This is a genomic window from Ruegeria sp. CDSC085, from assembly GCF_059610465.1.
On the sequence record NZ_JBXWNR010000003.1, the window covers coordinates 225746 to 315396 of the forward strand.

The 89651-nt window shown below is 57.2% G+C and carries 82 protein-coding genes, 1 pseudogene and 1 riboswitch (1 of these 84 cut by a window edge); of the genes and pseudogenes, 40 read left to right on the plus strand and 43 right to left on the minus strand.

The annotated features are described in order from the left end of the window. Positions 1-1308: the 3' portion of a translocation/assembly module TamB domain-containing protein gene (locus tag AC2FJB_RS07500; protein WP_496717767.1), read on the plus strand. The gene continues 2781 nt to the left of window position 1, outside the view; the window shows 1308 of its 4089 coding nt (coding positions 2782-4089); its start codon lies off the left edge, out of view; it ends in the stop codon at positions 1306-1308. 576 nt (positions 1309-1884) lie between these two features. Here AC2FJB_RS07500 and fdhF read toward each other — a convergent pair. The 5 genes from fdhF to ychF form a co-directional block, all read right to left on the minus strand. Next, positions 1885-4668 (minus strand): formate dehydrogenase subunit alpha, encoded by a 2784-nt coding sequence (gene fdhF / locus AC2FJB_RS07505; protein WP_496717768.1) that lies wholly within the window; start codon positions 4666-4668, stop codon positions 1885-1887. 13 nt (positions 4669-4681) lie between these two features. Next, positions 4682-6385, minus strand: coding sequence for an NAD(P)H-dependent oxidoreductase subunit E (locus AC2FJB_RS07510; RefSeq protein ID WP_496717769.1), 1704 nt, complete (start codon positions 6383-6385; stop codon positions 4682-4684). 85 nt (positions 6386-6470) lie between these two features. Further along, entirely contained in the window at positions 6471-7352 is an 882-nt protein-coding gene (locus tag AC2FJB_RS07515) for a LysR family transcriptional regulator (RefSeq protein WP_496676548.1), read from the minus strand. 251 nt (positions 7353-7603) lie between these two features. Continuing rightward, positions 7604-9508: an autotransporter family protein gene (locus AC2FJB_RS07520; protein ID WP_496818070.1), complete on the minus strand. Its 1905-nt coding sequence runs from the start codon at positions 9506-9508 to the stop codon at positions 7604-7606. A gap of 643 nt (positions 9509-10151) precedes the next feature. Then, a complete protein-coding gene (ychF, locus tag AC2FJB_RS07525) occupies positions 10152-11249 on the minus strand; it encodes a redox-regulated ATPase YchF (RefSeq protein WP_117872830.1) in 1098 nt (365 codons plus the stop codon). Between the two features lie 202 nt (positions 11250-11451). On the opposite strand from ychF, the gene AC2FJB_RS07530 reads away from it, so the two are divergent. The 7 genes from AC2FJB_RS07530 to AC2FJB_RS07560 all read left to right on the plus strand — a co-directional run bounded on the left by AC2FJB_RS07530 (position 11452) and on the right by AC2FJB_RS07560 (position 17479). Beyond that, complete coding sequence (locus tag AC2FJB_RS07530; RefSeq protein WP_117869772.1) at positions 11452-11940, plus strand: acyloxyacyl hydrolase; 489 nt, start codon at positions 11452-11454, stop codon at positions 11938-11940. A 78-nt stretch (positions 11941-12018) separates the two neighbouring features. Then, on the plus strand, positions 12019-12810 hold the full coding sequence (gene trpA / locus AC2FJB_RS07535; protein WP_496717771.1) for a tryptophan synthase subunit alpha: 792 nt from the start codon (positions 12019-12021) through the stop codon (positions 12808-12810). A 147-nt stretch (positions 12811-12957) separates the two neighbouring features. Continuing rightward, positions 12958-14124, plus strand: a complete 1167-nt coding sequence (locus AC2FJB_RS07540; protein WP_496717772.1) for an alpha-hydroxy acid oxidase — start codon at positions 12958-12960, stop codon at positions 14122-14124. 249 nt (positions 14125-14373) lie between these two features. Further along, the gene (locus AC2FJB_RS07545) at positions 14374-15027 is read left to right on the plus strand and encodes a 50S ribosomal protein L25/general stress protein Ctc (RefSeq protein WP_117869775.1); all 654 of its coding nucleotides are present in this window, start codon (positions 14374-14376) and stop codon (positions 15025-15027) included. 140 nt (positions 15028-15167) lie between these two features. Beyond that, on the plus strand, positions 15168-15848 hold the full coding sequence (gene pth, locus AC2FJB_RS07550; RefSeq protein ID WP_117872831.1) for an aminoacyl-tRNA hydrolase: 681 nt from the start codon (positions 15168-15170) through the stop codon (positions 15846-15848). An 83-nt stretch (positions 15849-15931) separates the two neighbouring features. Next, positions 15932-17095 (plus strand): serine hydrolase domain-containing protein, encoded by a 1164-nt coding sequence (locus AC2FJB_RS07555; RefSeq protein ID WP_496717773.1) that lies wholly within the window; start codon positions 15932-15934, stop codon positions 17093-17095. A gap of 9 nt (positions 17096-17104) precedes the next feature. Then, a complete protein-coding gene (locus tag AC2FJB_RS07560) occupies positions 17105-17479 on the plus strand; it encodes a DUF2237 family protein (RefSeq protein WP_117869777.1) in 375 nt (124 codons plus the stop codon). Between the two features lie 52 nt (positions 17480-17531). Here the strand turns inward: AC2FJB_RS07560 and AC2FJB_RS07565 are convergent, their stop codons facing one another. The 9 genes from AC2FJB_RS07565 to AC2FJB_RS07605 all read right to left on the minus strand — a co-directional run bounded on the left by AC2FJB_RS07565 (position 17532) and on the right by AC2FJB_RS07605 (position 27685). Beyond that, entirely contained in the window at positions 17532-19127 is a 1596-nt protein-coding gene (locus tag AC2FJB_RS07565) for an Ig-like domain-containing protein (protein WP_496717774.1), read from the minus strand. A 725-nt stretch (positions 19128-19852) separates the two neighbouring features. Beyond that, positions 19853-21100, minus strand: coding sequence for a tryptophan synthase subunit beta (gene trpB / locus AC2FJB_RS07570; RefSeq protein ID WP_496676528.1), 1248 nt, complete (start codon positions 21098-21100; stop codon positions 19853-19855). Between the two features lie 234 nt (positions 21101-21334). After that, positions 21335-21976, minus strand: a complete 642-nt coding sequence (locus AC2FJB_RS07575) for a phosphoribosylanthranilate isomerase (protein ID WP_496676525.1) — start codon at positions 21974-21976, stop codon at positions 21335-21337. 11 nt (positions 21977-21987) lie between these two features. Beyond that, a complete protein-coding gene (locus AC2FJB_RS07580) occupies positions 21988-22338 on the minus strand; it encodes a lipopolysaccharide assembly protein LapA domain-containing protein (protein WP_162896806.1) in 351 nt (116 codons plus the stop codon). Positions 22339-22345: 7 nt separating this feature from the next. After that, on the minus strand, positions 22346-22630 hold the full coding sequence (gene ihfB, locus AC2FJB_RS07585; RefSeq protein WP_050603110.1) for an integration host factor subunit beta: 285 nt from the start codon (positions 22628-22630) through the stop codon (positions 22346-22348). Positions 22631-22900: 270 nt separating this feature from the next. Further along, positions 22901-24577 (minus strand): 30S ribosomal protein S1, encoded by a 1677-nt coding sequence (gene rpsA / locus AC2FJB_RS07590; RefSeq protein WP_117869783.1) that lies wholly within the window; start codon positions 24575-24577, stop codon positions 22901-22903. 248 nt (positions 24578-24825) lie between these two features. After that, the gene (locus AC2FJB_RS07595) at positions 24826-25128 is read right to left on the minus strand and encodes a DUF6525 family protein (protein WP_371415271.1); all 303 of its coding nucleotides are present in this window, start codon (positions 25126-25128) and stop codon (positions 24826-24828) included. Positions 25129-25253: 125 nt separating this feature from the next. Next, positions 25254-26939, minus strand: a complete 1686-nt coding sequence (locus tag AC2FJB_RS07600) for a tryptophan halogenase family protein (protein WP_299640755.1) — start codon at positions 26937-26939, stop codon at positions 25254-25256. Between the two features lie 209 nt (positions 26940-27148). Then, positions 27149-27685, minus strand: coding sequence for a hypothetical protein (locus AC2FJB_RS07605; protein WP_496717776.1), 537 nt, complete (start codon positions 27683-27685; stop codon positions 27149-27151). Positions 27686-27902: 217 nt separating this feature from the next. On the opposite strand from AC2FJB_RS07605, the gene AC2FJB_RS07610 reads away from it, so the two are divergent. Further along, on the plus strand, positions 27903-28379 hold the full coding sequence (locus tag AC2FJB_RS07610; protein ID WP_496717778.1) for a YHS domain-containing (seleno)protein: 477 nt from the start codon (positions 27903-27905) through the stop codon (positions 28377-28379). A gap of 24 nt (positions 28380-28403) precedes the next feature. On the opposite strand, the gene cmk is transcribed toward AC2FJB_RS07610, so the two are convergent. The 10 genes from cmk to miaB form a co-directional block, all read right to left on the minus strand. Further along, entirely contained in the window at positions 28404-29021 is a 618-nt protein-coding gene (gene cmk, locus AC2FJB_RS07615; RefSeq protein WP_496717779.1) for a (d)CMP kinase, read from the minus strand. Further along, positions 29018-30364 carry a 3-phosphoshikimate 1-carboxyvinyltransferase gene (gene aroA, locus AC2FJB_RS07620; RefSeq protein ID WP_496717781.1) on the minus strand — a complete coding sequence of 449 codons (1347 nt, stop codon included), beginning with the start codon at positions 30362-30364 and terminating at the stop codon, positions 29018-29020. The genes cmk and aroA overlap by 4 nt, the downstream gene beginning before the upstream one ends. Positions 30365-30432: 68 nt before the next feature. Further along, complete coding sequence (trmB, locus tag AC2FJB_RS07625; protein WP_496717782.1) at positions 30433-31143, minus strand: tRNA (guanosine(46)-N7)-methyltransferase TrmB; 711 nt, start codon at positions 31141-31143, stop codon at positions 30433-30435. A 96-nt stretch (positions 31144-31239) separates the two neighbouring features. Continuing rightward, positions 31240-32421, minus strand: coding sequence for a methionine adenosyltransferase (gene metK / locus AC2FJB_RS07630; protein ID WP_117869792.1), 1182 nt, complete (start codon positions 32419-32421; stop codon positions 31240-31242). Between the two features lie 5 nt (positions 32422-32426). Next, positions 32427-32476: riboswitch (SAM-SAH riboswitch) on the minus strand. 41 nt (positions 32477-32517) lie between these two features. Then, positions 32518-34023, minus strand: coding sequence for an apolipoprotein N-acyltransferase (lnt, locus tag AC2FJB_RS07635; RefSeq protein WP_496717783.1), 1506 nt, complete (start codon positions 34021-34023; stop codon positions 32518-32520). After that, a complete protein-coding gene (locus AC2FJB_RS07640) occupies positions 34020-34907 on the minus strand; it encodes a hemolysin family protein (RefSeq protein WP_496676688.1) in 888 nt (295 codons plus the stop codon). Before AC2FJB_RS07640 ends, lnt begins: the two co-directional genes overlap by 4 nt. A gap of 36 nt (positions 34908-34943) precedes the next feature. After that, positions 34944-35438: an rRNA maturation RNase YbeY gene (gene ybeY / locus AC2FJB_RS07645; RefSeq protein WP_496717784.1), complete on the minus strand. Its 495-nt coding sequence runs from the start codon at positions 35436-35438 to the stop codon at positions 34944-34946. Between the two features lie 36 nt (positions 35439-35474). Beyond that, positions 35475-36497: a PhoH family protein gene (locus tag AC2FJB_RS07650; RefSeq protein ID WP_496717785.1), complete on the minus strand. Its 1023-nt coding sequence runs from the start codon at positions 36495-36497 to the stop codon at positions 35475-35477. Positions 36498-36633: 136 nt separating this feature from the next. Further along, entirely contained in the window at positions 36634-37398 is a 765-nt protein-coding gene (locus AC2FJB_RS07655; RefSeq protein WP_496818079.1) for an outer membrane protein, read from the minus strand. 173 nt (positions 37399-37571) lie between these two features. After that, positions 37572-38891 (minus strand): tRNA (N6-isopentenyl adenosine(37)-C2)-methylthiotransferase MiaB, encoded by a 1320-nt coding sequence (gene miaB, locus AC2FJB_RS07660; protein ID WP_496717786.1) that lies wholly within the window; start codon positions 38889-38891, stop codon positions 37572-37574. Between the two features lie 123 nt (positions 38892-39014). On the opposite strand from miaB, the gene AC2FJB_RS07665 reads away from it, so the two are divergent. Further along, entirely contained in the window at positions 39015-39878 is an 864-nt protein-coding gene (locus tag AC2FJB_RS07665; RefSeq protein WP_496717787.1) for a glycosyltransferase family protein, read from the plus strand. Positions 39879-39884: 6 nt separating this feature from the next. Here the strand turns inward: AC2FJB_RS07665 and AC2FJB_RS07670 are convergent, their stop codons facing one another. After that, positions 39885-40682 (minus strand): phytanoyl-CoA dioxygenase family protein, encoded by a 798-nt coding sequence (locus AC2FJB_RS07670; RefSeq protein WP_117869799.1) that lies wholly within the window; start codon positions 40680-40682, stop codon positions 39885-39887. Positions 40683-40766: 84 nt separating this feature from the next. On the opposite strand from AC2FJB_RS07670, the gene AC2FJB_RS07675 reads away from it, so the two are divergent. Continuing rightward, positions 40767-41663, plus strand: coding sequence for a LysR family transcriptional regulator (locus AC2FJB_RS07675; protein WP_496717788.1), 897 nt, complete (start codon positions 40767-40769; stop codon positions 41661-41663). 4 nt (positions 41664-41667) lie between these two features. Here AC2FJB_RS07675 and irrA read toward each other — a convergent pair whose 3' ends face one another. Further along, positions 41668-42084, minus strand: a complete 417-nt coding sequence (gene irrA / locus AC2FJB_RS07680) for an iron response transcriptional regulator IrrA (protein WP_117872833.1) — start codon at positions 42082-42084, stop codon at positions 41668-41670. 186 nt (positions 42085-42270) lie between these two features. On the opposite strand from irrA, the gene fabA reads away from it, so the two are divergent. From fabA to AC2FJB_RS07700, 4 genes are read left to right on the plus strand one after another with little or no spacing between them, the layout of a single operon-like run. Then, a complete protein-coding gene (gene fabA, locus AC2FJB_RS07685; RefSeq protein ID WP_496717789.1) occupies positions 42271-42780 on the plus strand; it encodes a bifunctional 3-hydroxydecanoyl-ACP dehydratase/trans-2-decenoyl-ACP isomerase in 510 nt (169 codons plus the stop codon). Between the two features lie 31 nt (positions 42781-42811). After that, positions 42812-44041: a beta-ketoacyl-ACP synthase I gene (fabB, locus tag AC2FJB_RS07690; RefSeq protein ID WP_496717790.1), complete on the plus strand. Its 1230-nt coding sequence runs from the start codon at positions 42812-42814 to the stop codon at positions 44039-44041. Positions 44042-44046: 5 nt separating this feature from the next. Next, positions 44047-44838: an enoyl-ACP reductase FabI gene (locus AC2FJB_RS07695; RefSeq protein WP_117869803.1), complete on the plus strand. Its 792-nt coding sequence runs from the start codon at positions 44047-44049 to the stop codon at positions 44836-44838. Between the two features lie 58 nt (positions 44839-44896). Further along, positions 44897-45076 carry a hypothetical protein gene (locus tag AC2FJB_RS07700; protein ID WP_496717792.1) on the plus strand — a complete coding sequence of 60 codons (180 nt, stop codon included), beginning with the start codon at positions 44897-44899 and terminating at the stop codon, positions 45074-45076. A 33-nt stretch (positions 45077-45109) separates the two neighbouring features. On the opposite strand, the gene AC2FJB_RS07705 is transcribed toward AC2FJB_RS07700, so the two are convergent. Further along, entirely contained in the window at positions 45110-45538 is a 429-nt protein-coding gene (locus tag AC2FJB_RS07705) for an FKBP-type peptidyl-prolyl cis-trans isomerase (RefSeq protein WP_299639547.1), read from the minus strand. A 126-nt stretch (positions 45539-45664) separates the two neighbouring features. Between AC2FJB_RS07705 and AC2FJB_RS07710 the strand changes: the two genes are divergently transcribed. The 9 genes from AC2FJB_RS07710 (at position 45665) to AC2FJB_RS07750 (ending at position 53855) form a co-directional block, all read left to right on the plus strand. Further along, positions 45665-46351, plus strand: coding sequence for a haloacid dehalogenase type II (locus AC2FJB_RS07710; protein ID WP_496676711.1), 687 nt, complete (start codon positions 45665-45667; stop codon positions 46349-46351). Next, entirely contained in the window at positions 46351-47181 is an 831-nt protein-coding gene (locus AC2FJB_RS07715; protein WP_496717794.1) for an alpha/beta fold hydrolase, read from the plus strand. The genes AC2FJB_RS07710 and AC2FJB_RS07715 overlap by 1 nt, the downstream gene beginning before the upstream one ends. Next, complete coding sequence (locus tag AC2FJB_RS07720) at positions 47178-48152, plus strand: threonine ammonia-lyase (RefSeq protein ID WP_496717795.1); 975 nt, start codon at positions 47178-47180, stop codon at positions 48150-48152. Before AC2FJB_RS07715 ends, AC2FJB_RS07720 begins: the two co-directional genes overlap by 4 nt. Before the next feature lie 60 nt (positions 48153-48212). Next, on the plus strand, positions 48213-49001 hold the full coding sequence (gene pcaD, locus AC2FJB_RS07725; protein WP_496717797.1) for a 3-oxoadipate enol-lactonase: 789 nt from the start codon (positions 48213-48215) through the stop codon (positions 48999-49001). A gap of 11 nt (positions 49002-49012) precedes the next feature. After that, complete coding sequence (locus AC2FJB_RS07730) at positions 49013-49726, plus strand: alpha/beta fold hydrolase (protein ID WP_496717799.1); 714 nt, start codon at positions 49013-49015, stop codon at positions 49724-49726. A gap of 100 nt (positions 49727-49826) precedes the next feature. Then, positions 49827-51026 carry a TCR/Tet family MFS transporter gene (locus tag AC2FJB_RS07735; protein WP_299898438.1) on the plus strand — a complete coding sequence of 400 codons (1200 nt, stop codon included), beginning with the start codon at positions 49827-49829 and terminating at the stop codon, positions 51024-51026. An 82-nt stretch (positions 51027-51108) separates the two neighbouring features. After that, positions 51109-52203 (plus strand): Zn-dependent alcohol dehydrogenase, encoded by a 1095-nt coding sequence (locus AC2FJB_RS07740; protein WP_496717801.1) that lies wholly within the window; start codon positions 51109-51111, stop codon positions 52201-52203. A gap of 19 nt (positions 52204-52222) precedes the next feature. Then, complete coding sequence (locus AC2FJB_RS07745; RefSeq protein WP_496717802.1) at positions 52223-53455, plus strand: mandelate racemase/muconate lactonizing enzyme family protein; 1233 nt, start codon at positions 52223-52225, stop codon at positions 53453-53455. A gap of 112 nt (positions 53456-53567) precedes the next feature. Next, complete coding sequence (locus AC2FJB_RS07750; protein ID WP_496717803.1) at positions 53568-53855, plus strand: ArsR/SmtB family transcription factor; 288 nt, start codon at positions 53568-53570, stop codon at positions 53853-53855. 3 nt (positions 53856-53858) lie between these two features. Here AC2FJB_RS07750 and AC2FJB_RS07755 read toward each other — a convergent pair whose 3' ends face one another. After that, positions 53859-56855, minus strand: a complete 2997-nt coding sequence (locus AC2FJB_RS07755) for a cyclic nucleotide-binding domain-containing protein (RefSeq protein WP_496717832.1) — start codon at positions 56853-56855, stop codon at positions 53859-53861. A gap of 244 nt (positions 56856-57099) precedes the next feature. On the opposite strand from AC2FJB_RS07755, the gene AC2FJB_RS07760 reads away from it, so the two are divergent. Further along, on the plus strand, positions 57100-57462 hold the full coding sequence (locus tag AC2FJB_RS07760) for a DUF3307 domain-containing protein (RefSeq protein WP_117872835.1): 363 nt from the start codon (positions 57100-57102) through the stop codon (positions 57460-57462). A 6-nt stretch (positions 57463-57468) separates the two neighbouring features. On the opposite strand, the gene AC2FJB_RS07765 is transcribed toward AC2FJB_RS07760, so the two are convergent. The 7 genes from AC2FJB_RS07765 to AC2FJB_RS07795 all read right to left on the minus strand — a co-directional run bounded on the left by AC2FJB_RS07765 (position 57469) and on the right by AC2FJB_RS07795 (position 65438). Beyond that, positions 57469-58200, minus strand: coding sequence for a hypothetical protein (locus AC2FJB_RS07765; protein ID WP_299898431.1), 732 nt, complete (start codon positions 58198-58200; stop codon positions 57469-57471). A gap of 56 nt (positions 58201-58256) precedes the next feature. Next, positions 58257-59561, minus strand: coding sequence for an NAD(P)/FAD-dependent oxidoreductase (locus AC2FJB_RS07770; RefSeq protein WP_496717805.1), 1305 nt, complete (start codon positions 59559-59561; stop codon positions 58257-58259). Further along, positions 59558-60232: a TetR/AcrR family transcriptional regulator gene (locus AC2FJB_RS07775; protein ID WP_117869816.1), complete on the minus strand. Its 675-nt coding sequence runs from the start codon at positions 60230-60232 to the stop codon at positions 59558-59560. The genes AC2FJB_RS07770 and AC2FJB_RS07775 overlap by 4 nt, the downstream gene beginning before the upstream one ends. Then, the gene (locus AC2FJB_RS07780; RefSeq protein WP_496717806.1) at positions 60233-61777 is read right to left on the minus strand and encodes a trimethylamine methyltransferase family protein; all 1545 of its coding nucleotides are present in this window, start codon (positions 61775-61777) and stop codon (positions 60233-60235) included. Positions 61778-61779: 2 nt separating this feature from the next. Then, positions 61780-64182: a GcvT family protein gene (locus tag AC2FJB_RS07785; protein WP_496717807.1), complete on the minus strand. Its 2403-nt coding sequence runs from the start codon at positions 64180-64182 to the stop codon at positions 61780-61782. A 110-nt stretch (positions 64183-64292) separates the two neighbouring features. Further along, positions 64293-64922: a glutathione S-transferase gene (locus tag AC2FJB_RS07790; RefSeq protein WP_496717808.1), complete on the minus strand. Its 630-nt coding sequence runs from the start codon at positions 64920-64922 to the stop codon at positions 64293-64295. Positions 64923-64940: 18 nt separating this feature from the next. Next, a complete protein-coding gene (locus AC2FJB_RS07795; RefSeq protein ID WP_496717809.1) occupies positions 64941-65438 on the minus strand; it encodes a class I SAM-dependent methyltransferase in 498 nt (165 codons plus the stop codon). A gap of 233 nt (positions 65439-65671) precedes the next feature. On the opposite strand from AC2FJB_RS07795, the gene AC2FJB_RS07800 reads away from it, so the two are divergent. Genes AC2FJB_RS07800 through AC2FJB_RS07820 form a run of 5 tightly spaced genes read left to right on the plus strand, consistent with a single transcriptional unit; the run spans position 65672 to position 72896 of the window. Then, complete coding sequence (locus AC2FJB_RS07800) at positions 65672-67444, plus strand: ABC transporter ATP-binding protein (protein ID WP_496717811.1); 1773 nt, start codon at positions 65672-65674, stop codon at positions 67442-67444. Next, positions 67437-69350, plus strand: coding sequence for an ABC transporter substrate-binding protein (locus tag AC2FJB_RS07805; RefSeq protein WP_496717813.1), 1914 nt, complete (start codon positions 67437-67439; stop codon positions 69348-69350). The genes AC2FJB_RS07800 and AC2FJB_RS07805 overlap by 8 nt, the downstream gene beginning before the upstream one ends. A gap of 14 nt (positions 69351-69364) precedes the next feature. Continuing rightward, positions 69365-70393: an ABC transporter permease gene (locus tag AC2FJB_RS07810; RefSeq protein WP_117869822.1), complete on the plus strand. Its 1029-nt coding sequence runs from the start codon at positions 69365-69367 to the stop codon at positions 70391-70393. Further along, positions 70390-71544 carry an ABC transporter permease gene (locus AC2FJB_RS07815; RefSeq protein WP_117869823.1) on the plus strand — a complete coding sequence of 385 codons (1155 nt, stop codon included), beginning with the start codon at positions 70390-70392 and terminating at the stop codon, positions 71542-71544. Before AC2FJB_RS07810 ends, AC2FJB_RS07815 begins: the two co-directional genes overlap by 4 nt. Further along, entirely contained in the window at positions 71541-72896 is a 1356-nt protein-coding gene (locus AC2FJB_RS07820; RefSeq protein ID WP_299898417.1) for a CoA transferase, read from the plus strand. The genes AC2FJB_RS07815 and AC2FJB_RS07820 overlap by 4 nt, the downstream gene beginning before the upstream one ends. An 86-nt stretch (positions 72897-72982) precedes the next feature. Here AC2FJB_RS07820 and AC2FJB_RS07825 read toward each other — a convergent pair whose 3' ends face one another. Then, positions 72983-75364: a mechanosensitive ion channel domain-containing protein gene (locus AC2FJB_RS07825; protein ID WP_496717814.1), complete on the minus strand. Its 2382-nt coding sequence runs from the start codon at positions 75362-75364 to the stop codon at positions 72983-72985. A gap of 390 nt (positions 75365-75754) precedes the next feature. Here AC2FJB_RS07825 and AC2FJB_RS07830 point away from each other — a divergent pair, with 390 nt between their 5' ends. From AC2FJB_RS07830 to AC2FJB_RS07860, 7 genes are read left to right on the plus strand one after another with little or no spacing between them, the layout of a single operon-like run. Then, entirely contained in the window at positions 75755-76969 is a 1215-nt protein-coding gene (locus AC2FJB_RS07830) for a glycosyltransferase family protein (protein ID WP_299898412.1), read from the plus strand. Next, positions 76966-78213, plus strand: coding sequence for a glycosyltransferase family 4 protein (locus AC2FJB_RS07835; protein WP_496717815.1), 1248 nt, complete (start codon positions 76966-76968; stop codon positions 78211-78213). Before AC2FJB_RS07830 ends, AC2FJB_RS07835 begins: the two co-directional genes overlap by 4 nt. Continuing rightward, entirely contained in the window at positions 78213-79289 is a 1077-nt protein-coding gene (locus tag AC2FJB_RS07840) for a glycosyltransferase family 4 protein (protein WP_496717816.1), read from the plus strand. The genes AC2FJB_RS07835 and AC2FJB_RS07840 overlap by 1 nt, the downstream gene beginning before the upstream one ends. After that, on the plus strand, positions 79286-79870 hold the full coding sequence (locus AC2FJB_RS07845; protein WP_496685110.1) for a histidine phosphatase family protein: 585 nt from the start codon (positions 79286-79288) through the stop codon (positions 79868-79870). Before AC2FJB_RS07840 ends, AC2FJB_RS07845 begins: the two co-directional genes overlap by 4 nt. After that, a complete protein-coding gene (locus AC2FJB_RS07850) occupies positions 79867-81009 on the plus strand; it encodes a glycosyltransferase family protein (RefSeq protein WP_496717817.1) in 1143 nt (380 codons plus the stop codon). The genes AC2FJB_RS07845 and AC2FJB_RS07850 overlap by 4 nt, the downstream gene beginning before the upstream one ends. Continuing rightward, positions 81006-81761, plus strand: coding sequence for a polysaccharide deacetylase family protein (locus tag AC2FJB_RS07855; protein WP_496717818.1), 756 nt, complete (start codon positions 81006-81008; stop codon positions 81759-81761). The genes AC2FJB_RS07850 and AC2FJB_RS07855 overlap by 4 nt, the downstream gene beginning before the upstream one ends. Before the next feature lie 10 nt (positions 81762-81771). Then, positions 81772-82248, plus strand: coding sequence for a class I SAM-dependent methyltransferase (locus tag AC2FJB_RS07860; protein WP_117869830.1), 477 nt, complete (start codon positions 81772-81774; stop codon positions 82246-82248). On the opposite strand, the gene AC2FJB_RS07865 is transcribed toward AC2FJB_RS07860, so the two are convergent. Further along, the gene (locus AC2FJB_RS07865) at positions 82249-83391 is read right to left on the minus strand and encodes an alpha-D-ribose 1-methylphosphonate 5-triphosphate diphosphatase (RefSeq protein ID WP_496717833.1); all 1143 of its coding nucleotides are present in this window, start codon (positions 83389-83391) and stop codon (positions 82249-82251) included. 52 nt (positions 83392-83443) lie between these two features. On the opposite strand from AC2FJB_RS07865, the gene AC2FJB_RS07870 reads away from it, so the two are divergent. Beyond that, positions 83444-84127, plus strand: a complete 684-nt coding sequence (locus AC2FJB_RS07870; protein WP_496717819.1) for a DUF1045 domain-containing protein — start codon at positions 83444-83446, stop codon at positions 84125-84127. Here AC2FJB_RS07870 and AC2FJB_RS07875 read toward each other — a convergent pair. From AC2FJB_RS07875 to phnG, 6 genes and pseudogenes are all read right to left on the minus strand, one after another. Next, the gene (locus AC2FJB_RS07875; RefSeq protein ID WP_496717820.1) at positions 84109-84657 is read right to left on the minus strand and encodes a ribose 1,5-bisphosphate phosphokinase PhnN; all 549 of its coding nucleotides are present in this window, start codon (positions 84655-84657) and stop codon (positions 84109-84111) included. The two genes, AC2FJB_RS07870 and AC2FJB_RS07875, sit on opposite strands and share 19 nt — an antisense overlap. After that, positions 84654-85442, minus strand: a complete 789-nt coding sequence (locus tag AC2FJB_RS07880; protein WP_496717821.1) for an alpha-D-ribose 1-methylphosphonate 5-phosphate C-P-lyase PhnJ — start codon at positions 85440-85442, stop codon at positions 84654-84656. The genes AC2FJB_RS07875 and AC2FJB_RS07880 overlap by 4 nt, the downstream gene beginning before the upstream one ends. Next, a complete protein-coding gene (locus tag AC2FJB_RS07885) occupies positions 85439-86035 on the minus strand; it encodes an HAD family hydrolase (RefSeq protein ID WP_496717822.1) in 597 nt (198 codons plus the stop codon). Before AC2FJB_RS07885 ends, AC2FJB_RS07880 begins: the two co-directional genes overlap by 4 nt. A gap of 106 nt (positions 86036-86141) precedes the next feature. Beyond that, positions 86142-86414, minus strand: a pseudogene (locus tag AC2FJB_RS07890) (carbon-phosphorus lyase complex subunit PhnI); the annotation flags it as partial. A 3-nt stretch (positions 86415-86417) separates the two neighbouring features. After that, complete coding sequence (phnH, locus tag AC2FJB_RS07895; protein WP_496717823.1) at positions 86418-86954, minus strand: phosphonate C-P lyase system protein PhnH; 537 nt, start codon at positions 86952-86954, stop codon at positions 86418-86420. Beyond that, complete coding sequence (gene phnG, locus AC2FJB_RS07900) at positions 86954-87412, minus strand: phosphonate C-P lyase system protein PhnG (protein WP_496717826.1); 459 nt, start codon at positions 87410-87412, stop codon at positions 86954-86956. Before phnG ends, phnH begins: the two co-directional genes overlap by 1 nt. Positions 87413-87565: 153 nt before the next feature. On the opposite strand from phnG, the gene AC2FJB_RS07905 reads away from it, so the two are divergent. Both AC2FJB_RS07905 and rpe read left to right on the plus strand, forming a co-directional pair. Continuing rightward, positions 87566-87772: a hypothetical protein gene (locus AC2FJB_RS07905; RefSeq protein ID WP_162896807.1), complete on the plus strand. Its 207-nt coding sequence runs from the start codon at positions 87566-87568 to the stop codon at positions 87770-87772. 159 nt (positions 87773-87931) lie between these two features. Further along, positions 87932-88621 (plus strand): ribulose-phosphate 3-epimerase, encoded by a 690-nt coding sequence (gene rpe / locus AC2FJB_RS07910; protein WP_299898385.1) that lies wholly within the window; start codon positions 87932-87934, stop codon positions 88619-88621. Positions 88622-89651: the final 1030 nt, after the last annotated feature.

Genomic DNA, 89651 nt, shown 5'->3' on the forward strand with positions numbered 1-89651 from the left:
TTTGACGAAACCAGCGGTCAGGCGGATCTGACAGCTCAGGGCGGCATCAACCTTGGAATCGCGAATGTATTTATCACACCCAACAAGATCGACGGATCGGCGCGCTTCAATCTTGCCCTCAAGGGCGCGCCTACGCTGGCGTCACTGAGCGGATCGGTCACCACTTCGGGCACATCGCTTGCCATTCCGGGTGCGGGTCAGACCATTACCGGGATCAGTGGTCAGGTGGATCTGGCCCAAAGCCGCGCAACCATCACACTGAATGGCGGAGTTCGGGCGGGCGGCAGCTTTAGCGTCAACGGACCTGTTGACCTGACCCCTCCGTTCAACGCCCAGATCACCACCACCCTGAACAACCTCGTGCTGACGGATCAGTTGCTGTATGAAACCACCCTGAACGGCCAGATTGCTATGACCGGGGCTTTGGCCGGAAACAGTTCTTTGGCCGGGCAGATCACGTTTGACGAGACCAACATCAACCTTGCAGCCGCGTCCGGCGCGGTAGGCGCGGCACCTATCCCGGATATCCAGCACATCAACGAAAGTCATCCCGGTTTCGTCACGCGAGAGCGTGCCGGATTGGTTGTGATCGAAGGATCAGAGAAAAGCGCGTCCCGGATTGCGCTGGATATTAGCCTGCTTGCACCCAAGGCGGTTTTTGTCACAGGGCGAGGCGTGAATGCAGAACTGGGCGGTCGGATTCTCATCGGGGGCACCACAGCCTCTGTTGTTCCGTCCGGTCAGATCGAACTGATCCGGGGGAATTTCGACATTCTGGGCCGCAGGTTGGCACTGACAAAGGGGATCGTCACACTACAGGGTGACCTGACACCGTATATCGAGTTCGAGTCTTCGGCCAGCACGTCCGACGGCACAGCGACAATCGAAATTGCAGGCCCGCTGGATTCACCTGAGGTCAATGTGTTTTCCGACCCCGAACGTCCGGCTGAAGAAGCGCTGGCGATGCTGCTTTTCGGGAACCGGTTTTCAGAAATCTCGCCGTTCCTGATCGCGCAGATGGCGGCATCACTGGCGCAGCTTAGCGGTGCGGGAGGTGATGCAACGAAAGGCCTGCGCGATTCCACCGGAGTGGATACGGTTGACATCGGTGCTTCGGAAGGCGGCGCGGGCCGTTTGGGCGCTGGCGCATATCTGGGTGAAAACCTTTATACAGACTTCACTGTGAACACCGAAGGCGACACCGAAGTGAACCTGAATCTCGATGTTACCGACAGTTTCACAGTACGTGGTACCGTCGATGGTCGTGGCGAGACAGGCGTGGGTTTATTCTTCGAACGCGATTACTAACCAACTGTCAAAAAGAAGTTAAATTGAGCCGCCCTTTCGTGTCGCGCGAGCAGGTGTTGGGTGTTCAAAACGCCTTTTAGACGGCTCATTCCGATTTCATTGGTGGTCGGGAAACCTTGTTTCAGAAAGATTCAAGTGCCGAAACCAGCGTGGTATCCCAGACGACAATAAGACTCACCGGTGTCCAGTGAGTAATTCACCAGTACATCCGGGTTTTTCCGCAAATTTAGAAACAGGGAAATTGTACAGACACCGCGACATCTCAATCCATGACCTGACAGTTTGTCTTCTCACCTTTCCCTGGTTTGTCAGCAGTTTTCGGCGCCCGTGGGAACGCGAATAGCTTCTGATTATCTTGTGCCTTCAGCCATTCTATCGCTGCGGCATGGCGGTTCCATGCCACTGTAACACAGCTGCTGACGAGTCACCTGCTCCGAGGTCACGGCCTAAGACCTCAGAAAAATGTAGCGAACGAGTCGTAAGGGCCAGTCAAATGAAGCAGTCGGTAAGACTATGGCGTGGCGAAGAAAAAAGCGGCCCCTTCCGAGGCCGCTTTTATTCAGTCTGGCAGCGATCTCATTCCGCTGCGATCGCATCCTCGATCTTTTCGACACGAATGGCCGAGAACTTGAACTCGGGGATCTTGCCGTAAGGGTCGATGGCCGAGTTCGTCAGGATATTCGCTGCCGCTTCGACATATGCAAACGGAATGAACACCATGTCTTCGGCAATTGCCCGGTCGGCGCGCACCATGATTTCAATCGAACCACGACGCGTGGTCAGGCGGATAATTTCACCCGGTTCGATTCCCATCAGCTTCAGTGTGCGCGGGTTCATCGAGCAGTTGGCCTCGGGCTCAACCGCGTCAAGAACCTTGGCGCGGCGGGTCATCGATCCGGTGTGCCAATGTTCCAGCTGACGGCCAGTGGTGGCAATCATCGGGTATTCGTCATCGGGCGCCTCATCGGGCGGGATGACGCTGGCCGGTGTGAACCTTGCCTTGCCGCCCGCACGAGGGAAACCATCACCGAACACGATAGACTGGCCGGGATCGGTTTCGCAGAGCGACGGATAGGTGATCGTCTCGGTTTCCAGCCGTTCCCACGTGATATTGTCCAGCGACTCCATGGTCAGTTTCATCTCGGCAAAGACCTCAGACACATCGGTGTAATCCCAGTTCAGACCGATCCGCTGTGCCAGTTCGACTGTGATCTTCCAATCCTCGCGTGCCTCACCCGGAGGTGCCACGGCCGGACGGACACGCTGAACCTGACGGTTGGTGTTCGACACCGTGCCGTTCTTTTCATACAGCGCCGAGGCCGGCAGGATGATGTCCGCATAGTTCGCGGTTTCGGTCAGGAAGATGTCCTGCACGATCATCAGGTCCAGCTTGGCCAGCGCTTCACGTGCGTGGCCAACATCCGGATCGGACATGGCCGGGTTTTCACCTTGAATGTACATGCCCTTGATGTTGCCCGCATAGGCTTGGTCGATGATCTCTGTGACGGTCAGGCCCTTCTCGTTCGAGAAATCATCCGATTTCCAGACATTGGTGAATTGCGCACGAATGCCATCGTCCGTAACCGTTTTGTAATCCGGCAGGAACATCGGGATCAGACCCGCGTCTGACGCGCCCTGCACGTTGTTCTGGCCCCGCAGAGGGTGCAGACCCGCGCCGGGTTTACCGACGTTCCCGGTCATCAGAGCCAGCGAGATCAGGCAGCGTGAGTTATCTGTGCCGTGGATGTGCTGGCTGACGCCCATGCCCCAGAAGATCAGACCAGCCTTGGCTTGTGCAAAGGTGCGCGCAACGCGGCGCAGCTGATCCGGTTCGATGCCACAGATCGGCGCCATCGCCTCGGGCGTGAACTGGCGCAGGTGCTCTTTCTCGGCTTCCCAGTTCTCGGTCCAGCGGTGGATGTACTGGCTGTCATACAGCTCTTCCTCGACGATCACGTTCATGATCGCGTTCAGCATCGAGACATCCGCGCCCGGGCGGAATTGCAGCATTTCGTCGGCAAACTTGCGCATACCAACGCCGCGCGGGTCCATCACGATCAACTTGCCGCCGCGTTTGGCGAACTGCTTGAAATAGGTCGCGGCAACGGGGTGGTTCTCGATCGGGTTCGACCCGATGATGATCGCCACATCCGCGTTTTCGATCTCGTTGAAGGTCGCGGTCACGGCGCCCGAGCCGACGTTCTCGATCAGAGCGGCCACAGACGATGCGTGACACAAACGGGTGCAGTGGTCGACGTTGTTGTGCTTGAACCCCTGACGGATGAACTTCTGAAACAGATAAGCTTCTTCGTTGGTGCATTTGGCCGAACCAAAGCCAGCAATCGAAAGCGGGTTTTCGTCGCGCAGGGCCATCAGCCTGGTTGCGGCCAGATCCATCGCCTCTTCCCATGTCGCTTCGCGGAAATGGGTGCCGATGTTGCCGGGATCGACGTTCAACCCCTTCTCGGGCGCGTCCTCGCGCCGGATCAACGGCTTGGTCAGGCGGTGCGGGTGGTGGATGTAGTCGAACCCAAAGCGGCCTTTGACGCACAAACGGCCTTCGTTTGCCGGGCCGTTGATGCCCTCGACATACTTGACCTTGCCGTCCTTGACCTTCAGCGAAACCTTGCAGCCTACGCCACAGAACGGGCAGACGCTTTCGGTCTCAGAGTCGTAATCTCTGCTGTCCCCCTGCTGTTGGTCGTCCAGCACGGTTGCAGGCATCAGGGCGCCGGTCGGGCACGCCTGAACACATTCACCACAAGCGACACAGGTTGAATCGCCCATCGGGTCGTTCTGGTCGAACACCACCTGAGAGGTGTGGCCGCGGCCAGCCATGCCGATCACGTCATTCACCTGCACATCGCGGCAGGCACGGACGCAGAGGTTGCAGTTGATGCAGGCATCCAGATTGACGCGCATCGCAACGTGGCTGCCATCCAACAGCGGGATCTTCTCGGCCTCTTTTGCCGGGAAGCGGCTGTCGTTGACATCGTTCAGCCTGGCCATGTCCCAGAAATGGCTGGATGCGTCATGGGGTTGCTCGGGCTGGTCAGCCACCAGCAGTTCCATGACCATCGCACGGGATTTCTCGGCGCGGTCGGTGTCAGTCTTGACGACCATCCCGTCAGCAGCCGGACGGATGCACGAGGCGACCAGAGTACGCTCGCCTTCCACCTCGACCATACAGGCGCGGCAGTTGCCATCGGGTTTGTAACCCGGTGCCGGTTTGTGACACAGATGCGGAATAACCAGTCCACGGCCATTGGCCGCGTCCCAGATGGTGGTGCCTTCGGGCACGGTGACGTCATCGCCATTCAGGTTGAAGGTGACGGTCTTGGTTGGGCTTGCATCAAGCATGGCTCTGTCTCCCTCAGATTTCGTCAGCGAAATGTTTCATGACCAGACGGATCGGGTTCGGGGCCGCCTGCCCCAGACCACAGATCGAGGCGTCGCCCATGACCTGACACAGATCTTCCAGCAGGTTCTGATCCCACTTGTCGGCCTGCATCAGCTTGACCGCTTTTTCGCAACCCGCCCGACAGGGGGTGCACTGGCCGCAGCTTTCGTCCTCGAAGAATCGCAGCATGTTCAGCGCCGCATCGCGGGCCGTGTCCTGACCGGATAGAACCACAACCGCAGCAGACCCGATGAACGTGCCCAGCGGCTGTAGGGTGTCAAAGTCGAGCGGGATGTCGTCGATGCTGGAGGGGAGAAGACCTGACGACGGCCCGCCCGGTTGATACGCCTTGAACTCATGACCTTCGGCCATGCCCCCGGCGGCATCAATCACGTCAAGAATGGTCGACCCTGCCGGCAGCAGGTAGACGCCGGGTTTCGCCACCCGGCCCGAGACCGAATAACTGCGCAGCCCCTTGCGGCCATTCTTTTCAACCGAATTGAGGATTTCCGGACCTTCCCGGCAGATCTTGGACACCCAGTAGAGCGTTTCCACGTTGTGCACCAGCGTCGGGCGTCCAAACACGCCGACCTGCGCCACGAAGGGCGGTCGGTGACGCGGCAGGCCTTTTTTGCCTTCGATCGACTCGATCATCGCGGATTCTTCACCGCAGATATAGGCGCCAGCGCCACGGCGCAGGTCGATATAGCCAGGCTCAACAATTCCGGCATCTTCCAGCGCGGCGATCTCGCGGCGCAGAATTTCCAGAACCGCAGGGTATTCGTCGCGCATATAGATAAAGCAGGTCTCGACCTCGACCGCCCAGGCGGCGATCAACATGCCTTCCAGGAAGACATGCGGTGTGCGTTCCAGGTAATAGCGGTCTTTGAAGGTGCCGGGCTCACCCTCGTCGCCATTGACGGCCAGATAGCGCGGACCTTCGTTCATGCGAACAAAGCCCCATTTTTTGCCCGACGGGAAGCCCGCACCGCCCAGACCCCGCAGGCCCGAGGACAGGACATCTTCCTGTACATTCTCCCAATTGCCGCCGTCACGCAGTTCTTTCAGCGTGGCGTAACCGCCATTTGCCTCATACGCTGCGAAAGCTTCGTAGTCGGGCAGATGGGCATGGGTGTCATCCGCAGCAATCGCGGCCTGCACCTTATCGGGGTTGGCACGGTCGATATGGTTGTGACCGACCTCCAGCACCGGCGCTGTGTCACAGCGGCCCATGCAGGGCGCGCGGACCACACGGACTTCGGTCGGGTCCAGACCGTCTTTCAGTGCCTTTTGTAGTTGTTGGGCGCCCGCCATTTCGCAGGACAGGGAATCACAGACGCGAATGGTCAGCGCAGGCGGAGGAGTCTCGCCTTCTTTCACCACGTCGAAATGAGCGTAGAACGTCGCGGTCTCGTAGATTTCCGCCTGACCGATCCGCATCTCGACCGCCAGCGCGGCAATATGGTCGGCACTGATATGGCCGTGTTCATCCTGAATCAAATGCAGGAATTCGATCAGCAGATCGCGGCGGCGCGGGCGGTCGCCCAGCAGGCGGTGAATTTCAGCCTGCGCCTCATCCGTGAACTGACGGCCTTTGGGCGTGTGTCGCCCCTTGCCTTTACCTGACTTCCAGACGCCCTTGGGTGCGCCTGATGGCTTGGTGTCTAATGGTGCCATGATGCCCTCCGATTCAGGCCCCGTGTCTCATCAGGCTAACATATCGTCAAATCGCTTTTGGCAATTACACGATAACGACACCTTATCACCGTAAAGACGTCACCACGGCGCGCAGCGCCCGTACAGTTGGCAGTTCTGGATCGCGGCTTCGTGTCGCCAGACAAATCGGTTTGCTGACAATGGGCTCGACCAGCGGCAGCACCTTTGTCCCTTTCAACTCGCCCAATGCCCGAATAAGGACACGGGGCACAACCGTGGCGGCCAGCCCCTCGCGTGCCATCACCATCGAAGCGGTAAACCCACTGGTTTCGGCAACCACGTCCGGGTACAAACCCTGATCTTCAAATACATGATCCAGAATACGCCGGTTCTGCATCTGCGGCTCGAGCAGACTTAGCGGGAATTCGGCCACGCGCGCCCAAGGTATCGGACCGGTTTCGTCCGTCATGTGCGACGGGACCAGCAGAACATAGGTTTCCTCGTACAAAGGTTGCACCTGTCGCAGGTCGGTCCCGATGCTGTCGCCATACGTTACCCCAGCGTCCAGGCTGCCTTCGTCCAGCCGGTGTTGAATGGCGGTGGCTGACATGGTTTCGATGCGCGTAATGATACGTGGATGCGCCTGTCTCAACCGTTTAGTGAGCCGCCCGGTAAAGGCGATGGCCGTCGGGATCACACCCAAAATCAGCGTGCCGGTGATCTCGCCTTTGGCGGCCAGTACCTGTTGCTCGAGTGCCTTGGTGTCATCCAGAATGCGACGCGCCCGCTGGACGATCATCTCCCCCTCTTCCGTCAGACCCTGAAACCGGTTGGCGCGGCGGACAATGGAGACGCCCAGCCGATCCTCAAGATTTCGAATGCGCATCGAGAACGCAGGTTGCGAAATCCCGCACTCTTCGGCCGCCTTGGCAAAATGGCGGTGCCGCGCAAGGGCGCTGAGCAGTTGCAGGTCGCGGATTTCGATCATTTGGACGTTTCTCGAATGACGGGTCGAAACCCACATTAAGGGGAATTAGGCTGGAGAGGAAAGAATGGCTAACTGACACGTCGAAAAACAGCTGCAACCTCAGATACAGAATACCAATCCGGGCAGTTCCGGGACCATTCCGGTAGTCGGTATGCGGGACAAAGCTGACGTCCACAGGGCTCATCGATGATTGCCCCAACAACTGTGGTCAACGTGTATGATGTCAAAAAAGAAACAACTTTGTCACGAAATCAGAATCGAACACTAAGATTTGCCCCCAAACCATGTTCTTGACCATTTGAACGTACCGAATAGCCGTATCCTGCTGTTAGTCTGGCTTGCTCAGATATTTGATACCCTAGCCCCAACCCGAGAACGAAGCCGTTGGCTCCTCGGTTTTGCCCGACCTGTGTAAATGTCCCAAATATCGGGCTTGTAACCGTGACTTCATGCTCACCATCCTTGTTGGCAAAAAAGTCGTACTCATAGCGAGCAAAGGCAATTGGGGTTAACACACCATTTTCACTCAAGAAGTCCCGTTGATAGTCGACGCCAATCGAAGCGACCAAAGACTCTGCATCCGCTTTTTCAATTGAATAGTTGAAATCGCCGCCTCCGGTTTCTGTTCCAGAGCCTTGTTGGATGCGCCCGTAGTTTAGTCCGAAAACCGTGGAAACTCTTGCGCCACTGTCCAGGTTAAACAGCTTCCGTGCCTGGATACCGGCGTGAATGCCTTCTTGGTCCAAATCCGACTTTGCCTCGCCTCCCGTAAACCCATCTACAGATGGGTTATTCCGCTTGGCGTCAGTTTCACCGAACATGTAACCGATTAGCCCGGAGAACTCCCACGTTCCGGTCGTTGTACGCCCGTAGACGCCCGCGTGATAGCTGTCGGTCGAAAAGTCCTGATCAACTTGATCGTGCTCATCCATGGAGGACGTCCCGAATCCTGCGTACACGCCAACGACCCCTCTTTCCGAACTGAAGACATCCGCACCGACCAAAATAGTGCCGAGCGAATAGTCGAATGTCCCGAGGCCGTTACTTCCATCAACGTCCCCGCTCACATAGGCCGTGTCGATCCACCAGCGCCGATCAGAGCAGTCGATTGCGCCGCTGGGGCTCTGGGCCGAGCCGATTTCGCCTGCTGCAACGGGTTGATCCTCACTACTGAAGCCGACCGCTTGATACTTGCGGCAGTCAGCGTGACTCAGCACTGTGTTGGTTATTAGATCCAGTTGCTCGAGCCCGACCGTCAGGTTTGAGGAATAGGGTTCCGCATGCACGCGGTTAAACCCAGCCAAACCTGAATTGGTAAGCGTGTTAACGGCATTGCCCAAGGTTGAGCCATTAGTCAGATTGGTTCCGGGTGCAGTGTTTGTGGTGTTGGCCACCGCACCAGCAAGGTTGCTTGCATTGGGTGATCCGACAACTGCTGGATTCTGCGGCAAACTCGAGACGGGAAGAGTCGCAAAGGCAATATCAATTCTACCGTCTGCGGTAGGGGTATTTGCAATACTCAAACTGGACAATGCCGGCAGGGTTCCCCCGGCAACTAATGTCGGTGAGTCTCCATCAAAACTTGAAGCTTGAAAAACCGTGTAATTGTTGCCAGCAGCATAGTCTTGCGCAGTCAGGCCGGGCCGAGCAGCTTCGACTTGTATGGTAGCTTTGTTGATACCAGTGACTGCGCCTGTTGACGAAACCAGATCCGCGTTTTGTGCCGCTGTGGGGTCGACTTCCGACAAAATCGTCGACCCTGCATCGAAGGAAATTGCACTATTAATATTCAACGTGCCAATCGAGGAGCCCGGTGAAAGAACAGCGCCATTTCTCACGTTGAAATTGAATGCGTTCACGGTGCCGTTGCCGGCCAGAGTACCAAAGTTATCAAAATCGACCGTGGTCAGACTGCTGGATGCATCGAGTCGTAGCGTTGTGCCGCCACCTATCACCATATCGCTAGTGGCCGACATCGAACTGTTGGTCAGAGTAAAATCAGACGCTTGAGCAACTCTTGTCTGAATATTGAGCACACCAAACGCGATTTCCGTTGCGTTTGTTACTGTCAAGTTATCGTAAGTTAACGGCGTGTCTGATTGGAAATAAACCTCGGTTGGGTCAACATCACCCCCATTTGCGGGCGCAAATGTCATGGATCGTCCTGATCCAATCGAAGTCCCTACAATATTGACTCGTAGTCTGCCGTTGATTTGCGTCGTCAAGGCCTCCCGTGAAACAAAGTCGCCGCTCCCAGCCGCGACATCGACGTTCAACAAAGTCAGTACCGATGCTTTGTCTGGATTTTGACTCTGCCCCGGGACATAAAGCTCAATTTCCCCAGAAGGCATTATGGAAGAATTACCAATCAGAAGCGCCGTGATGGGCCCGTTTGGAATTGGCAGGCAGGTTTTCACAGTAGAAGATATCGTCTGCCCGCTAAGAATAGTCTCTGTTCCAGCAGTGTATTCGTCACGGGGAGCACCAACTTCAACGCAAGATTGCGAACTTTGGGCCCAGGCATCGCCGGGCAGTAGGAAATACGCCAAGGCTCCCAACGTGGAACTAGAGACAATTACACGCTGAGCGTATCTTATCGAATAATTCGGGTCCTTTGATTGCAATAGCTTTCTCCCTCAACTCCACAAGTGAGGCTACACCCGTTTTTTGATAGGCAGAGAGCTTTTTTTTTAGTTTTTCGGAGAAGTCGAACGATTGACTGCCTTGGGCTCACACCGGTCCTTAGCCTCACCAAAGCACTACCCGTAAGGTGCTCAGCCAAGCGGAAGCACTCTGCTGTTACGTATTGAACAAGAAGTGCATCACATCGCCATCCTTGACGATGTAGCTTTTTCCCTCGGCCCGCATTTTGCCTGCCTCTTTGGCCCCTTGCTCGCCGTTGCAGGCAATAAAGTCGTTATAGGCGATGGTCTCGGCGCGGATGAAACCCTTTTCGAAATCACCATGAATGACACCAGCCGCCTGCGGTGCAGCAGTGCCCGTAGGGATGGTCCAGGCGCGGGCTTCTTTCGGGCCGACTGTGAAATAGGTTTCCAGCTTGAGCAGGTCGTAACCGGCACGGATCAGACGGTCGAGGCCGGGCTCTTCCAGACCCATTTCCTCAAGGAACATCTGTGCCTCGTCCGCTTCAAGCAGGCTGATCTCTTCTTCAATCTTGGCGCTGATGATGACATGAGAATTGCCTTGGGCGGCAGCCATTTCGGCGACTTTCGCCGAGTATTCGTTGCCTTCAGCGGCTTCTTCCTCGGACACGTTACAGACATAAAGAACCGGCTTGGTGGTCAGCAGTTGCAACATCTTCCAGGCTTTGGCGTCTTCGTCCGAAACTTCGACCAGACGCGCAGGTTTACCGTCCTCCAGCATCTCCTGCGCTTCGGCAAGCAGGCGTTCCTGCTGTTGTGCCTCTTTGTCGTTGCCTTTCAGTTTGCGCACCAGGTTGGCGCGGCGCTTTTCGATGCTTTCCAGATCGGCCAGCATCAACTCGGTTTCAATGGTCTCGGCGTCGGCCACCGGATCGATGCGGCCTTCTACATGGGTCACGTCGCCATCTTCGAAACAGCGCAAGACATGGGCAATGGCATCGACCTCGCGAATATTTGCCAGAAACTGGTTGCCCAGCCCCTCGCCTTTCGAGGCCCCCTTCACCAGACCGGCGATATCCACGAATGTCATCCGCGTCGGGATGATCTGTTTTGACGTGGCGATTGCTGCCAATTTGTCCAGCCTGTCATCTGGCACGGCCACATCGCCGACGTTGGGCTCGATGGTGCAGAATGGGAAGTTCGCGGCTTGCGCGGCAGCGGTTTTGGTCAACGCATTGAACAGGGTCGACTTGCCCACGTTCGGCAGACCCACGATTCCCATTTTAAAGCCCATATCGGCCTCCTGCATAGAATACGAACGCAGCTTCTATGCAGGTCCGCATCAATGCGCAAGCAAATGCTGGAGGTGCATTTTGCTGAGTCCCTTTCGCAACATCACAAAAACGTTCCCAAAACGTGTTCTTGTGGGAACTGAAAAAAATGCTCTACGATAACCACTTAGCATTGCACGATCGAATTTTTGCTGGCGGGAAACTATGAGAACGCTTTTTCTTACAGCTGTTTTGGCTTCTACAGCCTCCGTATCAGCCCATGCTCAAACTATTGTTTTTGGCGCGGGGTATGCTGATTTTTCCGAAGACGTGTCCGAAGATCAGGCACTGATCTCACTTGAATATCAACACAGGCCCTTTCACCAAGCCAAGCGGTTCAGCGCGGGCTGGGGGGCGGCTTTGTCCATAGATGAAGACGGCGATACCCACATCGGTGCAGGTTTGATCGGGCTGTATTCGTTTAGTGATCGATGGTTCGTCGAAGGCAGTGTCATGCCCGGATACTACAATGCTGGCAATGACCTGAATGACTTGGGTGGCGATTTTCAAATCCGTAGCCTTTTTGGTCTGGGATACAACCTGAACAATGGTAACAGCGTGTCAGTTGCTATCACACACAAGTCCAATGCCAGTACAAACCACGAAAACCCGGGCGTAAATGCATTTCTGGTGCGGTACCATCTGGGCTTCTGACCTGCTCGTGCATCGGTGGGATTGATTTTCCGCCAAAGTTTCTGCACACGGGTCCAAACCCGAGTGCAAGGACATCCGATGACCCGTATCGACGCTAAGTTTGCCGCCCTGAAAGCCGAAGGAAAGAAGGCTTTTGTTGCCTATGTCATGGCAGGGGACCCTGACTATGACACCTCGCTCGACGTGGTCAAAGGCTTGCCCGGCGCAGGCGTGGACGTCATCGAACTGGGTTTGCCCTTTACAGATCCGATGGCGGATGGCCCTACGATTCAGGCAGCGGGCCAACGCGCGCTGGATGGCGGGATGACGTTGCAACGTACATTGGATTTGGCGCGCGCCTTCAGGGAAATAGACGACACTACGCCAATTGTCCTGATGGGGTATTACAACCCGATTTACAGCCGGGGCGTTGACGTATTTCTGGCAGATGCAAAAGAAGCCGGCATTGACGGGCTGATCATCGTGGATCTGCCACCCGAGGAGGACGAAGAGCTTTGCCTGCCTGCTCAGGCAGCGGGTCTGAACTTCATTCGTCTTGCGACACCTACCACGGATGACCAGCGCCTGCCGCGGGTTCTGCAGAACACCTCGGGCTTCGTATATTACGTCTCGATCACTGGCATCACCGGCGCGGCCGAGGCGCAGGCAACGGATGTGGCCCCCGAGGTTGCCCGCATCAAGGCCGCGACCGAACTGCCGGTGATTGTGGGCTTTGGCATCAACACGCCCGAGAAGTCCCGCAATATCGCGTCAGTGGCAGATGGTGCCGTAGTCGGATCAGCGATCGTCAGCCAGATCGGTGCAGGCAAGCCGGTCGACGAAGTGCTGGATTTTGTAAAGTCCCTGTCGGATGGCGCCCATAGCGCCTGATCCGGCGGATAAATCAATACGATAAAAGGCCTGCCGCACAGTGCTCTGCGGCAGGCTTTTTTGACCGCCCGACACCAGGCCAGATCATTGCAGCCTTTGACTTGCATTGGTAAGGAAAACTAACCAGTAAGTTCGGAGGTCTGAGACATGCCTGTGATAACCAACATTGAAGACCTCAGGCGCATCTATGAGCGTCGCGTACCGCGGATGTTCTACGATTACGCTGAAAGCGGCAGCTGGACGGAACAGACATTCCGCGAAAACAGTTCCGACTTTGAAAAGATTCGCCTGCGCCAGCGCGTTGCCGTTGATATGTCCGGACGTTCAACTGCCTCAGAAATGATTGGACAGCAGGTCTCGATGCCGGTTGCGCTGGCTCCGGTTGGGTTAACGGGGATGCAGCATGCGGACGGAGAGATGAAAGCCGCAAAAGCTGCCGAAGATTTTGGAGTTCCCTTCACCCTTTCAACCATGTCGATCAACTCGATCGAAGACGTGGCCGAGCACACCGAAAAACCATTCTGGTTTCAGCTCTACACGATGAAGGACGCTGACTATGTCAGCCGTCTGATCCAGCGGGCCAAGGACGCCGGGTGTTCGGCGCTGGTGATCACGTTGGATCTGCAGATTCTGGGCCAACGGCACAAAGACCTGAAGAACGGTCTGTCCGCACCACCCAAGCTGACCGCAAAGACCATCGCAAACCTGATGACCAAATGGGCATGGGGCATTGAAATGCTGGGGGCCAAGCGGCGCGAGTTCGGTAATATAGTGGGACATGTGCAAGGCATCTCGGACGCGTCTTCACTGGGGGCCTGGACCGCTGAACAGTTCGACCCCACCCTCGACTGGGGCAAGGTCGAAAAGCTGATGGAACAGTGGGGCGGAAAAGTGATCCTGAAAGGTATCCTTGACGCGGAAGATGCCAAAATGGCGGCCAAGCTGGGGGCCGATGCCATTGTCGTGTCGAACCATGGCGGACGTCAGTTGGACGGCGCGCTCAGTTCGATCCGGGTATTGCCCGAGATCATGGACGCTGTGGGCAATGATATCGAAGTGCATCTGGACAGTGGTATCCGCTCAGGTCAGGACGTGCTCAAAGCGTTGGCGCTGGGGGCCAAGGGGACGTATATCGGCCGCGCATTTGTTTATGGCTTGGGTGCCATGGGCCAGAAAGGCGTTACCACCGCGCTGGAGGTGATCCAGAAGGAACTCGACACAACAATGGCGCTGTGCGGTGAAAAAACCGTCGACGCGCTGGGGTCGCATAACCTTCTGGTACCAGAGGGTTTTGGCGGTCGTTGGCAAGGCTGATTCCGCGGGAGTTTAGGGGCTCTGCCCCCGCCGCCCGTTCCGGGCGCCTCCCCCAGGATATTTGGAGCCAGATGAAGCAGCGGACCCATCACTGATCTTGCGAGAAGTACCCCGGAGCGCGAGGTTAAGCTCCCCAAAATGACAAGGTATGAATTACCCCTTTCCAAACGTGGTGAATCGAGATAAGGACGCGGCTTCACGCGGGTATACAGCCTTGGAGGATACCCGCCCTAACATTGGAGAATTATCATGGCTGGAGAGATTCCTGATCTCGTAGCTCTGGAACGGACGGGGACAGGCAAGGGCGCCGCTCGTAAAACACGCCGCGAAGGCATGGTTCCGGGTGTTGTATTTGGCGGCGACAAAGATCCGCTGGCAATTCAGATCCCGTTCAACGAACTGTTCAAGCGCCTGAAAGCCGGTCGCTTCAAATCGACCCTGTGGAACCTGAAGGTCGAAGGCCATGAAGACGTTCGTGTCATCTGCCGCGATGTTCAGCGTGATATCGTCAAAGACCTGCCGACCCACCTGGACCTGATGCGCCTGCGCCGGACCACAAAGATCGCGCTGTACATTCCAGTTGAATTCATCAACGAAGATGAAGCCCCCGGCATCAAGAAGGGCGGCGTTCTGACAGTTGTCCGTCCGGAAGTCGAGCTGTTGTGCACCGCGGGTGAGATTCCTGAGAAGATCACCGTTGATGTAGCCGGAATGAACATCAACGACGTCGTCACAATTTCATCGGTTGTCCTGCCCGAAGGCACCAAGCCGACCATCGACCGTGACTTCGTGATTGCAAACGTCTCGGCTCCGACAGGTCTGGCAACAAGCGACGACGACGAAGATGAAGAGGCTGAAGTTGCAGTCGATGAAGTCGAAGTCGTCGGCAAAGAAGAAGAATAAATCCGGATCAATCGTCTGGATTTTGAAACGGGGTTCTGACGAGCCCCGTTTTTTATGGTCAAGACGCTCGGCGCTGGCTGGATTTCCCTGGCAATTCCGGGCATCACATAGCCTCAAGGCTACAGAGGCGGAGTATGGTCATGAAACTCTTTGTCGGATTGGGAAACCCTGGGCAGAAATACGCCCGGAACCGGCACAACATCGGGTTTATGGCTGTGGACCGGATTGCAGAGGACCATGGGTTTGGCCCATGGAAATCCAAGTTTCAGGGTGAGATCTCGGAAGGTCGCGTGGGCTCTGAAAAAATCCTGTTGCTGAAACCGCAAACCTTCATGAACCGGTCCGGTCAATCCGTGGGTGAAGCGATGCGTTTCTACAAGCTCGACTCCACTGATGTTGTTGTGTTTCACGACGAGTTGGACCTCGCCCCGGGCAAAGTGCGCGTCAAGGCGGGCGGTGGACACGCGGGACACAATGGATTGCGCTCGATCCACGACCATATTGGCGCTGCCTATGATCGTGTACGACTTGGCATCGGACATCCGGGCCGCAAAGAAATGGTCTCGGCTTATGTCCTGAGCGACTTTGCGAAATCGGAGGCTGACTGGCTGGATGACGTCCTTCGGGGAGTTTCGGACGGAGCGTCCCATCTGGCGCGGGATGATGGTGGAAAATTCATGAACGCGGTTGCCCTGCGCACTGCGCCGCCTCGGTCGTCCAAGACGGCCGGGCCGAAAGCCGAAACCGCGCCTAAGGCACCTCCTGATCCACCGGTCGACGAACGGTCCGCCATGCAAAAGCTGTTGGACAAGTTCAAATAGCTCGGTGCCCTGTTTCCGTTACGTCGGCGTTGCGAAAACGGGACGCCCGCGTTCAAATACCTGTAAACAATGGAGGCTTTACGATGCGATCCATACTGAAATGGGTTCTGCGCATTGTGCTGGCGTTGGCTCTGGCCGCCGCTGCAATTGGGCTTTGGAAACGCGAAGAGTTACAGCGCCTGATGGCGGTGAACTCTCTGTTTTCCGAGGACAAGATCGTTCACAACTTTTCGCACATGGATGAAGCATTTCTGACCGTGGATCTGCCGCGTGGAAACGTCCCAACATGGGAGCTGCCCTACGGCGAAGGTTTCGATCTTCCTGAAGACACTGACAATTGGATCAATGAACGCTCTGTTACTTCTTTGCTCATCATGCAGAACGGCAAGATCCGGTTCGAGGAATACTATCTGGGCACCGGTCCCGATGACCGCCGGATTTCCTGGTCAGTGGCAAAAAGCTATCTGTCGGCGCTTTTCGGCATTCTCCTGCAAGAGGGCGTAATCGATTCATTGGATGATCCCGTCGTCAATTACGCCCCCAAACTTGCAGACAGCGCATATAACACGGCGACAATACGGAACGTTCTGAATATGGCCAGCGGCGTCACGTTCGACGAGGATTATCTGGACCCGAAGTCTGACATCAACAGGATGGGCCGTGTGATTGCCCTAGGCGGTGAATTGGACGATTTCGCGGCCTCATTGCAGGACAGTTTCGCGCCCCCCGGTGAAACCTGGCAATACGTTTCCATAGACACCCATGTATTGGGCATGGTGATACGCGGGGCGACCGGTCGCAGTGTTGCGGATCTTTTGACAGAAAGAATTCTTCAGCCCCTGGGCCTTGAGCGCGACGGATACTATGTCACCGACGGCGCCGGGGTCGCTTTTGTTCTGGGTGGTTTAAACTTCACGACACGTGACTTTGCACGGTTCGGGCAAATGATCCTGCAAGATGGGGAATTGAGCGGCCGGCAAGTGGTGCCCGCCGACTGGATATTCGAGGCAACTCAACCCAGCGCACCGACCGCTCGGGGGAAGATTGGATATGGGTATCAGTGGTGGATTCCACGCGGCGCGCATGAGGGAGAGTTTCTGGCCCGGGGCGTGTATGGGCAATACATCTATTTCAACCAACCTCGCGGCGTTCTGATTGTGTCTACTGGCGCTGATCGGCATTTCCGCGACACTGGCGTAAATGACCAGAATATTGAAATGTTCCGCAAGATCGCAGAAAGCCTGTAAGGTGCCTTCATGCAAAAGCAAGACAGTATCAATGTACTTGGCGGCGTTCTGACGCCCTGCTCACGCGATCCTCTGACAGGGTTCTTTCGGGATGGTGCGTGCAATACCTGCCCCGAGGATCAGGGCAGCCATACCGTTTGTGCGGTGATGACGGCCGAGTTTCTGGCATTCTCGAAATACGTCGGCAATGATCTGAGCACGGCTCGGCCCGAATTCGATTTCCCGGGCCTCAAGCCCGGTGACAGCTGGTGTCTGTGTGCCAGCCGGTTCCTACAGGCCCATGACGAAGGATGTGCCCCAAAGGTTCACCTGGAAGCAACACACCAACAAGCGCTTGAGATTGTGCCACTTGATATCTTGCTTCAGAACAAGGCGAATGCCTGACGGCCATTGCGCCCGGGCGAAACCTGATCCGCGATCCAGTCTCGCCCCCGGTTCAGAATGCCATTTGCCAGATCAGGCTGATGCTGTAGTTTTCAAAACCGCTTTCACCGATGCCATCATAGAACACGTTTGCTGCAAGCAAGCTGTTGTTTTCCAGCCGATAGTCCAGGCCCAGATCCGCGCGGGCACGGGCGGTGTCGCCAATCGGCGTCACGCCGGGAGCGGTGCCAGTTCCAGAAGTCGTGCTCCAAATCCCTGACAGTCCACCCGTCAGCATCATCTCTCCACGTGACACTTGCAGCGGGTGGCTGAAATCCATACCCAGCCGTGCCGTCGTCAAACTGAAATCCTGCTGTGGAATCAGATTGCCCAGACTATCGGCATAAGCTATCTGATCGTCACTGGCATAGCTCACGTCCAGCAATGGCATCAATGTCAGGGCGCCACGCTTTATCTCACCGGTCACGCGCGACTGGACCAGCCAGCGATCACTGTCGAAACTGTCCTCGTAGGTCCCAAACGGAGAGATGTTGTTGTCGGCTTGTCCATAAAGAACACGCCCCTCGAAAAAAACCGCATGATTGGGCATTTTTGCCACCACATAGGGACCAACCAGCCAGCCCGTGCCATCCACGCTGGCCGGGCCGTTTTCCGTTTCGGCATAGTCGAACTGAAGCATAGCACCGATCAACAGGTTCGAACTGACCTGACGATGAGCCCCGACAACAGCCAGTGCATAGGAGCTATCAAAATCATCCTGCGAGCTCCAGTTCCCGGTCAAACTGAACCAGACGGGACGCGACGGATCACTGGCGAAATTCAGATACCCTGAGCCCTGGGTTACAGAACTGTCCAGAACACCCGACCCGGAACGTTGCAAAAACTGGGTCAGTTTAGGCTGGTTCGTCACAAGGCTGTTGGCCCGGGCGTTCTGAAATGCCTGAATCTGACGTTGAGCATTTGTCACCGCTTGAAGTGTGCTGACCCTGTTAGATTCCAGGTTCAGATTACCGGCCGCATCCGAGAACACCCCCGCGGGAATGAAGAGTTCGATGGTTCCGTTGTTCTGAGGCGTCAAAGTGGCGACAAAGCTGGTGCCGGACCCAGTCATAGAAGCCGTTGCATTCGTGACCGACAGGTCGCCTACGGTGAAGTCGGTACTTGGCTCGCTCAGAGTAATGGTTGCTTGAAAAGTTCCGCTGCCGGTCGGTGTCAAAGCTCCGATCGTTGCGGTTGGCTGCGTGGTATCCACCAGAACACGCGTGTTGACGATTTGGGTATTCGCTACTCCGGACAATGCGATCTCGTAGCGGTAAAGCGGCCCGCCGACGGATTCACGCGCTGTAAACGTAATCCCCAGATATCCATCTGCCGCATAGCTGGAATTCGCGCCATCCTGACTGAGAATGGTCGCACCGATATAGCCCAGGGAAGCCAAGCCGGCAGGCGTGATCGCAGTCTGGTTCAGAATGCCGTTGTTAAAGTAAAAACTGCCGCCAGGAACCTGCCCCGAGCCCCCCAGGGATACAAAGGCAGTGCCTGAAGGCGGGATATTGTTAAAAAAGATGCTTCCCCCGTTCGGTGTCGGAATCGAGGTTATGATGAAGCTGCCCCCAAGGGCCGCGCCCTCTTTCGCGCTTCCGATCATGAGTGCTGAAATCAGAAAACAGAGACACAAGAGCCTCGAAATAGCGAACCTAACCATTTTACCTCCTACAGCACCGCGAGGGTGCTAAACACCAGGGTGCCCGGGGCAAAGATACTATGTCCCGAACAGCGTCATCCATTGTCCCATCTACTGCAGAGACTCCCCTGAACCGGCCGCAACACCGCCAGTTACCAAATAGATAAATCAATTCTGAGACGCTGTATAGAATTGGAAACGATTCAACTTTGGCGTGCGGGTCACATGGACGTGCACAAACCTTAAAGCACAGGCGGAACAAGTCAGAAAGCATCCTGAAATCCTGTGTTTTCAAGGCGTCTTCTCAGAGAAACCTTTCAACGAGCCAGGACTGTACAAAGCAAAAGCTAAAGGTGCGCAGGGTACTAATTCTCGGCAAAACCGCAACAATCGCAACAATCGAAGATAACGATCGCGACTGGTATTTTTTGGGAAACAAATTCATGCAAGTCGATCCCAATTTCACGGCAGCCGGCGAATCCTCAGGCTTCTGTATCGTTCTTCAATGCGCCTTGGTGACAATCTTTTTTAGGTTATTCCGCTGTCGAAGGACTTATCACAGCTCTGGCCATTCTGCACGACCCACCTTCGGGGCACGGGACCCGTCGCCCAGGAATAATTTCTTTCATGTTCTCTCCAGCTACAGAGCCCGAGAACGAACAACCGGGGCTCATGGCCCCGGTTCCCAATCAATCTGCCGAACGGCCTTCGGTATCGGACATGTCGAAGTTCAGATATTTGGCCACGGTCTGAACGTCCTTGTCTCCGCGACCACACATGTTCATGCAGATCAGATGATCTTTGGGCAATTTCGGTGCGATCTTCATCACATGTGCCAATGCGTGACTTGGCTCCAGCGCCGGGATGATCCCCTCGGTGGCGCAGCAAAGCTGGAACGCCTCGAGCGCTTCCTTGTCTGTGATCGAGACGTAATTCGCGCGGCCTATCTCGTGCAGCCAGGAATGTTCAGGCCCAATGCCCGGATAGTCCAGCCCGGCTGAAATCGAATAACCTTCGAGAATCTGGCCATCGTCATCCTGCAGCAGATAGGTCCGGTTGCCGTGCAGCACGCCCGGCCGACCGCCTGTCAGGGAAGCGCAATGTTCCATTTTCTCGTTCACACCTTTTCCACCCGCTTCGACGCCTATGATGTTGACGTCCTTGTCGTCGAGGAACGGGTAGAACAAACCCATCGCGTTCGAACCGCCGCCGATGGCCGCAATGATCGTGTCGGGCAACCGGCCTTCGGCCTTCATCATCTGCTCTTTCGCTTCCTTGCCTATGATTGACTGGAAATCGCGGACCATTGCCGGATAGGGGTGCGGACCAGCCACAGTGCCGATACAGTAGAACGTGTCACGCACATTGGTCACCCAATCGCGCAATGCGTCGTTCATAGCGTCTTTAAGTGTCCCACGACCCGAGGTCACAGGGATCACCTCGGCCCCCAGAAGACGCATACGGAATACGTTCGGGGCCTGACGCTGTACGTCATGTGCGCCCATGTAGACGATGCATTTCAAGCCAAACTTGGCACACACGGTAGCAGTCGCCACGCCGTGTTGCCCTGCCCCGGTTTCAGCAATGATCCGCGTCTTGCCCATGCGCCGCGCCAGAATGATCTGGCCCAGCACGTTGTTGATCTTGTGTGCCCCGGTGTGGTTCAGCTCGTCACGTTTCAGATAGATCTTCGCCCCACCCAGGTGTTCGGTCAGGCGTTCCGCGAAATACAGCGGCGAAGGACGACCCACATAGTTTGCCCAGAGGTCATCCATTTCGGCCCAGAAGGTCGGATCATCCTTGGCCTTGTTGTATTCCTCTTCCAGCGACAGGATCAGCGGCATCAGTGTTTCACTGACAAAACGCCCGCCGAAGATGCCGAAACGTCCCTGTTCGTCAGGGCCCGACATGAAGGAATTGAAAAGATCGTTGGCCATGGGTGTCTCCCTCGTCGTATTCGATGTTCATAGGTGGTGGCGAAGGGATTTGCCATGCCAAAACACATTATTCTGCCGCCTGCGTGCTTTGACGCCAAACCTGGATCGCCTGCTCAGAGCTGGCGATGCCGATGCATGGAAATTGGTGAAAACTGTTCACATCGGCCAAGCGGTCCGCTGCCAGCATACTCCATCCCTCCATTTCGAGAGATACGCAACAAGTTGTGTATCAGATCACCCGAGAGCGGTTGCAAAGTCGCGGATCAAGCCCGCATCTTTTACACCCGGCGCGCTTTCAACACCGGACGAGACATCCACCTGACGGGCACCCGTCATCCGGACAGCTTCGGCAACATTCTGGGGTGTCAGGCCACCGGCCAGCATCCAAGGGCGCCGCCAGTACTTCCGCCCGGCCAGCAGCCGCCAGTCAAAAGCCAACCCGTTACCGCCCGGCAATTCCGATTCTCTGGGCGGTTTCGCATCGATCAGCAGTTGATCAGCCACTTCTGAGTAAAGATCGATGGCCGCCAGATCCTCGGCTTCGGCCACACCGATGGCCTTCATCACCGGCAAACCAAACCGCTCGCGCACTTCGGTCACCCGTTCGGGCGATTCCTTGCCGTGCAATTGAAGCATATCAAGCGGTACAGTCGAAACGATCTCGTCCAGCTCTTCGTCAGTGGCATTCACGACCAGAGCCACCTTAGCAACACCAACAGGGACGAGATGCGCCAGTTCTGCTGCCTGCGAAACGTCCAGATTGCGTGGCGATTTCGGGAAGAAAACAAATCCAACATAACCCGCCCCGGCTTCGGCCGCAGCACGCACATGCTCTGGCGCGGTCAGACCGCAGATTTTGAACCGAACGTCAGGCATGGCGTTTAGGCTCAGCTTGCCTCATCCAGAAGGGCAAGAACGTCGTCCTTGCCTTCGTTTTGCTTTTTCTTAAGCTTCTTGACTTCTCGCTCAAGCTTGCGCACTTCGGTTTTCTTCACGGTCGCGTCGCGGCGGTGCTTGTGTTCCCGCAGCCATTCCCACAGGAAGCCTATAACCAATCCTGCTGCCACACCGCCCAAAACCACCAGAAACAGCGGCAGTGACGCACTGAGGTTAAAGCCCAGAAGCTCGGCCAGAGCATCGGGCATCAGTTTCAACTTAACGGGTTGAACATTGGCAAGAGACACTGAGATCAGGACGATCCCGAGGGCTGCCAAAAAAGCATATCGAAGATAACTCATCATAGTGTCAGGCTTTACCGTTCAATCGATCCCTGAGCAACTTGCCAGTTTTGAAAAACGGCACACATTTTTCTTCGACCTGCACCGTTTCACCGGTGCGTGGGTTGCGTCCAACTCGCGCGTCGCGTTTTTTTACGGAAAACGCACCGAATCCCCGCAACTCGACACGGTCACCGCGCGCCATGGCGTCTGTGACTTCCTCGAATACAGTGTTCACGATCCGCTCGACATCACGCTGATAGAGATGTGGGTTTTCGTCAGCGATTTTCTGAATCAATTCTGAACGGATCATGCGTGATACCCTCCCAGGCAGCCGGTGTGACAGGTCTACTGTTTTGACAGTATAGGAAAAAACCCGGAAAGGGGGAACGGATACTCTGCGTATTGAGGCTTTATTTTGCCATATTCTCACGCGAAATTTTGCTTGTCAGGCCAATTTCCACACTTATTGCGCGAACAATCCCCTCATTAACCCCGCGGTTCGGAACACATTGATTCGCAACAAAAACGGCCCCGCACTGTCATGCGAGGCCGAAAACCTTACTCGGGATGCGGCCTTGGCTTAGTCGCCAGACTTCAGCGCTGCACCCAGGATATCACCCAGAGATGCACCCGAGTCGGAGGAACCATACTGTTGCACGGCCTCTTTCTCTTCGGCGATCTCGCGTGCCTTGATCGACAGGCCCAGACGGCGGGTCTTGCTGTCGACATTGGTGACGCGAACGTCGACCTTGTCACCGACCGAGAAACGCTCGGGGCGTTGTTCGGCACGGTCACGCGACAGGTCCGAACGGCGGATGAAGGATTTCATGCCTTCGTATTCCACCTCGATGCCGCCGTCCTCGATTGCGGTCACTTCGACTGTCACGATCGAACCACGCTTCACGCCGCCCACGGCTTCGGCGAACTTGTCACCGCCCAGGGCTTTGATCGAAAGCGAGATACGCTCTTTTTCAACGTCAACTTCCGAGACAACCGCCTGAACGACGTCGCCTTTACGGTAGTTTTGGATGGCATCCTCTCCGCGCTCGTCCCAGGACAGGTCCGACAGGTGAACCATGCCGTCGATGTCGCCTTCGAGGCCAATGAACAGACCGAATTCGGTGATGTTCTTGACTTCGCCTTCGACCTCGGTGCCCTCGGGGTGTGTTTCTGCAAACACTTCCCATGGGTTGCGCTGAGTCTGCTTCAGGCCCAGAGACACGCGACGCTTGGCGCCGTCGATTTCCAGAACCATGACGTCGACTTCCTGGCTGGTCGAAACGATCTTGCCGGGGTGGACGTTTTTCTTGGTCCAGGACATCTCGGATACGTGCACCAGACCTTCGACACCGGCTTCCAGCTCGACGAACGCGCCGTAGTCGGTGATGTTGGTGACGCGACCCTGGTGGACCGAGCCCAGCGGGTACTTGGCAGCAACCAGATCCCATGGATCTTCCTGCAACTGCTTCATGCCCAGGCTGATGCGATGGGTCTCTTTGTTGATCTTGATGACCTGAACCTTGATGGTTTCGCCGATCGTCAGGATCTCGGATGGGTGGTTCACACGGCGCCATGCCATGTCGGTGACGTGCAGCAGTCCGTCAACGCCGCCCAGGTCAACGAATGCACCGTATTCGGTGATGTTCTTGACAACACCCTCGACGGTCTGACCTTCGGTCAGGTTGCCAATAACTTCGGCACGTTGTTCAGCACGCGATTCTTCCAGGATAGCACGACGCGAAACAACGATGTTTCCACGACGACGGTCCATTTTCAGAATCTGGAACGGCTGCTTCAGACCCATCAGTGGGCCAGCGTCGCGCACGGGGCGAACGTCAACCTGCGAGCCGGGCAGGAACGCAACTGCGCCACCCAGATCGACGGTGAACCCACCTTTGACGCGACCAAAGATTGCACCTTCGACGCGCTGGTCGTCGGCATATGCTTTTTCCAGACGGTCCCATGCCTCTTCACGGCGGGCCATCTCGCGTGAGATGACGGCTTCGCCACGGGCGTTTTCTGCGGCGCGCAGGTAAACTTCTACCTCGTCACCAACAGCGATTTCAGGGGCTTCGCCGGGATTTGCGAATTCTTTCAGATCAACGCGGCCTTCCATTTTGTAGCCAACGTCGATGATGGCCTGGCCGGCTTCGATCGCCAGTACCTTGCCTTTGACAACAGAACCCTCTTCGGGCGTGTCCATTTCGAAGCTTTCGTTCAGGAGGGCTTCGAATTCCTCCATGGTTGTATCAGCCATCTGGCAGTGTTTTCCTTTACATACGTTTTTACTGGCCGAGCGGTTGTCTCCGCCGGTCTTGATTCATGATGTCTTCTGACGTGACCCGGTACGCCCCTGAGCAAACAAACACAAAGGGCCGAGGTAACCCGGCCCTGCTCAGAAACGTCTTCCGGACGTTGACCGCCCTTGTATCGACAGCGCGCGTATAAGCGGATTCCCCGGTATGTGCAAGGGCAAAGCCCATGTTTTCAAGGTTTGGAAGGTCTTTACCTGGGCTCGTTGCAGGTTTTGAAGGTCCAAACCCCGGCATCGCGCCGCAGCATGGCCTGTTCGATTGCGTCCAGTCTCATCAGCGCTGCGGAAGGGTTGCGCGCACCTCCAGCCCGGTTCCAGATCTTCTGCGCCGAAACGGGGCTCCACGGCAAGCTTGCCGTGGCCAACCACTGCCGCAAACCTGACGGCAAAGAATCGTAAACCTGCATTGGTGCCGCCTGTCGTCTCCTGCGTTTGAGGTTGCTCTGCAAGTTCCGACCCCTTGTTTGCCCTTGTTTCTTCTGTTGTCGCACCACGTTCGCCCTTCGTAAGATATATGTGATTACATTACACTACGATGAGCGGGTCGGAAGCAGAAAAGACGGGACCTTTGCGCCCCGCCTTTCCTAATAATACTCCCTGCGCGACGGGCAGAGAGCCTTCAGAACAGTTGCAGATCCTTCTTACCGCTTTGGATTTCAGCAAAGTTCGGCATGTTTTCGACAACAACCGGAGCAGGTGCCGCGCCCGGCATCGCCACTGTCGGTTTCATTGCCGCCGCCATTCCAAAGGCAGGTTGCTCAAGTTCCCCCCGGATATCGCGCAACAGTGTTTTGTGATCCGGCATCGACTTGATGATCTTCGCCAGATCCACTTTCGCGTTCTTCATACCCTGGAACCAAAGAGGTTTCTTCAATGGCCGAAGACGGTCGCGGATGCCTGAACCATAGCCTGTATCATAGACCTGTTTGCCCAATAGAACGGTTTGATAAACGCGGCTGTCAAACAGTGTGGCGAACTCGATATCGTGATCCATCGGCAGGCGATACTGCCACAGCTCAAGATTTTCAGCCAACCGATCCGGTACCTTCATCTCGGTGCGCGCGTCGATCCAGTATTGGTCATCGGTACGGTTGCCCAATCGATAGTGCAAACAGATGAACTCCAGAACCTCGTTATACAGCTTGTCCATCTGCCGATTGTATCTGTCCCTCAGCGAGGGCTCGATGTCTCGCGTAGGCAAATGCTCGGCGAACCAGCGTATCGCATGGTCAATCATATGGATTGCGGTGCTTTCCAGCGGCTCAATAAACCCGCCGGACAGACCTATCGCCACGCAATTCTTGACCCAGGCGTTGCGCACGCGACCAACGCGCATCGGGATTACCCGCGGTGTCAGTCCTTTGCCACTGTCACCCAGCCATTCAAGGTATTCGTCCGCCGCCTGGTCATCCGTACGATGCGCAGACGAATACACATAACCTGTGCCCACACGGTTATAGAGCGGCACCCGCCATGTCCAACCTGCGCCCAAAGCGGTGGATCTTGTGGCGCTTTCGATCTTGTCGGGATCCGGATGCTCGATCTGCAACGCCATGGCTCGATCATTGGGCAGATAGTCGGAGTAGTCCAAAAATGGCTCACCGAGAGCCTTGTTGATGATCAGCCCCCGAAACCCGGTGCAATCCACGACCATCTCAACGTCATGGCGGCCTTTTGCCTCCAGCATGAGATGACTGACATTGCCCTGTTCATCCAGTTCAACCGTTTGCACCTCATCCTGGATATGCTCCACTCCGCGCTTCGTGCAGACCCTGGTCAGCATGCCGGCAAACTTTACGGCATCCAGGTGATAGGCATACCCAAACCGTTGCTCGAATTCCGGCTGACCCAACTGACGCGCCCCTTTGCACAGGCGGGCCAGATCATCATGCGGCGAGATGGACTGTGTAAAATCCCGGTCTCCGTTGCCGAAGCGCAGGAAAAATTCGGCGGCCTCCAGCCCCTCCAGCATCTGGCCGTGGGCAAAGGGGTTCATGTAATCGATGCGATTGCCCTTGGCGTCGTTGTTCCAATTGCAGAATTTCACACCCAGCTTGAAGGATGCGTTGGTCTCGCGAAAGAAACTCCGTTCCGAAATGCCCGCCTGGCGCAGCGTGACAGGCATGCGTGGAACAGTAGCCTCACCCACGCCTACGGTGGAGATATTCGGGCTTTCGATCAGGCAGATTTTCGGTCGATCCTTGGGCCCTGACGTACGTGAAAGCACCATGTCCAGGATCAGTGCGGTCATCCATCCAGCCGTACCGCCACCCACGATGGTGATTTTGTTCAAACGATTGCTCATGTAGTTTTGTCCCTGTTGGCTTGGGAAATTTTTTAGCTGCGTCCCTGTTTTTTACCGGGTTGTATCGCAGCTTTCCCTTTTCGCTGGGGAGAAACTATAGCAGCTTTCCTGCATCCATCTAGGGTCTATGACGAACCGGCATGAACGCGTGGTCTTGCAACGCCTGCCAATCGGTTGGTGTCACGCCAAACACGTATTCACGGTGCAGGTCAGATTTCCTCGCCTTTCTTCAGCAGTTCTTCAATCAGAGCGCGTTGCAGATCAGTGCTGTCGCCGCCTCCGAACTCTGCTGCACCACCGGAATACAGGGTGCCATACGTCTTGGCGATGTTCACAGTCTGAGCCAGCCCCGAGATGAATTGGTCTTTTTCCAGCAAGGACAACGGGTGGATAAATGCAGCCCACAAGGTGCCATTGGCGATTGCGTAACGTGCATCCAACGTGCTGTCGAAATTGGCCTGCATCATTCGGATCAAATTTTCCTCCGACAGGGCCTCGGCGCTGCGGATCGGGACCATGGCCCGCATCCGATCCGCATTGACGTCGGTGATGATCAAAACCTGTACGCCTGCGACCGCCAATTGGAACCCGGGACCACTCGGCTCAGCTTCGGGGTCAAGCGCAAAAAGAATGTTGCCCAGGCGTTCGTAGGTCATCGGCGGTTCGACTACGGGTGGGCTTTGCACTGTCTCTTGCGCGGCAAGGCTTCCGGCAGTGAAGACAAGAATGAGGGCTAATCGGATCATGATGACACTCCTGCGGGCATTCTTTCAGCATATGTACAAAAACCCGCACTGACCAAACAAAGCTTAGTGAACGCACCTTACTATCATTCAGATACTTGAACGATCTGCAATATCTGATGGTCTATCTGCGATTATACGTCCAGCTTTCATCCCCTATCTATGTTTTGCCGGTCGACGATCCAGTCGGCCCGAACCCAGAACCGAAAGGAAACGTGTAATGAAAACTATCGTCTTCACCGCCCTGGCAGCCGCCATCGCCCTGTCCACCCCGGCCTTTGCCGCCGACGAAATCAACGTGTCAAACGGCATCTCGGCCGCAGGTGCCCCGCTTGCCGCACATGGGGTCGATCTGGTTGCATTGGTCAATGATGGCAATCCGGTCGAAGGCTTCGCCACCCACTCGGCGACCTACGATGGTGCATCCTATTACTTCACCACCGCCGCCAACCTCGAGGCGTTCGAGGCGAACCCGGCGGCCTACCTGCCGCAGCATGGTGGGTTCTGCTCGTTCGGCGTATCGGTCGGCAAGAAGTTCGACGGAGACCCGGATCAGTACCTGGTAGTAGATGGAAAACTGTACCTGTTCCTGAACGCCGAAACCCGCGCCGCCTTCCTGAAGGACGTTCCCGCCACCGCAAAAACGGCGGACGGACAGTGGGCAAATATCAAGAGCATCGCCGTAGGCGAGCTGTAAGTTCTGCCCCCTCTGCCTGCGACGTCAGCGCGTCGCGGGCAGTTTTGCGCTGATGATTTCAAGCGCTTTTGCCAATGCAGCCTCGATGCTGAGATCTGTTGTATCCAGTTGCACCGCATCCTCAGCTGGCTTCATCGGCGCAGCGCTGCGCTCTGCGTCCCGCGCATCCCGCTCTTTGACATCCGCCAGAACCCGTTCGCGCGTCACGTCAGCACCTTTTGCACTAAGCTCCAAAAACCGGCGTTCGGCTCGCACTTCTGGGCTGGCCGTTACAAACAGCTTCACCTCGGCATTGGGACAAATCACCGTCCCGATGTCGCGCCCATCCAAGACGGCCCCACCTGACCTTCGGGCAAAGGCGCGCTGAAAATCCACCAAGGCGGCGCGAACCTCGGGAATCACCGCCACTTTGGATGCGGCCTGCGCGATTTCAGCCGTGCGCAAATCACCCTGCTCAAGCTCTTCAGCCGTCAGGGACTGCGCGGCTTCAAGCGCGCCAACCCCTTCGAGGGTACGCCGTCCGACGGCCCGATACAGCAAGCCAGTGTCCAGATGGGAAAACCCGAAATGCGCCGCCACGGCCTTGGAGATCGTGCCCTTGCCCGCAGCCGCAGGTCCGTCAATGGCGACAGTGAAGCTCAACTGCGCTCTACCTTTGCCCCAAGCGACGCCATCAACGGCTCAAAAATCGGGAAGGATGTCGCGATCGGGCCACCATCATCCACGCTTACCGGGTTCTGCGCGCCCATGCCCATCACCATGAACGACATGGCAATGCGGTGATCCAGGAAGCTTTCGCACGTTCCGCCGCCCGGAACCTTGCCGATACCCAACCCTTCGACCGACCACCAGTCGTCACCCTCGTTGACCGCGACGCCGTTGGCTCGCAGACCGCGCGCCATGGCATCGATGCGGTCGCTTTCTTTCACCCGGAGTTCCTTCACTCCGCCCATCATCGTCGTACCCGTGGCGTTTGCGGCAACCACGGACAAAACCGGATATTCGTCGATCATCGAGGCCGCGCGTTCTGGCGGTACATCAATGCCCTTCATGTTTGGCGAGTATTTCGCGCGCAGATCGGCAACCGGCTCGCCGCCCTCTTCGCGCTCGTTTTCATAGGTCAGATCCGCGCCCATCTCGCGCAGCGTCGTGAATAGGCCTGCCCGTGTGGGGTTCAGGCCGATGCCGGGCACCAGCACATCGGAGCCAGGCGTAATCAGCGCCGCACAAACCGGGAAGGCCGCGCTGGACGGGTCACGGGGAACGGCGATGACTTGCGGCTTCAATTCGGGGCGCCCGGTCAAAGTGATGACCCGGCCTTCATCAGTGTCTTCCACCGTAATTTCGGCACCGAACCCGGACAACATCCGCTCGGAATGATCGCGGGTCGCCTCTTTTTCGATAACCACGGTTTTACCGGGGGCATTCAGCCCCGCCAGCAGGACGGCGGATTTCACCTGAGCTGAGGGTACCGGAACTTCGTACCGGACCGGAGTCGGGTCCGCCGCACCGACGATCGTCATGGGCAAACGCCCACCCGAGCGGCCCACGGCCTGCGCACCAAACAACTCAAGCGGATCTGTCACCCGCGCCATGGGACGCTTGTTCAGGCTGGCATCCCCGGTAAACGTCGCCGCAATCGGCGAGGTCGCCATGGCACCCATGATCAGCCGCACCCCGGTGCCGGAATTGCCGCAGTCAATCACCTGATCCGGTTCGGCAAACCCGCCGACACCCACGCCGTGCACGGTCCATTCGCCGCCACCATGATCTGTGACTTCAGCCCCGAAGGCCCGCATTGCCTTTGCGGTGTCCAACACGTCCTCACCTTCGAGCAAACCCGAGATCCTGGTCTCGCCCACCGCCATCGCGCCGAGGATCAGCGACCGGTGCGAAATCGACTTGTCCCCGGGCACCTCTGCCGTGCCGGTCAGCGGGCCGCAGGGATGCGAGGTCATCGGGATGGGCGTTCCGTGTCCGGACATGGGGGCTCCTTTTGCGCTATCAGTGCTCAAGCCGATTAGCGAATTGGCACCGGTTGGTCCAGCGGCAATCAGTCTTTGCGGCGGAAGGTCAGGTAATGGGGCGTGCGACCTTCGCGCAAGGCCTTCTGCTCGTAGCGCGTGGAAATCCAGTCCTCCCACGGCTCGCGCCAATCTGCGGGGCGTTCGGCCAACCACTCGAACCCGGCGCGGGGGACTTCCTCCAGTGTCTGCCGCACATAGTCGGGGATGTCCGTAGCGACCCGGAAGATCGATCCGGGTTTCAATACCTTCGCCAACGGCTCAAGATGTTCCGGTGTCACGAAACGGCGACGATGATGCCGGATTTTGGGCCACGGATCGGGATACAGAAGAAAGGCGCGCGATATACTGGCCTCTGGCAGCACGTCGAATAGGTCGCGGGCATCGCCGGGATGCACGGCAAGGTTCTCAACCCCGGCCTGTCGGATTTTGCCCAGCAGCATGGCAACGCCGTTGATATAGGGCTCGGCCCCGATGATGCCGATGTCGGGGTTGCTTTGCGCCTGATGAACCAGATGCTCGCCGCCGCCAAAGCCGATTTCCAGCCAGACCGGCTTGCCGCCGAACAACTTGTTCAAGTCCAGCGGCCTGCGCTCAGGGTTGGTGTCCCAGTCCACCGCGCCGGGCGACAAAGTAGCCAGATCTTCGTTCAGATAGGTCTTTTGGCTGGGCTTCAGGGTCTTGCCCTTGAAGCGGCCATAGAAATTTCTGCGCGGGCGTTGTGGGGTTTCGGTGCTCATGGCGGTCGCCATACTGCGCGCCAGAGAACGTTGCAAGGGGCGCGGTACGCACAAGGTAAAAGCGCGCCCTGAAAGGCGCGCTTTGTGTTGTTCAGATCAGACTGCGGATTTCAACGCATCGACCAGATCGGTGCGCTCCCAGCTGAAACCACCGTCTTCACTCGGCTGGCGACCAAAGTGGCCATAAGCCGCTGTGCGTTGGTAGATCGGCTTGTTCAGCTGAAGATGCTGGCGAATGCCTCGCGGCGTGAGATCCATGACCTCACCCACGGCTTTCTCGATTGCCGCATCCGCCAATTGGCCGGTACCATGCGTGTCGGCATAGATCGACAGCGGCTTGGACACGCCAATCGCATAGCTCAGCTGAATCGTGCAGCGTTCGGCCATGCCAGCCGCCACGACGTTTTTGGCCAGATAGCGTGCTGCGTATGCTGCCGAACGGTCAACCTTGGTCGGGTCTTTGCCCGAGAACGCGCCGCCGCCATGCGGGGCCGCGCCGCCATAGGTGTCCACGATGATCTTGCGCCCGGTCAGGCCCGCGTCACCATCCGGTCCGCCGATAACGAATTTGCCGGTCGGGTTGACGTGCCATTCGGTTTCAGCCGACAGCCAGCCGTCAGGCAGGGTTTCACGGATATAAGGCTCGACGATGGCGCGGATATCATCCGAAGACAACGCTTCATCCAGGTGCTGCGTAGACAGAACGATCGAGCTAACGCCGACCGGCTTGCCGTCGCGATAAACGACTGACAGCTGCGACTTTGCATCGGGGCCCAAAGCGGGTTCGGTGCCGTTCTTGCGTACTTCCGCGAGACGCCGCAGGATAGCGTGCGAATACTGGATCGGTGCAGGCATCAGCTCCGGAGTTTCAGTCGTGGCATAACCAAACATGATGCCCTGGTCGCCGGCACCCTCGTCCTTGTTGTCCGCAGCATCAACGCCCTGAGCGATATGGGCGGATTGTTCATGCAGCAGGTTGGTTACCTCGACAGTTTCGTGGTGAAACTTGTCCTGCTCGTAACCGATGTCTTTCACACAATCACGAGCGATCTGTTCGATGCGCCCCATGTAATCGTGCAGCTTGTCTTGATCAGTCAGGCCTACTTCACCGCCAATCACAACCCGGTTGGTTGTTGCAAAGGTTTCGCAGGCCACACGGGCTTCTGGTTCTTCGTTTAGAAATGCATCAAGGACAGCATCCGAGATACGGTCGCAGACCTTGTCAGGATGCCCTTCGGAAACGGATTCCGAAGTAAATGTATAGTTCTGTCGGGACATAAATGCGCTCCATTAGGGGTTTCTCCGTCACGCCAGGAAGCCGTTGTGACAGGTCACAGACGCATACGCGCGCTTCAAGATGGGGTCAATCTCTAATTATTTGCTCAGGCGACGGATGCTAAACCACACCAGCGCAGCAAGAAACAATAGCGTCGCAAGAACAGGGCTGTCCCCGATGCGGGAATAAACTGTTGGCTGTTGTGGTTGCGGCAGGATCGCATCCACGTATCCCGCCTTGCCTAAAGCCAATGAGGCCGTGACCTGACCCAGCGGGTCAATCATCGCCGATATTCCGGTATTGGCCGAGCGGATCATTGGCAGACCCTGCTCAATCGCCCTCATCCGGGCTTGTGCCAAGTGTTGAAACGGTCCCGAACGAGTTCCGAACCATGCGTCGTTGGTGATCTGCAACAGAAAGTCTGCCCGACCCGGCGCCCCGTTTACACCCTGCGGGAACACGGCTTCGTAACAGATCAGAGGCAACGCCTTTCCCATTTTGCCAAAATCTAAGAGATCGGGCCCTGGCCCCGCGCTGAATCCATGCCCCGCTGTGGCCGCCAGCCCATAAATCCCAAAACGGCCCATCAAATCGCCAAGAGGTACATATTCTCCAAACGGGGCCAAATGGTGTTTGTCATATAGACCGCTCTGCCGCCCGGCTTCATCCAGATAGACCATCGAGTTAAAGATCCTCGGACCGTCTCCGCGCTGGATCCCCAAAACCACAGCCGTCCCCTGAGCTGCATCCGTGATGGAGGCCAAATACGGTTGTGCGCCGCCCAGCCAGGCCGGAACTGCGGTCTCGGGCCAGACGATCAGGTCCGGTCTGGGCAAAGCGGCGGAATACTCAATCTGACGGGCGAAGAACAAAGGCGCATACGCCGGGTCCCACTTTTGGTGCTGCGGCGCGTTGGGCTGAACAATACGAACTGTGTGCGGGCCGTCCTGAACCCTTGGCCGTATCGACGCATAGCCCATCGTCAGGACTACCATCACAGCTGCAAAACTCAGTGGCCAGGCCAGCGCCTGCAAGCGTCTTTCCTGAACCAATGTGGCCCCTATTGGAAACGCCACGGCATATGTCAGCGCATTTAGGCCATACGGCCCCACCAGAGACAGCAACTGCGCCATAGGTGTATCCACCCAGATTTGCGCCACACCGGCCCATGGGAACCCGGTCAGTACGTAACCCCGAGCCAGTTCGGCCAGAGACAGCGTCACAACCAGAAAAATGCTTTGTCGCATGGCCGTTGCGCCGAAATGTCGTGACAGTCGAAAGGCGACAGCCCAGAACAAGGCAAGCCCGCCGGCCATGAACACCAGCGCAAACGGTGCCATCCAGGCATGGCGCTCTGCGTCCACCTGAAAAGGCTCGATGATCCAGCTGAGTGCATGCGCAAAATAGCCGGTGGCGAAAAACCAGCCGACCCAACCCGCGCGAGCGCGGGTTTCACTGGCAAGGAAAACCGGAACGATCAAAATCAGCGCAAGAACCGCAGCGCCCCAATGCCCATGCGGTGCTTGACCAAAAGCACCGATCGCGCCCAGAGCGGCGGAGGCGAACAATCTAAACGATAACGGCCAGCCCCGGACAGGCGTCATGCAGCAACGTCCGGTAGCATGACGCGCAACCGTTTGATGCGCCGCGGGTCGGCGTCAACCACTTCGAATTCCGGGCCTTCAGGATGGATCACGACCTCGCCGCGCGCCGGAACACGCCCGGACAGCATGAAAACAAGCCCGCCCAGCGTATCGATGTCTTCTTCATCCACGTCCTCATGGCTGGTCAGGGACCGGCCGATCTCAGCCTCGAAGTCCTCAAGCGGCACACGAGCCTGCACCAGGTAGCAGCCCGGCTTTTCCTGCACCCAGAGCTGATCTTCGGCTGCATCGTGTTCGTCCGCGATCTCACCTACGACCTGTTCTATCAGGTCTTCGATAGTCAGCAGCCCATCCACGCCGCCATACTCATCAATCACCAACGCCATATGGCGACGTTCGGTCTGCATCTTGGTCAGCAGGACACCAATTGGCATCGAAGGCGGCACGAACAGAAGCGTGCGCAACATGGATTTCAGGTCAAACTTGTCCGCACCGCCATTGAAACCATGGGTCAGTGCGAAATCCTTGAGGTGAACAAAGCCCAGCGGCGTATCCAGTGTTCCTTCATAGACCGGGATTCTGGACAATCCACTGTCCCGGAACACATCTGCCAGTTCATCCTTGGTGATGGTAGAAGGGACCGCGATGATCTCAGCCGTGGGAATGGCCACGTCTTCGACGCGCATCCGGCGCAGGTTCATCATCCCGCGGGGCTGAGCCACCGCTGCACTCTGCCCGTTTACCACCGGGTTTTGTTGACTCTCTTGACCCGAGAACGCATCGAAAATTCGGGAAATAAACCCGCTTTTCTCTTGAGTATTATTGCTGCTGTCCTGAGATTGCGCGCTTTGCGCCGCCCTAGAACTGCCGTCTGTTTCGCCCATTACCTTGTTCCAACTAATCGGGTCACCTGACCCACTTCATACCTTATATGGGTCATCTATACCTAACTTGCCAAGTATCTCGACCTCAATCCCTTCCATCAGAGCGGCATCGGGGTCACGAATGTGATCATATCCCAGCAAATGCAACGTTCCGTGGACAAGCAGATGAACGACGTGATCGTCAAAGTCCATGCCTGCCTCATCGGCCTCCCGTGCACATGTGTCGAAGGAAATTGCAATATCACCCAGAGGGATTTCACCGGTGAAATCCGGCTCGGGCGGTTGGGGCACTTGTCCGGCTTGGTCCGGGGACAAATCTTCAGCCGGCCAGCTCAGAACGTTGGTTTCGGTTGGTTTGCCGCGAAACTCGGCATTCAGTTCCGAAATGCGCGCGTCATCGCAACCCAGAACGCTGACCTCGCAACACCCCGGGTCCAGTTCCGCATAGGACAGAACCGCAGAGATCGCCTGCCGCGACAAAGAATCAAGCCCTTGCCACCGGTCGTCTTCGACAGTGAGTTCCAAATTCATCTTATCGTACAACAGCCCTGTGAATGAGCCTTGCACTCAACTGGTTTCGCGGCCCGTATCAGCCTCATAAGCCTCGATGATCGCGGCCACAAGCGGGTGACGCACCACATCCTTCGACGTGAAATAGTTGAAACTGATATTGGGAATCGTTTTCAACAGTCTTTCCGCATCCTGGAGCCCAGACTGAACTCCGCGTGGCAAATCCACCTGAGACCTGTCGCCGGTGATTACCATGCGGCTGCCCTCGCCCAGACGAGTCAGGAACATCTTCATCTGCATGGTCGTGGCGTTCTGTGCTTCGTCCAACACCACAAAAGCATTGGCCAACGTGCGTCCACGCATGAACGCCAGCGGTGCTATTTCGATTCGTTTTTCCTCGATCAGCTTAGCCAGCTGCTTGCCGGGCAGGAAATCATTCAGCGCATCGTAAAGCGGCTGCATGTAGGGATCGACCTTGTCCTTCATGTCACCCGGTAGATAACCCAGTTTCTCACCCGCCTCGACGGCGGGACGGCTCAGGATGATTCGATCCACATGTCCGCCAATAAACATCGACACACCAACAGCGACGGCAAGATAGGTTTTACCCGTGCCAGCTGGCCCGATGCCGAAGGCAAGCTCGTTTTGAAACAGTGACTGCACATAAGCCTTCTGAGCGTCCGTACGCGGTTCGACCAGTTTCTTGCGGGTCTTGATCTCGACTGAACCGCCCTTGAACATTTCAAGCTGGTCGCCGTCGCGGCTGCCGGTCCCCTGTTCCGAAACACCCATCCGCAGTTCCCGGTCCACGTCCGCGGCCTCAACCTCGCGCCCGCCTTCCAACCGCGTGTAAAGGGATTGCAGCACCTCAATAGCCTGCTTCTGAGCGTCTTCATCGCCCATCACGACAAGCTGATTGCCGCGGCGTACGATCTGGACGGAAAGCTTGCTTTCGATGTCGGTCAGATTGCGGTCGTATTCGCCACACAGGTCAATCAACAATCGGTTGTCGGGAAACTCTACAAACGCCTCGCGTTGGGGCATTTCATCTTGCGGTGGGGTCAGGGCACCGATGGCCAATCCGTTCTCCTGTCTTGGCAGTTCACCCCGAGCGTAGACAACAAATCTCGGTGGGCGCAAGCCACAGTTTCAAAAATAAACCCACAGATGACAAAAGCGCCGATCACATAAAAGGAAAATGCCAGTCAGACGCTCATCAGAAAGTATAGTTCAACCCGAATCTCAAACCGCCGTATTTCGGTGTCGACTTCGTGGAAAAGCCGGAACCGAATTGAATGTCTTCGGATTTGAACTGGACGTATTCGTATTCGCCGGTGACTGACCAATTGTCGGTCAGCTTGTGTTCGGCACCGATGCTTGCGGTGTATCCGCCCCGCCTGTCCGACGCCGAAAAGCTCTGGACCGAAGTTCCCGATGTGATGCTGTTGGTCGTTTCAACATCGCCCCACAGATAACCGACACTGAAAAAGTAGAGAACCCGACCGTTTCGGCTTGTCAGGCCGCTTCGATATCTGAGGGACAAAACGTCAGATATCTCTGCCTCACCCTGAACGTTCGAACCGCCGATCTGGGCCCTGACACTGTCGTCCAAGGATCCGAAATCATATCCGACTTCAAAACCGTAGACAAAATCACGGCCACCCTTGGAGGGCAAAACACCGCGCCAACCACCGCGAAAGCCACCATAGGCTCCGGATACGTTCAGGTCGCCAATATCAAACAGCCCGGCGGGTGTTCTCAGTCCAAATCGATCATCCCCGCCCGAGCCGTAGCCGCCGGAAACCCCCAGGTAAAATGCACTGACGTCACTGCTGAATTTCTTAGGACTAATTACAACTGGATCGGCTGTTTTGCCCTTCAAATCCCCGGCAATCGTCGCACTGGCAAGTAGAGTGACCGCGGAAGCCACGGGCAAGGTTTTCACCAGGCTCAAGGCCCTGAAGCTCTTCAAGATTGACACTCGTACCTCCATCACTCCGATCTCCGGATCGGTGCATATTCATTTTTTAGACGCAAAAACTGGCGCCCGAAAAAACATGGCTCCTCTCGGAGCATAGTTCCAAGCAATAAATCAAGGGTAAATTTTGGAAACAAACACCAACTATGGTGCTTGAACGGCGGAATCTCACCGACTCAGAGCAATTCACCGGCCAAAGAGTTGGCGCCCGACTCGATGATCCGGACCTCTTTCAGATCACCAACGGCAATCTCGGGGCCTTTTACATGAACCGAATGAAGATACTCGGATTTTCCGACCATTTGACCAGGCAGGCGGCCCGGTTTTTCAAACAAGACGCGGACCGTACGGCCAACCATACCGTCCTGAATTTCCCTTTGGTGTCGCGTGATAAGGGCCTGAAGGCGCTGTAACCGTTCATCCGCCGCAGCCGGATCGACCAGAGCCCGCTCGGCCGCAGGTGTTCCCGGGCGTGTGGAGTATTTGAATGAATAGGCGTAGCCGTATTTGACCTCTTCAACCAAATCCATCGTTGCCTGAAAATCCTCTTCGGCTTCCTCGGGGAAGCCGACGATGAAATCCCCTGACATCACGATATCCGGGCGCGCTGCACGAATGCGCTCGATCAGGCGCAGATAGCTCTCTGCCGTGTGACTGCGATTCATCCGCTTGAGAATACGGTCCGAGCCCGACTGAACCGGCAGGTGCAGATACGGCATCAGCTTGTCACAGGTGCCATGCGCCTCGATCAGGTCATCCGCCATGTCATTTGGGTGCGACGTGGTAAAACGGATTCGCTCCAGTCCGTCGACCTTGTTCAGTTCCCAGATCAAACCCGCCAGGGTCATGTCACCATTCACCCCGGCCCCATGATAGGCGTTGACGTTCTGCCCCAACAAGGTGATCTCGCGCACACCGCGTTCGACCAAATCGTGGGCTTCGCGGATGATGCGATCCGCCGGACGGCTGACTTCAGCACCACGGGTATAAGGCACGACGCAGAAGGCGCAGAACTTGTCGCAGCCTTCCTGAACCGTCAGAAACGCCGTCGGGCCGCGTTTGGCCTTGGGACGGTTTTTCAGCTTTTCGAACTTGTCTTCCTCGGGGAAGTCAGTGTCCAGCGCCTTTTCGCCCGCTCGGGTCTTGGCCTCCATCTCGGGCAGACGATGATAGCTTTGCGGACCAACGACCAGATCAACCAGCGGCTGGCGGCGCATGATCTCTTCACCTTCGGCCTGCGCAACACATCCCGCCACACCGATTTTCAGGTCAGGCTTTTCGGCCTTCAGCCCCTTGAAGCGACCGAGTTCCGAATACACCTTCTCAGCCGCTTTTTCTCGGATGTGACAGGTGTTCAGCAGGATCATATCGGCATCGTCAGGCGTCTTGGTTTCGACATAGCCCTGCCCGCCCAGCGCCTCGGACATGCGTTCGCTGTCATAGACATTCATCTGACAGCCATAAGTCTTGATAAACAGCTTCTTCGGTTCGGACATGGGACGGGCCTTTGCATTCGCTGGATCGGCGTCGTCTATACGCTTAGAACGCCGCTTGCAATGCGGGCGCAATTACCCGAATTTGGCAGGACTTTCCAGCAAAGCCGGACCCAAAAGCACCCGATGACATACGATTCCCTCGACCAGTTCCTTAAATCGGGCCAAGCCGCATTGGCCAAGGGCCCGGTTGCTTTGATTTTTGCCGAGGACGAGGTGGAGTTGGCCAGCACGCTGCATCATCATCTGACGCTGGGCTTCAAATCAGTCATCGTATTTGCGCCGGACGAGTTTCATCTGACTGATGACCTGTCCGCCAAGGTCCATCGGGTCCGTTTGAAATGTGTTCCGCGTTTGGTTGTGTTTGAAACAATAAACAGGATCATTCAGGCCGCACCCGGTATCTGGATGTATTATTGCTACAACGCCGAATACCTGTTTTTTCCATATTGCGAAACACGCAGCGTGGGCGAGATGCTGGTCTTTCACAGTGAAGAGCGTCGCAATGCGATGCTCAGCTATGTCCTCGACCTTTACGCAGAGGATCTGACCGCAAATCCCAACGGCGTGGCCCCAGATCAGGCCATGTTCGACAGCGCAGGGTATTACGCCCATACCCGCCACGACCCAAGCGGCCAACCGCTGGACCGTCAGGTAGATCTTTCCGGTGGGTTGCGGTGGCGATTCGAGGACCACATTCCTTACGAACGTCGCAGGATCGACCGCATCGCTTTGTTCAAGGCTCAAAAAAACTTGGTGCTGAGACCCGACCACACCTTTAACGAACCGGAATACAATACCTATTCCTGTCCCTGGCATCACAACTTAACGGCCGCTATCTGTTCCTTCCGGGCCGCGAAAGCTCTGAAATCCAATGCTGGGTCAACATTTGACATCCGCAGCTTTCGCTGGCGCAATTCGGTGCCGTTTGAATGGCGGTCACGCCAGTTGCTGGATCTCGGGCTGATCGAATCAGGTCAGTGGTTCTGAGCCGGCTTAGCGCTGCAACAATATCGGAAACCAATCCTCGCGCAGGCGCTGTCCCGGCGTCATGTCATGACCGGGAAACGGGGGCGAAGTTCGGCCGGGGCGCTCTACATACCGGGCATCGTCGCCTACCAGCCGCAGTGAAAAGGCGCGGCGACGGCTGTCTGACTGGTTTCCGCGCGCGCCGTGCAGCGTGCGATAGTTGAATGCAACGGCATCGCCGGGCTCCATCTCGAATTCGACAACCTTCATACCCTCGGCATCCGGGTCCGGCACTGGGATGTACTGACCTTCATCCGCGAAAAAGCCTTCTTCGGAAACCCATCGGGTCGGCAGAACCTCCTTCTCCCAACGGTGTGACCCGGCGACGCAACGCAGGGTCGCCTGCCTGACCGGATCAAGCGGAGACCAGAAGCTGATCGTCTGCTGACCCTCGACGAAATAATAGGGACCATCCTGATGCCACGGTGTCGCCATCGACGTTCCGGGTTCTTTGACCAACACGTGATCATGAAACATCTGAACGCTTTTCGATTGCATCAGATCAGCTGCAACCTCGGCCGCGGGAGAGGTCTCGATCACCTCGCGGAACTGTGGAATCCGGGTCCAGTTGCAATAATCATCAAAGAAACGACCTGTTTCACCGGCCTTCTTGTTTTCGGACGCGTACGGGCCGGGATCGGTCATATTCGCAGCCACCCCGTCCCGCAGCTGATCCACGTGGTTCGCGAACAATCCTTTGATCAGCACGACGCCATCCGCCTGATAAGTATCGATCATCTGCTGAGAAACAAGAGAGTGTGGCATCAGAGGCTCCTATGGATTTTCTGTTTATTGCTCTGAAAAATGTATTCTGTTCAAATCATATCTTTAGAAGCTATTATTAACCTCATGTTATATATTTCGCTGCGCCAATATGAATATGTCTGTGCAGTCGGGCGCCACGGCAGTTTGTCGGCGGCAGCCCAACATCTCAATGTTTCACAACCAGCCTTGTCTACTGCTCTGACGCGCGTTGAAGCCCATTTGGGGTATCCGTTATTCGTCCGCCGGCGCGGGGCGGCCATGGCGCTGACACCTCAGGGGCGTAGTTTCATAGACCGGGCTGAGGTCCTGCTGAAAAATGCTGCCCGAATCGAGGCGTCCGATACCTCCGTACCGGAAACAACCAAACTGAGATTAGGCTGCTTTACGGATCTGGCCCCCTTCCTGTTGGCTCCGGCCCTGCAACATCTTCGCACCACCTTCGCCGATATCAACCTTACATACGTGGCGGAGTCTTTCGAAGGACTGCTGAATGGATTGATGGAGGGTCAGATTGACATCGCGATTACCTACGACCTGACCATGGACGCTGGGTTCGCTCGTACAAAACTGTTCGACAGCAGGCCGAAGGCCCTGATGCCCCCGGATCACCCACTGGCGACAACCACCGAAGTCACTCTTGCTGCGCTGGAAAGCTACCCGCTGATTTTGTCTGCGGAAGGCTTGTCGGCGCAACATATTCTTGGCCTGTTTCGGCAAAACGGTCTACGCCCGTCCGTCGCACACCGGGCGGCTTCACTAGAGATTCAACGCAGCCTTGCGGCTCATGGTGAGGGAATCGGGATCAGCTATGCCAGCCCACCCAGCACCTTCAGCTATGACACCAAGCGTCTGGTCAGCGTGCCTATCACCGATCGGGACGCAGCAGAATCCGTTGTTCTGGCACGCCACGGCACGGGTCCAGCTGACCCGGTCATAGGAAAGGCGGAACACGTTTTGCTGGCCGGACTGACGAGCGTTTAAGATCTTATTTCCTGCGCAAGCGGATGACGACATCGACAGACGCGATTTCGACACCTTCCGGCGCCTCGGGAAGACGCTGAATGACAAGCTGATCCGACGGCGCATCACTTAGCCGCGCGTCGTCTTCCCAATAGAAATGTGGATGATCATGCGTGTTCGTGTCGAAGTAGCTCTTGGATCCGTCCACCGTAATTTCCTGCAGCACACCTGCATCGCAAAACGCACGCAGAGTGTTGTAGACCGTTGCCAGAGACACGGCATCCCCGTTCGCCTTCGCCGATTCAAAAAGGCTTTCAGCAGTGACATGGCGATGTCGGCCGTCGCCCACCAGAAGCTCGGCCAGCGCCACGCGCTGACGCGTCGGTCGCAAGCCGGCATTCACCAGCCAACCCGTTGCGATTTCGCGGCTCTGAGGTGTCATCGATCCGATACCCATTATTGCTGCCTTTATATATAGGGGCGCATCACCGGCAATTTCAAATGAAATTCATTCGCAAGATAAGTGTCAACACAACATGATGTGGCGAGCTGCTCTTGCAGGACCTTGCAAACGGGTGCTAGACGAGGCCAGATGTAAAGACAGACCCCCGGCAGGAAAGGCGGCAGAATGGCCCAGTTCCCAAGCAGTTTTGACAAAGATGATCTGCTGAAATGCGCTCGTGGCGAGTTATTTGGCCCCGGCAATGCACAATTGCCCGCCCCACCGATGCTGATGATGGACCGGATCACCGACATCTCGGCTGATGGTGGTCTGCACGGCAAAGGCCATGTGCTGGCAGAATTTGATATCACACCTGACCTTTGGTTCTTTGACTGCCACTTCCCCGGCAACCCGATCATGCCTGGTTGTCTGGGCCTTGACGGGCTGTGGCAACTGACCGGCTTCAACCTTGGCTGGCGTGGTTGGCAGGGGCGCGGCATGGCTGTCGGCGTAGGTGAAGTAAAGCTGACCGGCATGGTCCGCCCGGACCGTAAGATGCTGACGTATAAAATCGATTTCAAAAAAGCGATTCAAACACGCCGCCTGACAATGGGTGTGGCAGATGGCATCGTCGAAGCCGATGGCGAGATGATTTATGATGTCAAAGACATGAAGGTCGTTCTATCCGAGGCTTGAACCTGAACGGTCTGAAATAAGGAGTGCGCACATGCGTCGAGTAGTCGTCACCGGTCTGGGGGTTGTGTCCTCGATCGGGAACAATGCTGAAGAGGTTCTGGCCTCGCTCAAAGCAGGCAAATCCGGGATCGTGGCCAACGAGCAGATGGCCGAACATGGTTTTCGCAGCCAGATCGCAGGTACGCTCAAGATCGACGTGGCCCAGCATGTGGACAAGCGTACATTGCGCTTCATGGGTCCCGGGGCCGCCTATGCACATATCGCCATGAGCCAGGCGATTGCCGATTCAGGGCTGACAGAAGACCAGATCGTCAACCCCCGTACCGGGCTGGTTGCAGGTTCTGGCGGACCATCGACCAGCGCCATGCTGACGGCGCATCAGGCCGTTCTGAAGACAGGCGCGACCAAGCGGATCGGGCCATTTGCCGTGCCGAAATGCATGTGCTCGACGATTTCGGCAAACCTGGCGACGGCATTCAAGATCAAGGGCATAAATTATTCGATCACGTCCGCTTGCTCGACTTCGCTGCATTGCATTGGCAACGCGGCCGAACAGATCATGCTGGGCAAGCAGGATGTGATGTTCGCCGGCGGCGGAGAGGAACTGGACTGGACCCTGTCCTGCCTGTTCGACGCAATGGGCGCGATGTCGTCGAAATATAATGACACACCCGACAAAGCCTCGCGCGCGTTCGACGAAAACCGCGATGGTTTCGTGATCTCGGGCGGCGGTGGAATCGTTGTTCTGGAAGAGCTGGGCCACGCTTTGGCGCGCGGCGCCAAAATTTATGCTGAAGTTACAGGTTATGCCGCAACTTCAGACGGCCACGACATGGTTGCCCCTTCAGGTGAGGGCGGCGAGCGCGCGATGCGTCTAGCTCTGGATACCGTGCCCGAGGGGCGCAAGGTTGGCTATATCAATGCCCATGGCACCTCGACCCCCGTCGGCGATGTGGGTGAGGTCGAGGCCGTGCGTCGCATCTTTGGCGAAGGCAATGTGCCACCCATCTCGTCGACCAAGTCGATGACAGGCCACGCTCAGGGCGCGGCGGGCGCGCTTGAGACGATTTTCTGCCTGCTGATGCTGGAAAACGATTTCATTACACCATCGATCAATGTCGATACGCTTGCCGAAGGCATTCAGCCCGGTGAAATTGCAACTCAAGTGGTTGAAAACGCAGGACTGGACAGTGTCATGACCAACAGCTTCGGCTTTGGCGGCACAAACGGGTCCATGGTTTTGTCAAAGTATAACGGGTGAAAGTAATGTCGGATCTTCTCAAAGGTAAACGCGGCCTGATCATGGGCGTGGCCAATGACCGCTCGATTGCGTGGGGCATTGCCAAGGCCATGCACGAGGCTGGTGCCGAACTGGCTTTCACCTATCAGGGCGAGGCATTTGGCAAACGGTTGGAGCCGCTGGCTCAGAGCCTGGGCAGCGATTTCATGGTCGATGCGGATGTCACCGACGACGAGTCGCTGGATCGCGCTTTTGGCGAACTGGCCGAACGTTGGCCCACCATCGATTTTTTGGTCCATGCTATCGCATATTCGGATAAGTCCGAGCTGACAGGTCGTTTCCTGAATACCACACGCGCGAATTTCAAGCATTCGATGGATGTCTCGGCCTATTCCTTCATAGAGGTCGCGCGCCGCGCCTATCCTTTGATGAAAGACAATGGCGGTTCCCTGCTGACCCTGACTTATCAGGGATCCAACCGGGTTGTACCGAACTATAACGTGATGGGTGTTGCAAAGGCTGCGCTGGAATCGGCAACCCGGTATCTGGCCAACGATCTGGGGCCCGATGGCATCCGCGTAAACGCAATTTCCCCGGGACCGATGAAGACTCTCGCCGGGGCAGCCATTGGCGGCGCGCGCAAGACCTACAAGTTCTGCGATCAGAATGCGCCGTTGCGTTCTAACGCAACACTTGAAGCGGTCGGCGGTACCGCAGTGTATCTAACCTCGGATGCAGGTGCCTGCACTTCAGGTGAGATCATCCGCGTTGATGGTGGTTTCCACGTACTGGGCATGCCTCAGCCCGAAGCCATGTGACTATTTCTTTCCCTGCCGCTGCCCAGATTTCACCATCATTTCGCGGCAGGAAAACAATATGAGCAAGCTAGACCAAATCATTGCAAACAATGCACGCGCAACGCAAAATCGGCGTAAGCCCGGTTTTCTCAGCCAACGGGCCAGAGTGCTTTTGCTAACATTGACTTCACTGTTGCTGGTGTTTGTCTTCTTTACTCAGCCACAGATGCGTGCCGCGATTTACTCTCTGATGGGCTGAGATACGGGCCGGACATCCGGCCCGAACCTCGTCTTAGTTGACTGAAACGACTTCGATCTCGAAAACCAGATCCTGCCCGGCCAGCGGGTGATTTGCATCCAGCGTAACAGTGGCTTCGTTCGAATCCACGACCGTTACCGGTACGGCCTGACCCTCTGGTGTTTGCATCTGCAACTGTGTCCCAGGATCCAGAGGAATGTCATCCGGAATACCTTCGCGGGGAATTTCCTGACACATTGCAGGGTTGATCGGGCCGTAGGCGTCCGTGCAGGCAATCTCGACCCGCGTCTTGTCCCCGGTGGACAGACCCGGCATGGCACTGTCCAAACCCGGGATGATCTGGCCCGACCCAACCACGAATTCCAGCGGGTCACGCCCGTCCGAGCTGTCAAAGACTTTTCCGTCCAGCAACGTCCCGGTGTAGTGAATGCGAACCGTGTCGCCCTGTTTTATTTCAGTCATCGTGGCCTCCGGCCGTTCTAAAGGGTTAAGCGGCCAACCCTAGAGGTTGACACAATGTTGTAAAGCCTCGGCCCTTTCACCCCATTCCCCGATGTGCCAACCTGCGCGCAATCAGAGGAGGATCATATGGCGATCACGACCTGTGTGTTCGACGCCTACGGAACATTATTCGATGTTGCTGCGGCTGCCCGACAGGCGGCAGACGAGCCGGGCTTTGAAGCGCTGAAAGACAAGTGGCCTACAGTCGCGGGACATTGGCGCCTGAAGCAACTGCAGTACACATGGCTACGCGCCGTAGCGGATGCGCATGCGGACTTCTGGGATGTCACCCAGGACGGGCTGGATTGGGCCTTGGAAGCCGCGGGCTTGCAAGGCGACCCGGAACTGCGCCAGCGTCTGCTTGATCTCTATTGGGAGTTGCAGGCTTACCCCGAGGTTCCTGCCATGTTGAAAACCCTCAAGGATGGTGGGCTGCGGACAGCCATCCTGTCCAACGGTTCGCCCCCCATGCTGGAAGGCGCAGTGCAATCTGCCGGGATTGGCGATGTGCTGGATGATATTCTGTCGGTCGAAAGTGTCGGCGTCTTCAAACCCCATGCCCGCGTCTATGATCTGGTGCAAGAAAGGTTTGGCTGTGCCCGCGATGAGGTTTTGTTCGTCAGCTCAAACGGTTGGGATGCTGCCGGGGCCAGCGGGTACGGTTTTGTAACCGCATGGGTCAATCGGATTTCTGAACCTATGGACCGCCTTCCGTGGACACCTGCACATGTGTTGTCCGATTTGACCTCGGTTCCCAAGTTGGCCGGTCTCTGATGCCAGAATTCATGACAACGGACGGCAGGCGCATCTACTATGAGGAAACCGGGACCGGCACACCGCTTTTGTGTCTGGCCGGCCTGACCCGAAACAGCCGCGATTTTTCATTCTTTGCGCCATATGCCTCTGACCTGCGCATGATCACTATGGATTACAGGGGGCGCGGCCGTTCGGAATATGATCCCGATTACATGAACTACAACATCTTTCGCGAATCCCATGACGCGATTGAGCTGCTGGATGTTCTGGGGATCCAGAGAGCCGCCATTCTGGGCACATCGCGCGGCGGACTGATCGCCATGACGCTGGCCGCAAGCCATCCTGAACGTCTTGCCGCTGTTATTCTGAATGACGTGGGACCAGTTATCGAGCCGACGGGTATAGCTAAAATCATGGCCTACGTGGGCACACAACCCGCTGCCAAAACCCATGATGAAGCTGCCGCTGCATTGAAACACGTCATGGAAGCGCAATTTCCCGGAGTTCCGTTGGAAACCTGGCGCAAACAGGCTGAAATTCAGTATGAAATGCGGGACGATGGGCTGAAACTTGGATATGATCCAGCCTTGCGCAAAGCGCTTCTTGAGCAAGCTGCAAGCGGGGCAGCACCTGATCTATGGATACTCTTTGAAGCCTTGCGCGACATTCCCACCGGTGTGATCCGGGGCGCGAATTCCGATATTCTGGGCTCGAACACGCTGACGGAGATGCACAGCCGCCTTCCCGGCCTGATTTCGGTCGAAGTGCCCGATCGTGGGCATGTTCCGTTCCTGAACGAACCCCAATCACTGGACCTGATACAGAAGGTATTGAAGAACGCCGCATGAGCACACTTGAGATGATCGAAGCCGCCGCAGATCGGCTGAAAGGACACGTCCGCGAAACACCGATCCTGTCGTCGCCCTTTCTCGACAACCTCGCAAGCCGCCGAATCTGGGTCAAACCGGAATGCCTGCAACATACCGGCAGTTTCAAGTTTCGCGGCGCGTGGTCGGCCATTTCCGCGCTGGATGAGGGCGTACGCAAGCGCGGCGTGATCGCATATTCATCGGGCAACCACGCGCAGGGCGTTGCGATGGCTGCTTCGAAACATCGTATTGCCTCGGTCATCGTCATGCCGTCAGACGCGCCGCAACTCAAGATCGACAATACCCGCGCGCTGGGCGGAGAAGTCGTTTTGTACGATCGCGCGAATGAAAGCCGGGAGGAGATTGGCGAAGCCATCGCGGCAGAGCGTGGTCTGACCCTGATCCGCCCCTATGACGAACCGCAGGTCATCGCGGGGCAAGGCACAACTGGGCTTGAAATCGCGAAGCAGGCTGCGGAACTTGGGGTTTCGCATGCGGATGTTCTGATCTGTTGCGGCGGAGGGGGTTTGACCTCTGGCATTGCGCTGGCATTGGAAAAACACGCGCCGAACTTGCGGGCGCGGCCCTGTGAGCCGGAAGGGTTCGACGACGTCAAACGATCATTGGCGTCAGGTCAAATTCAAAACAACACTGCGGCTTCAGGAAACATATGCGATGCCATCCTGACACCACAGCCTGGCGACATCACCTTTCCGATTCTTCATCGTCTTTGTGGGCCCGGAATGTCTGTCACCGAAGAAGAGGCGTTGCAGGCCATGGCACATGCATTTCTGCGCCTCAAAATCGTATTGGAGCCCGGTGGTGCCGTAGCGCTGGCCTCGGCCCTTTTCCGGGGCAACGAGATCGAGGGTGACGATGTGATCGTCGTCACCTCGGGCGGTAATGTCGGTCCGGAAATATTCGCTAAGGCGTTGGAATTCCTGACCTGACAAGTGTACCAAAGCCGTGCAAATTGCACCAGGAACGCCGTGACGACAAGGACCTTTGTCATGATGATCGCTGATCTGGGCGACGTGAAGCTGAACTATCGCATCGACGGCCCCACGGACGGTGCACCCATTGTGTTTGCCAATTCCCTGGGAACCGACCTGCATCTATGGGATTCGGTGCTGCCATACATGCCCGACGGGCTGCGCATCATCCGATATGACAAGCGTGGGCACGGGCAATCCTCGGTGCCGCCTGCACCCTATTCGATGGGCGCTTTGGTGCGGGATGCAGAGGCGCTGCTGGATCACCTTCAGGTTCGCGATTGCGTTTTTGTCGGCCTCTCGATTGGCGGGATGATCGCGCAAGGGCTGGCCGTCAAACGCATGGACCAGATTCGTGCGCTGGTGCTGTCGAACACCGCTGCCAAGATCGCCACGCCTTCGGTCTGGCAAGAGCGCATTCAGGCGGTGCGAAAGGGCGGGATCGAGGCTCTGGCCGATGCCACGATGGAGCGCTGGTTCTCGCGCGAATACCGCCGCGCGCAAAACCACCTGCCCTGGCGCGATATGATGGTCAGCCAACCAGTCGAAGGGTATCTGGGCTGCTGTTCCGCCATTGCCGGCACCGACTTTTATACCCCCACAAGCGGCCTGCGCCTGCCCACGCTTGGGATTGCGGGCAGCGAAGACGGATCTACCCCGCCCGATCTGGTGCGGGAGACGATTGATCTTGTTCCCGGATCCCGATTTCGGCTGATCCGCCGCGCAGGACATTTGCCTTGCGTTGAGAAACCCGCGGAATACGCAGAAATCCTGACCGGATTTCTGACCGAAATCGGACATGTCTGAAGGAGAATGACATGGCGTCCTTCCTGTTGGTCCATGGCTCGTGTCACGGCGCCTGGTGCTGGCGCGACCTGATCCCCGCTTTGGAAACCCTGGGCCATTACGCCCGCGCCATCGACATGCCCAGCCATGGTGCAGACCCCACGCCGGTGGCCGACGTCACGCTGGACAGTTGCCGCGATGCCATTTTGAACGCCTGTACACCCGATACGATCGTCGTCGGCCATTCCTGGGCCGGCTTTCCGATCAGCGCAGCAGCCGAGGCGCGTCCAAATGCGATGCGCGCCTTGATTTACCTGTGCGCCTATGTCCCTCGGGATGGTCTTTCGATGGCAGAAATGCGCAGACGCGGGCCGCGGCAAACCATAGTTCACGCGGTAGAAAAATCTGCAGACGGGCTTTCCTACACCGTGTCCGTAGATGCCATCCCAAAGCTGTTTTATCACGACTGCCCGGACGACATCCTGCCTTACGCGTACGCGCGCCTGTGTCCGCAAGCCATCCATCCACAAGAAACACCGCTGCCAGTCGGTCCGCGCTTTGCCAAAGTCCCCAAGGCCTATATCCGAACAACCGATGACCGCACGATTCCAACCGAGTACCAGGCAGACATGAGTTCCTGCGTTCCCGAAGATCTTCGGCGCACAATCGACAGCTCACATTCACCGTTTTTTTCACATCCGCAGGAATTGGCTGAGCTTTTGTCCGAACTGGAAGGCAAACTCTAGTAACCTGTCTTAACGACATGGGTTGTGAGGGCGAACTCTCTCTTCCCTCATTCGTCGAGCATGAATAGGGTGCCGCACACAACTCATTTGTTCTGGTCCCATGCGTCTGCCGTTTTTCTTCATCCTCAGCATCGTCATGATCGATGCCATGGGCATTGGTCTTGTGATGCCGATCATGCCGCAACTGATTGTCGAGGTTCAGGGCGGCACCCTGGCCAATGCCGCAATCTGGGGCGGTGTCCTGAGTACAGCGTTTGCGGCAATGCAATTCATCTTTGGGCCCATTCTGGGAAACCTGTCCGATGCTTATGGGCGCAGAACCGTATTGCTGGTGTCTTTGTTCGTCATGGCCTTGGACTACATCGTCATGGCCGTGGCGGGCAGCATCTGGCTTTTGCTGGCCGGTCGTATCATCGGAGGCATTACGGCGGCCACCCATTCGACAGCCGCGGCTTTCATGGCGGATGTGTCCGACCCAAAAGACAAGGCCGCAAATTTCGGCCTTCTGGGCGCGGCTTTTGGCGTAGGTTTCGTCCTGGGTCCGGTGATTGGCGGATTGCTTGGCGAATTCGGAACCCGGGCGCCATTCTGGGCTGCGGCAGGGTTGGCGGCGCTGACCTTTTGCATCGGATACTTCGTGATGCCTGAAACGGTAACCGCCGAGAACCGGCGTGATTTCAACCTGCGGCGCGCAAATCCGGTGAATTCGCTTCGCGCCATTGCAGCATTGCCGGGCATCCGGCCGATGCTGTGGGTCTATTTCCTGTATTCGGTTTCAATCTACGTCTATCCCGCCATCTGGTCTTACTTCACAACCGAGCGGTTCGGTTGGTCACCACAAATGATCGGCCTGTCTCTTGGTGTCTATGGTATCGGAATGGCCGTCGTGCAAGGCGGCCTGATCCGCCCGGCCATCCGGCTTTTGGGCGAGCGGGGTACAATCATCTATGGCATGGTTTTTGAAATCATAAGCTTTGCCATTCTGGCCTTTCTGACCAACGGCCTGATCGCATTGCTTCTCATCCCAATTACCGCCATTGGGGCGGTCATCACGCCCGCCCTTCAGGCAATGATGTCGAGGGCCACACCAGATTCGCAGCAAGGCGAATTGCAAGGTGTCCTGACTGCGTTGCATGCGCTTTCCATGGTGATCTCACCGTTGGTGATGACCAGCGTATTCGCACAGTTCATTCGACCCGACACCCCGCTCTACCTGCCCGGCGCCCCTTTTCTGTTGGCACTTTTGTTGATGCTGGCAGGATTTCTTCTGTTTAGGCGATCCCGGCCTGCCGTAGCGTAACAACGACACGCAAATGGCGGTTTCTGCCTTGCGAGCCGCCTTTTCCCACGCCACCGTAAACCCAACCGGAGTGAGGGAAAACATGCAAAAAATCAAAGCAGCAGTTTGCCGGGCATTTGGCGAGCCATTGGTGATCGAAGAAGTCTATCTGGCGCCCCCCGGCACGGGCGAGCTCGAGGTGACACTGGAGGCTGTAGCCATCTGTCATTCGGACATTTCATATGCTGACGGAGCATGGGGAGGGTTCCTGCCAGCCGTTTACGGGCACGAAGCCGCAGGCGTGATCAGCGCGGTCGGAGAGGCGGCAGGAGATTTCAAAGTCGGCGACCCTGTGGTGGTGACTCTGATCCGCGCCTGCGGGTCTTGCCCTGCCTGTGCAGGCGGGCAACCGACAATTTGCGAAACACCGTACGATACTGTCAAAGGACCATTGAAAACGAGCGACGGCGGCCCACTCGAACAGGCGATGGCATGCGGGGCCTTTGCCGAAAAGGTCTTGGTGAGCCACCGCCAGATTGTCAAAATCCCCGAAAACCTGCCCAAGGAACTGGCCAGCCTGCTATCCTGCGGCGTGATCACCGGGGTTGGTGCTGCGGTGAATGCGGCAGGCGTGCGCCCCGGTCAGGACGTTGTGGTCATTGGGGCGGGCGGGGTTGGCCTGAACGCAATTCAAGGCGCGCGAATTGCAGGCGCGCGGCGGATCGTGGCCGTGGACATGACCGAAGAAAAGCTTGAGATCGCCAAAGAGTTCGGCGCGACCCACGGCGTCCTGGCCAGCTTGGATCAACCATGGAAAGCCGCATACAGGGCGCTGGGTGGACGCGGTGCCGATGCCGTTCTGATCACCGTCGGCGCGATTCCCGCTTATGATCAGGCCCCGCGCTATCTTGGGCGCGGCGGTAAGGCAATCATGATCGGGATGCCACATTCCGGTGACATGGCCAGCTATGAACCCGTTGTATTGGCAGCCCTGGGTCAGGGCGTCGTCGGGTCGAAAATGGGCGACGTTGTCATTCAGCGTGACATACCCTGGATGGTGGACCTGTACGCACAGGGACGGCTGAAACTGGATGAGCTGATCTCGGGCCGCTGGTCACTGGATCAGATCAACGAGGCCATCGCAGACACCAAAACCGGATCGGCCAAGCGAAACGTGATCCTGTTCGACAGGACCTGACCCACCGAAAGGATTTGGGATGAAACTGCAGGATCTCGACATCATCGTCACCGCCCCGCCCGCTCCGGGCTGGGGAGGGCGCTACTGGATACTTGTCAAAGTGACGACTGATACCGGCATCACCGGCTGGGGTGAATGCTATGCCTCGTCCGTGGGGCCCGAGGCGATGCGTCATGTCATTCAGGACGTGTTCGAACGACATATGCTGGGCGAGAACCCCGAGAACATCGAGCTCATGTTTCGTCGCACCTACTCCAGCGGCTTTACGCAGCGCCCGGACCTGACGGTGATGGGTGCGTTCTCGGGGTTGGAAATTGCCTGCTGGGATATTCTGGGCAAAGACCGGGACAGGCCGGTCCACGCGCTTCTGGGTGGCAGGATGAATGACCGGATTCGGGCCTATACTTACCTGTATCCCCTGCCTCAGCACAACCTGAACGATTTCTGGACCTCTCCCGAACAGGCGGGCGAAACGGCGGCGGAAATGGTGCGCCGCGGCTACACCGCCGTGAAATTCGACCCGGCCGGTCCCTATACGATCCGCGGCGGCCATATGCCCGCGATGAGTGACATTTCCATGTCTGTCGCCTTCTGCAAAGCGATCCGCGAGGCCGTGGGGGACAGGGCGGATCTTCTGTTCGGCACACATGGCCAGTTCAACACGGCCGGGGCTATTCGGCTGGGACAGGCGTTGGAACCATATCAGCCCCTTTGGTTCGAGGAACCTACACCGCCTGACAATATCGAAGATATGGCCCGCGTCGCCCGCAACGTACGCATACCGATTGCTACCGGAGAGCGGATGACCACGAAGGCAGAATTCGGAGCCGTCCTGCGTGCCGGAGCAGCCGAGATTCTGCAACCGGCGCTGGGACGTGCAGGCGGAATCTGGGAGATGAAGAAAGTCGCAGCCATGGCCGAGGTCTTCAACGCTCAGATGGCACCGCATCTGTATGCCGGTCCGGTCGAATGGGCCGCCAACATCCATCTGGCCGCTTCCATTCCCAATCTGCTGCTTTTAGAAACCATCGAAACACCGTTCCACGATCAACTGATCAAGGGCTCGATCCGGATCGAGAATGGGTTCGTCGCCGCCCCGACAGCTCCGGGCCTTGGGATCGATGTCGACGAAGACCTGGCCCGCGCGCACGCATATGACGGAGAAGGGTTGCATCTGCAAATGCAGGAGGACCCATGCGACTACGTTGACGGCAACGCTTTTCAGGGGGGTGCTCCGGCAACCGAGGGGTGACAATACCAGTGGCCTTGATGCATATTGCCATCACAAATCACGATACAACGGTCAGAAAGTGGCACTAAACGAAACCGGACCTCAGGCACACCTAACAGACGCTCCGTCGGACATGAAAGATAGTGCAGCACGCGCGGCTGCATTTCTTAAAACACTGGCGCATGAGGGGCGCCTGATGATCTTGTGCCATCTTGGTAGTGGTGAAAAATCCGTCGGCCAGCTTGAAGATTTACTTCAGTTGCGGCAGGCCGCAGTCAGCCAGATGCTGGCCCGCCTGCGCGAGGAAGAGTTGGTCTCGACGCGTCGGGAAGGCAAAACGATCTACTATTCATTGCGCGACGGAAACACTGAAAAAGTGATCCGTCTGCTTTACGATCTGTTCTGCGACGCGGACTGCTGATCGCTAATTGGACACATATCCGGCAATAACCTGCAACAGCTTGAACGCGGTTGCTGCATCGTTTTCCACAACGGCAAGGAATTCTTCTTCACCGATCCGCAAACAGGAAAGCGGGGTTTCTGCCACCATGCTTAGCGCACGTGGTTCTTTTCTGATCAGGCCCAACTCTCCGACCAAAGCGCCGGGCCCGACTTTGGTGATCAATTGGTCAGGCCCCTGTTCTTGTGGCAGGTAAAGACCTGCTTCGCCCTCCAAAACCACATAGGCGCCGTCGGTGGGCTGGTCATCTTTCAAGAATACCACCTGCCCTGGCTCGGCATCAAACCAGCGCGCACCAAAGGCCAGCAGACGCAGCTGCCGCCGATCCAGACCCGAAAACAAGGGGGTTTGTTCCAAGGCGCGTAGTTTCCGCGTCAAATCTGCCGATGCTGCACTGTCTTCCTCCACTTCCACGGGTCCTCCGTCCGAGACCACACGACCTTGCATGATCTCCACGTACATGTCGAATGCACCAGGGTTTTCGAACCGATCATTCAAATAGATAACGGTGGTTTCCGGCAGCAGCTCACGGAGCCGTTTAAAGACGGCCACCTGCGTTTTCATGTCATAGCTGGCCAGCGCGTTTTCCAGAATCAGAATATCAGGTTTCTTGATCGCCGCACGTGTAAAGGCCAAGGGTTCGGCAAACACCGCCGGAAGATTCTGACCGCCCAGAGCAACCTGAACATCATAAATCAACTCAGTAACCAATGGGCGCGCGCCGTTTTCCGCCAACACATCGACAATCAGCTTGCGGGCTTCATCCGAACGGGCCCCGCCAATTTGGCTGACTTTCCCGAACAGCGCATTTTCCATGACCGTCAATCCAGGCGCAAAGACGTCCGGATCCAGTGGAACGAAGACGTCCTTCAAACGCTCCATCAGTTTCTCGGAATGGCTGTGCCGCAGTTCGAGGATGCGATCCTTCAGTTCATCCGTGAACGCAGGCCCGATCTGTTCGGCAGAGATCACAAAAGGGACGGCCAGCATATTGGCCAACTGTTCGTCATCCAGCCCGTCCGAACCTTCTTTGCGGGTCTGGTCCACCAGATCCACCGCGACTTCATAGGTCTTTGCGTCAAGACCGAGCTTTTGGAACAACGGGTGGTCCGTTCCATCGATCCCGAAGATCTGGCGCAGCATTTCGATCACATCGCGGGTCAACGCGATCAATGTCTCGTCCAGCCCCAATTCGCGTAACTGTCCTAGAAAAACCTTCTGTTGCGCAAGCAAAGCTTGTGTCACAGGAACACGTGGCGTTGCGAAAAGCAGGTTTTCAGCCACAGGCAGGGCCGCGTTATACGCGTTCCGGTCAAAGACAAGTGCCTGTTGTTCCAGTCCCGCTTCACGAACGGCTTGCTGCACAAGCGGGCGCAACTCGATCAGTTTCTTTGCCAGTTCACAATGCTCGGCCGCATCAAAACATTGTTCCGCGCCCCGTTGGAACAGCGCTGCGCCAAACCCCATTCCATCAATCAACTGCAACCACCAGGCACGCAATTCTGCGGCGTCCTGAAAGCCGGCCAGAGATGGATCAAGCCATTCCGCCCTGAACGGGTCGGCACTGTTCCCCGCCCTCAGGGATTCGAGAAAATCCGGATCGTCCGTGGAGGCAGTCAGCGGTTTGAACCGCATCGGCATCATCACGTTGTCGCCCAACGTACCCTGAAACATGACTGGGCGCGATGTGACATACCCGATACGTACGGCGACAACTGCCTGATGCAACTCAGCCAGTTTCATATCCCCGATCCGCACCTGACCGGCACTGGGCCGTATTTCCCGTGTCAGCAATTCGCCAATGGCGCGTCGATCTTCTTCACTGGGTGCGGCGATACCAATTGTCTTCCCGGCAGGAAAACTGAGGTCCAAATCATCAAGCACCTGATTGCCATCCATGTCCCGCACCGAAACATGATCCAAAACAATTTTGCCGTTCAGGTGTGGCCACTCGGCAGGTTCACCTTCAAACAAGGTTTCATCGAGCATTCCGGCCGGAGCAAACCGGTCAATGACCACGTCCCAGCGCAGCGACATGTCCTGGGTCTGGTTGTAGTAGGTCAGCAGCTCTTTCCATGGTGAGCTAAGATCCTTGTACGCAGCCAATGCGGCAACCAGCGCCCCCAGCGAAACCGAACCCTGAAGCACCAACAGACCGCCAATCAGGTAGAACATGAATGGTGTAAGTTGCGAGATGAAGTTATTCAGGAACTTCATGAAGAACTTCTTTTGATAGATCTGGAAACGGATGCCGAACAGGCGACCCAATTGCTCAGAGATCATCGACCGCCGATAACGCCAACCGCCATTGGTCCGCAGGGTGGACGCGCCCACCGCGTTCTCGCCGATCTGCGCGGCGAGAACGCGAACCTCCTGAATGCGTTTTTTGTTCAGCAGGTTGATCTGGCGCTGTAGTTTGGGGATCAACCAGGCCTGCAACGGAATGAGGGCCACAGCGGCAAGCCCAAACCAGACGCTTTGCAGGAACAGGAAGGAAAGTATGGTGATCATTTGCCCGGCCTGCAGAACCGGTTGACTGATCGCATCGCCCATCAAGCCGCCCATCGGCTCGCTTTCGGCGGTGATCATTGACACCATCTCGCCCTGGCTGACTCGCTCGAAATAGGGTTGAGGAAAGCGCAGCGCCCGATTGATCAACTGATAGCGAAAGCGCCGCAGCATCCGTTCACTCAGCACACCTTTCATGGTGTTGATGCGCATTTTCATCAGGCCATGGCACAGCACTGCCGCCAGAAAGGCAAAGCACAGAATAATCAGAAAATTGGTCTGCGACATAGAATAGCCCCAGACTGTCACCTCGGAGGTGGACGACCCGATCGCGTCATTGATTATTCGTTTTGGCAACTCAAGAGTGAGGTACAGCAACGGAAACAACGTCGCCGTCACAGCCAGCAGGATCAGCTGTTCGCGCTTGGAGTATTTCCAGATAAAGCGGAATATTGTGCGTTCTATGGAACCTGCCCCTGCTGCTGACCGACGACGCGGATTGAACGTAATGCATGCAATTTCAACAGCATGAATCAAATGTCATCCAGATAGGATAAGCAAATTTTTTCCTTTTGGAAAATTTCTTGATGCAATGTGAACTAGTTCATTTACGCGAGCCCGTTTTATTGCCTAATGTTGGACTGAGAACGATATCGGGAGGGTTCTTTTGGCAGCCAGTTTTGGCGCAGTGTTTCTTATGCTTTGTCTTTTGCTGATCAAGCATATGTTCGCTGACTACTACCTCCAGACACCGAAGATGCTCTCCGGCCGGGGTGAGTATTTTCATTTGGGACGCGCGCAACATGCCGCTGTGCATGTTGTGGGTTCTGTCGTCGTTTTTTTGGTATTCGGCGCACCGCTGCTTTTCATTCTGATCATCGCGGCGCTGGAGTGGTTCATCCATTTCAATATCGATTACATCAAAGCCAGCTATTCAGACAAAAAGCGGCTTGAGCCAACGCAAGCCGCTTTTTGGCGAGCGGCAGGTTTAGATCAGTTGATGCACAACCTGACTTATTTGGCGATGGTTTGGGCGTGGGTCACCTTCGCCGCCGCCTGATCCGTGCTAGGCTGCATGGTCCAATACACCAAGCCGATAGGCCGACAGCCACATCCGATCCAGCACATCAATCTCATCAGGGTCGAACCGGTGCTCAACTTCCCAATACCGACCCGAGGCAACATAGTATCCAAGGTCGTTTTCAAAACGCCTTGCTTTTTGCATGGCACTAACAGCGGGAAGCGGTGCTGCAGTCAGGTCGGATATCCTGGCTGACGGGAAAACCAGCCGACTCGGCCCATTGGACAACCGCACGGTTCTGCACCCCTGAGCGCCCGCGAAAAGCCCCAGCCGTGCGGATTTCGCTTCAAGCGAGCGCAGTGTCACATCCTTTCGCAACGGGTCTGCAGTGCCGTTTCCATAAAAATGCGTTCGCCCCGAACCTGAATACATCATGTCGCAGCCAAAAAACGCCAGTACATCCGGTTCCAGAGCTGACAAAGCCCAATATCCAGCCGTGAAAGCCATCGTTCCGCCAGCGTAGACGAACCCACCATAGTGATTCTGTCTGGGGACGTATTCGTCGGCAGTGACTATGTGTTGAGTACCGAGGACGACCGCAGGGCGGCGCTCTGCCGGAAAATCTTCAGGATGGATCAGGTAATCCCAGTCGTCTCGGATGCGCCACGCGTTGTTGATGGCAACGACATATGTGAATGGCACGCGCGACCATGTCCGCGCCGCCAGCGCCGAAGGGGCACTACCAAGGATCAATACGGTGGTCTTTGGGTCGGTCATAGTGGGGCCACGCTTGTTGACAGCCCCACACGACATAGACCTTTTGCGTAACGCGGCTAGCCCAGAACCGAGAAACTGCTTTCTTCATTGATCGGGCGTTTGCGTGAGTAGAAACCCACGTCGATTGTCCGCTTGATGTATGGCAATTCGAACTGCAACGGGTTCGCGTCGTGATCCGCGCCACTTTCGCAGTAGTCGATCAGCGCTGCCATCATCTTGCCCGCAATCGGCGCGTTCTTGTACTGGTTTCCGCTGGAACCACAGGCCATGTAAAACCCCGGCAGGCTGGATTTGTCATAGATCGGAATCCAGTCGGTCGAAGCATCATATAGGTCAACCACACCGCGCGTCTTTGAAGGAATGCCAAGGCTGGGCACACGCTGCGCGTACCGCATCGCCTGTGTGGTCCATTGGTCGGTGAATTCCCGATTGTAGTTCACATCGTCCTCGCACCACTGATGCGGATCACACTCCGGGTCTTCCGATCCAACAAGGATGTGATTGCCGTGTTCCGGGCGGCAATAACAGGCAATGTCGCTGTCCGAGACGATGGTTCCGTCATTTTCAAAGTCGAACCCTTCCGGGGCGGGAACATGCACGACTTCCTGCCGCAAGGGCCGGGTTTTGATGGTCATATCGTCCAGAACACCGGCCATCCCGTTGATGAAGGCCGAACCCGGTCCCGCAACGTTGACAACGACTTTGGCGTGGATTTCCTCGCCCGAAGCCAGCTTGACACCGGAAACACGCCCGTCCTCGGTCAGGATTTCCGTGACTTCAGCACCGGTACGCAGCTCGGCCCCGTGCTGTTTCGCAGCATCCATCAGGTTCTGCGCCGACAAGGCAGGGTCTGTGACATATCCCGCCTGAGGCCAGTACACACCGCCCGACATCTTGCGCCCGTTGGGCTGGCCGAATTCCGGATCATCCATGCGCCGCGCCGGCGCAAAGCTGTCCAGCGAATAAACCGGCAAGCGTTCAACCACTTTCTCACCTGACCATTCCTCAAACGGGCAATCCAAATCGGACGAATTGCGTATGTGCTTTTCCAGCATCCCGTTCGCTTCGGTCTTCATGACCAGGCAACCGGTTTCGCGGAACTGCGCAAGGTTCGCGTCCTCCGGCAAGCCAAGATACTCAGCCCAGTCGCGCCAGTAGTGGTATCCTTCCCAGGCAAACGCGGTTCCATCGAAAGTGGAATAATGCATCCGGACAATCGCACAGGACCCGGCCGTAGAACCGTGCCCGACCTGAGAATTCCGATCCAATGACAGGGTTTTCCATCCCGCTTTGGACATCTCGAACGCAATGGCCGCGCCGATCACGCCAGTACCGATGATGATTGCGTCTGGTTGGCTCATGTCTGGTTTCCTTTCCAAAAGCGCAGGGAGTATGCGCTGAATTCTTCAACTTCTTCAGGCTTCGGCTCGACACCGGTAAAGGCGTAGAGGTAATGCGGCACCATCGAAAGCCGCATCTCGATGGGTTCGTTCAATTGCGCCAGATCATAACCAATCTGCATGTAATACAGCACGCGTGCCCGGGTTTCGGCTTCGATCTCGGAATATCCGTAGCGGGCGAACATGGCGTGCAGCGCTTCCAGCCTGCGGGCGTCCGACTGGTCCAGCGTACGTCGTACCTTGCCCGACTTGCGCGCCCAATCACGTACGGCAAAATCCAGCGCGGTGTCGAACAACTGGGTATTAACCACGCAACGATGCACGTTGCAGACGGCCGCCGTGATCGTCTTGGCCGGGGCTTCGGCCTGCGCGATCAAAGCGGCCGTGTTGGTCGCCTGCCAGCGGGCCAGCAATGCATCCAGCAACTCCTGTCGGGATTTGAAGTACCAATAGAAAGACGATCGGGATACCGCCATCCGTTCGGCCAGGTTCAGAACCTTGATCTGGTCCACCCCGTCCGAAACCAGCACATCCATCGCCACGTTCAGCCAGTCGTCACGCGTGACCTTGATGTTGCCGACCAAGGGTTCGGCCTCAGGGTCATCACGATGAAGGATAGGTTTCGTATTCATTCAACTCTCCGGAGGTGCACCGCCCTCGGCGGTACGACGGGCAATGAAGTCATGTAAATCGCCTATCCGATCATTGTCGACAGCGGGCGCCTGGAAGTCATTCAGAATGCCCTTCCAAACGTCCGTCGCCCGATGACTTGCGTCCACCGAACCACGCTCGGCCCAAGTGCCGAAATTGGCGTAGTCATGGACATGCGGTTGATAAAATTCAGTGTTGTAGCGCTCCATCGTCTGGCTTGATGCAAAGAAGTGACCACTGGGTTCAACCTCGTTCAATGCAGTTTCAAAACCAATCTCGGACGGCCCCGCCTGCGCGCCCGCACAGAGTTCGGCGACCATGTTCAGCACTTCCGCATCGCAGACCAGCTTTTCGAAGGAAACCGTCAACCCGCCTTCCAACCAGCCTGCGGCGTGGATGATCACCGTTGCGCCGGCCATAAGGCATCCCCAAAGCCCAAACTGGTTCTCGTTTGCGGCCTGTACATCGTTGATGTTTGACGCCGATCCGGCAGCCGACCGCCAGGGCAATCCAAGATGCCGCGCCAGTTGGCCCGCAGCCAGCGATGCCTGAAAGTGCGACGGCGTCCCAAAGGCGGGCGCACCGGACTTCATGTCAACATTACTGGTGAACGTGCCATAACAGACCGGAGCACCAGGATTGGCAAGTTGGGTCAAAGTCAGCGCGGCAAGGGCCTCGGCATGAGACAAGGTGATCGCCCCGGCCACAGTGATCGGTGCCATCGCGCCCATCAGGGTAAAGGGTGTGATGATCGACATCTGGCCGTGGCGGGCGAAGTCGATCAGACCTTGCGCCATGGGGATATCCAACGTGCGCGGGCTGTTGGTGTTGATGATCGTATAGCAATGCGCATGGCCCCGGAACGCATCATCCGAAAGACCGCGTGCTGTAGTCAGCATCTCAAAGCAGTCCATCACCTGCGGGGTTCCACGCGAAAAGAAGAACGGAAACTTGTCCGTCAGTTCCATCTGCGCCCGGGTCGTGAAGTAGTGACGCAGATGGGTCGGCACATCCTGAGGCTCAACCTGAGGCGAGATCATCTGAAACACGTCGAAATGATGCGTGAGCTTCAGAAATTCCAGATAATCCTGACCCGTCGCAGGGCGCCGACCGCGTTCAAGATCGGTGGCATTCGGGGCACCGGCTCCGGGCTGGAATACCAACGAGCCCAATTCCAGAGTGAAATCGCGACGCCGGGCACCGGCGCGACAGGCAATGGATTTGGGCGCTGAGGCGGCAGCGGTCTCGACGATCTCGCGTCCGATAAAAACCATCTCACTGTCTTCATCCACCCGCGCGCCGCCCTGTTTGAACAGTTTCCGCGCCTCGGGAAGCAGGGTCTTTACCCCCAACTCCTCCAGTGTCCGCAACGCGGTGTCATGCATGTCTGCGATTTGGTCGACCGGGAACACTTCCATCAATGGAAAAGGATTCCTGAGGTGGCGATAGTTCACATCGCGGCTGGGCTGCGGGGCGGCTTCAGTCCCCCGCCCACGCCGTCGGCGTCCTCGCTCCGGAGCAGTCATGATCAGCCTCGCATCGCTTTGCCCTGAGGATCATAAGGCGACGGCGCAATCACGCGCGCCGGACGTTCAACCCCCACCACGTGGACGGACAGTTCCGTGCCCGGTTCGGCTTTGTCCCGATCGATCAACGCCATCGCCAAGGACTTGCCAACATAATGCCCGTAACCGCCCGAGGTTACGAAACCAACGCGCTCTCCATTAGCCCAGACCGGTTCGTATCCACTGGCATCTGCGTCCAGAGCATCAATTTCCAGTGTCGCTTGAACTTGCGCGGGGCCGTTGCCGTCGCGTTCGGCAAGCGCGCCCGCCTTTCCAACAAAGTCTTTGTCCCAGTCGATCCAGCGATCCATTCCGGTCATACCCGGTGTATAGGCTTGCGTGAATTCCGCCGACCAGATGCCAAAGCTCTTCTCAAGCCGTGTTGACAGCATCGCGTTGAAGCCGCATTCGCGGATACCTTCCTCGGCCCCCGCTTCCAGCAAGATGCGGCGCAGCTTGATGTGGTCGCCATAGCGACAGTTGATCTCGTACCCTTTTTCTCCGGTCACCGACATGCGGGCCACCCGGGCGCGCACGAGGCCGATATCGAAATCGCCGCAGCCCATGAATTTCAAGCCCGAGATATCCTGTTCCGCCAGTTTTTCGACAACCGCCTGTGACTTCGGCCCGACCACGGCAAAGCCACAGTATTCCTCGCCCAAATCACGGATATTGACCCAATCCGTCACGTGATCGTCGAACCAGCGCATATGCCAGGCCCGCAGATAGTAACTGCCCATGATCCACAAGGTCCCGTCGCCCCAGTTGAGCACGGTCAGATCGCCCTTCAGGCGCCCGTCTTCACCCAGCATCGGGGCAAGCTTGGCGCGGCCCGGGCCGGGCAGTTTCGACGCCATGACATTGTCGAGCCAGGCTTCCGCGTTCGGACCGGAAACCTCGAACCGCGAAAAGCCCGAAATATCCAGCAAGCCCGCACCTTCGCGGATCACTTTGCATTCCTCGGCCACAATGTCATGCGCGTTCGAACGCTTGAGAGTTGGCGTTTCCTCGAACCCTTTCGGCGCGAAATAAAGCGGCACTTCAAGATCCCAGCTCACGCCCCATTTGCACCCTGCCTCGGTCATCGCGTCATGCGCCGGGGCCATTTTCAGCGGCCGCCCTGCGGGCAGTTGCTCGTTCGGATAGGTCATCACGAAGCGGCGGGAATAGAACTGGCCGGTAGTTTCGCGGATATAGCGCTTGTTCTGTGCAAAATCGCCGTACCGTGCCACATCCATTGGCCAGGCATCTGCCTCAGGCTCGCCATGGATCATCCATTCGGCCAGCGTCTTACCGACACCGCCGCCTTGTAGGAACCCGGCCATCACCGCACAGGCGGTCCAATAGCCGCGCTTGCCTGGCACCGGGCCGACCAGCGGGTTTCCGTCTGGCGAGAAGGTAAACGCGCCGTTCACCCATGTCTTGATACCGACCTTCTGGATCGCTGGATAGCGTTCGAACCCCAGCATCAGCTCGTTTTCGATACGGTCCAGCTGCTCCTGAAACAGTTCTTCGCCATAATTCCAGGGTGCACCGTCCATGGCCCAGTGCTCGTGATCGACCTCGTAGATGCCGACCAGAACACCCTTTTGATCCTGCCGCATATAGGTGAAGCCCTCCAGATCCACGGTCATCGGCATCTCGAAATCGGCCGCCGCAACCTCGGGCACCGTGTCGGTGATCAGATAGTGGTGTTTCAGCGGAGAAACCGGCAGCTCGACCCCCGCCATGCGTCCCACCTGTTTGGCCCACAGACCGGCGGCGTTGACCACATGTTCGCAGGTGATCGTGCCCCTGTCGGTCACCACCTGCCAGCCATCCGCCGTCTGGATCAGTTCCTCAACCTTGGTTTCCTCGTAGTATTCCGCACCTCTTTTTCTGGCCGCGGTCGCGTAAGCCTGAACGGTGCCGGTTGTATCGATATAGCCCTCACGATCTGCCCACATCGCACCCAGAACACCATCCGTGGACATGATCGGGCAACGCTTCTGCGCCTCTTCCGGGCTCAACAATTCGCAATCGTCGATGCCGATGGACTGGAAGATGCGGTAGTTGGCCTGTAACCACTCCCACCGTTCGGGGGTTCCGGCGAGCGTGAGACCACCGGTCATGTGCAGGCCGATATTCTGGCCCGATTCCTTTTCGATCTCGCTGAGCAGATCAATGGTATAGGCCTGCAAAGACGCCATGTTCGGATCAGCGTTCAAAGCATGGATGCCACCCGCCGCGTGCCACGACGAACCAGACGCCAACCGCCGCCGCTCCAGCATGACGACATCCGACCAGCCGAACTTGGCCAGATGATACAGAACCGACGCCCCTACAACGCCTCCTCCGATGACCACTACGCGATATTGGGACTTCATCCCGACCTCCCTGAACAAAACCTAAGGAGACGCTAGTGGCACTGTTCACTTCTGTCTAGACATTTCTGTACAGTGCTGATCACGGCGAAACCCGGCACGGCTTGGCAAGTTTACAGGCTTGCGCTTGGACGAGATTGGATAGCCTGAAACCACGCCAGGGTGGCAGCGTTGTCTTCCGGGATACGCATCTTGATGACACGGGCGAAATCGACAAAAACGAAAGCCGAGATATCCGCTAAAGAAAATACGTCACCGGCCACAAACGGGCTTTCCTTCAGACGTGACTCCAGCATTTCAAAGAATGATGACACACGCTCGCGCCCGCGCTGCGCAAGTTCGGGTATCTGCGCTTGGTTGTAGGGGCCCGGAATGGCGCGATCCTTGAAGGCCGGATGACCGTTGCGCAAAGCCTCGGCAATCGGCGCCCCTCCCTGCTGTTCGACAATCGCGTTCCACATCAGGACCAGACCTTTTTCCTCGGGGGTTCGGCCCATCAAAGGCGGTTCGGGAAACTGTGCTTCCAGAAAAGCCGCAATGCCCAGGTTTTCTGTCAGAGCGGTTCGGTCATCCGTTACCAGAACTGGGATCGTGGCCCGTGGGTTCACAGCGCGAAAAGTTGCGCTCAATTGTTCGCCATTCGCAATCGATATATCACGTGTTTCGATATCCAACCCTTTTTCGGCAATGAACATGCGCGCGCGGCGAGGGCTCGGAGCAGTAGAGCAGTCGTAAAAAATCATGGCATTACCCCTTTTCGGTCAGCGGCGATAGATGAAACAGCGTCCTTCAACGGCACCTTCGGGCAATGGCATCTCGGTCAGCCCTTCGAAATACATCCGATCACTTGAGACCATCAACCCGCCCGGAGCAAGCAAAGGCTCGATGAGAGGAGATACAAACCGCGCAAACTTGTCGTTCTTTTCGCGATTGTGCCCGCCAAGATCCGCGTGGATCAGGCTGGCTGAAGCGCCGAACCGTTCAACCGATGCAGGCAGGGTGTCCCGCACATCGCCCAGAATCACGCGATCTTCGGGCGGGGTAGAGTCAGGGTGCGAGGCCACCATGCGTTCGAACACATAGACCGGGCGGCCATCCATGTGCTGCACAAGATGGTGATATGTACGCCCGTTGCCCAAACCCAATTCGAACACCGGACCTGTCATGCCTTCAGTGTGTTTGATTGCGTGATCCAGACAAGCACGCTGTGACACCATGCGATCGATGAACAGATCCAGACGGCTTTGATTCTCGGACACCGGAAAATATCTCCTTGATACAACTCGAGAGCATAAATGCGCCCAACACCGCCCTTGATGACAAAATCTCAAGACTTTGTGTAGCGTTGAAGCCCTTAGTTTCACGATTTCGCGACATTTCGGCCCAAGAACGGGTTTGACTAGACGGGCGGAACCGCGCGACACTGAACGAAAAATCACGGGGAGTTGAAGTAACCGATGTCATCGAACGGTCAAACGGGTGGAAAACCCGCATGAGCGCGTTGTTGTCCGTAAGAGACCTTAGCATCGGCTTTGGGACGGGCAATTCCGTGGTCACGAATGTGAACTTCGATGTCGAAGCCGGACAAACCCTGGCCTTGGTCGGTGAATCGGGATCGGGGAAAACGATCACGTGCCGCGCAGCCTTACGCATTCTGCCCCGTTCGGCGCAGATCCGAAACGGCACGATTACACTGAACGATTCCAAGGGCATGTGCGAACTCACGACAGTGTCTGAGCGTGAGTTGCGCAACATCCGCGGCAATCGGGTTTCGATGATCTTTCAAGAGCCCATGCGATCACTGTCCCCGCTACACAAGATCGGCAATCAGGTCAGCGAGGTTTTGTGGTTGCATCGCGGGCTGTCCGAGTCCGCGGCACGCAAGAAGGTCCTGACGCAGTTCGAACGCGTCGGTTTCCCAGATCCGCAACGGGCCTATGACTCGTACCCTTTCGAGTTGTCAGGTGGCATGCGCCAACGTGCCATGATCGCCATGGCCATGGTGTCCAAACCGGAATTGCTGATCGCGGATGAGCCAACCACTGCTCTGGACGTGACCACCCAGGCGCAGGTTCTTGGCCTGATCAAGGAATTGCAGCGCGAAACCGGCATGGCGCTCATTCTGGTGACTCACGATCTGGGCGTAGTTGCCAATATGGCCGAGCAGGTCGTCGTGATGCACAAAGGTCGCGTCATGGAGGCTGGCCCCGCCGCACCGATCCTGACTGCGCCCGCACACCCATATACAAAGCAGCTTTTTGATGCGGCCCCGGAAATACCGGATCAGGATGCGGTGGGTATACCGATGCCCGACACGGATCTGATCCTTCAGATGAAGGATGTGTCCAAGACCTACACCATGCGGTCTAGCAAAGGATGGCAGTCCGATAAGGCAATCTATGCCTGCCGCGGTGTCGACCTGAATCTGGCGCGCGGCAAGACTTTGGCAATTGTCGGTGAAAGCGGATCGGGAAAGACAACGGCGGCCCGCATCGCGTTGGGGGCTGAATTGCCCGACCCTGGTGGTGAAGTCCTGTTTCGTAGTGCCCCCGATGCCGACCCGATCACGGTGCACAATATGACCCGAGCCCAGCGCACAGCGTTTCAGCGCAAGGCACAGATGGTATTTCAGGACCCTTACAGTTCGCTCAGCCCCCGGATGCGTATACAGGACGCCATGACCGAACCGCTGGAAATCCACCGCATCGGCACAACAGCCGAACAGCGCGACAAAGCCGCCGAGATGTTGCAGCGCGTCGGCCTGACGGGTGATATGCTCAAACGCTACCCACACGCGTTTTCCGGCGGGCAGCGACAGCGCCTTTCCGTGGCCCGCGCCATGATGCTGGACCCACAATTGATCGTGTGCGACGAGCCCACCTCGGCATTGGATGTATCTGTTCAGGAACAAATCCTGACCTTGCTGGAAAACCTGCAAGACAGCCTGAACCTGTCCTACCTGTTCATCTCACATGATCTGGCCGTTGTCGCACGGATCGCTGACGAAGTTGCTGTCATGCGACGGGGTCTGATCGTCGAACAGGCACCGCCTGAAACTCTTTTCTACAATCCGCGCCATCCATACACCAAGGCGCTGATTGCCGCTCAACCCGAACCCGACATCAATCGACCGATTGACCTTCAATTGGTCTCTCTGGGCGCCGGCGCGCCGGACAGTTGGGATGAAGCCTTTCGTTTCTCGGACACCGTGATACCTTCACTGGTGGAATTGGAACCGGGCCATAAGGTACGTTGCCATGTTTAAGACCACTCGCCCTCTGATGCTGGCTGTTATGCTGGCTTTTTCAGGGACGCTGCCCGCCGCAGCAGAAGCCATCCCGACACCTCAGGAAAGCGCCTTCTGGAGCGCCGAGGTTGAAAGCGGCAATCTTCCGCCGGTGCAGGAACGTTTACCCAAGGACCCCTTGATTGTGGATCTGACCGCAAAAGGAAGAGAATTCGGAACGCCGGGCGGCACTCTGCGTACCATGGTCACGCGATCCAAAGATATAAGACAGATGGTTGTCTATGGGTATGCAAGGTTGGCCGGGTACAACCAAGACTATGAAATCGTACCCGACCTGCTGGCCTCGTTTGAAAACGAGGGCAATCGCAAGTTCACCCTGAAACTCCGCGAAGGGCACAAGTGGTCGGACGGCTCACCTTTTACCTCGGAAGACTTCCGCTATTGGTGGGAAGACGTCGCCAATAACGAGTTGCTCAGCCCGTCAGGCCCACCCGATTTTCTGATCGTCGAAGGCAAAGCCCCCACGGTCACGTTTCCTGATGAAACCACTGTGATCTTCGAATGGAACGACCCCAATCCGGACTTCCTGCAGTCTTTGGCACAGGCGCGCCCGCCCTTTATTTATCGACCGTCCGCCTTTCTGAAACAGTATCATGAGAAATACGCGGACGCAGAAGAGCTTGCCTTTCAGGTTGAAGATGCCCGGGTCAAAAGCTGGGCAGCGCTGCACAATAAGCTGGATAACCTTTACAAGTTCGACAACCATGAGCTTCCCACGTTGCAACCTTGGTTGAACGCCAGTTCGGGCAAGAAGATCCGCCACAACTTCGTGCGCAACCCATATTATCACCGCATCGACAGCAAAGGGGTGCAACTTCCCTATATTGACGTGGTCGAAATGGAAATTGTCGCGTCCGGTCTTGTTGCCGCCAAGACCAACGCCGGTGAAAGCGATCTGCAAGGCCGTGGTCTTGCCTTCCGAGACGCGTCGATCCTGAAGAAAGGCGAAGCACAGGGCGGATATAAAACGCTGTTGTGGAAAACTGGCGTAGCCTCGCAGATCGCGATCTATCCGAACCTCAACTTCGCCGATGACGTCTGGCGCAATGTATTGCGGGACGTTCGCGTGCGGCGGGCCTTGTCGCTGGCCATCGACCGGCAATCTATCAATCAGGCCCTCTACTTTAAACTCGCACATCCTGCTGCGATGTCAGTTCTTCCCGCCTCGCCATTTTACAATGAAGAGAATGCCGCGGCATGGGCGCAATACGATATCGATCAGGCCAATGCGCTTTTGGATGAGGCCGGTCTGGATCAGCGCGACAAGAACGGCGTCCGCCTGTTGCCGGACGGCCGCCCGATGGAGCTGGTGATCGAAACCGCAGGTGAGCGGCAAGAGGTTGAAAACGCCCTTCAGATCGTAACCGACACCTGGCGCGAAATTGGGGTCAAACTGGTCATGCGCCCGCTGGACCGGGACATCCTGCGCAACCGGGTTTTCGCAGGAAACTCGATGGCATCAGTCTGGTTCGGCTGGGATGACGGCATCCCGCAGGCACATACATCGCCAGCGTATCTGGCCCCGACAGATCAGGTATTCCTGGCCTGGCCAAAATGGGGGCAGTACTATCAGACCGGTGGCGAAGCGGGTGAGGCCCCCGACATGCCAGAGGCCGAACGCCTGATGGAGTTGGCACATGAATGGCAAATTTCCACGACCGATGAAGCACGTGAAGCCGTCTGGACCGAGATGCTTAGCATCCACGCGGGTCAACTCTATGCCATTGGCATCCTGAACGGAGCCCCTCAGCCTATTGTCGTGTCAAACCGCCTGCGCAACGTGCCGGAACAGGCTATGTGGGCTTGGGAACCCGGTGCACATTTCGGCATTCACCGCCCGGACGAGTTCTTTTTCGCCGACTGAGCAGGAGCAGCTAAATGATCATGCTGCGCTACGTGGTGTATCGCTTTTTCACGATGCTGCTGACTTTGTTGGTGGTCTCGGTTCTGGTTTTCGTAATCATCAACCTTCCGCCCGGCGACTATCTCAGCAACCAGATCGCGGAACTTCAGGCCTCGGGCCAGTCGGCAGGTGTCGCAAAGGCAGAGTTCCTGCGCGCTGAATACGCGCTGGATCGCCCCATGTGGGAACAATACCTGATCTGGATAGGTTTCTGGCCCGGACCGCACGGGTTTTCCGGTTTGATCCAGGGCAATTATGGCTGGTCTTTTGAATTCGACCGCCCCGTTTCTGAAATCGTCGGTGACACGCTTTGGTTGACGGTTGTGGTCAATCTGGCTGCGATCCTGTTTGTCTATGCCGTGGCACTACCACTGGGCGTTATCGCCGCTGCGCGGTCCCGAACATGGATCGATTACACCTCGGCCTTCGTGGGGTATCTGGGCCTGGCAACGCCGAACTTTTTGCTGGCGCTGATCCTGTTCTACTACGGCCACCAATATTTCAACCTGCCAATCGGGGGGTTGATGGATCCAAGTTTCGAAGGCCAGCCGATGACTTGGGAGAAATTGAAATCCATCCTCATCCACCTGATCGTACCGACCTTTGTCATCGGCACTTCAGGCGCATCGGCGATGATGCAGCGTCTGCGCGCGAATATGCTGGACGAATTGGGCAAGCCCTATGTGGAAACCGCCATCGCGAAAGGCATGGCCCCGTCTCGGATGCTCACCAAATATCCGCTGCGAGTGGCCTTCAACCCCTTTGTCGCAGATATCGGCAACCTGCTGCCGTCGATGGTTTCCGGCTCTGTTCTGGTCTCGGTCGTTCTGGGCCTTCAGACCATTGGCCCGACCCTCCTGACAGCCCTGAAGACGCAGGATCAGTTTCTGTCAGCATTCATCCTGATGTTCGTCGCCCTGCTGACCCTGATCGGCACGATGATCTCGGATATCCTGCTGGTGATGCTGGATCCGCGCATTCGGTACGAGGGGCGTGAAGCATGACTGATCGTCCTGACAACCGCTACGTCGATGACGCGCCGTTTGATCCGCAGGCCTCGGTTCAGCAACTGGAACGCGCCGATCTGGATGCCCCCAACTGGGTGCTGGTCTGGCGCAAGTTCAGAACCCATAAGCTGGGCCTGATCTCGGGTATCTTCCTGCTGCTATGCTACCTTATGCTGCCCTTTGCGGGTTTCATCGCGCCCTATGGCCCGAACGACCGCAACGGAGAGCACCTGTACGCGCCGCCACAATCGGTAAACTGGTTCCATGAGGGCGAATTTATCGGCCCCCACGTTTACCCGATCGTAGCCGAAGCGGACCTTGAGACCTTCCAATGGAAGTTTGTCCCGGACACAGAAGATCCGCGCCCGATCAGGTTCTTCTGCGAAAGCTCGGAGTACAAGCTGGCCGGATTGATCCCGTCAGACACACACCTGTTCTGTGCCCCACAGGGGGCTACGCTGTTCCTGTGGGGATCCGACCGGTTGGGCCGAGATATATTCAGCCGTATTCTTTACGGCGCGCAGCTGTCTCTCACGGTAGGTCTGATTGGTATCTCGGTGTCGTTCTTTCTTGGCATCCTTTTCGGTTCGATGGCCGGTTATTTCGGCGGTCGTATCGACTGGACCATCAACCGGGTTATTGAAATCCTGCGTTCGCTGCCGGAACTGCCGTTGTGGCTGGCCCTTTCAGCCGCCGTGCCCTCGAACTGGAGCCCGGTCGCAGTGTTCTTTATCATTTCGATCATCCTTGGCATCCTCGACTGGCCAGGTCTGGCGCGCTCGGTTCGCGCGAAATTCCTGTCGTTGCGCGAGGAAGAGTATGTGCGTGCGGCTGAAATGATGGGGGCAAGCTCTGGCCGGGTGATCCGCAAACACCTTCTGCCAAACTTCATGTCGCATCTGATCGCATCGGCCACATTGTCGATCCCGGCTATGATCCTGGGTGAAACCGCGCTCAGTTTTCTGGGCCTCGGCTTGCGTGCACCTGCCGTCAGTTGGGGAGTGATGCTGAATGACGCGCAGAACCTCGCTTCGATCGAGATCTACCCGTGGACGGCTATCCCGATGTTGCCGATCATCGTCATTGTGCTGGCGTTCAACTTCCTCGGCGACGGGCTGCGCGACAGTCTCGACCCCTATCAGCAATGAGCCTTCTGGCCACTCTTCCCGCTGTTGACAGCTATCACAGGCTTGGAGGAGGCGCTTTGCCAAGCGTCTTCGCCGTTTCCGAACTGGCCACCGCCGGCTTTGCAGCTGTGGGACGGGAAATGGCCCGGTTGATCCAGGCTCTCAACCTATCTCCGAAGACACCTGAGGTCACAATTGATCACCGGCTGGCATCTATGTGGTTCGGCTATTCCTTCAAACCAGACGGTTGGGACGTGCCCAGTTTGTGGGACGCGGTCGCGGGCGATTACAAAGCCGCGGATGGCTGGATCCGGTTGCACACAAACCTGCCCCGTCATCGCTCTGCTGCTTTGAGGGTCCTGGGCACCCAGCCCGAGCGCGAAGCGGTAGCAAAAGCTGTCAGGTCCTGGGCAATTTCGGAACTGGAAACAGCAGTTGTCGCCGAAGGTGGCGTGGCGGCTGCCATGCGCAGCCGGACCGAGTGGCTTGACCACCCGCAGGGCCGCGCCGTGTCGCGTGACCCCTTGATTGGCTGGCAAGGGCCACGTTATGTCAAGCTGCGCGACAGACCTCAGGCCACCGCTGATCGGCCTCTGGCAGGGTTGCGGGTGCTTGATCTGACTCGTGTTCTGGCCGGTCCGGTTTCAACGCGAACACTGGCCGGTTTCGGGGCCGAGGTTTTGCGCATCGACCCACCTGACTGGGATGAACCGGGGGTGATCCCGGACATCTCGCTGGGGAAACACTGCGCCTATCTTGACCTGAAATCGGAAGCTGGTCTCGAACGTCTGCACGGGCTGTTGTCTCAGGCCGATGTGTTCGTACACGGGTATCGCCCCGGCGCGCTGGATGCTCTGGGATTGACGCGGGCCAAACGTGACGACCTGGCTCCGAACCGGATCGAAGTCACGCTGGATGCCTATGGTTGGCAAGGTCCATGGTCGACCCGACGCGGGTTTGACAGCCTTGTCCAGATGAGCGCGGGTATTGCTCATGCCGGGATGGGTTGGGCGGACGCGGACAAACCGACCCCGTTGCCGGTTCAGGCTCTGGACCACGCAACGGGCTACCTGATGGCTGCTGCTGTACTCTCCGCACTGGCCGAGGCCGCATCGGGCAATTCCATCATGCACGCGCATCTCTCTCTGGCGCGTACCGCCGAACTTCTGGCCGTGCTCGGAAAAGACGAAGCAGAATCCGCGCCCATCAGCCCGGCAACAACAGATTACAGCACGGCAACAGAGACTTCCGGCTGGGGTCCCGGCCATCGCCTCAAACCTGCGCTGAGGGTCGGCGAAGCGACGATGCGTTGGGATTTGCCAGCGTCGAAACTAGGCAATTCAAAACCTGTCTGGCCCTTCACCGCCAACTGACCGTCCGCCGCGCGGGACGCGCGGCCGGGCCCAACGCTTTGGGTGGCGTCTCGTCAGAGACGTAGTCCAAAGCGACGAGAGCGCCCCTAACGATCATCGCCGCCTGGCCCGATATCGTCCAGATAATCCTCATCAATCGCCGCCTGCGCCGCACCTGTCACGGCCTCACGTTGTTTAGGTGTCAGCTCTTCGGCCTCTTTGCCATCCGCCAACCTCACGGTGACTTCGCGATGCGCAAATTTGATGCCTTCCCGCGCGAACAGCTCGCGAATTTCCTGATAGACCCTCTTGCGTATCAGCCATTGATCGCCCGGTTTGGTCATAAACTTGACCCGGATGATCATCGCTGAATCCTGCATTTCGATCACACCCTGGGACTTCAGCGGCTGTATGAAATTTTCTCCGATCACAGGATCGCTCAGCAACTCCTGACCCAGCTTCTTGATCAGCTTGCGAACCTTTTCCACGTCAGTGTCATACGTCACGCGCAGCGGCAGTTTCATGATCACCCAGTCACGGGAATAGTTGGTCAGGACTTTGATTTCACCAAAAGGAATCGTGTTCAGCGCGCCAAGATGGTGACGCAGCTGGAAGGACCGGACCGAGATTTTCTCGACCGTTCCCTTGACGTCTCCGATATCGATGTACTCACCCTTCCGAAAGGCATCATCCATCAGGAAAAACGCCCCTGAAAAAATATCTCGCACCAGTGTTTGAGACCCGAAGCCAACGGCCAGACCAACCACACCAGCACCTGCAAACAACGGGCTGACATTGATACCAAGTTCCATGAGAACGATCAGCATGATCGTCACGACGACAACGGCCAGAATAGCGCCGCGGAACAATGGCAGCAGTGTCGCCAGCCGGCTTTGGCCGCCTTCTCCGCCCTCATCGCCCAGTTCGGCCTCGGTGCCATCATCGACTTCCTCCGCTATCTTGCTGTCGATCCAGATGCGAAAGAAATGAAACAGAACGTAGCCGATGAAGATGATGACCATCACATCCAGCACGCGTGCAACCGGCAGGTCCTGGCTCCAGTCCGCCTCGGGATACCAAATCACCACAAGGGCATAGGCACCGATCACAAATGCCAGAATTCCAGCTACCCGACGCGCCAGATCTTCATAGGTCAGAAGATACTGTCTGCGCTGTTCTGCCTCGGGCGTTTCCACGGGCTCGAAATCCGCATCAGCGGCGGCGATGACGGTTTCTTCGTTTATCTCGTTGATCTTGCGTGAACGGTCAAAATACCGCTCCAGCACGTAGTTCATCGCACCATAGGCGATAACAACGGACATGAAGATCATATAGCTGCTTGCGATCAGCGGCAGCGGCGTTGGGTTCTCCAGTGCAAGATCAACAGCCAGACGGAACCAGCTGAACACGACATAGACGATCAGTGCAGGCGCCCAGCCGAAGGATACGAACCGTAACAACCAGGACACCTGATCCGGCGCTCGTCCGCCACGGATTGCATTTGAAATGGCCCGGGCATTGAAAAGGATCATCAGAATATTGCCCAAAGCACCCAACATTGTCAGGCAGCCATAGACCATGGCGTAGACGTTATAATTCAGCCCGAAATCCGCAACCCAGGTCGAAAACAGAACAACCGTGATGTCATAGGTCGCGAGTGCAGAAGCCCAGAGATACAGCCGCTTGGCATCCCGGTCCGAGAACGGTGGCAGTCGATATTGGCTCAGGTAGGGTGACAAAACCATCCGCCACAGATCGGACACCGTGCGCGACAGGAAGAACGCCGTGAAGATCGCCGTGACCGTGAATTGGATCGAGATATCGTCTGCTTCGCCAAAAAACAGATACCCGACGATCAGCGCCATAAGCATCGCAAAAATCGTCGCTCCGATCCCCATCAGGAACCGGAACAGCAGGAAGGGCATCTTTTCGCGGTAGCCTTGCGGTTCATCCTTGATCCGCGCAACAACCCAGCGGCGCGCGATGCGTTTTCCATATATCTCGATAGACAGCCAGCGCCCCAACAACAGGAACAGGATGTTCCAGCCCAGAACTTCGACATAGGTCTGAATACGACCGTCCGGGCTGGTCTGACGCAGGACATACTTCACTTCGAACACCGAATACGGCAGCGCCTCAAGCCGTGATTGCATCGACTCACGGAATTTCGAGAACCGCTCCTGCGCCTTCATCAGCTGCGATCCGCCACCCATGGGATTGTTCGAATCGCTGGCCGCATCATCCGGGCCCGCATCCGCGCTGCCGGCTGTTGTCACAACCTGCCCAGCGCTGTCGATGACGATCACACTTGCCCCGGCTTCACTGGCCGCGCGAATTGCCTCCGCCAAATCACTTTCTTGCGTGGTTTCAGACGAACTGCCCGAGCTATACCCCGGAATCAACGACGACTGCGCTGAGACGCTGACCGGAAGTGCCAGAACAAAAGCCCACAAAGCCAGAGTTATTGCGGCCAGAAAGGTGTGTTTCATAGGGTTTTGCATCCAGCTTTTCCGATAGCGGCCAGACTACAGAAGGGTTTCAGGCAGTTCAAACACTCGGGTGTGACCTGCTCAACATCGTGATCCGGCGTGTTCTTGACGCACTGTTTGATCACGGATGTTTTCAATCTGGTGAAAATTGAATATGAACGAACAGAAGTTTAAGGCCCTGCCCCTTTGCCAGTTCACCTGCTCTTTTGTGATCCCTCTCAAGCCTTGGTGCGATATGTCGCGAAATCGCCGATATGCTGTTGCCAAATCGCAATGTTTGGAACATTTGCGGAAGAGCATTTCCTCCTTTGGCAAGCGTGGCTGGGAAATATACAGTAACGCTTGCAAACGCGCGGATTTCGAACCGGGATCAAGAAGACGGGCAACACTATGAGCCTTAGCAAAACCAAATCCAAACCGGACCGCGCGCCGCGTATCCTGTTTTACAGCCACGACACGTTCGGGCTGGGCCATCTTCGCCGGTCGCGGGCTTTGGCGGCTGCGATCACGCAGGCGGATCAAAGCGCGTCGGCACTGATTCTGACCGGCTCGCCTGTGGCCGGTCGGTTTACGTTTCCCCGCCGCGTCGATCACGTGCGCCTGCCCGGTGTGACCAAACGTGCTGACGGATCCTATGCTGCGCGCACAATCGGGATGGGCATCGAAGAAGTGACCGAATTGCGGTCGGGTCTGATTCAAACAGCAGTTCAGCAATTCGACCCCGATATTCTGATCGTCGACAAGGAACCGACAGGGTTTCGGGGGGAATTGCTTCCGACCCTGAAATACCTGCAACACAACTGCGGAACGAAACTGGTGCTTGGGTTGCGCGATGTTCTGGATGAACCCGAAGTGTTGGCCGCTGAATGGGCGCGCAAGGAAGCCATTGATGCGACCGAGCGGTTTTATCACGAAATCTGGGTTTACGGCTTGCAGTCGATTTATGACCCGACACAGGGGCTGCCCCTGAGCCCGGCGGCGCAGTCCCGCATTCACTGGACGGGGTATCTGCGCCGTGATCTAGGCCCAGTCGGCGGACCACCGGAACAACCCTATATCCTGATCACGCCCGGCGGTGGCGGCGATGGCAAGGCGATGGTCAACCTCGTTCTGTCTGCATACGAAAAAGATCCGGATCTGTCACCGCGCGCGGTTCTGGTCTACGGTCCCTTCCTGTCTGGCGAGTTGCGAGAGGATTTCGAAACGCGCGTCGCGGCTCTGAACGGTCGTGTCACTGCTGTTGGCTTCGAATCCCAAATCGAAACACTTTTTGCAGGCGCCAAAGGCGTCGTCTGCATGGGTGGCTACAACACGTTCTGCGAGGTTCTGTCCTTCGACAAACGCGCGGTCATCGTCCCGCGCACCACGCCCCGGCTGGAACAGTGGATTCGGGCTTCGCGTGCAGAAGGGTTGGGCCTCGTGCGGATGCTGGATGAAAACCGGGATGGCCTGACACCGGATTCGATGATCCGTGCCATTCGGGAACTGCCGCATCAATCCCTGCCGTCCCAAACCATCCAGAGCGGATTGCTGGACGGGCTGGACTATGTCACGGACCGCATCGAGAGCATGCTGACCTGGGAACAGGAACGAGCCACCGGATGACCTCAGATTCCCCTACTCTGGCGGTTGTGGTCAAAGGCTGGCCACGACTGTCTGAAACGTTCATCGCGCAGGAACTTGTCGCGTTGCAGGATGCCGGACATCATTTTGACATCTGGTCTTTGCGGCACCCGACCGACACGAAACGCCACCCTCTGCATGACCGTTTCACAGGGCAGGTCCGATACCTGCCCGAGTATCTTCATGACGAACCCAAACGGGTCTGGGCGGCACGGACCCTGGCCCAAACGCTTCCCGGTTACGACAGGGCCTATCGGATCTGGCGTCAGGACTTGAAGCGCGACCCGACACCAAATCGCATCCGCCGGTTTGGGCAAGCCTGTGTTCTGGCCGCTGAATTGCCTGCCCAGACGCAAGGGTTGTACGCTCATTTCATGCACACGCCGTCGTCCGTTACCCGTTACGCCGCCATCATGCGCGAATTGCCGTGGAGTTTTTCGGCTCATGCCAAGGATATCTGGACGTCGCCGGATTGGGAAAAACGTGAAAAGCTGAAAGCCGCATCCTACGGGGCCACGTTTGGCGCCACCTGTACAGCCATCGGAGCGGATCATCTGCGCAGCCTGGCCGATGACCCCAAGCGCGTGGATCTGATCTATCACGGGTTGGACCTGTCTCGCTTTCCTGAACCGCCAACGCAAAGGCTGCGTGCTGCGGGCGGTCCTTTTCACATGATTTCCGTCGGGCGGCTGGTCGAGAAAAAAGGCTTCGATCGTCTGGTCGCGGCTTTTGCATTGCTGCCCGATGACCTGGATTGGCACTGGACCCATATCGGTGGTGGCGCATTGGGTGATGCTTTGCGGGCGCTGGCGAACACAGCCGGCATCGCGAACCGGATCACCTGGAAAGGGGCCTGCGACCAGCCGGAGGTCATCGAAGCGATGCGTGATGCCGACCTGTTCGTTCTGCCCAGCCGCATCGCGAAGGACGGAGACCGCGACGGGTTGCCGAATGTGTTGATGGAGGCCGCGTCTCAGCTGTTGCCAATCCTGTCGACTCCGGTCTCGGCGATCCCCGAGTTTATTGAAACCGGAACGCATGGGGTTTTGTCCGATGACGACCCATCGGCGCTGGCAGAAGCCATTGAAGGTTTGGCAACCGATCCGCAGCAGGCCGCAAGGATGGCACGTGCAGCCTATGATCGCCTGCAAGCCGAGTTTCGGATGGCCCCCGGCATCGCACGGCTGTCTGAACGCCTCAATTCCATGTGCATGGAAAACGCGTAATGGCGCGGGTCGCGTTTTATGCCCCGATGAAATCTCCTGACAGCCCGAAACCTTCGGGCGACCGTGAAATGGCCAGGAACCTGATGCAGGCGCTGACCGCAGAGGGTGATACGGTCGATCTGGCGACCGACTTGCGCATTTATGACAAAAGCGGCGACGAAGACTTGCAACATGCCCTGAGACGCGCGGCAGAGGATGAAGCGAAACGACTTATCTCTGACATGCCTTCAGATACTAGTCTTTGGGTGACCTACCACAATTATTACAAGGCACCTGACCTGCTGGGCCCTCGGGTTTGCAAGGCGCACGGCATTCCCTATGTGCAACTGGAAAGCACCCGCGCATCCAGCCGGTTAAGCGGGCCGTGGGCTGAATTTGCCGAGGCGGCGCATCAGGCCTGCGATGCAGCGGATGTGATCTTTTATCACACGGCCAACGACCTGATCACTTTGGAGCGGGATCGTTTTGGCGATCAGGCTTTGGTCGAATTGCCTCCGTTCCTGCCAATGGCCGAATTGCCCCCCGCCGCCATCGGCGGTGAACCCATGCTGACCGTCGGCATGATGCGGTACGGGGACAAGCTGGCGTCCTATCAGATATTGTCCGAGGCCCTGGCGCATTTGACAGGAGACTGGCACCTAAATATCGCGGGAGACGGCCCGGCGCGCAGGCAGGTTGAGACCCTGATGGCACCATTCGGACATCGGGTGAGTTTTCTTGGTCAGCTTGACCGGGAAGAATTGCAACGCGTCTATCAACAGTCGTCTCTGCTTGCCTGGCCCGGAGTAAATGAGGCTTACGGGATGATTTACCTTGAGGCGCAGGCCGCGGGATTGCCTGTAGTCGCTCAGGATCGGCCCGGCGTACGCGATGTTCTGTCCCCCGCGGCCTATCCGTCTGTCGCAAGTGGTGCCAAGGGATTTGCGGATGGCATGCAAGCTCTTCTTTCGGATTCCATGCTGCGCCACTCTCTCGCCGCTGCAGCGCGCGACTACGTGACAGAGCGCCACCTGATGCCACAGGCGACCGAGCGCTTGTGGGCAACCCTCCGACCTCTACTGAAGGACGTATCATGACCCGGCTTGCACTGCTCCGCCATGGGCACACCCATTGGAACCGCGCGGGACGGATCCAGGGGCGCAGCGACATACCGCTGGACGATGACGCCCGAGCCGAACTTACAGGCTATGGATTGCCGCAGGACTGGGCCAAAGCTGACATCTGGTCCAGCCCCCTGCACCGCGCCAGTGAGACGGCGCAAATCGTGACTGGTCGCGACCCGAACACCTCGGACGCGTTGACCGAGATGAACTGGGGCGATTGGGAAGGTCTGCGCGGGGTTGACCTGATCGCGGACACATCCAGCGGGTATCGTCATATCGAGAGTTGGAGCTGGGATTTCCGCCCACCAAACGGGGAAAGCCCGGCCGAGGTTCGCGACAGGCTTCACCCGTGGCTGTCCGAGTTGCAGCGGGATACCGTCGCGGTCTGCCATATCGGAATCATGCGGGTCATTCTGGCTCAGGCTTGGGGGTGGAATTTTGAAGGCCCTGCCCCCTTTAAGATCAAACGCAATCGGCTGTATATCGTCGACATGAATACCATGACCGCCGACGCCGACCCCGTTCGCCTGATCAAACGCGAGGCCCCGCAATGAAGGTGATGATCATCGTCACGCACCTGTTGGGCACCGGGCATCTCAGCCGGGCGCTGACATTGGGGCGGGCATTTCGGGATGATGGCCAAGACGTCATGGTCGTGACGGGTGGCATGCCCGCGCCGCAATTGGATAGCACCGGCATGACCCTGTTCGGCTTGCCGCCTCTCAGGTCAGAAGGAACCAACTTCACCCGTTTGCTGACCGAAAGCGGTGAAGAGGCTGACGCGGCCTATTACGCCGCGCGTGAGTCAGCCTTGGTGCAGGCGGTGAAAAGCTTCCAGCCGCATATCCTGATCACCGAGCTTTACCCCTTTGGCCGCCGATCACTCTCGGCCGAGTTCGATGCGGCCCTGAATGCGGCGAGCACCTTGCCTGAGCGTCCCGTCATTCTCGGGTCGATCCGAGACATTCTGGCTCCGCCCTCCAAACCCGCCAAGGCGGAGCGCGCGGATGAAATCGTGTCTCGGTATTATGACGGCATTCTGGTTCATTCGACCGAAAGCGTTACGCCCCTGTCGGTCAGTTGGCCGGTGTCGGACCGACTGGCCAAGCGACTTCACTACACTGGCTTTGTGGCGCCCGCATTGCCCCAAACTCACCCCGACGCGGCGGGTCAGAATGAAATCCTGGTCAGCACTGGCGGCGGATCTGTTGGGCAACCGATCTTTCGCGCGGCCATCGAGGCCGCCCGAAAGATGCCCAACAGGCGCTGGCGCCTGCTGGTCGGTGGAACGGATGCACGGGCGCGGATCGCTGAATTGTCCCGGCTGGCTGCAGGTGCTTCAGTTGTTCTGGAACCTGTGCGGCCGGATTTTCGCCAGATGCTGCCCCTTGCAGCGGCGTCGGTCAGCATGTGCGGCTACAACACTGCTATGGATATCCTTCAAAGTGGTACCGCCGCCGTGTTTGTACCTTTCGACGACGGCAAAGAGGTAGAACAAGGGCTGCGCGGGCAGAGCCTGTCCGATCTTCCTGCAATCGAAGTTCTGGAAAGCAGAGCGTTGAGCGGGGCGACATTGGCTCAGGCGGTGGAGCGTGTCGTGGCCGACGGTCCCCGTGTACAACAGGATTTCGGTTTTGACGGAGCCATCCAATCCGTTCACATCGCCAAGCGCCTGCTGGAGCAGCGTACATGAACCCCGACTGGCGCCCACTTGATGTCGAGTTAAACCTTTGGCGTGCCGAAAGCTTGCCCTTGCCTCTGTGGTGGCGCGATGATGATGCCATTGCGCCAACATCGCAATTGGACCGCCTTTCCGAGCTGGCTGAAAAACTGGGCCTGCCCGTGCATCTGGCCGTTATCCCACGTGACGCGACGCCTGCGCTGGCGGAATATGTTGCCGGGCGCGCGTCTCTTATTCCGGTCGTACACGGGTGGGCACATACAAACCATTCGCCCAGCGGTGAGAAGAAGGCCGAGTTTCGGCTCGACCGTCCGCTGGAGGTGATGGTGACGGATGCACAGGCCGGGATGGCGCGTCTTCGGTCCCTGTTTGGTGACAATATGCGACAGATGTTCGTGCCCCCCTGGAATCGCATTGCGCCCGAGATGGCCAAACAGTTGCCAAAGCTGGGATACCGCATCCTGTCCACCGCAACGCCCCGCAAATCACGTCTGGCCGCACCGGGGCTTGAACAGATCAACACCCATCTTGATCCGATCAACTGGCGCGGGTCGCGTGGCTTGATCTCACCCGACGCCCTGATCGCACAGATTGTTGGATTTCTGCGAGACCGACGCGAAGGCCATTCAGACAACACCGAACCCTTTGGTATATTGACCCATCATCTGGTTCATGATCAGGGCATCTGGGCCTTTACCGAGGCCCTGCTGAGTAAATTGCTGAGCGGGCCCGCCACAGCCTGGGTCGCGCCAAAGAACGAATGAGGACATCACCATGAGCCGATTGGATTCCATGCTGCGCCGACTGACGGCCCAACGCGACGGACTGAACTGGGCAGCCGAGCGGATCAGCGGTCAGCCGGGCGACGTGCTGGACATGGGGTTGGGCAATGGCCGCACCTATGACCACCTGCGTGAAATCCTGCCAGAGCGCCGAATCTGGGTGATGGACCGTGTCCTGCAATGCCATCCGAACAGCACCCCCCCGGCCGAGGATTTCCTGCAGGGTGAAGCCGAACCAATGCTGCACAGGCTGGCAGCCGGCGGGCATAGGATCGCGCTGGCGCATTACGACTTCGGACGCGGCATCAAGCACCAGGACGTAGCCGAAGCAGAGCGGCTCAGCCCGCTGATCGAGAAAGTCATGCAGCCCGGAGGGTTGTTGATTTCAGGTCAACCCCTGGTCGGCTTTGCCCAGATCCAGGGGCCCAAGACAATCGCCCCGGACCGTTACCTGTTCTACACGGCCTGATTACGCCACGCGTCGACCGCGCACCCAGACCGAACTCGGGACGGGTACATCCGCGCGCATCCGGAAGCGGATGACATCGGCGCGGGCGTCGGTGCGCAGTTCACCCCGTTCCTCCAACCCTGCCGCCTGAGCCGGGGCCAGCGTTACCGTCTTCATCCCGCGTGCCATGTCGCCCCAGATCTCGCCCAGCCTAACCGCCGACAACAACAAGGCCGACGGCACATAATCCGAAGACAGGATGTCCAGATACCCAAGCCGGGCCAGCTCGCAGGCCGCAACATTGCCAGAATGCGATCCCCCACGGATAATGTTCGGCGCACCCATCATGATCTGAATGTCGTTTTCGTGGCAGGCGCGTGCCGCTTCGACGGTCGTGGGGAACTCGGCCAGACGGATGCCGTGACCTGCGGACACCTTCACCTGATCTTCCGTCGTGTCGTCATGGCTGGCCAATACTGCTCCGAAACGGCAGGCAGCCTTGACAGCTTCGACCTCGTGCAGATCGCCATTGCGATTTCGAAGCCCTTTCAGTTGCGTCACATGCTGAAAGTACATGTCATCGTCCATGGCATATTTGGCTTTCAGATAGGTTTCCAGCTTGTTCATATCTCGAAACTGACGCTGTCCGGGTGTGTGATCCATTATGGACACAATGCCAACCCTGTCTTCTGGTCCAAATTCGTTCAGCTCTTCAACCAGAGTTTCCGAACACACCTCGGCCCGCAAGTGCAGAAAGTGGCTGATCTTAAGCGCATCCTGTTCGCGCAGATCCCACAACTCCTGCGACAGGCCGCGGGCGTATTTCCCGTACCGCCGCGCGCCCGACGGGATCGATCCAACCCGCATGGCGTCAAACACTGTCGTGATCCCGGTGCTGGCCAATTCCGCATCATGCGCAAGAATTGCAGCGGCATGGGGCCAGTTCACCTGTGGACGCGGTTGAATGTGACGCTCAAGGTTGTCCGTGTGCAACTCGACAAGCCCGGGGCTGACATAATCGCCTTCGCAATCGATCGCGCCTGCAGGAACCCTGTTTCCAGTGTCGATTTCAGCGATGGTCTCACCCACAATCCGGACACTTCCGGTTACGGTTTCATGCGGCAATACAAGCGTGGCATTGGCAAGGATCAAGTCTTCTGTCATCTGAACTTCACGCATTTTGAGGTCGAGGCAGGCCACGCAAAAGGAGGCCGATATGAAATTTACGCGATACGCGATCTATTTTGCGCCACCGGCGGGCGCGGAATGGACGAAATTTGCAACCAGCTGGCTGGGTTGGGACATGGAAGCGGGAAAGCAGGTTACGCATCCTATTGTTGAAGGCATCGATGTTGACGCTGTCACGGAAGTACCGCGCAAGTACGGGTTGCACGCGACCCTGAAACCGCCCTTCAGACTGCGCAACGACAAAACGTTCGAAGCCCTGTACGAGGCTTGCGGTTCGCTCGCCTCCCGCCAACCGCCTGTGTCGCTGGATGGCCTTGAGATCGCCCGGTTTGGGCGCTTTCTCGCACTGCGTCCGCTGGGTGAGACCCAGGCGCTGAATGCGCTTGCTGCTGCCTGTGTTCGGGAACTGGACAAATTTCGTGCGCCCACCTCCGAGGCCGAATTGACCCGCCGCCGCGCCGCCGGGTTGACCCCAGAGCAAGACGCCAACCTGGTTCAGTGGGGCTATCCTTTCGTACTGGACGCGTTCCGCTTTCACATCACGCTGAGCGGCAAGCTGGACAAACCAACCCTGAGAACAACTCAGGACGTGTTGCAAACCCATCTGGCCCCATTGCTGCCGCGGCCCTTCCAGATCACGGATCTGGCCCTGACGGGCGAGGCTGAGGACGGGCGGTTTCACCTGACCCATCGCTACGCGCTCTCCGGTTGAAGGTGCGACAGGATTTCAGCAAGCGTATCTTCCATCGCACCGGAATTGTCGATGTCCATCACCCGGTTCAGACCGTTGGGCAAAGACGTTTGGGCCCGGTCCAGGCGCCGCGTCTGTTCTGCCTTGCCTTCCCGCCCCCGTGCGGACAGGCGTTTGGCCAGAACCTCGGCCTCCGCTGTCAGGGAAATCACGATCAGATCACCGAACACCTCCTGCGCCTGAATCAACACCGTTCGTGACAGGTTGACCAGAACGGCCTCGGCTACCTGCCGCTGCTGTGTGATCGTCTTCGGCACGCCGTAATACAGCCCATGCGCACGCCAGTTCAAAGCAAAAGCACCATCCCATTCCATCCGCTGAAATGTCTCGACCGAGACCCGGTCGAAGTCTTCGCCCTCTTCGCCCTCGGGGCGGGTAATCACCCGCCGCACACGCAGAAACCCCGACGCTCGCGCCACCAGCGCGTTCATTACGCTGTCTTTTCCGACACCCGAAGGACCGACGATCGCTATGACGGGGGCAAGCGTCATGCCGCTATCCCCGGCGTGAATTCCGAGACATCGACCTCTCGGTCACAAACCCGCTCACGTGCGTCGAAATCCTGAAAAATCCCGACAATCGTCATACCCTTGTTTCCTGCCTCTTTGATCAGGGACAAAACGGTTTCACGGTTCTGCGCATCCAGACTCGCCGTTGGTTCATCCAACAGCATCGCCGGATACTCGTGCGCAAAGCCTCGTGCAATGCTCACCCGCTGCTTTTCGCCTCCCGAGAAGGTCGTCGCGCTGAGGATCCACAGGCGTTCGGGAATATTCAGCCGTTTCAACAACCCGGATACTTTGCCCAGTGCAACTTGTCTGTCACAGCCAGCGGTCCGCAGGGGTTCTGCCACATCGTCCAGCAACGGCACCCGAGGCACGACCCGCAGGAACTGGCTGACATAGTCCAACGTGTCACGACGCAGAGAAAGGGTCTGGCGCAGCTTTGCCTCGGGGATGCGATGGCGGGTCTGGATGACGGTTGCCTTTTCCGTTTCTTCGGTGGCGGCGGCCCCCGCCGTGTTCTCAAAGAACTTGCGGATGGACACGGCGTTGGTCCTGCCGTCTGCGCCCTGATCGATCACCTTGAGCGTATCCTCGGGCGTGAGTGTCGCGGCTGAAACCTGCATGCCCCCGGCACCCCAGCCATAGGGCATCGGCATCTCGCGACTGGCAAACGGTACCTGACACCCCGGCATGGCCAGGCCTTTGAGGATCGCCCGCCGGATCATCCGCTTGGTTTGTTCGTCGAGATAGGCGAAATTGTATGCGCTCATAAGCAGCCTCTTTCGATGAGGGCATGTTCCAACGCGTGCGGCGAGGTGAAGTGGATCCCATCCATGCCAACCGCACACGCTCCTTCGACATTGTGCAACCCGTCATCGATGAAAATGCAGTTCTCAGGTGAAAGCCCGGCCCGCTTGCACAACAAATGGAAAATCTCTGGCTGGGGCTTCAACAGCTTCTCCTGCCCCGACACGACAGTAACGCCAAACACGTCGCCCAATTCGGGGTGTGCCCCCACGCCGACAGGCCAGGTTTCCGCTGACCAATTGGTGATCGCGTGAACCGGCAGGCCTTTCTCTTTCAGGCGGTAAAGCAGGCGCCAGCTTCCCTTGATCTTGTGTGGAACGGTTCTGGCATAACGCTCAACATAAACACTGAGGCGCTGCCGATCTTCCTCATTCTCCAGTTCAGCGGCCAGATCAGCGAAGATCTCGCCCCCGTCGGCCCGCAGGTTGCGTTCGGGGAAATCGATGCGCGTCAGGAACTCTGCCACCGCCTCGCGGCTACCCATCTCGTCCAGCCATGCCAAATGCGGATCCCATTTGACCAGCACGTTTCCGATATCAAAAACGACGGTTTTCATTCTAGGGCCTCCTTCGAGGTGCGCTCATCGGCCTTTCGGCGCAGTTTGTGGACCAGTTCCAGCTCGGACTGGAAAACGACGTAATGCTGTAGCTTGGTTTGTTCTTGGAATACACCAAACGTGGCAATGTTGCGCGGTAAGCGCGGACGAGGAAGATCGCCTCGGTCAGATCGCCACGTGCCTGTTTGATCTCCAGCGCAGCAAGGTTGGGATCGTACAAGGACCCTTCTGCCATCGCCCGATTCACCGCAAGGCTCAACTGTTCACGGATCTGTGCCAGGCTCAGTTCCGCCAGATCCGTCGCGCCACGGCGTTCTTCGGACAACCACGCATGGGCATTCTCGATGGTTTCTTCACGCCCTTTTACAGCAACATACATGGCTTAACCCTCCGACCTGATCTGCGTGCTACGCGGTAGGGCCGCGACCGCCTCACCGCAGGTTAAAAAGAAATCACACCTCAACGGATAGAGCAGCGCATTACCCTGAAGCGTCGCAGCATCCGGCAGAGAAAGCTGCGCAGTGTCCCGAATCCCCGGGCCGCTCAGAACCGCACCGTTCTGCTCCAGCCGCTTGCGTTCCACAATAAGCGTCGCGGAATGATCCGAACACTCCAGCGTTCCGATACGGTAGGTATCGAGCGGCCCCAATACATCCCACGTGCCAAGGGCAAAATCAGCCTCTTCCGCTGCCACCATCCGTGCACCCGTGTGAAAGGTCAGCCATTCGCGCACCGCGTCGGTGTCGGCTTCGCCCGCCAGATGAACGTTTGTCTCAGCGTCGCAAAGCGTCAGGATCAGCGTGCCAGCCGCGACGGACAAGGGCGCAGGTGGTTCACAGCCAGCCAGAGCGCGGATTGCATGTGCCACATCGACAGGAGCGTTTCGAGAGCCCCCTGAAAACCGCATTTGAACAGACATCAGTCTTCCCCCCGAACCTGCGTAAAAAACTCAACCTTGGTGGCCGCTGCCTCTGCGGCGCGCGCGGTTTTGTACGCCTGCATTTGCTGTCGCAACGGGTCGCGCAACCGTGCCTGCAAGTCTCCAGCAGTTGCTGTCTGCACCGTCGCGTCAATCAACGCCGCAGCTTCTGCCTTGGATTTCGACCTGCCCTGAACATATCCGTGATAGACCGTACCATCCTGCAACACGACTGAGCAGCGCGTAACGGTCATTTCACCCAGGCTGAACAGAGCGCCGGAGCCTCCGATGCGGCCACGCACCATGACACCCCCCACCTCGGGTCCGCGCAGCAATTCGAAAATCGGGCAGTCCTGAATGCCGCCCCATAGTGTCATCAGGGTGGCGTCTGGCGCGCGCGCCAGCAGGCCCACCCATTCCTTCCGTGCCTTGATCTCGATTTCCGTCTGGTTTGTCATCAAAGCCTCTTGGCCAAGGTGTCTACCAGAAACACACAACTAGACAAATTTTGACCACCAGGTTGCCGAAACGCAATCTGGGACGGTAATCCCCCCGAAAATTAGGGGTGTCTGAAAGTAGAGTTTTCTCGAATGATGAAAGAGGAGATTCTGATGAAGAAATCGCAGTTCGGCGACGCGCAGATGCGGATATTACGCGTCTCTTTCCGGATACGCCCGGGTGCTGTCCACAATGTCAAGGCGATCCGGAAAACCGATAGCGCGATGGATTTCGTCCATTGGGAAAAGCTTGAACCTGGCCGCATGCGGCGAAGAACGATTGAGCGCCCCGCGCAGGACGTTCGAGACCACGACAACTAGCGCCCGCAATCCTTGCCAACCGGCTGCTACAGGTGCCGTTCAACGGATGCGTTGCACCGAGGTGAAAGTTTTGTGCCGACACAGCGTTCGCGGGGGCTATCCATCCCACCGCCCCACGGGTATACGCATCCGCGACTCTTCAGCTGATACGAGGCCACCATGAGCTTTGACCGTACCATCAAGATCGCGCCGTCTATCCTGTCCGCCGACTTCGCCAATTTCGGACAGGAAATTCAGGCCATCGAAGCACAGGGCGCAGACTGGGTTCATGTGGACGTGATGGACGGCCATTTCGTTCCAAACCTGACCTTTGGCCCCCCGGCGGTAAAAGCTTTTCGGCCACATGTCAAAACGGTGATGGACGTTCACCTGATGATCACCCCGGTTGATCCGTACATTCAGGCCTACGCGGACGCGGGCGCGGATATCCTGACCGCCCATGTTGAGGCCGGCCCGCATACACACCGCACTCTGCAAGCCATTCGCGCCGCCGGTATGAAAGCAGGCGTCGCACTGAACCCCGGCACGCCCGCCGAGACAGTTGAACACCTATTGGAACTGGCAGACCTGGTTTGCGTCATGACAGTGAACCCGGGCTTTGGCGGCCAGAAGTTCATCGACATGACCGACAAAGTCCGCAAGCTGCGTCAAATGATCGGAGACCGCCCGATCCATATCGAGATCGATGGCGGGGTCGACCCACTGACCGCCCCTCTGGTTGCCGCGGCAGGTGCTGATGTTCTGGTGGCAGGATCAGCGGTGTTCAAGGGTGGGTCGGTGACCAATCCCGAAGTCTATGGCGAGAATATTAATGCGGTACGGGCTGCGGCTGAATCTGCTCAGCAGTGAAGCTTGTAGGACAAAACGCGCAAGCCTATCCGGTCTGAACAAACAAGCGTACATGGCCATTCACGTTCGAAACCGACAAGGAGGGAACACCCTACTCTGGTGTTCCAGGTGAGAGCTCAAGCGACTTGCACGGATGTGAGAGGTTTGGCCAAGAAGGAACAGTATACTGTCGCAATGGCGGCTTTGAGCCCGAAGGAGCCGTTTAGAGCTGAGTCGATTGCGGGACGAAACGTCTAACCAAACCACCGAAATGCAGTCACGATATAGGAAGATTACAGCTACGAAGTTCGGTCATTGTAGATGAAAAGTTAGCGTTTTCAGAAGACAATTGCAGTCCAAAGTGAGTAGTCCGAACAGTATCGACCGGGAACTTTCCTGTCTTAGACGAACTTGTGTCCACTCGAAAAACGGAGTTGCCCAACGCTGACGTTTTGGATGAAATCTCGAACTCTTCGCCATCAGCGTTTCGAGATGTATAGGTGCATTTTCCTACAACACCGAAACAACTGTGAGGCTCAAAGCTCTCCCATTTATTCCCGGCCCAAACTCTACGCGTCATCAGCCCACTTTCGTTATAGTCAGTGGTGCTTATTCTTTCGCGCGAACCGACTTTATTGCGAGTAACGACCCTAAAAGCGCCATTCCGCTTACCAACGAAAGTGCTCACCCATTCGTTTCCATTAGAGTATTTCTCAGTCCAACTACATCCCTTGGGCATCTCCCAGAATCGTATTTCACCTGCTCTGATGCTTGTCCCTGTAGCGAAAAGTGCAAATATTGCAGTCAAGGTCGTGACTACAATGGGGGCAACCTTCACGATTGAATTCATTTGTTTCATCCCTATTTGCGGACTCATCTCTCAGACAGCACGGCAATCATGCCGACACATGCAACGCAGTGCAACGAAAGCAGTCTTAGCCAGTTGCCGCTTCGTCCCGCTAAGCGGTAGATCAAAAAAGGCCGCCCCGATTTTGGGCGGCCTTCTTTGTTTCAACGATGTGCCGGGCTGAAGCCCGGCCTACCGATTATT

Excerpts from the sequence above, each read along its gene's own strand:
- fdhF (WP_496717768.1), bottom strand. The coding sequence starts at position 4,668 with ATGCTTGATGCAAGCCCAACCAAGACCGTCACCTTCAACCTGAATGGC.
- AC2FJB_RS07510 (WP_496717769.1), bottom strand. The coding sequence starts at position 6,385 with ATGGCACCATTAGACACCAAGCCATCAGGCGCACCCAAGGGCGTCTGG.
- AC2FJB_RS07515 (WP_496676548.1), bottom strand. The coding sequence starts at position 7,352 with ATGATCGAAATCCGCGACCTGCAACTGCTCAGCGCCCTTGCGCGGCAC.
- AC2FJB_RS07520 (WP_496818070.1), bottom strand. The coding sequence starts at position 9,508 with ATGACATTTGCGCCCGCAAATGGGGGTGATGTTGACCCAACCGAGGTT.
- ychF (WP_117872830.1), bottom strand. The coding sequence starts at position 11,249 with ATGGGCTTTAAAATGGGAATCGTGGGTCTGCCGAACGTGGGCAAGTCG.
- AC2FJB_RS07530 (WP_117869772.1), top strand. The coding sequence starts at position 11,452 with ATGAGAACGCTTTTTCTTACAGCTGTTTTGGCTTCTACAGCCTCCGTA.
- trpA (WP_496717771.1), top strand. The coding sequence starts at position 12,019 with ATGACCCGTATCGACGCTAAGTTTGCCGCCCTGAAAGCCGAAGGAAAG.
- AC2FJB_RS07540 (WP_496717772.1), top strand. The coding sequence starts at position 12,958 with ATGCCTGTGATAACCAACATTGAAGACCTCAGGCGCATCTATGAGCGT.
- AC2FJB_RS07545 (WP_117869775.1), top strand. The coding sequence starts at position 14,374 with ATGGCTGGAGAGATTCCTGATCTCGTAGCTCTGGAACGGACGGGGACA.
- pth (WP_117872831.1), top strand. The coding sequence starts at position 15,168 with ATGAAACTCTTTGTCGGATTGGGAAACCCTGGGCAGAAATACGCCCGG.
- AC2FJB_RS07555 (WP_496717773.1), top strand. The coding sequence starts at position 15,932 with ATGCGATCCATACTGAAATGGGTTCTGCGCATTGTGCTGGCGTTGGCT.
- AC2FJB_RS07560 (WP_117869777.1), top strand. The coding sequence starts at position 17,105 with ATGCAAAAGCAAGACAGTATCAATGTACTTGGCGGCGTTCTGACGCCC.
- AC2FJB_RS07565 (WP_496717774.1), bottom strand. The coding sequence starts at position 19,127 with ATGATCGGAAGCGCGAAAGAGGGCGCGGCCCTTGGGGGCAGCTTCATC.
- trpB (WP_496676528.1), bottom strand. The coding sequence starts at position 21,100 with ATGGCCAACGATCTTTTCAATTCCTTCATGTCGGGCCCTGACGAACAG.
- AC2FJB_RS07575 (WP_496676525.1), bottom strand. The coding sequence starts at position 21,976 with ATGCCTGACGTTCGGTTCAAAATCTGCGGTCTGACCGCGCCAGAGCAT.
- AC2FJB_RS07580 (WP_162896806.1), bottom strand. The coding sequence starts at position 22,338 with ATGAGTTATCTTCGATATGCTTTTTTGGCAGCCCTCGGGATCGTCCTG.
- ihfB (WP_050603110.1), bottom strand. The coding sequence starts at position 22,630 with ATGATCCGTTCAGAATTGATTCAGAAAATCGCTGACGAAAACCCACAT.
- rpsA (WP_117869783.1), bottom strand. The coding sequence starts at position 24,577 with ATGGCTGATACAACCATGGAGGAATTCGAAGCCCTCCTGAACGAAAGC.
- AC2FJB_RS07600 (WP_299640755.1), bottom strand. The coding sequence starts at position 26,939 with ATGAGCAATCGTTTGAACAAAATCACCATCGTGGGTGGCGGTACGGCT.
- AC2FJB_RS07605 (WP_496717776.1), bottom strand. The coding sequence starts at position 27,685 with ATGATCCGATTAGCCCTCATTCTTGTCTTCACTGCCGGAAGCCTTGCC.
- AC2FJB_RS07610 (WP_496717778.1), top strand. The coding sequence starts at position 27,903 with ATGAAAACTATCGTCTTCACCGCCCTGGCAGCCGCCATCGCCCTGTCC.
- aroA (WP_496717781.1), bottom strand. The coding sequence starts at position 30,364 with ATGTCCGGACACGGAACGCCCATCCCGATGACCTCGCATCCCTGCGGC.
- trmB (WP_496717782.1), bottom strand. The coding sequence starts at position 31,143 with ATGAGCACCGAAACCCCACAACGCCCGCGCAGAAATTTCTATGGCCGC.
- metK (WP_117869792.1), bottom strand. The coding sequence starts at position 32,421 with ATGTCCCGACAGAACTATACATTTACTTCGGAATCCGTTTCCGAAGGG.
- lnt (WP_496717783.1), bottom strand. The coding sequence starts at position 34,023 with ATGACGCCTGTCCGGGGCTGGCCGTTATCGTTTAGATTGTTCGCCTCC.
- AC2FJB_RS07640 (WP_496676688.1), bottom strand. The coding sequence starts at position 34,907 with ATGGGCGAAACAGACGGCAGTTCTAGGGCGGCGCAAAGCGCGCAATCT.
- ybeY (WP_496717784.1), bottom strand. The coding sequence starts at position 35,438 with ATGAATTTGGAACTCACTGTCGAAGACGACCGGTGGCAAGGGCTTGAT.
- miaB (WP_496717786.1), bottom strand. The coding sequence starts at position 38,891 with ATGTCCGAACCGAAGAAGCTGTTTATCAAGACTTATGGCTGTCAGATG.
- AC2FJB_RS07665 (WP_496717787.1), top strand. The coding sequence starts at position 39,015 with ATGACATACGATTCCCTCGACCAGTTCCTTAAATCGGGCCAAGCCGCA.
- AC2FJB_RS07670 (WP_117869799.1), bottom strand. The coding sequence starts at position 40,682 with ATGCCACACTCTCTTGTTTCTCAGCAGATGATCGATACTTATCAGGCG.
- AC2FJB_RS07675 (WP_496717788.1), top strand. The coding sequence starts at position 40,767 with ATGTTATATATTTCGCTGCGCCAATATGAATATGTCTGTGCAGTCGGG.
- irrA (WP_117872833.1), bottom strand. The coding sequence starts at position 42,084 with ATGACACCTCAGAGCCGCGAAATCGCAACGGGTTGGCTGGTGAATGCC.
- fabA (WP_496717789.1), top strand. The coding sequence starts at position 42,271 with ATGGCCCAGTTCCCAAGCAGTTTTGACAAAGATGATCTGCTGAAATGC.
- fabB (WP_496717790.1), top strand. The coding sequence starts at position 42,812 with ATGCGTCGAGTAGTCGTCACCGGTCTGGGGGTTGTGTCCTCGATCGGG.
- AC2FJB_RS07695 (WP_117869803.1), top strand. The coding sequence starts at position 44,047 with ATGTCGGATCTTCTCAAAGGTAAACGCGGCCTGATCATGGGCGTGGCC.
- AC2FJB_RS07700 (WP_496717792.1), top strand. The coding sequence starts at position 44,897 with ATGAGCAAGCTAGACCAAATCATTGCAAACAATGCACGCGCAACGCAA.
- AC2FJB_RS07705 (WP_299639547.1), bottom strand. The coding sequence starts at position 45,538 with ATGACTGAAATAAAACAGGGCGACACGGTTCGCATTCACTACACCGGG.
- AC2FJB_RS07710 (WP_496676711.1), top strand. The coding sequence starts at position 45,665 with ATGGCGATCACGACCTGTGTGTTCGACGCCTACGGAACATTATTCGAT.
- AC2FJB_RS07715 (WP_496717794.1), top strand. The coding sequence starts at position 46,351 with ATGCCAGAATTCATGACAACGGACGGCAGGCGCATCTACTATGAGGAA.
- AC2FJB_RS07720 (WP_496717795.1), top strand. The coding sequence starts at position 47,178 with ATGAGCACACTTGAGATGATCGAAGCCGCCGCAGATCGGCTGAAAGGA.
- pcaD (WP_496717797.1), top strand. The coding sequence starts at position 48,213 with ATGATGATCGCTGATCTGGGCGACGTGAAGCTGAACTATCGCATCGAC.
- AC2FJB_RS07730 (WP_496717799.1), top strand. The coding sequence starts at position 49,013 with ATGGCGTCCTTCCTGTTGGTCCATGGCTCGTGTCACGGCGCCTGGTGC.
- AC2FJB_RS07735 (WP_299898438.1), top strand. The coding sequence starts at position 49,827 with ATGCGTCTGCCGTTTTTCTTCATCCTCAGCATCGTCATGATCGATGCC.
- AC2FJB_RS07740 (WP_496717801.1), top strand. The coding sequence starts at position 51,109 with ATGCAAAAAATCAAAGCAGCAGTTTGCCGGGCATTTGGCGAGCCATTG.
- AC2FJB_RS07745 (WP_496717802.1), top strand. The coding sequence starts at position 52,223 with ATGAAACTGCAGGATCTCGACATCATCGTCACCGCCCCGCCCGCTCCG.
- AC2FJB_RS07750 (WP_496717803.1), top strand. The coding sequence starts at position 53,568 with ATGAAAGATAGTGCAGCACGCGCGGCTGCATTTCTTAAAACACTGGCG.
- AC2FJB_RS07760 (WP_117872835.1), top strand. The coding sequence starts at position 57,100 with ATGCTTTGTCTTTTGCTGATCAAGCATATGTTCGCTGACTACTACCTC.
- AC2FJB_RS07765 (WP_299898431.1), bottom strand. The coding sequence starts at position 58,200 with ATGACCGACCCAAAGACCACCGTATTGATCCTTGGTAGTGCCCCTTCG.
- AC2FJB_RS07770 (WP_496717805.1), bottom strand. The coding sequence starts at position 59,561 with ATGAGCCAACCAGACGCAATCATCATCGGTACTGGCGTGATCGGCGCG.
- AC2FJB_RS07775 (WP_117869816.1), bottom strand. The coding sequence starts at position 60,232 with ATGAATACGAAACCTATCCTTCATCGTGATGACCCTGAGGCCGAACCC.
- AC2FJB_RS07780 (WP_496717806.1), bottom strand. The coding sequence starts at position 61,777 with ATGACTGCTCCGGAGCGAGGACGCCGACGGCGTGGGCGGGGGACTGAA.
- AC2FJB_RS07785 (WP_496717807.1), bottom strand. The coding sequence starts at position 64,182 with ATGAAGTCCCAATATCGCGTAGTGGTCATCGGAGGAGGCGTTGTAGGG.
- AC2FJB_RS07790 (WP_496717808.1), bottom strand. The coding sequence starts at position 64,922 with ATGATTTTTTACGACTGCTCTACTGCTCCGAGCCCTCGCCGCGCGCGC.
- AC2FJB_RS07800 (WP_496717811.1), top strand. The coding sequence starts at position 65,672 with ATGAGCGCGTTGTTGTCCGTAAGAGACCTTAGCATCGGCTTTGGGACG.
- AC2FJB_RS07805 (WP_496717813.1), top strand. The coding sequence starts at position 67,437 with ATGTTTAAGACCACTCGCCCTCTGATGCTGGCTGTTATGCTGGCTTTT.
- AC2FJB_RS07810 (WP_117869822.1), top strand. The coding sequence starts at position 69,365 with ATGATCATGCTGCGCTACGTGGTGTATCGCTTTTTCACGATGCTGCTG.
- AC2FJB_RS07815 (WP_117869823.1), top strand. The coding sequence starts at position 70,390 with ATGACTGATCGTCCTGACAACCGCTACGTCGATGACGCGCCGTTTGAT.
- AC2FJB_RS07820 (WP_299898417.1), top strand. The coding sequence starts at position 71,541 with ATGAGCCTTCTGGCCACTCTTCCCGCTGTTGACAGCTATCACAGGCTT.
- AC2FJB_RS07825 (WP_496717814.1), bottom strand. The coding sequence starts at position 75,364 with ATGAAACACACCTTTCTGGCCGCAATAACTCTGGCTTTGTGGGCTTTT.
- AC2FJB_RS07830 (WP_299898412.1), top strand. The coding sequence starts at position 75,755 with ATGAGCCTTAGCAAAACCAAATCCAAACCGGACCGCGCGCCGCGTATC.
- AC2FJB_RS07835 (WP_496717815.1), top strand. The coding sequence starts at position 76,966 with ATGACCTCAGATTCCCCTACTCTGGCGGTTGTGGTCAAAGGCTGGCCA.
- AC2FJB_RS07840 (WP_496717816.1), top strand. The coding sequence starts at position 78,213 with ATGGCGCGGGTCGCGTTTTATGCCCCGATGAAATCTCCTGACAGCCCG.
- AC2FJB_RS07845 (WP_496685110.1), top strand. The coding sequence starts at position 79,286 with ATGACCCGGCTTGCACTGCTCCGCCATGGGCACACCCATTGGAACCGC.
- AC2FJB_RS07850 (WP_496717817.1), top strand. The coding sequence starts at position 79,867 with ATGAAGGTGATGATCATCGTCACGCACCTGTTGGGCACCGGGCATCTC.
- AC2FJB_RS07855 (WP_496717818.1), top strand. The coding sequence starts at position 81,006 with ATGAACCCCGACTGGCGCCCACTTGATGTCGAGTTAAACCTTTGGCGT.
- AC2FJB_RS07860 (WP_117869830.1), top strand. The coding sequence starts at position 81,772 with ATGAGCCGATTGGATTCCATGCTGCGCCGACTGACGGCCCAACGCGAC.
- AC2FJB_RS07865 (WP_496717833.1), bottom strand. The coding sequence starts at position 83,391 with ATGACAGAAGACTTGATCCTTGCCAATGCCACGCTTGTATTGCCGCAT.
- AC2FJB_RS07870 (WP_496717819.1), top strand. The coding sequence starts at position 83,444 with ATGAAATTTACGCGATACGCGATCTATTTTGCGCCACCGGCGGGCGCG.
- AC2FJB_RS07875 (WP_496717820.1), bottom strand. The coding sequence starts at position 84,657 with ATGACGCTTGCCCCCGTCATAGCGATCGTCGGTCCTTCGGGTGTCGGA.
- AC2FJB_RS07880 (WP_496717821.1), bottom strand. The coding sequence starts at position 85,442 with ATGAGCGCATACAATTTCGCCTATCTCGACGAACAAACCAAGCGGATG.
- AC2FJB_RS07885 (WP_496717822.1), bottom strand. The coding sequence starts at position 86,035 with ATGAAAACCGTCGTTTTTGATATCGGAAACGTGCTGGTCAAATGGGAT.
- phnH (WP_496717823.1), bottom strand. The coding sequence starts at position 86,954 with ATGTCTGTTCAAATGCGGTTTTCAGGGGGCTCTCGAAACGCTCCTGTC.
- phnG (WP_496717826.1), bottom strand. The coding sequence starts at position 87,412 with ATGACAAACCAGACGGAAATCGAGATCAAGGCACGGAAGGAATGGGTG.
- AC2FJB_RS07905 (WP_162896807.1), top strand. The coding sequence starts at position 87,566 with ATGAAGAAATCGCAGTTCGGCGACGCGCAGATGCGGATATTACGCGTC.
- rpe (WP_299898385.1), top strand. The coding sequence starts at position 87,932 with ATGAGCTTTGACCGTACCATCAAGATCGCGCCGTCTATCCTGTCCGCC.